Below are 115,343 nucleotides of genomic sequence, written 5' to 3' on the forward strand. Positions count from 1 at the left end.
TGGGCCAGCGCCAGCGCGGTGACGCCCGCCAGCCAAAATGACGTTTTCATGTCCACTCCCCTCCTCCTCAACCATTCCAACCGACCCGCCAGGCGGGTGAACCGTCCGGCAGCGTTGTCCGTGCCCCCGTCACTCCCTTTTTAGGTGACGTGTTTTGTGCGCGGAATCCTGACCGGGCAGCAAGCGCGAACCGAAGGCGGCGTTTAGAACCTTCGGCGCATGCTTGCGCCTGATCTGCACCATAATTCGTAAAATGCGAGGCTGGCAAGAATTATAGTGCCGGTTGCGCGGGCAACCATTGTCGCAGTTCTGGAGCTGTTGCCGGCCCCGCTGGCTGGCGCAATAGCCCCGACACTTTCGCTGGCCGGCGCACTGTTCAATAGCCTGATGCTCACGGCGACGGCACCGCGAGGGCTGACCCCACACGCTTTCGCTATCGTGCGATTAGAAAGAAGCGCCTTGGAACGACTACGCGAACTAATACATAATTCGCCCGGAGATACCGAGAACCCTGGGGCCATATTCGATGACGACGCCGCCGAAAGATCCGCATCACGTGGTGATTGTCGGCGCGGGGTTTGGCGGCCTGGAGGCGACCTTTGGGCTCGCCGGCGCGCCGGTGAAGATTACCTTGATCGATCGCCGCAACCATCATCTGTTCCAACCGCTGCTCTACCAGGTCGCAACCGCTTCGCTGGCGACCTCCGAAATCGCCTGGCCGATCCGCTACCTCCTGCGCGACCGCCGTGAGGTGACGACGCTGTTCGCCAACGTCAACAGCATCGACACCGAAGGCAAGCGTGTCGTGCTCGATGACGGCGACAGCGTCCCCTACGACACGCTGATCCTGGCGACCGGCGCACGCCACGACTATTTCGGCCACGACGAATGGGAGCCGTTCGCACCGGGCCTCAAAACGCTCGAGGATGCCACCACGCTGCGGCGCCGCATCCTCGTCGCCTTCGAGCGCGCCGAGCGCGAGACCGATCCGGCGCGCCGGGCAGCACTACTCACCTTCGTCATCGTCGGCGCCGGACCGACCGGCGTCGAAATGGCCGGCACCATCGCCGACCTCGCACGCGATACGCTGGCGCCCGACTTCCGCAACATCGACACCCACAAGACCCGCGTCGTGCTGATCGAGGCGGGCTCGCGGGTGCTCGCGGGCTTTCCCGACGATCTTTCGACTTATGCGCAGCGCTCGCTGGAAAAGCTCGGCGTCGAGGTCATGCTGGGCGCGCCGGTCACCGAATGCGATGCCGACGGCGTGGTTTATGGCGGCAAGAGGCTGGACGCACGGACCATCATCTGGGCCGCCGGCGTGCGCGCCTCGCGGGCCGCCGAATGGCTGAACGCCCCCGCCGACCGCGCCTACCGGCTGCAGGTCAATCCCGACCTCACCGTCCCCGGCCATCCCGACATCTTTGCGATCGGCGACACCATCACGATCGCCGGCCCCGACGGCAAGCCGGTGCCCGGCATCGCGCCAGCCGCGAAGCAGGAAGGGCGTTATGTCGCATCGCTGATCAGGGCGCGGCTCGAGGGCCGCACGCTGCCGCCATTCCGCTACAAGCACCAGGGCAGCCTCGCCCAGATCGGCAAGCGGCTCGCCGTGATCGATTTCGGCTGGCTCAAGCTGCGCGGCGCCATCGCCTGGTGGATCTGGGGCATCGCCCACATCTACTTCCTGATCGGCATCCGACACCGCCTCAGCGTCGCGCTGAGCTGGCTCTGGATTCACGCCCGCGACCAGCGCGCGGCCCGGCTGATCACGCAAGGCAGCAGCAAGGTGGCGCGATAACTTTAACCAAAAAGAACCGCTGGAACGTCCTTATTGCGGGCAGCGACCCCGCAGCGATGATTGAAATATGAGCACTCAAACCTCCCCCAGGAAGCCGCGCCGGCCGAGAGCCGCGCAAGCTGCTTCTGTCAATTCCGGCCCGACACTCGACCTCGACCGCTATGTGCCGGGCTTCGTCACCTTCATTGCCAACAAGCTCTCCAACAGCGCCACCACGCTCTACCAGCGTCATTTCGGCGTCAACGTCACCGAGTGGCGGATCATGTCGCAGCTCGCGATCGAGCCGGGCATCCCGGCCTCCCGCATCTGCCACATCATCGGCTTCGACAAGGGACCAGTGAGCCGGACGCTGGCGCTGTTGCAAAAGCGCGGGCTGGTCGCGATCCGCGCCAACCCGCATGACGGCCGCAGCCATTCGATCGCGCTGACGGCCAGAGGCCGCGCGATCCATGACAAGGTTATCGTCGCCGCGCTCGATCGCGAGCGTCGGCTGTTGTCCTGCCTGCGCAAGGACGAGCGGGAGGTGTTGATCGATCTGTTGCGGCGGCTGCACAATAATCTCGGCGCCATCACCGGCCGGACCGGCTCCTGACTCCAGGTCCGGTGTCAGCCGGCGCAGGCGATCCATTCACGCGAAGCATCATCGTCCAGTACCGCTACCGCGCCGGCGCGGCGCGTCAGCACCGCGCGCTGGTTGATGTAGCCCTTGTCGGTGATCTCGCCGCCGTCGACGGAGGCGGGCTCCGCAAGCAACAGCGCGCGCGTGGCATGGCCGGAGGAGTTGCCGCTCTGCGCCTTCAGTCTTGCAAGACCCTGCCCGATCGCGCCGCGGATCATTTCATGGCCGATCACATCGGAAACATCGGCGCTGTCAGGCAACCCGGCCCGCGCGCGGCAGGCGGCGATATTGGGGAATACCAGGAAGCGAACCTCGTCGCCGCCATGACCGGTGACGACGATGTCCTGCGCGAGCGGCGCCAGTGCGGCGATGCCGGCGACGCGCAGCGTGCCGACGCTGACCCAGGTGCCGGAATTGAGCTTGAAATCCTCGGCAACGCGGCCGTCGAAGAACAGCCCGCGCTCAGGCTTTTCCGGATCGGCAAACTTCACGGCATCGCCGATCCGGTAAAAGCCCTCCTCGTCGAACGCCTGCGCGGTCAGCTCCGGCGCCTTCCAGTAGCCCGGCGTGACATTGGGGCCACGCACGCGCACCTCGAGCTTGTCGCCGGAGGCGACGAGCTTCAATTCGGTGCCCGGGACCGGCACGCCGATATTGCCGGAACGCTCCGCCAGGAAATGGCAGTCGGTCGCGAGCGGCGACGTCTCGGTCGAGCCCCAGGCCGACACCATCGGAAGCCGACGGCCGACCGTCTTCATGGACAATTCTTCCAGCGCGTCCCAAAGATTTTGCGGCAGCGCCGCGCCGGCATAGAAGGCGAACTTCACCTCGCAGAAGAATTTGCGGCGCAACGCGTCATCGCTCTGAAGCGTCGCGATCAGCATGTCGAAACCGCGCGGCACGTTGAAATAGACCGTCGGCACCACGCTGCGCAGATTGGCGAGCGAGGTCGCGAACAGGCCGGGCGCCGGCTTGCCGCCGTCGATATAAAGCGTGCCGCCGTTGCGCAGCACCAGGTTGAAATTGTGGTTGGCGCCGAAGGTGTGGCTCCAGGGCAGCCAGTCCAGGATCACGAGATCATCGCGCACTGTATCGAGGAAGGTCCAGGTCTGGGCCTTGGCCTGCTGGCTCGAGGTCAGCATACGCTGGGTGTTGATCACGGCCTTTGGCGCGCCCGTTGACCCCGAGGTGAACAGGAATTTTGCAATGGTGTCCGGCGTCACCGCAGCGAAGGCTTTTTCCACGTCCGCGGTCTCCGGCGTAGCCGCGATGGCGCTGAACGAAATGGCGTCGCTGTCGTCGGCATTGCCGCTGATGATGCTCGCGGTATGCAGCGGCTTGACCGCGGCAAGCGCCGCCGCGAACGGCCTGGTGGCGGAAACATAGATCGCGCCGGGCTCGAGCAGCCGGACCATGCTCTTCAGCTTGTCGAAATCTTTCGACATCAGCGAATAGGCCGGCGAGATCGCCGCCGAGGGCACCCCAACGTGCTGGGCGGCCAGCGCGAGCAGCGCATGATCGATGCTGTTATCAGAGAGGATCATCACCGGACGTTCGACGCCGAGACCCTGCGCAAGGATCCAGGAGGCAAGCGAACGCACCTGCCGCAGGGCATCGGCATAGCTGAGGGTGGTCCAGGGCGCCTCGACATCGGCGCGCTCGGCGAGGAAGACCCGGTCCGGCGTCAGCCGCGCCCAATGCTCCAGCCAGTCGCCGACGCAGCGCGCGCCTTCGCGCAGGGGCACGGTCGATCTCACGATGATGCTGCCGTCGTTCCGCCGATCGGCAACGATCGCGGGCACGGCAAACAGCATTTCGGGATCATCGCGGCGGGCGACGGCTAAGGTCATTGGGGCTTCCTCACACGCCCTCTTTGCTGGGGCTGGCTCTGCTCTACGCGACTATCCCGCCATCAGGCAATGTCGCCGCACGCCGCGGATAGAGGATCGCAAAGCTTGCGGTACTGCGCCCAAAAATTGGGCAGAGCATCGCAACCGGTCGTCGTTGCGCGCTTCCGCCGGTTCTCGGCGAGAGACTTAAGTCACGGAGATTACAGCCCGATTTCCGCAAGCACCCCAATACTGCAAATGTACACAATGGCACATCGCTTGCTTCGGTGGGCTTGGGTTTTGTCAGGCCGGGCGCCGTCGATTGTGACGGAGATCGGCCGACCAAATGGACGAGGCACCACGTGACTGAAACCGTCGCTGAGATCCTTGCTGCGCACCGCGCCGGCACCATGACGCCTGCGGAAACGGTCGCGCGCAGTTTTCAGCGCATCCACGACCATGGCGATCCCGCCGTCTTCATCACCCTGCGCGCCGAGAAAGACGCGCAAGCCGAAGCCGAGGCGCTGGCCGGCAAGGACGCCGCGCGCCTGCCGCTTTATGGCGTGCCGGTCGCGGTGAAGGACAATATCGACGCCGCGGGAATGTCGACCACGGCGGCTTGTCCAGCCTTCTCCTATATGCCGACGCATGACGCGACTGCCATCGCGCGGTTGCGCGCGGCCGGCGCCATCATCATCGGCAAGACCAATCTCGACCAGTTCGCGACCGGCCTAGTCGGCGTGCGCTCGCCCTACGGGATCCCGAAAAATCCAGTCCGCAACGACCTCATTCCGGGCGGATCGAGCTCGGGATCGGCGGTTGCGGTCTCCGCCGGACTGGTGCCGCTGGCGCTGGGCACGGATACGGCGGGAAGCGGCCGCGTGCCGGCGATGCTCAACAACATCGTGGGACTGAAGCCAAGCCTCGGATTGATCTCGACCGCCGGCGTGGTGCCGGCCTGCCGTACGCTCGATTGCATCTCGGTGTTCTCGCTCACCGTCGACGACGCCATGACGGCGCTGAAGGTGATGGCCGGCACTGATGGCGCCGATCCTTTCTCGCGCGAGCGACCGCTTGGCAAGATGACGGAGTTGCCGGCCAAGCTTCGGCTCGGTGTCCCCCGCAAAGGGCAGTTGATCTTCTTCGGCGACCGCCAGTCGGAGCAGCTTTATGCTGAGGCGATCGAGCGCTGGGCCGCGCTCGGCGCGACGCTGGTCGAATTCGACCTCGAGCCGTTCTACGAGACCGCGCGGCTGCTCTACGAAGGCCCGTGGGTTGCCGAGCGCTATCTGGTGATCCGCGATCTGCTCGCCTCGTCGCCGGAGTCGATCCACCCGGTCACGCGCGAGATCACCGCGGCCGGCGCGCGGCTCACCGCCGCCGAAACATTTGCCGCGCTCTATCGGCTGCAGGCACTGCGCCGGATCGCCGAGCGCGCCTTCGCCTCGATGGAGGCGATCGTGCTGCCGACGGCGCCGACAGTCTATTCAACGGCGCAGGTGCTGGCCAATCCGATCGAGCTCAACAGCCGGCTCGGCACCTATACCAATTTCGTCAACCTGCTCGACCTCTGCGGCCTCGCGCTGCCCTCGGCGATGCGGCCAGACGGCGCGCCGTTCGGCATCACGCTGCTGGCGCCGGCCGGCCGCGACGCGCTGCTTGCCAGCATCGGCCGCGTCTTCCATGCCGATACAAAGCTGCCGATCGGCGCGAAGTCGCTGCCGCAGCCGCTGCTCGCTCCGCTACCGCCGTCAAGCGGCGAAGACATTCCGATTGCTGTGGTCGGCGCGCACCTGTCCGGCATGGCGCTGAACGGCGAGTTGCGCGCGCTCGACGGACGTTTGCTCGAGGAGACCGCGACCGCGCCGGACTACAAGCTCTATGCGCTCGGCACCACGCCGCCGAAACCCGGGATGCTGCGCGTCGAAGCGGGCAGCGGCGCATCGATCGAGCTCGAACTCTGGGCGCTCTCGCCGTCATCCTTTGGCAAGTTCGTCGCCGCGATCCCGCCGCCGCTCTCGATCGGCACCATCCGCCTCGCCGACGGCCGCGAGGTGAAGGGCTTTATCGTGGAGCCGGCGGCGATCAACGGCGCCCGCGACATCTCCGCCTTCGGCGGCTGGCGTGCGTTCATGGCGGAGAGCGCTACGGTCTAGCCGTCATTGCGAGCGCAGCGAAGCAATCCATGCCGCCGCTTGTGGAGAGATGGATTGCTTCGCTGCGCTCGCAATGACGTGGAGGACACGTTTCCGACAACACCGATTTCGTAGATGGGCAAAGCGAAGCGTGCCCACCACCACGAGCAGTGCGCGAGATGGTGGGCACGCTTCGCTTTGCCCACCCTACGGGACTACGAAACTACACCGACACCGAGTAGATCTCGTATTCGCCGCGTACCAATGTGATGTGGGCGCGCATGGCGGCGGCGGCGCCGGTCTTATCGCCGCGCAGGATCGCGACCACGACGCGATCGTGCTCGACATGCGATTTTGCCAATCGTCCGAGATTGCGGAACTGGGCGCGGCGGAACGGCTGCACCCGGACCCGTGTCGCCAACGTCATCTCGGCGATATAATCGTTGTGCGACCCGGCATAGATCGTGTTGTGGAAGCGCTCGTTGACCTCGTGAAAGCGCTCGGGATTGCCGGTGTAGCTGAGCACGCGCAATTCCTCATGCACGGCTTCGAGCGCATGCCGGTCGGTTGCCGTCATCCGCTCCGCAGCGAGTCCCGCGCACAGCGCTTCCAATTCCGCCATCGCCTCGAACATGCCGGTAAGCCGTTCGACCGAGGGCCGCGCCACCACCGCACCGCGATGGGCGCGCGCTTCGACCAGGCCGCTCGCCGCAAGCTGGCGCAGCGCCTCGCGCACCGGCGTGCGCGAGACATTGAAGCGGCGCGCGATATCGGATTCGTCGAGCGGCGAGCCCGGCCCGAGCGCGCCGCGCACGATCTCATCGGCGAGCTGCAGGCGCAGCTCTTCGGCGCGCGTGATCCTGGATTGTTGCGGAGACGGACGGTCGACGCGCCGCACCAGCATGTCCGGTCCGGCGGCGGCAGGGCGACGCGGAAGGTCGTCCAGACTCATGTCTTCGGATCCTTCGGTTCGTCGATGATGCTGACATGAGCGGCAACGATTCTCCAGCCCTCGGGGAAGCGTATCCACGTCTGCATCTGCCGCCCCACCTTGCCAGGTGCGGAGTCGCGATAGAACAGGGTCGACGCGACCGCGGTGTCGCGGCCGTAGGTCGATATCACCGTCTTGTCGATCCGGCGATTGAGCCCGGCCGGCGAGCGCCCGGCGCGGAACGCCATGATCGCGTCATAGCCATAGAGATTCTCGCCCATGCCGTAGCGCAGCGTCCGCTTGTCGTTGCGGAACAGCTCATCCAGCACGGCGACGTCGTTCGACACCAGCGCCTTCTCGTAGCGCTCGAATTGCGCAGTCACTTCGGCGAGCACGTCGGGCAGATCGATGTCCATTCGCTAGAATCCTCGCGGCGGCGGCGCGGCGGCCGCGCCCATTTGCTCCAAAGCGTAGGCGACCCGCAGCGCGATGTCCTCGCGCCAGGGTGCGGCGATGATCTGCACTCCGATCGGCATCGGCTCGAGCGGAACCGGCACCGCCACCACCGGCAGGCCGATGAACGAAATCGGCTGGGTGTGAATGCCGATATTGGCGCGCACCGGCAGTTCGACGCCATCGAGCGTGAAGTTCACCTGCCCAAGCTTCGGCGCCACGCAGGGCGTTGCCGGGGCCAGGATCACGTCAACCGTCATGAACAGCTCCAGTACCTTCTCGCGGTACCAGCGGCGGAATTTTTGCGCCTTGTCGACATAGGGCGCCGGGATCATCGCACCCGCGATCAGGCGATCACGCACCGCGGGATCGAAATCATTCGGCCGCTTGCGCAGGCGATCGAGATGCAGCGAGGCGCCTTCCGTTGTCGTGATGACATAGGCCGCCGAGCGGGCCCGCGCGGCTTCCGGAATTTCGACCGTACGCGTCGCGTTGAGCGCCTTGGCGATGCGGCCGACGGCTTCAACCGCCTCCGGAAAGATGTTCTGCTGGAAATAGCCGCCGGCAATGGCGATGCGGAGATCACGGATGCCTCGCGCAAGCTGTGGCACAACCGGCTCGACCGGCCGCGGGCTGCAGGCGGCATCATCAGGATCCAGTCCTTGCATCGCGTCATAGGATAATGCGAGGTCACCTGCGCTTCGCGCCAGCGGCCCGAGATGATCAAAGCTCGCGACGAACGGAAAAGAACGCGCGCGCGACAGCCGGCCATAGGTCGGCTTCAGACCGAAGATACCGCAGAAGGACGACGGCACGCGGATGGAGCCATTGGTGTCGGAGCCGAGCGCGATCGGCACCAGGGCGCCGCCGACCGCACTGCCGGAGCCGCCCGAGGAGCCGCCCGCCATCCGCGTCGGATCGTGCGGATTGCGCGACGGACCGTCATGCACGTTCTCACCGGTGAAGTCATAGGCGTATTCGCCCATGTTGAGCGCGCCGACCAGCACGGCGCCGGCTGCTTCCATCCGCTCGATCAGCGTCGCATCGCGCGCGGCCGGCGGCAGATCGCGATTGATCTTCGATCCGGCGCGCGTGGAGAGGCCCTGCACGTCGAACAGGTTCTTCACCGCGAAGGGCACGCCCGCGAGCGGGCCGACGGTCTGGCCGGCCGCAATCGCTGCATCAAGGGCTTTGGCCTTGGCGCGGGCGCGATCGGCGGTGATATCGGTGAAGGCGTTGAGCACGGAGTCGTGCTTGGCGATGCGGGCGAGCGCCGCCTCGGTTGCTTCCAGCGCGGAGAGCTTTCGCGCGGCGACGGCCTGCGCGATGTCGGCGGCGGACAAGGATTGATCGGTCATTGCGCTATCAGGCGGAGTAGACACTGGCCGGCTCGGTCTCGTCAGGCAGCGGGAATTCGTCCACCATCCGTGCCAGTCTCAGCGAGACCTCGAGATTGGCACGAACCGCCGGCCGCCAGGCGTCCTCGACCGGCAGCCCCATCGCCGTTGCGACGGCGTCGATATAGTCATCCAGGTTGTCGGCAGCCATGACTCTCCCACCCGACGATCTCAACTCAACCACGATCCGATGACTTGGATCGAATCACAACCTCATCTGTTTTATCGAGCGCCGGGAAAGCCTGCGTGCCTGTTTTCTTTCCGGAGGCTGCTCAATGAACAGGCAACGGCGGATGCGGGATCGCCGTCAGCAGCTCCTTTGTATAAGCTTCCTGCGCATCGCCCAAGACCTTTTCGGAACTCCCCTGTTCGACGATCTTGCCGCTGCGCATCACGATGACGCGGTCGCACAACAGGCGCACGACGTTGAGATCGTGTGATACGAAAAGATAGCTCATCCCCATCGACTGCTTGAGATCCTGCAACAGGTTCAGCACCACCGCCTGCACCGAGACATCGAGCGCGGCCGTCGGCTCATCGAGGATGACAAGCTTTGGATGCAGCGCAATCGCCCGCGCGATGCCGACGCGCGCCTTCTGGCCGCCGGACAGTTGATGCGGGAAGCGGTCGAGGAGATTGACGGGAAGACCGACCAGCGTGGCGAGTTCCTCGCAGCGGGCCCGCAATGCGTCCCGTCCCCTGATGTCGCCGAGTTGCAGAAGCGGATCGGCGATCGCGCGCGCAGCGGTGAAGCGGGGATTGAGGCTGTCGGTCGGATCCTGGAACACCATCTGGATCCGGCTGCGCAGCGGCAATCGCGCAAAGGATGGCGGCTTGATCTCGCCGATTTCTTCACCGTCGAAGGCGATACGGCCGGAGGTCTGGTCCAGGAGCCGCATCACCATCATCGACGTGGTCGATTTGCCGCAGCCGGATTCGCCGACCAGGCCGACGCTCTCGCCACGGCCGACATGGAAACTGATGCCGTCGACGGCGCGGAACACCTCCTGCTCCACCGGCGGCTTGCGGCCGAACAATTTTGACAGCATCGCACCTGCGCCCTGGCGCGGATATTCCTTGACGAGCTTTTCGACGAGGAGGAGCGGCTCTGTCTTCTCGTCATCCCCGGGCTTGACCCGGGGGTCCATCCCTTCAGGAGAAGAGTTTTTCGAAGATCGATGGATGGCCGGGTCAAGCCCGGCCATGACGGAGTTAGCGTCGTCCTCCGGCAGCAGATCGCGCAGCGACACGCCGATCCGCGGCGTCGCGCGCATCAGCTTCTTGGTATAGGGATGCTCGGGCTTGGCGAAAATATCGGCCGACCTGGCGGTCTCGACCACGCGGCCTTTCTCCATCACCACGACGCGGTCGCAATAAGCGGCGGCGAGGCCAAGATCATGCGTGATCAGGATCGTCGACATCGAACGACGCTTCGTCAATTCGACGATCAGCTCCATCACCGCCTTCTGCGTGGTGACGTCGAGACCGGTGGTGGGCTCGTCCGCGATCAGGAGCTGCGGATTGCAGGCCAGCGCAAGCGCGATCACGACGCGCTGGCACATGCCCCCCGAAAGCTCGAACGGATAGGCGTGATAACGCTCGCGTGGCCGGGCGATCTTGACCTGCTCAAGCGCCTCGATCGCCTTCTCACCGCGATCGGCCACCGTCGACTGCTGAACGTGCTGACGCAGCACGTCCTCGATCTGGTCGCCGACTTTGCGGATCGGATTGAGCGCGGCGCGGGGGTTCTGGAAGATCATCGAGACCTCGCGGCCGCGCAGGTCGCGCATCTGCGTCTCGGTCGCGGCCTTGACGTCGATGCCGGAGAACATCACCGAGCCCTCGGCGATTTTTCCCGCGCGATCGAGGATGCGCATCACGGCGTAAGAGGTCACCGACTTGCCGGAGCCGGATTCGCCGACGATGCCGACGGTCTCGCCTTTTGCCACCGAAATATTGACATGCTGCACCGCCTTGACGATGCCACGCCGCGTGGTGAACTCGACTGTGAGGTCCTTGACGTCAAGCAGCGGCTGCGCGGTCATGACGAGCGCCTCATTCTCAGCTCGTCATGCGCGGGCTTGACCCGCGCATCCATCGGAAGGTCAACGCTGCGCTTCGCGCGATGGATTGCCGGGTCAAGCCCGGCAATGACGATCAACTGAAAGAGTGCGGCCATTACGTCCTCCGCTGCGGATCGACGATGTCGCGCAGGCCGTCGCCGAGCAGGTTGAAGCAGAACACGGCGATCATCAACGCGAGCCCAGGGAACAGCGCTATCCACCATTCGCCTGACACCATGAAGCCGGCGCCTTCGGCGACCATGATGCCCCATTCGGCGGTCGGCGGCCGGACGCCGAGGCCGATAAAGGAAAGGCCGGCAGCGTTCAGGATCGCGTAACCCATGGTGAGCGACATCTGCACGATCATGATCGGCATAATATTCGGGAGGATATGCACCAGCAGGATGCGGTATTCGCCATTGCCGGAGAGCCGCGCCGCCTGCACGAAGCCGGCATTGCGGCGGACATTGGCCTCGGCGCGGGCGACACGGGCATAGAGCGGGAAATTCACGATCGCGGTGGCGATGATGATGTTCTGCACGGTATTGCCGAGCGCAGCGACGATGCCCATCGCCAGCACGAACAGCGGGAATGCCATGATGGTGTCGGCGATGCGGCCGACGATGCGATCGGTCCAGCCGCCGAAATAACCGGCCGCGATGCCTGCGAGCCCGCCCATCAGGAACACCAGCACGACGGAAGCGACCGCGATGAAAGTATCGAGCCTGGTTGCCACGATGACGCGGCTAAAGATGTCGCGGCCCAATTGATCGGTGCCGAACCAGTGCGCCGCCGACGGCGGTTTCAGCGCCGCCGACGTATCACTCGCGAGCGGATCGTAAGGCACGACATAGGGGCCGAACAGCGCGGCGAACAGGATCAAGATCAGCAGCGCAAAGGCAAAGCCGGTGACCTTGTTCTCGCTGAGCACATAGCGCGCGTGCTCGAAGATGGCTGACAGCCCCGAGGTCCGCGCCGGACCGACGGGCTCAACGACAGGCGCAACGGTGCTCATGCTTCACCCCTACCCTTCCAGCCGCACACGCGGATCGATGACGCCGTAGAGAATGTCGATGACGAGATTGAGCAGCACATACATGACCGCCATGGTCAGCACGAAGCCCTGCACCGGCGCGAAGTCCGACGATATCAGCGCTTCCACCGCGTAGGAGCCGATGCCGGGCCAGGCGAACACTTTTTCGACCAGCACGTTGGCGCCGAGCAGGAACGAGAACACCATGCTGAGCGTGGTGATGACCGGCAGCATCGCGTTGCGGAAGGCGTAGGTGACGATCACGGTGCCTGGCGACAGGCCGCTGGCGCGCGCGGTGCGCACGAAGTCGGAGGCGAGCACCGCCAGCATCGAGGCGCGGGTCATGCGCGCGATCGGCGCCAGCGAGAAGATCGCAAGCGTCGTCGCCGGAAGGACGAGCTGGCTGAGCGCCGAGCGGAACGCTTCGAAATCGCGGGCGATCAGCGTGTCGATCAGATAGAAGCCGGTCACGGTCGGCGGCGCGCTGTAGAACACGTCGAGCCGCCCCAGCGGCGCCGGCGACCAGCCAAGCCGGAAATAGAAGACGTAGACCAACACGAGGCCGGTGAAGAACACCGGAAGCGAGACGCCTGCCGTCGTCGTGACGCGACAGAGATGGTCGATCCAGGAACCAGGGCGCGTCGCTGCGAGCACGCCGAGTGGGATCGCGATCGCGACCGACACCAAAAGGCCAAGCAGCGTCAATTCAGCGGACGCCGGCAGGCGATTGCGGAGTTCGGTCGCGACCGGCTGGCCGGTCGTGAGCGAGGTGCCGAAATCGCCATGAGCGAGATCGCTGGTGTAACGGAAGAACTGCTCGATCAGCGGCCGGTCGAAACCGAGTTTCTTGCGGATCTGCTCGACCGCCTCCTTGGTCGCGGCGGGACCGGCGAAATACGCGGCCGGATCGCCCGGCAGCGCGCGCGTCAGGAGGAAAGTGACAATGACGACCCCGATCAGACTCGGGATCGCGAACATCAGCCGCTTGCCAATCATCGTCAGCATGGGGAGCGCTCCGAGCTGGCGAATGGCGTGCTGGCGAATAGCGAATGGCGAGTAGCGAATGGATGTTCGCGGCCGTTGGTCACATTCGCTACTCCCTATTCGCTATTCGCCACTCACCATTCGCCCACTCACCCCTTCGCCATCGCGCGATAGTCTAGGCGGCGATGGAACCAGTACTGATAGCCGGAGATGTTCTTCTGCATCGCCACGTTGACGAACGGCTGATACAGCGGAATGCGCGGGATGTCGGTGAAGGCGAGATCGACGAAGCTTTTGACGTCGGCATCGTAGGCGGCAGCGTCGCCGAGCGCGGCAGCTTTGCGCGCGCCGTCGATGAACTTGTCCATCTCCGGCGACTTGTAGCTCATCGTGTTGAAGATCGAATTGTTGTCGTGATAGCACCAATAGAAGAAGTATTCGGGGTAATCGAGCCAGCCCGAGAATACATTGGTGAATAGCGGCATTTCCTTCTTGGTCAACTCGGTGCGCCAGTTGGCGCCGGGCACCTTGTTGATGGTGGTCTTGATGCCGATCTGCGCCAGGCTCTCCTGCACCAGCACGCAGAGCGGCTCGTTGACGCCTGCGAAATTGAGGTCGAACGAGATCGTGGTCTCAAAGCCGTTCGGATAGCCGGCCTCCGCCATCAGCGCCTTGGCCTTCTCGATATCGGTGTAATATTTGTGCGGCTGCGGCCAGGCGACTTCGGTCGGCTTGTCCTTCGCGCCGAACATCGGATTGGCGAGCCCGAACAGCACGGCATCGATGATCTTCTGATAGGGAATGGCGTAAGCCACCGCCTGACGGACTTTCAGATTGTCGAACGGCGGCTTGGTGACGTTCATGCCGATATACTGGATGCCGTTGGAGAACGGCAGCGACACCACGTCGAGCTTGCCGTTCGCCTTCATCTCCTGGAAATCCTTGAACGGCAGCTCGTAGGAGATGTCGGCATCGCCGCGCTCGAGCAGCGCGCGACGATTGCCGGCCTGCGGCACCATGCGCCAGATCACGCGCTTGATCTTCGGCACAGGGCCGCCGATCCAGGCGTCGTTGCGCTCCATGATCACCTCAGTACCCGCGGTCCACTTCGTAACCTTGTAGGCGCCGGAGCCGGCGGTCTGCTGCTTGGTGTATTCGAGGCCCCAGGGGTCCTTTTCGGACGCGTTCTTCTTGACCAGTTCCGAATTGACGACGCAGGGCACGATCACGGCGAGATCTGGAATCGTGAGGCGGTCCTTGGTGGCGAAATCGACCCGCACCGTGGAGTCATCGACGATGACGAACTGCTCGGGCTTGGTCAGCGAGCCCGCGCTCATCTGGAAGGTCGGGAAGCCGCCGACGCTGACCGCGCGATCGAGCGACCATTTGACGTCCTTTGCCGTCACCGGCGTGCCGTCGTGGAATTTGGCGTTCTTCTTCAGTTTGAAGGTGACGGACATGTCGCCGACATTCATGTCGTCGGCGAGTTCGCCCTTGAACTTGTCGCGGTCGTAATAGGGTACGCCGCCCGGGCCGCTCTTCATCTCGTGGGTGATCAGGCGATCATAGCAATTCCACGACACTTCATAGCCGGGCACATTGGTGCCGACGCCATGGATATCGAGATTGTTCGGGCCGCCCTCGGAGACGATCAGAAGCGTCTCCGAGCGCGCATCGGCCTTGGCGGGCGACCAGATCGCCGGTGCAGGCACCATCGCGCTTGCGGCCAATCCGGATACGGATCTGAGGAAATCGCGACGTTTCATGGGTGATGCTCCAACGCCCCTGGGAAATGGCGAGGAACAGGTTCGCAAGGTTTGTGCCAAGCCTTAACGGAGCGTTGGCGCAGACCCAAGGCATTGATAACGCTTCGGAATATCGAGAGAAGCAGGGTCAAACGCTCCAATTGGCAGACACCACGTTGCATACAAACCAGTGTTTTTGCCTATTGATTAGGCGGATATTTTTGAACGCCCGATTATTAGGCGAGTCACTTTTACGTGGCCCAAATCAGTTCCTGCAGTTGCAGGAGATCGTCAGCCTTCGCTTGCCAGCCCTCGATGCAGATGTGCCGGTTGAGGTCGCTTGCGCGGTGCAACAGCATCAAGGCCATCAGCCGCCGCTTCAGCGTGAAATCGATGTCGCTGCGGGAATATCCAAAGCCTTCGAGCAGGCTCAGCACGCGGCCCGGCCGGCCCGCGGCCATGAATGCGCCGGGGCCGAGCAGATCGTAGTCGCGCCATCCCGCCAGCACATCGCCGAAATCGATCAATCCGCAAAGGTGCCAGCGGCCGCTCCGCTGCGTCAACATGAAGTTTTGCGGGATGTATTCGCCGGTGAGGATGACCGGCGGTTCGTGCATCGGGATCAACTCGGCGGCGTCGCGCAAGAGATCACCGAGCCCGTCGAGGAATTTTCGCGCCAGCCCCAGCCGCTCGTGCCTGGCACGACAACCTTCCATCTGGCTCCGCATGAACACGTTCCAGCGTGGCTCGATGTCAAGCAGCGGGCCCGGCGGCGCGCGCTGAACATCGGCAATGGTCTCGCCGATCTCGGCGAGCACGCGCTCCTTGTCCGCTTCGGGCAGCGAGGGCCACACCTCCGCACCTAGGATACCCGACACGCGCGTGATGATGAGATAGGGCCAGCGGTCGCGCTCGCCTTCGGCGACGATCTCCGGAATCGGAATCTTGAGCCGTCCGCGAAGCTGCGCGAGCGATCCGCGCTCGGATACGAACTGCGCCCGCAGCAGCGGTGGGAATAACTTCAGGATGAGATCATCACCGAGTCCGACGACGAGGTTGGTGCCGGTCGTGAAGACGTGAGGCGGCGTGGACGCAATTCCGTGACTGCGGGCGATATCCATCGCGACCGGCAGCCAGCGCGATGGGTCAGCACGCCAGGCGCGAAAGGCTTCGTAATCGGGGAAGGTGGGCAGTGGCATCGTCATTCGCAGAACCGTAGCCCGGATGGAGCGCAGCGTAATCCGGGGCAATGCCGCGAACAGATACAGACATCCCGGATTGCGCTGCGCTCCATCCGGGCTACGATCCCTTACCTGTCCGGATTGGCGCGCTCGAACTGGCGCAGCAGCCGGTTACCGCGTTCGACGGCCAGATCGAGCGCGGCCTGCGGCGACTGCTTGCCGGAAAAGGCCTGCTCGAGCTCCTCCTCGATGACGCCGCGGATCAGCACGAAGGAGCCGAGCCGGATACCTTTCGAATTCTCAGTCGGCGGCTTCAGCGTCAGTTGCTCGATCCCGATCGCCGCGCCGGGGTTGTGGTCGTAGAAGCCCTGCGAGCGGGTGAGCTCATAAGCTGCGCGGGTGATCGGCAGATAGCCTGTCGCCTGGTGCCAGGCGGCCTGCACCTCGGGCTTCGATAGATAGGCGAAGAACTTCGCAACCCCGGCATATTCCGGCCGCGGGCGATCGCGCAGCACCCATAGCGTGGCGCCGCCGATGATGCTGTTCTGCGGCGCGCCGGCGACATCAGGCCAATAGGGCAGCATGCCGTAGCCGACCTCGAATTTCGAGTTGGCCTTGATATCGGCGCTGGTGCCGGACGAGCCGATGAAAATGCCGCATTCGCCCTTCTGGAAGCGCGGCTCGGCCGACTGCCCGCGGCCGCTATAGTCGAACACCTTGGTGGCTTGCCATTCCACGAGCTGGGCGATGTGCTTCACCATCAGCGGATTGTTGAAGATGAGCTCCGCATCAAGCCCGCCGAAGCCGTTGGATTTGGTCGCGATCGGCACATTGTGAAAGGCGGAGAAATTCTCGACATTGATCCAGGACGGCCACGACGTGGTGAATCCGCACGGAGCACCCGCCGCGCGCAGCCGCTTTGCCGCCGCACCGAGCTCGGGCCAGGTCTTCGGCGCCACCTCGGGATCGAGGCCGGCGGCGCGAAACAGATCCTTGTTGTAATAGAGGATCAGCGTCGAGGCGTTGAACGGAAACGACAGCAGATTGCCGCTGAGATCGGCGTAATAGCTGGTCACGGTCGGCAGATAGGCCGACGGCAGGAACGGCTCGGACTGATCGCGCATCAGCTCGAACACCGGATAGATCGCGCCGCGAGCCGCCATCATGGTGGCGGTGGCGATCTCGTTGACCTGGACGATGGCGGGCTGGCTGCGCGAGCGGAAGGCGAAGATCGCCGCCGTGACCGTCTCGGTATAGTTGCCCTTGTAGCTCGGCACGATCCGGTAGTCGGACTGGGACGCGTTGAAATCGGCAGCGAGCTTCTCGACCTGCTTGCCGAGTTCTCCCGACATCGCGTGCCACCACATGATCTCGGTCGCGGCATGCGCTGGAGATCCGAGGAGAGTGGTCGCAAGCGCCGCTGGGTATAGGAATCTCATAAACAATGTCACGGTGCGCCAATCCAGGCTTTCGCGCTTGAGAAGCAAAATGACTTTTGCCCCTGATTAAGGCTGCATCGTTACGGTTGCAATCCGACAATGCGTCGGAATGGCCGATTAACCGTAGATCGTCGGATAGCTATCTTTCAGGCTTCTGCTAAAACGTATTGAACCTTTTCTTCCTGCCACAGACCATATCACAAGGGGATTTGTAGCCTGTGTACCGCCGCGCCGGCCTTTCGCGGACCATGACGCTTGTTATCGCGCTGCTGCTGACGGCGGTCGCAACGGGTGCGGCTGCGCGCGAGTTTCGGGCGTCCGATACCCAGAGCGAGGACTATCCGACCGTCCAGGCGTTGCGTTACATGGGCAGCCTGGTGGAGGAGCGAAGCGGTGGCCGTCATCATGTGCGGGTGTTTCATTCGCGGCAGCTTGGCGAGGAAAAAGAAACGCTGGAGCAGACGCGGGCGGGTGCGATCGACATCAACCGCACCAATGTGGCGCTGATCGGCACCATGGTGCCCGCGGCCAACGTGCTGGCGCTGCCCTTCCTGTTCCGCTCGGTCGAACATTTGCAGAAGGTGCTGGATGGCCCCATCGGCAACGAGATCCTTAACTCATTCGAGGCCTACGGATTCGTCGGCTTGGCCTTCTATGATTCAGGCGCGCGCTCGATCTACAACAGCGCTCGTCCGATCCGTTCGCTCGACGACTTCAAGGGCCTGCGGATTCGGGTCCAGCAGTCGCAGCAGATGTCGGACATGATCCGCGCGCTCGGCGCCGAACCGATTGAACTGCCCTACGGTCAGGTGAAGACCGGACTTGCCACCGGATTGATCGACGGCGCCGAGAACAACTGGCCGTCTTTCATCACCGCCGATCACTACAAGTTCGCAGGCTTCTATACGCTGACAGAACATACGATGAGCCCGGAAGTGCTGGTGATGTCGCAAAAGGCGTGGGCGAGCCTGTCGGTCGAAGACCAGGCGCTTTTCCGCGAAGCCGCGAAGCGCTCCAGCACCTTCATGCGCGAGAAGTGGAAGGACCTCGACGAGCGCTCGCGCCAGCGCGCGGAAGCCGCGGGCGTGAAGATCGTCAGCGATTTCGACCGCGGGCCGTTCGAGGCGGCGATGGCAGGGCTCTATGCCAAAGCGCAGCGCGACGGCGCGATCGCGTCATTGATCGCGCGCATCCGCAAGGTGGAGTGAAGCAAGCTTGGCAACACCCGCACAGGATGGAGCAGTGGGACGGCAGGCGAGCCTCGCCGCGCGCGGCCGCGTGCAGATCGTCCAGATGCTGCGGGCGGTGCCGATCCGCTGGCGCATCCTGTCGATCGCGCTGTTGAACTCGGCGGTCGTGGTGGTGCTGGCGGCGTTGATCTGGAACGGCGCCACCGTGCTTCGCTCGGCGTGGGAGGATGTCCGGCAGGTCCGGGAGTCCGACAAGATCCTGGCCAAGCTCGAGACCGAGACCAGCCGGCTGCAGAACCTGATCCACCGCTACATCAACCAGCCGAGCCCGGAGCTTTTCGCCGAGATCCTGCTGCTCCGCGAAGCCGTGCTCGGCACGCTGACCACGCGCGCCGCCACCGATCCGATGCTGTCGGGGTCGGTGGAGCAGCTCGAGCGCGTCACCAGCCGCTTCCTGGACGGCTTCGGCGAATTGCGCGCCGTGCAGGCAAAGATCACCAAGACCTATGAGGAGCAGGTGCTCGGGCCGGCCAAGGACATGGCCGGTCTCTACTCCATCATCGAAGGCGCCACCGGCCATCGCGACGCGCTGATCTGGCCATCGCTCGGCAAATCCCGCGAGGCTTTCACCGCGATGCTGGTGGCGGCGAACGCCTATTATCTGTCGCTCTCGAGCGCATCCGCCGAAGAGGCCCGCCGCAACACCGAGACGATCGAGAAGACGATCCCGGTCATGATCGACCTCGCCGACAACGACCTGCAGCGCCTGGCGCTGGCGCGGCTCAACAAGCGAACCGAAGCGTTGCGCGAGGGATTGGGCAAGTTGACCGAGCAGCTCGCCAGCCGCACCGAGCTGCTCCGCAACACCATCGACGCCAGCCAGGCCGACGCCATCGGCGTCATCGACGATCTCTCGATCAACATGCGCCAGCGCGAGCAGAAGGCGCAGGAGACCTTCGACCGGACGCTGTCGGACATTTCGCGCCGCGTGCTCTCGATCGCGGTGATCTTCCTCGGCATCATCGTTTCCGCGGGCGTCCTGATCGCGCTCTCGATCCGCCTGCCGCTGCAGCAGATCATGGCCTCGATGCACGCCATCACGTCGGGCAGTTACGATCGCCACGTGCTGGGCACCGATGCCAAGGACGAGGTCGGCGCGATGGCGCGCGCGGTGGAAGTGTTCCGCGAGAACGCGATCGCCAAGCGCCAGGCCGAGGACGAATTGCGCGCCGCCAAGGAACGGGCGGAGAGCGCGCTGCTCGAACTCAATACGGCGCAGCAGAACCTGATCGATGCCGAGCGGCTGGCGGCGCTCGGCGGTCTTGTCGCCGGTGTCGCCCATGAGGTGAACAACCCTATCGGCATCAGCCTGACGGTGGCCTCGAGCTTCGCGCGCCGCACCGAGATATTCGAGCACGAGCTGAAATCGGACCAGCTCCGCCGCTCCAAGCTCGACGAATTCGTGAAAAGCTCGCGCGATGCCGCGCAGCAGCTCGTCGCCAACCTGCAGCGTGCGGGCGAACTGATCCAGTCATTCAAGCAGGTGGCGGTCGACCGCTCACATGCCGAGCGCCGCCAGTTTTCCTTGAGCGAAGCGACCGACCAGATCGTCGCCAGCCTGCGGCCGGTGCTGAAGAAAGCCGCGATCGCCCTCACCGTCGACGTGCCGGAAGGCCTGATAATCGACGGCTATCCCGGTTCCTACGGACAAATTTTAACTAATCTTTTCGTTAACGCCGTCAATCATGCGTTCGCCGACCGGCGATCGGGGACGATCACGATTTCAGCGCGGGCCCGCGGCAGCGACGACATCGAGATCATCTTCGCCGACAACGGCGCCGGCATGACGCCGGACGTGCAGCGCCAGGCGTTCGATCCATTCTTCACCACGCGGCGCAACGAAGGCGGCACCGGGCTGGGCTTGCATATTGTCTATAATCTTGTCACCCAGCAGCTCGGCGGTCGCATGGTGCTGGAGTCAAGGGTGGGACAAGGCACCACTTTTCGCATTATCATGCCGAGAATCGCCAAGGGGCAGCCTACGGGCGAGCCCACGATCGCGGACCAAGCCAATGACGGAACTGCTCAATGGCCGAACAGGACGATGTCCTCCACCTGATCGACGACACCGGGCTCGCACCGGAAGATTCGTCCGCACGCAAATGGAAAGTGGCAGTCATCGACGACGATGCTGCAGTGCATGAAGGGACCCGCTTCGCGCTGTCCGACTACAGCCTGAACGGGGCCACCCTGGAAATCCTGTCGGCCTATTCTGCGGCGGAAGGTCGCAAGCTGATGCGGGAGCATCCGGACATCGCCGCCGTGCTGCTCGACGTCATCATGGAGACCGACGTCGCAGGGCTCGAGCTCGTCGAATATATCCGCAACGAGATCAAGAACGAGACCGTCCGCATCATCCTGCGCACCGGACAGCCGGGACAGGCGCCGGAGCGGCGCGTGATCGTCCAATACGACATCAACGACTACAAGGCCAAGACCGAGCTCACCGCCGACAAGCTGTTCACCTCGTTGACGGCGGCGCTGCGCAGCTATCAGCAGCTCGAGCGCATGGTGCAGACAAGGCGCGGGCTCGAGATCATCATCGACGCCGCCTCCACGCTCTACGACTTCAAATCGATGCAGCGGCTTGCCGAGGGCGTGCTGACCCAGCTCGCCTCGCTGCTCAATGTCGAGTGCGCCGGCATCCTTGTGCTGCGCGATGACGGCGCGGGCAGCGAATTGTCAGTGCTGGCAGGCTCCGGCTGCTACAGCCGTTTCATCGGCACCACCAGCTCGAAATCGCTCGATCCTGATCTGCGCGAGATGGTGGAAGCCGCCTTCCAGCGTCGCAAGAACGAATTCGCCGACCACCGCAGCGTGCTCTATTTGCGCACCGGCAGCGGCCGCGAAGTCGTGGTGCTGTTGCAGGCGGAGCGCCAGCTCTCCGACACCGACCGTGCGCTGGTCGAGATCTTCAGTAGCCGCCTCTCGATCGCGTTCGACAACGTGATCCTTTACCAGCAGCTTCATGAGGCCAACACGCAGCTCGAGGACCGCGTCGCCCAGCGCACCCGGGCACTGATGCAGGCCAACCGCCGGCTTTCGGCGCAATGGCTGAGATTGCAGCGTGCCAACGGCTTCAAGAACGAGATCCTGGGCACGGTTGCCCATGACCTCAAGAACCCGCTCGGCGTGATCCTCGGCCGCACCGAGATGCTGACCGAATTGATCGGCGCCGGCTCGCCAAAGGAGGCGGTCGCGACCCAGGTCGAGCACATCAGGGATGCCACCAAGCGCCTGACGTCGATGGTCGATCATCTGATCTCGGATGCGATGGCCGACGCCTTCGACATCACCATCCGCCGCGAACCGGTCGATGTCGCGGCTCTTATCAACGAGGTCGCCGAAGCGAACCTGCCGCTGGCAGTCAACAAGCAGCAGAGCATCTCGGTCTCCGCACCGCCGAATTTCGTGACCATGTGCGATGCCGACCGCATTCGCGAGGCAATCGACAATCTGGTCAGCAATGCCATCAAATACTCACCAATCGGCGGCAAGATCACGGTGATCGTCACCCATGAGGGCGACAACACGGTGATCCGGATCGCCGACGAGGGCGCCGGCCTCTCGCCGGAGGATTTGGGTCGCCTGTTCGGCAGGTTCCAGCGCCTGTCAGCCAAGCCGACAGCAGGGGAGAGTTCGACCGGGTTAGGACTTTCGATCGTCAAGCGCATCATCGACATGCATGGCGGCCATGTAACGGCACAGAGTCCCGGGCCCGGACAAGGCTCGATCTTTACGGTTACATTGCCTGCTACAGCAGAGACATCATGACCCAGAGCCCGCACATCATCATTGTCGATGACGAGGCACCGGCCCGCGAAATGGTCGGTGATTATCTCAAGATGCACGGCTTTGGCGTGACGCTGTGCGACGGCGGAAAGAGCCTGCGCAGCGTGATCGAGACCAACCATCCCGACCTCGTGGTGCTCGATCTCAACATGCCCGAGGAAGACGGGCTGTCGATCATCCGCGATCTCAAGAGCCGGATGAATGTGCCGGTCATCATGCTGACGGCGACCGCGAGCCCGATCGACCGCGTGGTCGGGCTTGAGCTCGGGGCCGACGATTACGTGGCAAAACCCTGCGAGCTGCGCGAATTGATGGCGCGGATCCGCTCGGTCCTGCGGCGGAGCACGCCGGCCAAAGCGGCAGCGCCAGAGGCGACGGCCGCCAAGACCGAGAAGGAACAATTGGTCCGCTTCGGCACCAAATGGCTCGACCTGCAGGCGCAGGCGCTGCGCGACGACGAGGGGAACGAGCATCCGCTGACGGCATCCGAATTCGGGCTGTTGAAGGTGTTCGCGGCCAATCCGAAACGGGTGCTGTCGCGCGAGCGGCTGCTCGAACTGGCCAATGCGCGCGACGCCGAAGCCTTCGACCGCGCCGTCGACCTCCGGATCATGCGCATCCGCCGCAAGATCGAAATCGATCCGACCAAGCCCGCGGTCATCCGCACCATCCGCGGCGGCGGCTATCTGTTCTCACCGAGCGGCGAAAAGGCCTGATCTTCACCGCCCGCCCAATGCTGGGGGCGGGAGAACGTATCAACGAGCCGTTCGGTTTCGCCCTATCCGCAACCTCCCCGCCATTTTCCTCGCATTGAAATTACTAGCATTTTTGCCCCGAATGTTTCGTCGCCCGCCCCCCGACGAAACAATTCTCCTACGGATGAAACCATTTTCCGCTTTTCGCGCAGACATCCCGAAACCGTGGCTCATTAACAATTCTCCCAACGAAAGCCGCCAAGGCGAACTGGGAGCCTGTCATGTCGAACGTCGTCGCCATCAACGCTGCAGCCAACGATCATATCGCCGCTGCACGCCAGACATCCGACGAAATGCTGCTCGGCAAGATCGCCATAGGCGACCGGACAGCCATGCACGTGCTCTATTCCCGCCACAACGTCCGAGTCTACCGTTTTGTCCTGCGCATGGTCCGCGACACCACGGTGGCGGAAGATCTCGTGAGCCAGGTGTTCCTGGACGTCTGGCGCACCGCCGACCAGTTCGAAGGCCGCTCGCAGGTTTCCACCTGGCTGTTGTCGATCGCCCGCTTCAAGGCGTTGACCGCGCTGCGCCAGCGCCGGCACGAGGATATCGAGCAGGAAGAAGTGCTCGAGATCGTCGACGACGCCGACACGCCGGAAGCCGCGCTCGACCGCGCCTCGACCAGCGAGATCCTGCGCGCCTGCGTCGCGAAGCTGTCGCCGGCGCATCGCGAGATCATCAACCTCGTCTATTATCACGAGAAGTCAGTGGAAGAGGCCGGTGCGATCATCGGCATTCCCCAGAGCACGGTGAAGACCCGCATGTTCTATGCCCGCAAGCAGCTCGCCGAATTGCTGAGGTGCGCCGGCGTGGAAAGCCTCGCGGCGTGAAGGAGCGATCCGGAATGTCGTAAGGAAGGCCGGAAATTGTACGGATCGTCTTCGGAGCCAGAGGGCGGCCACGAAACAATTGAAACAATCGACGACATCACCCGGAAAAGCTCAGCCTGTATACGTTAACCATCGAACGCAACGCCAACGCCGAACAGGAGAACGACATGCTGAAGCCGTCCTTCCGCTTCTTCATCATCCCGCTCGGCGCAGTGGCTACGCTTGCAACGCTGTCGAGCCAGAATGTCGCCCCGCGCGCGCAGCGCGATGCCGGTGCAACGCCAGTGCGCGAGCAGGTTATCGATTGCAGCACCAAGAGCGCCGCGGAAGTCTGCGAGATCAGATAGCGAGTTCTTACATCTTCAAGTTCTAACCTCCCAAGACGACCTCCAACGACCCGGCCGGGATGCCCCCCAGCCGGGTCGCTCTGCTTTTGTGGCTCGTACAATCACCGTGGAAGCCTCACACAGACGTGACCACATCCGAATAAGGCAGACGTAACGTCTGATCTTGTCTTCGCGAACAACATCACACTGCCGGCTCAGGCATTGGGCGTGGCCGGGTTGTGACGGACGATCGTGATGTTGAATCTTGTTCTGGCGCTGCTCGCAGGTGTCGTTACCGTCGCGGCGCCTTGCACCCTGCCGATGCTGCCGATCCTGCTTGGGGGATCGATAGGCCAGACCAGCAAGGCGCGGCCGGCGATGATCGCGCTCGGCTTTGTGATGTCGTTCTCGATGGTGGCGTTGCTGCTGAGCGCGATCACCCGCGCCTTCGATTTCGATCCCAACGTGCTGCGAACCGGCGCCGCGATCCTGTTGCTCGGCTTCGGGCTATTGATGATCTGGCCCGCGCCGTTCGAATGGCTGACGATCCGGATTTCCGGGCTCACCGCGGGCGGTTCGCCGGGCAATGCAACACCATCGCAAAGCCTGATCGGCGGCTTCGTGCTCGGCACGACACTCGGGCTGGTATGGACGCCCTGCGCCGGGCCCGTGCTGGGCTCGATCCTGACCATTGTCGCGACGTCGAAAGATACCGGCTGGGCCAGCTTGCAGCTTGTCGTCTACGCCGTCGGGGCGGCGCTTCCGATGCTCGCCATCGCCTACGGCGGTCAGGCCGTCACGACCCGCATCCGCAGCATTGCGCGGATCGCGCCGCGACTGCAGCAGGGCTTTGGCGTCGTCATCATCGCGTTCGCGGCCCTCTCCTACTTCCAATACGACACGCTGATCGTGGCGTGGCTGACCAGCTTCTATCCCAACGGCCAGATCGGCCTTTGACCTCAAAGGAAATCACCATGATCCTGCGTTCACTTATATCCGCGCTGATCGGCACCGTTTGCCTGACCGGCATGACCGCTCCCCATATCGCTCGTGCGCAGGAGCCCGCGGCGAAGGTCACGGCGGCGCAACAGAGCGCGCCAAATTTTGCCGGCATCACCAAATGGTTCAACTCGCAGCCGCTCGACATCGCTGACCTGCGCGGCAAAGTCGTGCTGGTCGACTTCTGGACCTATGGCTGCGTGAACTGCGTCAACACGCTGCCCCACGTCGTTGCGCTCGACGCCAAGTACAGGAATCGAGGTCTCGTCGTGATTGGCGTCCATACGCCGGAATTTCCGTTCGAACGCTCAGCGTCCAACGTCCAGGCCGCGCTGAAACGGCACGGCATCACCTATCCGGTGGCGCAGGACAATGAGTCGCAGACCTGGAATGCCTACCGCAACCAGTATTGGCCCGCGCAGTACATCATCGACCAGAATGGACATATCGTATTCCATCACGACGGCGAGGGACAGTACGAGCAGATTGACCGCACCGTCGCCCGGCTGCTCAACGCCAACAGTTGAGCGCTTCTGCGACAACCAAAGTACTATCGTCAAACCCGGCGCGCCAGGTCCGCGCCAGGTCCGCGCCGGGTCGCTCCCTCTGCCTTGGTCATATTGACATGTTTTCACTACGATCGGACGCGTGATAACCTCACGTCGTAATTCACGATGGGTAGCGTGTCATGTTCGAAGGCTGGGATGCGGTTGCGCTCGCCCGGGCGCAGTTTGCTTTCACGATGTCGTTTCACATCATATTCCCGGCTTTCTCGATCGGGCTCGCCAGCTACCTCGCGGTGCTCGAAGCGCTCTGGCTCTGGACCGGGCGCGAGGTCTTCATCAATCTGTTTCACTACTGGCTGAAGATCTTCGCGGTCGCATTCGGCATGGGCGTGGTGTCGGGCATCGTGATGTCCTACCAGTTCGGCACCAACTGGTCGGCCTTCTCCGACAAGACCGGGCCCGTCATCGGACCGCTGATGGCCTATGAGGTCCTGACCGCGTTTTTCCTTGAAGCAGGCTTCCTCGGCGTGATGCTGTTCGGATTGAACCGCGTCGGTCCCAGGCTGCACTTTCTCGCCACGTTGATGGTCGCGATCGGCACGCTGATCTCGGCATTCTGGATCCTCTCGTCCAATTCCTGGATGCAGACGCCGACCGGCTACGCGATCAATGCGAGCGGCCAGTTCGTGGCGGCCGACTGGCTCAAGGTGGTCTTCAACCCCTCCTTCCCCTATCGCCTCGTGCACATGGTGCTCGCGGCCTATCTGACCACCGCGCTCGTGGTCGGCGCGGTCGGCGCCTATCATCTGCTGCGTGACCAGCATCTCGCCGGCCCACGCGTGATGTTCTCGATGGCGATGTGGATGGCGACTTTCGTGGCGCCAATCCAGATCCTGGCCGGGGACCAGCACGGGCTGAACACGCTGGAGCATCAGCCCGTGAAGATCATGGCGATGGAAGGCCACTACCAGAGCCACAAGGACGGCGCGCCGCTGATCCTGTTCGGATGGCCCAACCAGACGGCCGGCCGGGTCGACTTCGCCGTCGAGATACCCAAGCTCGGATCAGTGATCCTGAAGCATTCGCCGACCGCGCCGATGGACGGGCTCGACACCGTGCCGCGCGAAAACTGGCCGCCGGTACCGATCACCTTCTGGTCGTTCCGCATCATGGTCGGGCTCGGCTTCCTGATGATGGGGCTCGGCCTGCTCAGCGCGTGGATGCGCTGGCGCGGTCAGCTCTATTCCTCGCGCTTTCTGCACGGCTTCGCAATGCTGATGGGGCCGGCGGGCTTCATCGCGGTGCTGGCGGGCTGGATCACCACCGAGACCGGGCGGCAGCCATTCACGGTCTATGGCCTGCTGCGGACGGCCGACTCCGCTTCCCCGCTCGCTGCGCCTGCGGTCGGCTCCTCGCTGCTCGCTTTCGTCATCGTCTATTTCGCGGTGTTCACGGCGGGCGTGATCTATCTGCTGCGGCTGATGGCGGCGCCGCCGCATCCCGGCGAAGCGGGACCGCCGCGTGACGTTCCCGCCCGCGCCGCCGGCATCACCCCGGCCGCCGCCGCGGCAACAGAGGTCGCGTCATGAGCGGCGCGGTCGACCTTGCCACGGTCTGGGCCTTCATCATCGCCTTCGCGGTGTTCGTCTACATCGTCATGGACGGCTTCGATCTCGGCCTTGGCATCCTGTTTCCGCTGTTTCCAAGGAAGGCGGATCGCGACATCATCATGAACAGCGTGGCGCCGGTCTGGGACGGCAACGAGACCTGGCTGGTGCTCGGCGGCGGCGGGCTGATGGCGGCGTTCCCACTCGCCTATGCCGTGCTGATGCCGGCGCTCTATACGCCCGTTATCGCGATGCTGGTCGGCTTGATCTTCCGCGGGGTCGCCTTCGAATTCCGCTGGCGCACCACGCAAAGGGAACGCAACCGCTGGGACAGCGCCTTTTTCGGCGGGTCACTGGTCGCGGCGCTGGCCCAGGGCGTTGCGCTCGGCGCCATCCTGCAGGGTGTGCATGTCGAGGCCCGCCAATATGCCGGCGGCTGGTGGGACTGGCTGACGCCGTTCAGCGTGCTGACCGGCATATCGGTGTTGGTGGGTTACGCGCTGTTGGGCGCGACCTGGCTGGTGATGAAGACCGAGGGCGCGCTGCGCGACAAGGCCTATCAATTGAGTTGGGCGTTACTGTTCGCGATGCTCGGTGCGATCGTCGCCGTCAGCCTCGCAACCCCGTTCCTCAGCGTGCAATATACCCAGCGCTGGTTCACCTGGCCGAACATCATCCTGACCGCGCCGGTGCCGCTCGCGGTGGCGGCCGTCACCGCGCTGCTATTGCGCAGCCTTGCGAACAAATATGACTACCAGCCGTTCTTCCTGACGCTGGCGTTGTTCTTGCTGTCCTATGCCGGCCTCGGCATCAGCATGTATCCCTATATCGTGCCGCAGAGCATCACGATCTGGGAGGCGGCCTCGCCTGCCAACAGCCAGATCTTCATGTTGGTCGGCGTCGCGATCCTGATTCCGCTGATCCTCGCCTACACGGGTTGGGCATATTGGGTGTTTCGCGGCAAGGTGCGGCCCGGCAGCGGGTATCACTGATGCCGCACGAGGAGAATCCACGCCCGCTCGCGAAGCGCCTGATGTGGTTCGCCGCGCTTTGGCTCAGCGGCGTCGGCACCGTGGCGTTGATTTCGTTCGGCCTGCGGCTCTGGATCGCACCACAATAAGACCGCTGCACTACAGGGTCATGACGGAAATCGCAGGTATTCCAGCGAGCTATCTCCTCCGCCCCAAACTTGCCATCAAGCTGCCACTGAGATTTGATGCTTCCTGATTTGGGTGGAGCATCAATGCATTTGGCCGCGGGCCAACGAGGAGACCTTTGTATGACGAAACTTCGTCAACTCATCTGGATGGTCATTGCGGCAGGCGGCCTGATGCTTTCGGCCTCGCAAAGCCAGGCCCAGGCGCCCGATGTCGGCGATCAGCCAGGCCTTGTCCCCGACGATAATGTCGAGCTCGATCCGGAGTGGCGCAAGCAGGTGGTCTACTACCGCACCAACGAGGCACCGGGAACCATCATCATTTCGACCAAGGAGCGTCATCTCTACCTGATCCAGGGCAACGGCCGCGCGATCCGTTACGGTATCGGCGTCGGCCGTGAAGGCTTCCAGTGGCAGGGTCTCCTGAACATCACCCGTAAAGCGGAATGGCCGGACTGGACGCCGCCGCCGGAAATGATCGCACGCCAACCCTACCTGCCGCGCTTCATGGCCGGCGGCCCCGGCAACCCGCTCGGCGCTCGCGCGATGTATCTCGGCACCACCGTCTACCGCATCCACGGCACCAACCAGCCCAACACCATCGGCACCGCGATCTCCTCCGGCTGCTTCCGGCTGGTCAACGCCGACGTCGCCGATCTCTATGATCGCGTCCCGGTCGGCACCAAGGTCATCGTCCGGCAGAAGCCCGAACTGTAACTGCCCGCCCGCTTTTCCCTTCCTGACACCTACACCTGGTGAGAAATAAATAATGAAGCGCACATTTCGAGGCGGCCTGCTGATCGGGCTCGCGGTTGCGGTGCTGGTCGGCGCCGCCGCCATCGCCTATGAGCGATACGACACCAAGACCTTGAAGCGTACCATCCGCCGCGGCGAAGTGCTGTGCGGCGTCAACAAGGGCCTGCCGGGCTTCTCGATCCCCGACGAGAAGGGCAACTGGACCGGCTTCGACGTCGATTTCTGCCGCGCGGTGGCGGCCGCGATCTTCGACGATCCGTCCAAGGCGAAATTCATCCCGCTCGATGCCAGCGAGCGCTTCAAGGAGTTGCAGAGCCGGAAGGTGGACATCCTCTCGCGCAACTCGACCTGGAGCATGTCGCGCGAGACCAATTACGACCTCTATTTCCCCGCCGTCGCCTATTATGACGGCGAAGGCTTCATGCTGCCGCGCTCGCGCAACATCGACTCCGCACTCGACTTGAACGGCAGCAAGGTCTGCGTGCAGGGGGAGACCACGACGCAGCTCAACCTCGCCGACTATTTCCGTCTCAACAATATGAAATTTACGGAGATGAAGTTCGGAAAGCTCGAGGATGTCGTCAAAGCCTATGACAGCGGGCAGTGCGACACCATCACCGCCGATGCCTCGCAGCTCTATGCGCTCAGGCTCAACCTCTCCAAGCCCAACGATCACGTCATCCTGCCCGACATCATCTCCAAGGAGCCGCTCGCGCCCGTGGTGCGGCTGCGCGACGACGACTGGATGATGATCGTGAAATGGACGCTGTATGCGATGATCAACGCCGAGGAGCTCGGCATCACGTCGAAGAACATCGATGAGGCGCTGAAATCGAAGAAGCCCGAGGTGATGCGGCTGGTCGGCACCGAAGGCTCCTATGGCGAGGACCTCGGCCTGACCAAGGACTGGGCCGCCCGCATCATCCGCCACGTCGGCAACTACGGCGAGATCTACGACCGCAATGTCGGCAGCGAGTCGAAGCTGAAGATCCCGCGCGGCCTCAACCAGCTCTGGAACGCCGGCGGCATCCAATATGCGCCTCCGATCCGGTAAAGGTCTCGCACGCCGTCATTGCGAGCTTCCGAACCGCATCGACGTCTCGCGCTTCCCTTCTCCCCTTGTGGGAGAAGGTGGCGCGAAGCGCCGGATGAGGGGTTGCCTCCGCGAACGTCGGCGTGCGTCGAGAGAGACCCCTCACCCAAGCGTATCAGTTGCTGACGGCGGAGCAGCCCTCTCCCACAAGGGGCGAGGGCACATCAACGCGCACCGAAGCATTGGCTCCCACCCTCATTGCAATGAGGGTAACTCCATCAATACCCCTTCGCCCTCGCCAACTGATCGGCGTGGAAATTGCTGTCGCCGAACAATTCCTGGCAGACGCGGGCGCGCTTCATGAAGAAGCCGATGTCGAACTGATCGGTCATGCCCATGCCGCCATGCATCTGCACGCCTTCCTGCACCGCGAGCGTTGCCGTGGTGCCAGCGCGCGCTTTTGCAACTGCGACCGCGCTGCCGGCATTGGCGGCATCGGCATCGAGCGCCTGCAACGCCTTCAGCACCGCTGCGCGCGTGATCTCGATATCGATATAGAGCTGGGCGGCCCGGTGCTGCAGCGCCTGGAATTCGCCGATCGGCTTGCCGAACTGCTTCCGCTCCTTCAGGTAAGCGACGGTGCGGCCGAACACCTCCTCGCTCAGGCCGACCATTTCCGCCGCGACCGCGCCGCGGCCGATATTGAGCACGCCTTCGAGCAGCGGATAACCCTGATCAACCTCCCCTAATACGCTGTCGGCGTTGACCTCGACATTATCGAACACAATGCGCGCAGCGTTGTGCGAGTCCACCATGATGGTGCGCTCGGTCGCAATTCCCTTTGCCTTGGGATCGACCAGGAACAGCGTCACCCCGTTGCTCTCCCCGGCGCTGCCGGCCGTGCGGGCCGCGACGATCAACAGACCCGCGGTGTGGCCGTCGACGACCAGCGCCTTGTCGCCATTCAGCTTGAAGCCGTTGCCGCTGCGTACCGCCTGTATGCTGGTCTGCAGCGGGCGATGCTTGGCGCCCTCGTCGACCGCGAGCGCGGCCAGCAGCGAGCCGTCGGAGATCTTGGGCAGATGCTGCGCTTTCTGCGCCTCGCTGCCGCCGCGCGACAGCGCCGAGGCGGCGAGGACGGACGTGGCAAGGAACGGCGACGGCATCAGCGTGCGCCCGATCTCCTCCATCACGATCCCGGCCTCGACCGCGCCGAGCCCGCTGCCGCCGAATTGTTCTGATACCAACAGGCCGGAGAAGCCCATCTCGGCAAAGGTCTTCCAGAGCTCGCGCGAGAAGCCGGTTTCGTCCTTGCTGTCGCGCAATTGGCGCAAATGCGAGACCGGCGCCTTGTCGCTGATGAGGCCGCGCGCGCTGTCGCGCAGCATGGATTGTTCTTCGGTGAGGATGAGGGCCATAGACTGAATCCGAAAACCTGAGACGATGAATGTTTCCGTTGCACTCCTCCCCCTGCAAGGGGGAGGTTGGGTGGGGGTCTGCCGCTTGCTCCGTGTCTGTGGCTGACCCTCACCCGTCGCGCTCTGGCGCGCAAGTGCGCTGCCGAGCGCGCCGACCTCTCCCTTTCAGGGAGAGGTGAAGTTAAGCTCCCGGCAGGTCGAGGATGCGCTTGGCGACGATGCCGAGCATCACCTCCGACGTGCCGCCTTCGATCGAATTGGCCTTGGTGCGCAGCCAGGCGCGCGGCCGCGCGCCGCCGCGGGAGCGCTCGCTTTCCCATTCCAGCGCATCGATGCCGCCGGCCGACATCAGGATCTCGTAGCGGCGCTTGTTGAGCTCGGTGCCGTAATATTTCATCGCCGAGGAAAATGCCGGATGCGCCTGCCCCGCTTTGGCGAGATCAACCGCGCGCTCGGCGGCCGCAGCGAGTGCTGCTTCATCGATTTCGAAGCTCGCAATCTGGCTGCGCAGCACCGCGTCGTCCAGCCGTCCCTGCGCGTCGGCACCGATGGAATCAGCCGCGATCTGGCCGAGCGGACGGCCGACGCCGCGCTCGCCCATCCCCGAGATCATCGCGCGCTCGTGCTGCAGCAGATATTTTGCAACGTCCCAGCCGCGGTTGATGGTGCCGACAACATGCGACTTCGGCACCCGCACATTGTCGAAGAAGGTCTCGCAGAACGGCGAATAGCCTGAGATCAACAGGATCGGCTTGGTCGACACGCCCTTCGAGGTCATGTCGAACAGGATGAAGCTGATGCCGTCATGCTTCTTCGCAGCGGGATCGGTGCGCACCAGGCAGAAGATCCAATCCGCATAGTTGGCATAGGAGGTCCAGATCTTCTGGCCGTTGATGATGAAATCATCGCCGTCGCTGTCGGCCCGCGTCTGCAGCGAGGCGAGGTCGGAGCCGGCGTTCGGCTCGGAATAGCCCTGACACCAGCGGATCAGGCCGGCCGTGATCTTGGGCAGATGCTCTCTCTTCTGCTCCTCCGTGCCGTATTTGAGGAGCGCCGGCCCGAGCATGGAGATGCCGAACGAGGTCAGCGGCTGCCGCGCGCCGATCGCCGTCATCTCCTGGCGCAGGATCTTGGCTTCCTCACCATCGAGCCCACCGCCGCCATAGTCCTTCGGCCAATGCGGCACCGTCCAGCCCTTGTCGCGCATCCGCTCGAACCAGACCCGCTGCGGCTCGGAGGAGAACTTTGCATTACGGCCGCCCCAGAACGTGTCACCGTCCGAGGTCATGGGCTTGCGCATCTCCGGCGGGCAGTTCTGCTCCAGCCAGGCGCGGGTTTCGCTGCGGAATTTCTCAAGATCGGCCATGGCGCGTTTCCATCTGACGAATTGTTGAAACGACCTTAGCCGCCGGACCGTGGAATTCAATATCTCCCTGCGCCTGGCGCCGGTGGCCGCGAGGCCGGAACGGGTGTATTCGCTTGCTGGCCTAACGATTGAAAAACAAGAGGAAACGGACATGAGGCTGAAGCTGCTTTCGCCTGGCGAAATGAACGAGGCGCAAAAACAGACCTATGACGAGGCGATCGCCGGCAAGCGCGGCTCCGCGCCGGCGCCGATGATGGCCTGGCTCAACAGCCCGGAAATGGCGCGGCACGGCGCGCGGCTCGGCGAAATGCTGCGCTTCAACACGATGTTTCCGCCAAAACTTTCGGAGATCGCGATCCTCGTCACCGCGCGCCACTTCACCGCGCATTACGAATGGTGGGCGCACAAGCGCCTCGCGCTGAAGGGCGGCCTCGACCCGAACATCATCGATGCCATCCGCGACCGCCGCACGCCGGAATTCGACGACTCCAAGGCCAGCATGATCTACGACGTGGCGAAATCGCTGCACGAAGGCCATGGACTGTCGCAGGCGCTGTATGACCAAGCCGTCGAGACGCTCAGCGTGCGTGGCGTGGTCGAGATCATCGGGCTCTGCGGCTACTACACGATGGTGTCGATGACGCTGAACACGTTCGAATTCGGCTTGCCCGACGGCGAGGTGTCGGAGCTGGCGTGAGCCAGGAGCGCCGCCGGAAACACAGGGTTTCCGGACAGGCCGGTTCCGTGCGGTTCGGATCATCGCTACATACTGCCTTTAACCGGAGCAGCACCATGGCGCAAAATCCTCCCATCATCGCCGGCACACGGATCGGGCATGTGCACCTGAAGGTCGCCGATCTCGATCGCGCGCTCGGCTTCTATTGCGGCGTGCTCGGCTTCGAGCTGCAGCAGCGACTGGGCTCCGGCGCTGCGTTCATTTCGGCGGGCGGCTACCATCACCACATCGGGCTGAACACCTGGGAGAGCAAAGGCGGGCACCCGCCGCCATCAGGCACCACCGGCCTGTACCACACCGCGATCCTCTACCCCACCCGCCCTGCGCTCGCGGACGCGCTCCACCGCGTGCTCAGCGCTGGTATCGCACTCGACGGCGCCAGCGACCATGGCGTCAGCGAGGCACTGTACCTGCGCGACCCCGACGAGAACGGCGTCGAGCTCTACTGGGACCGACCCCAAGAGCAATGGCCGCGCACGCCGGACGGCAAGCTTGCGATGTTCACCAAGCGGCTCGATCTCGAGGATTTGCTGCGGCAACGGGAAATCTAACCCCTCATGGTGAGGAGGCGCGCAGCGCCGTCTCGAACCATGAGGCCCCTATGTCGCCCGTGGCCCATCCTTCGAGACGCGGCCTGAAGGCCGCTCCTCAGGATGAGGTCGGCGTGCGTGGTGCGTGTAGCTACGCATTGGCGCGTCCCCGCAGCATGATCAGCACGGCCGCGATGAGTTCGAGCACGATGCAGCCGTAGAACGGCAGCGTGTAGCTCCCCGACACATAGCGCAGCAGGCCGACCACGCCTGGACCGAACGCATAGGTGATCTGGTTGATGGCGGTGACCAGGCTCACCAATACGCCGAACGAGCGCGGGTCGAATTCGCGCTGCACGATCAGGGCCGGCAGCGTGATCAGATTGCCGACCGAAAAGCCGAATACGGCACAGGCCGCAATCAGCGCCCAATCGCTGCGCAGGTTGATGATGACGAGGAGCGCCACGGACTGGCTGACGAAGGACAGCGCCGACGCCAAGCGCTGATTGAGCCGGTCGATCACGAAGGAGAAACTCACGCGCCCGACCACCGCCATCGCGGTCAGCAGCGCCATCGCCACCGCCGCGCGCTCGCGGCCGATCACCTGATCCAGGAATGAGATCAGGTGCACGATGAAGCCGACCTGGGCGAACAGCACCAGGGCGAATGCAATCGAGACCGAGAGGAAACCGAGATCGCGAAGCGCACGGGCGCGGATCTGCGTCGGTGACGGCCCTCCCGCAGCAGACAATGCCACCGCCCCGATATGCGCCGGCGGCCGGCCGACGAAGACCAGGATCACCGGCACCATCAGCGCGACCATCGCGATCGCCGCCGCCGTCATCGCGCCGGAGAAACCGAAATAGCCGATGCCGGCGATCAGCAGCGGAACGCCGACGATGCCGCCAAAGCTCGCGCCGTTCAGCGCCAGGCTGATGGCCATGCCGCGCTTCTTGTCGAACCACAGGCCGAGCGTGTTGGTGATCATGCCAAGGCTGGTGCCGGCCCAGCCGAAGGCGAGCACAGCGTCGGCAAGATAGAGCTGCCAGGGCTCGCGCACCTGCCCGATCGCGACCGCCGCCGCAGCCATCGCGATCGTTCCCGCGACCAGGCAGCTCCGCGGACCGAACGCCTTGATCGCTTCGGCGACGAAGACGACCAGACCCGCACCCGCGAGATAGAAGAACGTGGTGCCGGAGGAAATCAGCGACGCCGGCCAGCCATGCAGGCGCTGCAGCTCGGCAACGTAGACGCTCTGACCGTAAAAGCCGAGGCCCCAGCCGAACGTCGCGAGCAGAAAGCAGACCAGCACGATGCGCCAGCCGTCGTAGCGGAGCGCGGCCTCGTCGGTGCTGGTGTGAGTTGATGCGTCCACGATTCTTGCTTGTCGTTTGTCCGTTAGCCGTCATGCCCGGGCTTGACCCGGGCATCCACGTTCTTCCTGGCCGCCAAGGACGTGGATGGCCGGGACAAGCCCGGCCATGACGAACCACTATTAGCAGGGCCTACAAGATCATCATTTCGACCACGATCGAACTGTCAGCAGTTGTCAGCAAGTCCCGGTCTTGAGCATGGTCTGTTCGGAAAACCGGCGTCCACTTTTCCGGATCATGCTCTAAAGACTCGGTTCCGGAAACTCATCGACGGCGCGCAATTTCGCCCGCCGCTTCGCGAACGAGGCGATCCACAGTACGACGAGCCCCAGAACCACCGGCGGGAACACGACGAGATTCACCGCCGACCAGCCGTAATTGGCGAGCAATTGGCCTGACGAGAACGAGCCGATCGCCATCGTCCCGAACACCAGGAAATCGTTGAACGCCTGCACCTTGTTGCGCTCCTGCGGCCGATGCGTCTCCAGCACCAGCGCGGAGGCGCCGACAAAGCCTAAATTCCAGCCGACGCCGAGCACGATCAAGGTCGCCCAGAAGTGCAGCGCGGTCAGGCCCGAGAGCCCGATCGCCGCCGCAAGCGCCTCCAGGAGCAGGCCGAACGCGACGATGCGCGATGCGCCGAAGCGGGCGATCAGCGAGCCCGTAAAGAAGCTTGGGCCATACATCGCGATGATGTGCCACTGGATCGCGAAATTGGAATCACTGACGGAAAGGCCGCACATCTTCATGGCGAGCGGCGCCGACGTCATCACCAGGTTCATCATGGGATAGGCGATGATGCCGCACAGCGCGGCGGCGATGAACCGCGGCTGCCGCGCGATCTCGAGTAGCGGCCGGCCGCCATGCAGGTCGACCGCGGCCGGTTTTGGCGCATCGACGCCGGCCAGCACCGCCATCGCGACCAGGGCGACGAACGCCTGCATCAGGAAGCTGAAGGCGAAGAGATAAGGCGGCCAGATGTCCATGGTCCATTGCACGAGTTGCGGACCGAGCACGCCGGCGAATACACCGCCTGCCATCACCCAGGATACGGCCTTGGGCCGGAACGCGGCGCTGGCACCGTCGGCGGCGGCGAAGCGATAGGATTGCGCCACCGCGCCATAGAGCCCGCCGAGAAAGGTCGCAAGGCAGAACAGCCAGAAAGCGCCGTGCAGGATGGCGAAGGCGCCGAGCGCGCCGGTCAGCGCGCCGCAGCCGGTGCCGATGATGAAGGCCGTGCGGCGGCCATAGGCGCGCGAGATGACGCCGGTCGGCAGCGTGCCGGCGGCAAGCCCCAGCACATACATCGACAGCGGCACGGTCGCGAGCGAAACGTCGGGCGCCAGTGTCGCGCCGACGATCGAGCCGGTCGCGAAGATGACGGCCGAATTGGCGCCGGTCAGCGCCTGCGCCGCAGCCAGCCGCAGCACATTGGCGCGCGCCCGCGCGTCGTCGGCGATCTCATCGCTGGATATGGCACTCATCGACGTTCCCATTCCAAGGCGCCCGGCAGGGAACCTCGCTGTTGCCGGCGCACTATGGAGAGCGGACGCCGCCCGATCAACCAGCGCAAATGGACCGAGGTTATGCGGGGGGCGCCGTGCAAACAGCAAGGCCTGTAGGATGGGTAGAGCGAAGCGAAACCCATCGCGACGGAGCAAGCAGTGCGAATGATGGGTTTCGCTTCGCTCTACCCATCCTACGATTTCGGGCGATCGGGCACAGAGGGCACCGGCGGCGCGATGTAGACCTTCCAGCTTACGGAGGGGCCGGGGTGGCCGTGGACGAAGCGGCGTGTGGTCATGATCAGGCGCTCGGCGTGCGGCGCGTTCTTGTCGATCCAGCTCTCGAACGCAGGCAGGCGTCCGTCATTGGGATCGAACACGCCGATGAAGCCGAGGCGCTTGGCTTCCGCTTCGCTGGTGAGGCCCGCGCCCCAGATTTCGCCCGGCGTGAACGGCGCTGGATGATCAGGGCTGTAGAACACCAGCGGCATGATCACCTCCGTGGTGCCCGCCACCACGGCCCAGCGCGAGGCGGCTTTGCGGTGCCAGGCCTCCGTGAGCTCGCGCGCAAGCTCGGCACGTGCGCCGTATTTCGCGACGCTGTTCGGATCGGCGGCAAGCTCGCGCTCGGCAATGGTCGGCGACGCGAACAGCATGGCGATACTGATCACGAGCCAGATCGCGCTGATCCGAAACAGCGCCATTCTGGGGATCCGCAGCCAGGGGATCGCGACCAGCGCGAGCGGCGTCAGGAAGAACAGCGAGATGCCCCAGTCGGTCTTGATATAGATCTCGAAAAACAGCGCGCCGAGCGGCGGCCCGATCGCGACGATGATCTGGATGATCCAGACATTGAGCGCCTGCGAGAGATTGACGCCGGGATTCGGCCCGAGCGACCAGTTGCGCGTGAACAAGGTCGACGGCCGCCGCACCAGCGCGCCCCAGCCGAGCGCGAGCGCCGCCAGCACGATACAGGCGGCGAGCAATCCGAGATTGTGGGCGATGTAGCCGTTGACGAGGTACAGACTGACCGCGCGATTGTCGATGCTGTAGACATCCCCGGCATAGGTCAATGGCGCAAAATGGGTCTCGCTCAGCCAGACGATATGCGGAATCATCGCCACAATCATCGTTGCGATCGCAACCCACGGCGCCGGCGAAGCCAGGAAGCGAAGGCGCTCGGGATGGATCAGCGCCGCAAGCCCGATGGCGCCGATCATGGTCAGCACCCAATATTTGGTCATCAGCGCCAGCGCGCCGGCAAGGCCAAGCCAGACGCCCGAAATGACAGTGCGCTTCTCGAACGCGTAGAGATAGGCCAGCACGACCGGCGGCAGGGTCGCAAGCTGCAACAGGTCGGCGTTGTACTTGTAGCCCTTGAAGTTGAAGATCGGATAGAGCGCGAGCGTCACCACGACGAAGAAGGCGCGGCGGCGGTCGACGACACGCAGCGCGATCAACCAGCAGACGATAAGGCTCACGGCGATGACCGCCATCGCCAGCGCATAGGTCGCCCAATCCGTCACCGGAAAGATGCGGAACCAGAGGCCGGCGACCCAGCCGGACAGCGGCGGATGCTTGCCATAGCCGAGCTGGAATTTCTGGCCCCAGGCAAAGGCCTCCGCGACGTCCATATGGATGTCCTGCGCGGACTTCAGATTGACCAGGATCAGCGTCCACAGCACGGCATGGGCGAGCGCAAAGGCGGTGACGAACCATAATCCGGTGACGGGATCGGTTGCGCGCGCCACCAGCCACGCCGCCAGGCGGGGGATAGAGAACTTCCGTTTTGCGCGCGCCGCCGCGGGCAGGATTGATGCAGTCGCCATGGGCCCTGCCTAGCCTGTTTTACGGGCGAATGAAATCAGCTTGGCGTGACTATGGGAGACCGGCGCCAGAGAGTTTCCCCGCCGCTGCCGTTTGCCGCAGCGACCCACAATCGGCAGAAACACCCGCCAAAACCAACCAAAACCGGCTCAAATTTCCGCAATGTGGTTGCCGCTTCGGGGTGCGAATGCTATCTCGCGCCCCATGACGACCGTCCCTATTCCGAACATCCGCAACTTCTCCATTGTCGCCCATATCGACCATGGCAAATCGACGCTGGCCGACCGCCTGATCCAGATGACCGGCGGCCTGTCGGATCGCGAGATGGCGGGCAAGGAACAGGTGCTCGATTCCATGGACATCGAGCGCGAGCGCGGCATCACCATCAAGGCGCAGACGGTGCGGCTGAAGTACCGCGCCAAGGACGGCAAGGATTACATCTTCAACCTGATGGACACGCCCGGCCATGTCGACTTCGCCTACGAAGTCTCGCGGTCGCTGGCGGCCTGCGAAGGTTCCTTGCTGGTGGTCGACGCCAGCCAGGGCGTCGAGGCGCAGACGCTCGCCAATGTCTACCAGGCGCTCGACAACAACCACGAGATCGTGCCGGTCCTGAACAAGGTCGACCTGCCTGCGGCCGAGCCCGAGAAGGTCAAGCAGCAGATCGAGGACGTGATCGGCATCGACGCTTCCGACGCCGTAATGATCTCGGCCAAGACCGGCCTCGGCGTGCCTGATGTGCTAGAGGCCATCGTCACCCGCCTGCCGCCCCCGAAGGGCGACAAGGATGCCACCTTGAAGGCGCTCTTGGTCGATAGCTGGTACGACGTCTATCTCGGCGTGGTCGTCCTGATCCGCGTCGTCGACGGCGTGATGAAGAAGGGCAGCCGCATCCGCATGATGGGCACGGGCGCAGCCTACGACATCGAGCGCGTCGGCTTCTTCACGCCGAAGATGCAGCAGGTGGACGAACTTGGTCCCGGCGAGATCGGCTTCATCACTGCGGCGATCAAGGAAGTCGCCGACACCCGCGTCGGCGACACCATCACTGACGACAAGAAGCCGGTGTCGGAAATGCTGCCGGGCTTCAAGCCGGCGATCCCGGTGGTGTTCTGCGGCCTGTTCCCTGTTGACGCCGACGATTTCGAAACCCTGCGCGCGGCGATGGGCAAGCTCCGCCTCAACGACGCCAGCTTCTCGTTCGAGATGGAGACCTCGGCCGCGCTCGGCTTCGGCTTTCGCTGCGGCTTCCTCGGGCTGTTGCACCTGGAGATCATCCAGGAGCGGCTGTCGCGCGAGTTCGATCTCAATTTGATCGCGACTGCGCCGAGCGTCATCTACAAGATGAAGCTCACCGACGGCAGCGAGATCGAGATCCACAACCCGGTCGACATGCCGGACGTGGTCAAGATCGCCGAGATCGATGAGCCCTGGATCGAGGCCACCATCCTCACCCCGGACGAATATCTCGGCAGCGTGCTGAAACTGTGCCAGGACCGCCGCGGCTCGCAGAAGGAGCTGACCTACGTCGGTAGCCGCGCGATGGTGAAATACGATTTGCCGCTCAATGAAGTGGTGTTCGATTTCTACGACCGGCTGAAATCGGTCTCCAAGGGCTACGCCTCGTTCGACTATCATCTGACCGACTACAAGCCGGCCGATCTCGTCAAAATGCAGATCCTGGTCAATGGCGAGCCGGTGGACGCGCTGTCGATGCTGGTGCACCGCACCCGCGCCGAGGGCCGCGGCCGCGCCATGGTCGAGAAGATGAAGGAACTGATCCCGCCGCACATGTTCCAGATCCCGATCCAGGCAGCGATCGGCGGCAAGGTGATCGCCCGCGAAACCGTGCGCGCGCTGCGCAAGGACGTCACCGCCAAGTGCTACGGCGGCGACATCACGCGTAAGCGAAAACTTCTGGAGAAGCAGAAGGAAGGCAAAAAGAAGATGCGGCAGTTCGGCAAGGTCGACATCCCGCAGGAAGCTTTCATTGCCGCGCTGAAGGTGGATAGCTGAGGCAGAGGCCCAACCCGCCAGGGGCATGGCGAGATCAGGTCCAGTCTGAGGCTTTGGGGACCGGACAACAAAATATCGAAAAACAACCCCATGCAAAGCAGGCGGTGACTGCCTTCGGGACGCCTTATTGTCTCGCGTTGCTTGGCAGGGCCATCATCGCAAAGCTACAGCGGCGACATCACACGTAAGCGAAAACTTATGGAGAAGCAGAAGGCAAGGGGATGCGGCAGTTCGGCAAGGTCGACATCCGGTAGCAGTCCTTCATTGCAGCGCTAAGGATAGATAGCTGATCCAGGCCGTCATTGCGAACGTGACCAGCTAACCCGCTATACCAAAACGCTGGGCTTGCCACCTTGATCTACGCACCTTACGGTTGATCGATTCCGAAGGGTCAAGGATGTCGTTTGCCGTTGAAAAATCTGCGCTTGTTGATGTTTTGACCCATGCAGATTGCGTCCTGTTCGTTGGGTCAGGCATTTCCACGTGGTCAAATCTTCCGACTTGGAACCAGCTCCTCTTGGGCTTGATAGCCGCGTGCGAACGTCGAAATGGAAGCACTGTGCTTGCCCGCGATGCGCTAGCTCGGGGGAATCTTTTAGACGCTGCCGATAAACTGGCGGATGTAATCACGCCGCTGGAAATCGCTACCACTTTGAGGAAAGAGTTGGGCTTCGCCGATGCCAAGCCTCACGAAATTCATCGCCTTCTGACGAATCTTGGCCCAGAGCGATTCGTCACCACCAATTTCGACAATCTTATTGAACAGCAACTGGGGCTTGAAGGCCGTTTAGGCTCATTTCGGACAGTGACTAATAGGCAAATTGCCGAGCTGGCCGACATTCAGAAGGCTAGCGCGAATCGATTTGTCTTTAAGCCCCACGGCGATCTCGCCGAAGCAGAAAGCCTGGTGCTCGCCTCAACACACTACGATCGCATCTTGTTAGGCGCGTCAAATCTAGTCAGGCCGGTACTCGAAACTTTGTTCGTAAGCCGTCCAATTCTATTTATTGGTTATGGTTTGCGTGACCCCGACATGTTGCTCCTGCTTCGAACGCTAAAGGAACGCTACAACGGCAACGCAGGAGAATTCTACGCTATAATTGCAGATGCCAGCAAAGAACTCGTTGAATACTACTGGCGCCAGTATCGACTGCGCGTTTTTGGATATCCCACAAGCGAACAGGGAAATGACCATCGAGAGCTTCTTGCTCTGTTGCGATCTCTTTCAAACGACGTAGCCAGGAATCTCAAAATTCAAAGAGGGCCTCGCCTGTCACAAGGCATGAATGACAGCAATGATCTCATTCGTTACGCGGCACGTCTGATCACACCCGCATCCGCCGTCTCTTTTCCGGTCCGTGTCCTCCTCAAAGGTTGGCGCGATCAGTATCGAGTTCCCGAGCAGGTCAGAAAGTTTCATGGATCAAGGCTTTCCCACTTGCTTGAGAGCTGTACCGATCCCTTCGTTTTGCAAGGTCCAGCTGGGTCTGGCAAATCTTTCTCCATATCTGACCGACTTTCGCGGGCGGGTCAAAAAATTCTCAACTGGAGCCTAGAGAATTCTACAGACGGAGAACCGCCAGTCGTGCCGATCTTGCTGGATGCCCGCTTGTACCGCGGCGATTTTGGCCCGCTCATTGCGGCAACAGCGCCTGCATCGCTTGACTTGCAAAGAGTTTCACAAGCCCACAAGGTTATTTTGATTGTAGATTCCCTAGATGAGATGCCTGCTAAGCACCTAGAGTCTGGACATTGGCGATCAAATCTTGAAGCAGTGGCATCGAAACTCAAGAATGTCAGCATTCAATTTGGTACGAGAAGAGCTGACCTTATTTCTGATCCATCTATCCCTGTCTTCCTTGTTCAGCCATTGGCTGAAGGGATCGTCATCAAAAATTTGGAAGAACTTGGAAGAACAAAGGAAGAAATAACACCTGATCTGTTTGAGGCTCTGAAGACTCCTTTTACTCTGGCTCAGGGCCGACGTCTTCTCGGTCTGAACAGAGATATTACTTCGACGCCCGCTCTATTTTCGAAGCTTCTAGATCAAGCTTTAGAGCGAGCGGTAGGGAAGGAATGGACGGATCAGGTTTTTGATCATCTTTCGGCGCTCGCTGCTGATGTTTTGTCCGGTGGTTACGATACGATTCCGATCGAAACTGCCGCAAGCAAGCTCGCCAAGTCGAAGCGACCATCGAAGAGAACGCAAGACAACCGGTGGCTCATCGAGCGCCTCGTCGATGCGGGAATTCTCGTTTCCGAAATTGACAGCCACGTTCGATTCGTACACAGGTCGGTCGCAGAATTTCTAGCCGCCTTTTTTCTTTTGGCGAACTGGCGTCGCGGCGGCGCAAGGCTTTCAGATGTTTTATCCGTACGACGATGGGACAACGCAGTCGCTTGGGCCTCGACCTTGCTGGACGAGCCTGAAGGCCAGACATTCTTGCGAGAGGTCTATCTTATTGATCCTGAAGTAGCCGCCAGGTTGGCGCGAGCCGCAGAGGTTGGAAAGGTTCACGTTTGGTCGACACTCTTCGAACTAGTGGCTCAATACCCTCCTCCGGACGAGCAACAGTACGATTTCATTGAATCGCTCGAAGATTCGACCCCTCCGAATGAGGCCTTGCCGAGGTTGCGATCATTGACAGTTGGAGGTGACGCAATAGGAGGTTGGGCCGCGGCTCTGCTTGCCTATCAAATGCCCGACGCAGAACTGCGGCACTGGATGGAAAGAGTTTGCAGGGGAGCTAGACTTCAATTTCATCAATCATTTTGGTCCGACCTTAGGCGCCCGAATTGAGGACCAAATTCTAGAGGAATTTTTGGAAATCCTAGCGGCTTCGGACAGGACTGTTCGACCGAACAAGGATCCAAGCGGTGCGGACGAAGGGCGCTTGGCGCGATACAATCTTGAAGCAGTCATTGGGGGACTTTCCAAGAGCTCCCGGGATAGGCTGCTCGCTTGGTCTCGGGGAAGATCGGCAACCCTGCGTGGCTCAATCTGCAACGGAATAAGAGACGTCGAAGACGACATTGCCGTTCAGCGGTATTTGGCCAGTCAATTCGATCGACATGTGCCGGAAGCCGTTTTCTCTCTCTACTTGGGGATGGTTTATGGCAAAGGACCGTGGATGTGGTGGACGCTCCCCTACACGAGTCGGCGCCTTGAAATATTGATCGGCACGCTGCGCTCTGATGACAAGGATGTTCGATGGGCGCTAGAGCTAACTCGCTGCCTTGTAACACGCAATCAGGATTGGCGTACCGCGATCACGGATCATTCCCGCATTGAAAAGAATGCCTCAGTTGCGCGCGTATTGCGCTTGTTGTTGTCTCCAACGAGGGCGAGCGCCGTCTTCAAAAAAATACTTCTAAAGGCACCAAAGCCCGGCGCAGCCTTGACGTCCATTGAGCGGGCTTTGTGTACGATGGCCGATCACTACGTTATCGATGTTGATGAAACAGAGATACTTGAATCTCTCAAAAGCAATACGCATTCAACATTGGGACTTCTGGCGGATGCGTTCTTCAAATACAGTTTTGATAAACTTCCGATAAAGATAACCCGGCTACACGATTGGATCACATTACTACACAGCCACTTTTCGATTGAAGAATGGCCCAATGATTTCTCCCTCGGTGCGGCCTGTAGCTATTTGGCTCGGGCAATGCCCATCTCTGATCACGTTCAGATCATTCGCTGGGCCAACGACCGCAAAAGTTCGATAAGAGACTTTGTACTCGGGCTAATTGTCCCGCGTATGATGGGCATTACTACTGACGATTTAACGCCCAGTTCAGGGAAACGTCTTCTGGACCTTTACGTCAACGGACACTTAGAGCCTCATCCGTCGCCAGGCGAGATCGCCACGGAACAATTCATAGCCGAGCTAGTGTTGCCATATGCTCAATCGATCAAAGATGATCCGCGGGAACGACAAGCCATACAGCAGGTCCTGACGGATGCTGGCCGTCGTCATGACCGTCGATATGCGCCACCTTGGCAGGTCGCCTCTGTATAACAGGGACTCGATATAACTTGCCGTTCTCCCGCGCGATGGTGAAATACGATTTGCCGCTCAACGAAGTGGTTTTCGATTTCTACGACCGGCTGGAATCGGTCTCCAAGGGCTACGCCTCGTTCGACTATCATCTGACCGACTACAAGCCGGCCGATCTCGTCAAAATGCAGATCCTGGTCAATGGCGAGCCGGTGGACGCGCTGTCGATGCTGGTGCACCGCACCCGCGCCGAGGGCCGCGGCCGCGCCATGGTCGAGAAGATGAAGGAACTGATCCCGCCGCACATGTTCCAGATCCCGATCCAGGCAGCGATCGGCGGCAAGGTGATCGCCCGCGAAACCGTGCGCGCGCTGCGCAAGGACGTCACCGCCAAATGCTACGGCGGCGACATCACGCGTAAGCGAAAACTTCTGGAGAAGCAGAAGGAAGGCAAGAAGAAGATGCGGCAGTTCGGCAAGGTCGACATCCCGCAGGAAGCTTTCATTGCCGCGCTGAAGGTGGATAGCTGAGGCACTGTCGTCATTCCGGGGCTCGCGCAGCGAGAGCCCGGAATCCATTTCTCCACATACTATGCGGCCCGATGGATTCCGGGTTCTCGCTACGCGCGCCCCGGAATGACGGCGGCGAGTGCCTCGACCACCTTGCCCTCCCCCCACAGATAAGCCACCATCGCGTTCCCGCTCAACAAAACAACAACAGCGAGGAAACGCATGAGCAAGGTGGAAGGATTCGATCTCGCCGGGAAGGCGCGTGCGCTGGCGCCGTTGATCACAAAAGATGCCGACGAGATCGAGCGGACGCGGCGGCTGACGGGCGCGGTGACGGCGGCACTGGTCGACAACGGGCTGTACCGGGCGCTGCTGCCGAAACGCTTCGGCGGCACCGAGGCGACGCTGGAAGCGTTCATGCAGATGCAGGAGGAGATCGCCAAGGCCGATGCCTCCACTGCCTGGTGCCTCGGCCAATGCAGCGTCTGCGCGATGACCGCGGCCTATCTCGAGCCTGATGCGGCGAACGAGATCTTCAACGTCGCGCCGGGCATTCTGGCCTGGGGCGCGATCGCGCATGAGGTGAAGGCGGTGCCAGGCGGCTATCTCGCCAATGCGCGCTGGGACTTTGCCTCGGGCTCGCGGCAGGCGAGCTGGCTGGGGGCGCATGTGCGCGTGGTCGAACAAGATGGTACGCAGCGCAAGAAGCCGGACGGCTCGGCGGAAATCCGCACCATCCTGTTTCCGGCGGCCAGCGCCACGATGCACGACGTCTGGGACGTGATCGGGCTGAAGGGCACCGGCACCGATTCCTATTCGGTGGCGAATCTGTTCATCCCGGAGAAGTTCGCGGCGCTGCGCGACGATCCTTCGGCCTTGCGCGAAGGGGGCCCGCTGTACAAGCTTTCCACCAACATGGTGTTCGGCATGGGCTTTGCGGCGACCGCGCTCGGTGTGGCGCGCGCCACGCTCGATGCGGCGATCGAGCTTTCGCGCGGCAAGACGCCGCAAGGGTTGAAGGCGATGCGCGAGAACAATGCCGTGCAGGGTTTGATCGGCCGCACCGAGGCAAGCCTGCGCGCTGCGCGCGCCTATCTCTATACGACTGCTGCGGAGGTCTGGCGCGATCTCGAACGCGGCGTTTCCCTGACCGAAGGCCATCGCGTGGCGCTGCGCGTCGCCTCGACCTGGACCATCCACCAATCGGCATCCGTGGTCGATACCGCCTATCACATGGCCGGCGCGACAGCCGTGTTCGCTGCCAACAAGTTCGAGCGCCGCTTCCGCGACATGCACGCGATCGCGCAGCAGATCCAGGCCCGCGACGTCAATTACGAGGACGCCGGCCGCGCGATCCTCTCAGGCAATCTCGCGGGATCGCCAACGACGCGGTGAGCAATTCGTCATTGCGAGCGAAGCGAAGCAATCCATGTCTCAGCGCGTGGCGCTAGGGATTGCTTCGCTTCGCTGGTAATGAGGAGTTGAGAGATTTGGAATCACGCTACCAGCGCGGCTTCGTCGTTCGTCCCGCCGCGCTGCGCCTGCAGCAGGCTGACGATGTCGGCATTGGGCCTGGCGCGGCTGAACAGGAAACCCTGGCCTTCGTGGCAGCCTTCGGCGCGCAGGCAGCTCAGCTCGGCTTCGGTCTCGACTCCCTCCGCGGTGATGGTGACGCCGAGGCCCTTGCCGAGGCTGATGATCGAACGCACGATCGCCTGCGCATCGCGGTTGGAGCCGAGGTCGCGCACGAACGACTGGTCGATCTTGATCTTGTCGAACGGAAAGCTGCGCAAATAGCTGAGGCTGGAATAGCCGGTGCCGAAATCGTCCATCGAGATGCGCACGCCGAGCGCGCGCAGCGCGTGCAGCGTGGCCAGCACCTGGCTGCTCTTTTCCAATAGCAGCGTCTCGGTGATCTCGAGCTCGAGCCGCCGCGCCGGCAGACCGGAATACTTCAGCGCTTCCGTTACCTGCGACAACAGATTGCCGGTGCGGAATTGCAGCGGCGACAGGTTGACGGCGACGCGGACATCGTCGGGCCAGTGCGCGGCATCCATGCAGGCGCGCCGCAGCATCAAGCCGCCGAGCGGATTGATCAGGCCGGTCTCTTCCGCCACGGGGATGAACTCGCCGGGCGAGATCATGCCGCGCTCGGGATGCGGCCAGCGCACCAGCGCCTCGAAGCCGGTGATGCGGCCGCTCGAGAGATCGACCAGCGGCTGGTAGAACGGCCGCAAGCCGTCGTTCTGGATCGCGTCGCGCAAATCCATCTCGATCTTGCGGCGGGTCTGGGCGCGCGCGTCCATCTCGGCCTCGAAGAAGGAGAAGGTGCCGCGGAATTCGCTCTTGGCGCGCGATAGCGCCATGTCGGCGCTCTTCAACAGTTTCTCCGATTCGTCACCGTCTCCGGGCGACATCGCAATGCCGATGCTGGCGCCGATCACGATGGAATGGCCGTCGAGCAGATAGGGTTCGCCGATCGCTTCCAGCAAGCGCTTCGCGAGCAGCACCGCATCCTCCGGACGCGACACGCCGCTCTGGACGATCGCGAATTCATCGGAGTTGAGACGGGCCAGCGCATCTTCCTCGCGCAAGGTCGAGCGCAGGCGCTTTGCGACCCCGCGCAGGAGCTTGTCGCCGACGCCATGGCCGAGCGTGTCGTTGACGGCCTTGAAATTGTCCAGCCCGAGCACCAGCACCGCGACCTTCTCGGCGCTGCGGCGGGTGTGCAGCAGCATGTCGTCCATCTGCTGGCGGAGCAGATTGCGGTTGGGCAGCCCCGTGAGCCCGTCATGCTGGGCCATGAAGGCAAGCCGCGCCTCGGCGCGCTTGCGCTCGGTCATGTCCATCAGCGCCAGCAGCACCGCGGGCTGGTTGCCATGCATCAATTCGCGCGAATAGATCGCAAGATCGATCAGCGTGCCGTCGGCCCGCACATGCTTCCAGGTCCGCGCCGCCTGCTCGTCGCCGCCGCGGCCGCCGATCCATGGCAGTTCGGTATCGAATGCCTGCAGGCTGCGGATGGTCAGTTTCTCAAATTCGGTGCGGCTGAAGCCGTAATGCTCGGCCGCGGCATCGTTGACGGAAAGGATTCGCTCGCCGTCGAGCGAGCAGAGGATCATCGGCACCGGGTTGCCGTCGAACAGCAGGCGGAACGACGCCTCGCGCTGCTTCAATTCGGTGATGTCGACGCGCAGGCCGACGACGCCGCCATCCGACGTCAGCCGCTCCTCGATCAAGACGACGCGGCCGTCGGCGAGCTTCTGCTCATGCCGCTCTCCGGGCTCATAGAGCTTCTTCAGCCGCTCGGCGATCCACGCCTCCTCGCGGCCGACCGCCTCGGGATAGTCGCCGCGCGCGACGCCGACCCGGAGCGTATCCTGCAGCCGCGCACCGTGCTCGAACTGGTCGGAGCTGCGGCTATAGATCTCCGCATATTTCTTGTTCCAGAGGATGTAGCGGCCTTCGGCGTCGAGGAACACGATGCCCTGCGGCAGGATGTCGATCGCCTCGCGCAGGCGTTCGTTGGAGCGGCGCGCATCCGCGATTGCCGCTTCAGTCTCGGCGCGGTTGCGCACGATCTCGCCGATCTCGGATGGAACGCGCCGCCTGCCACTTGCAAGCTTCGGATCGGGTTTGACGGGACGGCCGGGAATTCTCGCCGCCACCTTACGCTTCAGTTTCTTAGCCGTTCTTGGCCGCATCTTCGGCATCGACTTTTCGCCCACACGCACTCCCGCCGCGGATGGTTCTCCGATAAGTGTCTGAAAAAATGGTGTATTCCGCCGGTTTCCAGAATAGAGCCGGACTCCGAGCTGCCTGTTTAGGAGGCGGACGTCCGCATCTCTGAATACCGGTGGGCGGCTCGGAGGGGCTGAGAAGCAAATCCAACGGGCAAATCAACCAAGCGCGCGCAGCCAATTTTCCCGCGATCCGGGTAGCGATGCTGCGGATGCACCAATGGCGCGTATTCCGCACGAAATTGCGTCATTCCGCGACAGGGTTAGTACCCGGTTAAGCCGCGAGCTTGCATCGAACCAATCACGAGGCGGCGGCATCTGCTGCCGCCAAAAAGGCTTCGGGCGCCTGCCGGTTCAGGCTATCCTCCGCTCCAGGGGACGAGGCGCAAGCATCGCCTTGGGGAGGGCACCCGATGCGCCAGAGCACGCACAATCGATCTCTCACCATCAGCACTCTCTTGGCGGCGACGCTGGCGCTGCTGCTGACGTGTGGTCCCGGCGCTGCCGGAGACTACCCGGACCGCACCGTCAGGATCATCGTGCCATTCTCTGCCGGCGGCACCGCGGATGCGGTCCCGCGGCTGGTGGCGGATTGGCTGTCGCGCAAATGGGGCCAGCCGATCGTAATCGAGAACAGGATCGGTTCAGCCGGCAACGTCGGGGCCGAGGAGGTCTACAATGCCGACCCCGACGGCTACACCCTTCTCTCCGCGCCACCGCCGCCGCTCGTCATCAACCAGAACCTTTTTCGCAAGCTCCGCTTTGATCCGGCGAGGTTCGAGCCGATCGTCGTGATGGCGCAGGTGCCGAACGCGATCTTCGTCCGCCCGAACGGCATCAAGGCGTCCAGCGTGGCGGAGTTGATCGATCATCTGCGCGCAAACCCCGATGGGCTCACAGCCGCCACGCTCGGCAGCGGGACAACGTCGCATCTGAGCTCCCAATTGTTCGAGACGATGGCGAAGGTGAAGCTGCGCCAGATTCCCTATCGCAGCACCGTGCCGGCGCTGCAGGGCCTGCTCGCCGGCGACGTCGACCTGATGTTCGACAATCTCGGCGTCACGCTGCCGCTGGTGACGGCCGGCAAGCTCAAGCTGCTGGCGGTGGCTTCGCCCAAACGGTTGCCATCCATGCCCAACGTGCCGACGATCGCCGAAACGCTGCCGGGCTTCGAAGCGGTCGCCTGGTTTGCGATGGTGGCGCCGCCAGGGACGCCGAAAGCGATCGTCGAGAAGATCAATGCCGACGTCAACGAAGTGCTGGCCCGGCCCGATATCCAGGCCAACTTCCGAAAGCTCTCCGCGGAAATCTATGGCGGCTCGGTGGAGCGGACGTCGCAATATCTGCGCAGCGAGGTCGACCGCTGGAGCACGGTGATCAAGTCGGCCAAGATCGAGATGCAGTGAAGGCTCTTCCGACCTCTCCCGCTTGCGGGAGAGGTCGGCGCGTAAGCGCCGGGTAAGGGCCCTCTCCACACGAAGAGTCCGGAGATACCCCCACCCCGGCCCTCCCCCGCAAGCGGGAGAGGGAGTTTAGCTCCATCAACCAATTGCGATGTCACGGCGGCTCGCGGACCATCGAATCCATGTTACCCTGACTGCCCTTCGAGTGAATCCCATGACGTCCCGCCCGATATTGACCCTGCTGGTTCTTGCAGCTCTATCGCTTGGTGCCGACGCGGCGTCGGCGCAGGACAGAGGCTCGGTCAATCCGAAGCCGCTGCCGCCGCTCGCCAATCCCAACGATCCCAAGCTCGGCGCCAAGGAATTGTTCGCGCGCAAGGTGCTGCCGACGGCGACGCCGACGCGGGTGATCGGCTCCTATTCCAAAGGCTGTCTCGCAGGCGCGGCGCCGATGCCGATCAATGGCGAGACCTGGCAAGTGATGCGGCTGTCGCGCAACCGCAACTGGGGCTATCCCGGCATGATCGCGCTGCTCAAGCGCCTGTCGGTAAACGCACACAAGGATGCCGGCTGGCCGGGTATCCTGGTCGGCGACATCGCGCAGCCGCGCGGCGGGCCCGCCCTGAGCGGCCATGCCAGCCACCAGATCGGTTTAGATGCCGACGTCTGGCTGACGCCGATGCCCGACCGCAGGCTGTCGCGCGAAGAACGCGAGGACATGTCGGCGGTGATGATGGTGCGGCCGGACCGGCTCGACGTCGATCCCAAAGTGTTCACCCCCGGCCATGTGCTGGTGCTGCGCGACGCCGCGCAGGAGCCCGCCGTGCAGCGGATATTCGTCAATGCCGCGATCAAGAAGGCGTTGTGCCGCGAGGCCAAGGGCGACCGTAGCTGGCTCGCCAAGATCAGACCGTGGTGGGGCCATGACTATCACTTCCACATCCGCATGCGCTGCCCGGCCGGCGCCAGCGAATGCGAGGGACAGCCGTCGCAGTCGGAGGATGAAGGCTGCAAGCCTTCCGACTTCGACTTCTGGTTCTCCGATGCGGTGCTGCATCCGAAGCCGCCGCCGATACCGCCAAAGCCGAAGCCGCCAATGACGCTGGCGCAAATGCCGGCCGCCTGCAAAGCGGTGCTGAACGCGCCGGACGCGAAGCAGTAACATCTTCTTCGATTGACGCTCCATCCGGGCTACGCATTGTCCCGCGAGGATAACATCTTCGTCAGGACGCTATTCCCACGGCGGCTTGATGGGCTATTGTCGCATCGGCCAGCGCCGCAAGCGCAAGGCGTCTGCCGGGGACGACGGTCCCGCTCGTTTCAACCAAAAGCCACATAGGCGCAGCACGACTGCGCGCATTCAACCCTTGCGAGGAGCGATCATGCGTCTCAGTGCACGTAACCAGATCAAGGGCACCGTCGTCGAGGTGAAGAAGGGCGCAACCACGTCCCATGTCCGCGTCGATATCGGCGGCACCGTCATGACGTCCTCGATCACCAACGAGGCGGTCGACGATCTCGGCATCAAGGTGGGCGGCAAGGTGATCGTGGTGGTCAAGGCCTCCGATGTCATGATCGCGGTGGATTAGTCATGCGGCGGACATCTGTTCTGGTTGGGTTGCTGCTGCTCGGCAGCGCACCCGCCCTTGCGGCGGAAGAACCGAGCGGCTGCGACAAGTTCAAATGGCCGATCGATCGCGAGCGCGCCGCGCTGACCGCGCCAGATCGCGCCAAATTGACCTCAGGCAACGAGTTTGCGGCCTTGCCCGCAAGCGGATTCACGCTGACCCTGGTGGCGCCGGCAGATGCAAAACTGCCGACGCCGCCGGAGCGTGCGCCGAAGGACAGCACCTTTGCCGGCTTCACCAGCTTCAAGACTACGCCCAAGGCCGGGCTTTACACGATCAGCCTGTCGTCCGGCGCATGGCTGGACGTGGTGCAGGATGGTCACTTCCTCAAGCCCAAGGCATTCAGCGGCGCCACCGACTGCGACGGTATCCGCAAGACGGTGAAATTCGAGCTTTCCGCGAGCCCATTCGTGCTGCAGATCAGCGGGGCCAAAGAGAATTCGATCTCGGTCGCGATCCTGCCAGCGGAATGAGCGGCGAATAGGCCTGGGCAAATGCACAAAGGGTCGCCTTTACCCGGGCCGCGGGCCTGTTTATTGTCTGGCCATAGCGATGCCCCGACCGACCGTCAGTCCGTTGGGATCACCGGAACGGCGCTTCCGTCTGTCGCAATCCTTACCGATTCAACCAACGCCCGAAGTGCGCGCGGTCCGCGTGCATGCGGACGTGATGGAGCGCCTGCCATGAACCGCCTTGCCGGAATTGTCGCCGCCTTTGTCCTTGCGCTGTCTTCAGCCGCCTTAGCTGCGAACGCGCAGGAAAAGACCCTGACCGTGTTCGCGGCCGCCTCGATGAAGAACGCCCTCGACGACATCGACGCCGCCTACACCGCCAAGACCGGCGTCAAGGTCAATGCGAGCTATGCCGCCAGCTCAGCATTGGCAAAGCAGATCGAGCAGGGCGCGCCGGCCGACGTGTTCGTCTCCGCCGACACCGACTGGATGGACTACGCGGTCAAGCAGAAGAACATCAACGAGGCGACGCGGGTCAATCTGCTCGGCAACAGCATCGTGCTGATCGCGCCGAAGGACTCCAAGATCGACAACGTCAATATCGGCGCCGGCTTCGACCTCGCCAAGCTCGCCGGTGACGGCAGGATCGCGACCGGCGACGTCAAGGCCGTGCCGGTCGGCAAATATGCCAAGGCGGCGCTGGAGAAGCTCGGCGCCTGGCAAGCAGCCGAGCCGAAATTCGCTATGGCCGAAAGCGTGCGCGCGGCGCTGACACTGGTCGCCCGCGGCGAGGCCGTGCTCGGCATCGTCTATTCGACCGACGCCAAGGTCGAGCCCGGCGTCAAGATCGTCGGCACCTTCCCGGCCGACAGCCATCCCGCGATCATCTATCCGGTCGCGGCGACGACGACGGCCAAACCCGAGACCGCCGAGTACCTCAACTTCCTGAAATCGTCGGCGGCAAAGACGATCCTCGAGAAGTACGGCTTCAAGTTCCTGATCACGCCGACGACCTGAGCATGATCCGGAAAAGCGGAAGCATGATCTGAGCCCACGTGTTCGAGATTTCGCCGACCGAGTGGACGGCGATCCTGCTGTCGTTGCGGGTCGCCATCGTCGCAACACTGGTCGCGACCCCCTTAGGGATCGCGCTGGCGTGGCTGCTTGCGCGCCGTGACTTCTGGGGCAAATCGGTGCTCGACGCGCTCGTGCATCTGCCGCTGGTGCTGCCGCCTGTTGTCACCGGCTATCTGCTATTGCTCACGTTTGGACGGCGCGGCCTCGTCGGGGCCTGGCTTGCCGATCATCTCGGCATCGTCTTCGCGTTCCGCTGGACCGGTGCGGCGCTCGCCTGCGGCGTGATGGCCTTTCCATTGCTCGTGCGGCCGATCCGGCTGTCGATCGAGGCCGTCGACCGGCGGCTGGAGCAGGCCGCCGGAACGCTGGGCGCGGCGCCGTGGCAGGTGTTCCTGACCGTGACGTTGCCCCTCGCGCTACCGGGCGTGCTCGCCGGAATGGTGCTCGGCTTCGCCAAGGCGATCGGCGAGTTCGGCGCGACCATCACCTTCGTCTCCAACATTCCGGGCGAGACCCAGACCATCTCGTCGGCGATCTATTCGCTGATCCAGACGCCCGAGGGCGACCTTGCGGCGGCGCGGCTGGTCATCATCTCCATCGTTCTTGCGATGAGCGCGCTTGTTGCATCAGAGTGGTTCGCGCGGCGCGCGACGAAGCGGCTGCACGGAAACTGACCATGCTCCGTGTCGACGTCACCAAGCACCTTGGCGAATTCACGCTCTCTGCGTCCTTCACCAGCGAGGGCCGCGTCATCGGCCTGTTCGGCGCGTCGGGCGCCGGCAAGACCTCGCTGATCAACATGATCGCGGGACTGCTGAAGCCCGACCGCGGCATCATCTCGCTCGATGGCGAGACGCTCGACGACACCGAAGCGCACGTGCATGTGCCGCCCTACCGGCGCCGCATCGGCTATGTGTTCCAGGACGCGCGGCTGTTCCCGCATCTCGACGTGCGGCAGAACCTCGATTACGGGCGCCGCATGAATCGCCTGCCGGATGATCCGGCGCAGCGCAAACGCGTCACCGACCTGCTCGACATCGGCCATCTCATGGACCGTCGTCCGGGTAAACTTTCCGGCGGCGAGCGCCAGCGCGTCGCGCTCGGACGCGCGCTGTTGTCGAAGCCGCGCCTGTTGCTGCTCGACGAGCCCTTGGGCTCGCTGGACGAAGGGCGGAAGGTGGAGATCCTCCCTTATCTGATCCGACTGCGCGACGAGGGCATACCCATGGTCTACGTCAGCCACGACGCCGCCGAACTGCGCCAGCTCGCGACCCAGATCGTGATGCTGCGTCGTGGCGAGGTGACTGCGTTCGGCGGCGTAAAGGTGCTGACGGGAGGCTCGAATTGATTTCGGTCACCTTCCCTTCTCCCCTTGCGGGAGAAGGTGACGCGAAGCGCCGGATGAGGGGTCGTCGCCGCGGGCACGGTGCGCGTGGAGAGAGACCCCTCACCCAAGCGGGTGCGTGCTGACGCCGGAGTAGCCCTCTCCCACAAGGGGCGAGGGCGCATCAAGCAGCACCTCGCAGGTTTATCGATCGACGTTGAGCACCGCACCGGTGCGGGCGTCGACATCGACTTCCATGTACCGGCCTTCGAGATCCCGCCCCTCGATTTGCCATTCATAGCCGGCAAATTCAGTGTGAGATACGGTTACGAGCCCGAGATCGGTCGCGATCGCCAGTGCTCTCTGCATCGATATGAGATCGCCAGAATCATAAGCCCTGGCGTGCGTCGCAATTCCAAGGGTCATAACCACGATCATCGGGAGGATGAATTTTCGCATGTGCCACTCCTGGTGAAAGTTCGTTACGGCAGGCACCAACAGCCCTCGAGGCGTATTGGTTCCCATTTCACAGCGAAACTGGGTGATCCGCAGCGGTTGCAACCGCTTGTTGACCGCCGATTGGCGACAATGTGACGGTTCCCCGCGGTGCTCGGCAAAAGACATCGGCTCGACTCGTTCACAGATTCGTTTGCTTTAAGGACAAAGCTTGTCGATTTGCCAAATCCGCCCGAGCGCGCCAAATTGTTGCCGGAAGAAAGGCGTGCCATGCGTATTGCTGGTTGGGTTTTGCTGCTCACAGGATTCGTCCTGTGCCTCACGGTGGCCTGGGCCGCTCTCGGCTTTCTGTTGATGGGCATCGGCCTCGTGTCGCTGCAGGTCGCCGAGCGGAAGCGGCGAAAGTCCGAGAAGACGGAGTCCGCCGCCCTCGATGCGCGTCCGAAGCCGGCTATCGCACTTGCCGAAGTGCCTCCGGCCAACGCAGAAACTGTTCCGATCACTCCGGAACCTCCCCCCTTGCCGGCACCGCAAACGACCTCGAGCGCCGACGCCTCCGCTTACGACAAGGAAGTATGGCGCCGCCTGGTCGAGAGCGATCCCGATCTGGCGCGACTGGCCGCGGTGCTGTCCGACTACGGCCAGCACTATGTCGATGAATTCGCCAATAGCTATCTGGCACAGCCGGACAAGGGCCGCCTCGGCGCGATCGTCAACGAGATCATCGCGAAAGCCGCACGAAAGGAATCCACGCCGGCGGCATCGCCCGAAGTGCATCAGCCATCGGTCGATCAAGAACCGAGATCGCCACATGCGCGGACCGAGCCGGATCGCAGCCCGCCGAAGATTCACGCGCCAAAGGTCGCGGTGGTGCCGCGCGCAGCACCCGATGTCCGCAGCACCAGGGCAGCCGCCATCGCCCCGCGCATCCGGAGCGCCCCCGAGATTCGTCTCGAGCCAAATCCGGAAGATGGAAACGACAGCATCACATCGGCCGACGACGACCTCAGCGAACTGATCAGGACGTTCGCGAACGATGCAAGCTCCCTCAGAAGATAAGCAGATCATTGCGGCCGCCACCCCTTGATAAGGGCGGCTATCACTTTGACTGCACATGAAAGACGGTTTACATACCCCCAAACTACAACTTATGCGGTCGGGGGGCAGTTACGTGGCAGAGGTAGTCAATCTTGATGCACTCATTCCGAGGGAAGATTTTATTGCACCGCCGGACAACACCAGCACCACTGCTGGTGAACTCGGGAAACCCTCTGCTTCAGCGACCGACTTAACAGCCAGAGAATCATTTTTTGAGACACTAAGAAAGCCCGATTTCCAGAGAGAAACGGCGGCGTGGACACCCAGCGCCGTCTGCGACTTCATCGAAGCTTTCGTAAGCAATGATCTTATTCCGTCGGTCATTTGCTGGCAGTCGCCGGCTCGGCTCACGTTCATTATCGATGGCGCCCATCGTTTAAGCGCCATCATAGCCTGGATAATGGACGACTATGGCGCGGGAAGTCGCTCTCTGAGGTTTTACGGCAAAGTACCTGAACAGCAGGAGCGTATGCATCACAAGACCCGAGAACTGGTCAATAAGCGGGTTCTTTCTTACGCTCAGTGGCGGAGCGAAACTGCCGAGCCCAATAGCGTTCCGGAACTTACGGGTAAGGTGCGCGGGTTAGCTCATGCGAAAGTCCCGTTGCTGTGGGTTCCTGGAAATGACGCGACGAAGGCTGAGAAAGCATTTTTCACCATCAACCAGTCTGCGGTCGAGATCGACGCAACGGAGCTAAAGATTCTGAATGCTCGTTCGAAACCTAATGCGGTTGCTGCCCGCACGATAGTCCGCAATGCCACGGGAACGAAGTATTGGGATTCGTTCTCTCCCGATGGGCAGAAAGCAGTCGTTGAAACGGGCAAGGCGATCTATTCGGCCTTGTATAGCCCTCCTTTACAGACTCCGCCTCGATCTGAGGATTTACCAGTTGCAGGTCATGGTTACGGCTCGCAGACGCTGCCCTTGATCTTTGATCTTGTAAACATAGCAAACAGCCTTGCGGTTGAGGATGCAGGAAAAAACAAGAAAAAGTATCTCGTTCCGCAAGGACACGCGAAGCCAGATGAAACGCCCACGGTATCCACGATTAAAGAAACTGAACGCTTGGTTCACCGTATCACTACAACGCATCCTGCGTCGCTTGGATTGCATCCCGGTGTGTATTTCTACGCCACCAATATCAGACACCAGCCGACAACCGTTTTGGCGGTCGCTCAGTTCATAAAAGACATGGAAAAAATCGACGGTTTCCTAGAGTTTACAAAGCATCGCGCCGCGTTCGAGACTTTCTTGGTGAATCATAAGATGTTCATAAATCAACTCACAATTCGCCACGGAAGCATGGTGAAGGGATATCTGCCGATCCGCGACTACTACCAGTTCGTTCTTGATCGTATTAAGGCCGGTCGCAGTGAGGCGCAGGTTGAGACAGATCTAGCAGCTAATGAGAAGTATCAGATGTTGGTCAAGGAGCGTCCAACCCCCTCAAAGAGAGCGAAGGCCTTTTCCCAAGACGCAAAGAACGCCAAACTACTTACCGACGTTCTAGCAAACGCGTTTGTTTGCAAACTATGCGGTGCACGCATCGACAAAAAATCCATGCATCTGGATCACATAAAGGAAAAATCGCAAGGCGGTGCAGCAGACATCGACAACAGCCAATGGCTACACCCATATTGCGATAGTACTGCTAAGGCACTGATGCGGCCTGTTGAAAGGAATACCACGAAGGTCTCCGCGTGACCAACGATCGGTTTGCGCGTATCACGCGCAACTCGAGTGGGATACTGTCTCCACGTTCGGAGCAAGAAACGGTGGGCACGCTGCGCTTTGCCCACCCTACGATTCTGTCGTCCCGCGAAACAGCCGCGCAACCCGGGACATCTCCATCAAGGTTTGCAAGCGGTCCCGGGTTACGCTGGCGCTCCAGCCGGGCTACGCTCTCTTTCGGGGCGCGACTTTAGACGCCTGCGACCGATGTCCAGATCCCGGCGAGCTTGCGCTTGAACTGCTGCAGCCGGGTCGCCGGCACGACCGGCTCCTCTTCCTCCGGCAGGCGCAGGCCGACGACATTGACCCTGCCACCACCGAGGCTGCGCGCGACCAGGACGATGCTGTCCAGCGCGAGCTCCGCGCCTTCCTTCGGCGCTCGGTCGAGATGGATGTCGAAATAGTCCGACAGCGTCAGCTTCTTCTGGTCCTCATCGACGGTCACGCCGTAGATCTCGGCAAGCTCGCCAAGCGTATGCTCGCCGGAGACCACGAAGTCGCCGAGCAGATGCGGGTCCGGCGCGGTGCTTGGCGGCATGTCGACGAAGAAGCGGTCGAGCGCTTCCGCCCGCTCCGGCGGCGCCAGCAGATAGAGGTAGTCGCCGGGCGCGATCGGGTCGGCCTCGGCGGGGGAGAGAATGTTCTCGTCGCGGATCACCAGCGTCGGCCTCGACCAGGACGGCAGCAATCCGCGGCGGAAAAACAGGCTCTTCGCGCCGACGGGATAGCCGACGAGCTGCTGCTCGAGCTGACCGGGCAGGTCCAGTTCGACGCGCCGCGGGCCGCGGTCGACGCGCGGCAGCGCCACGTGCAGCCGACGCGCCGCCGGCGCCAGGGTCCAGCCCTGCAGCAAAAGCGAGATGATGACGACGACAAAGGCGACATCGAAATAGAGATAGGCCTTCGACAGGCCCACCAGCATCGGGATCGAGGCGAGGAAGATCGCAACCGCGCCGCGCAGCCCGGTCCAGGCGATGAACACCTTCTCCCGCCAGTTGAAGCGGAACGGCGCCAGGCAGGCGAACACGGCAAGCGGCCGCGCCAGCAGCATCAGCGCCAGCGCCACCACGACCGAAGCACCCAGGCTGCTGAGCACGCGGTGCGGCGACACCAGGAGCCCGAGCAGCACGAACATCACGATCTGCGCGAGCCAGGTCGCGGCGTCGAGGAACGCGACCACCGAGCTGTGCGCGCGCGTCGGGCGGTTGCCGATAATGATGCCGGCGAGATAGACGGCGAGGAAGCCGGAGGCATGGGCGATCTGCGCCGCGCCGAAGATCACGAGCGCCGCCGTGGTCACGAATGGCGCGTGCAGGCCCTGCGGCAGAGCGACGCGGTTCATGGCGATCACGACCAGCCGGCCGCCGATCACGCCCACGATCGCCCCAAGCACGGCCTCGCGGACGAACTCCAGGACGATGTGCGACGCCGAGCTTTCTCCGAGGGAGATGAATTCCACCAGCATCAGCGTCAGGAAGATCGCGAAGGGATCGTTGGTGCCGCTTTCGGCCTCCAGCGTGGCGCCGACGCGCGGGCGCAGGCGCAACCCCTGGGTGTGGACCAGCAGGAATACCGCCGCGGCGTCGGTCGAAGCCACCACGGCCCCGACCAGCAATGCCTCGGTCCAGGAGAGGTCGAGCATATATTTGGCCACCGGCGCCGTGATCAGCGCGGTCAACAGCACGCCGCCGGTCGCGAGCACCATCGAGGGCGCCAGCACGGCACGGATGCTTTGGAAGCGCGTGCGTAGTCCGCCATCGAACAGGATCAGCGCCAGCGCCACCGAGCCCACCAGATAGGTGGTGCGGACGTCGTCGAACTGCAGGTGGCCGGGACCGGCATCGCCCGCGAGCATGCCGATCAGGAGGAAGACCAGCAGCAGGGGGGCGCCAAAGCGCAGCGCCAAAAGGCTCGACAGGATGCCGGCCATCACGAGAACTGCGCCAAGCAGGATGGCTATGCTGACCTGATCGAGAGAAGCCATACGCCGTAGGGAAAGAGAAGAGTTGCAATGCATCCTTACCGTCGCCACAGTTCGACGCCAACCCATTTTCTGAACATGGCGTCAGACTTCTGGTTTTGCGCCCAGCCTCACCTCGCACGCCAGTTGTGGCGATGGTCCGCGCGTCGCGTTTGTGGGATCGTGCCGACCGTTCGAATCAAATTCGCTTGAATCTGCACTTCATGAGATTTCGCCGATGGAAATGGAGCTGAAGGACGTCATCGAGACCCTGCAGATGGCCGCACGGTCGGTCGGAGCGGAGGTCACCTCGCCCTGGTTCTATCTGCAGTTCGGCATCATCCTGGCCGCCGCCGGCATCGCCTATGCGGCCGACGCCGCGATCCGCCTACGGGTCGACACGGATTCGCTGGCGTCGCACCTGCCGCTGCCGCTCAGGCATTTCATCCGCGTGCTGGTCGGCAGCGCCTCGACCGCGGTGTTCGCGCTCCTGATGATCGCGACGCGCATCATCATGGCGCATTCGACCTGGCCGAGCCGCAGCTACCTGATCGTAGTCTCGGCCAAGCTGGCGCTGGCCTGGCTCGTCATCTCCCTGGTGGCGTCGGTCATCCGCAACGCCTTCATCGTCCGCCTGGTGTCGGTGGGGGCCTGGATCGTCGCGGCGCTCAGCATCATCGGCCAGCTCGATGCGACGGCCGAGACGCTGGATTCGGTCGCGATCGAGGTCGGCGGCCTGCGGTTGACGCCGCTGCTCCTGATCAAAGCCGGCGCGCTGGTGATCCTGGCGCTGTGGCTCACCAACATCGCGAGCAATTTCGTCGAGAGCCGCATCAACCGCGCCACCGACCTGACGCCGTCGGTCCAGGTGCTCCTGATCAAGATCATCCGCATCGGGCTGATGGTGGTCGCGATCGCCATCGCGCTGAGCGCGGTCGGCATCAACCTGTCAGCGCTCGCGGTGTTCTCCGGCGCGGTCGGTGTCGGTATCGGTATCGGCCTGCAGAAGATCGTCGCCAACTTCATCTCGGGCATCATCCTGCTCGCTGACAAGTCGGTGAAGCCCGGCGACCTCGTCACCATCGGCGACAATTCGGGGCGCATCAGCGCGATGAAAACCCGCTACATCTCGGTAGCCGCCGGCGACGGCCGCGAATTCCTGATCCCGAACGAGGACCTGGTGACGCAGAAGGTCGTCAACTGGACCTATACCGACAAGAACACGCTGGTCAAAATCCCCTTCGGCACCAATTACGAGGCCGATCCGCGGCTGGTGTGCAAGCTCGCCATCGAGATCGCCGCCGCGGCGCCGCGGGCATTGAAAGGCAAGCCGCCAAACTGCATCCTGACCGAATTCGCCGAAGCCGGGATGAAATTCTCGCTGACCTTCTGGATTGGCGATCCCGATGGCCTCGACAACGTCAAAAGCGACGTGATGCTGGCGCTGTGGGACGCCTTCAAGCGCGAGGGCATCCGCGTGCCCTATCCAGTGCGGGAACTTCGGGTCCGCGGCGCCCTGCCGGTCGAGACCGTGATCGAGACTTCCAGCTAAATCCATGGCAGGAAAGGCCATTTCGGCCCCAACCTTGGCTTGCGCTGGCCGCCTCGATCATTAAATTAGGTGAATTATCGCCCGTCCGACAGACCCCGCCAAATGACCCGAACATGAGCTATATCGAAGCAACCGACACCTCCCTACGCAAGACCGGCCAGATCAAGCTGCACGGACAAAGCGGCTTTGTCGGCATGCGCAAAGCGGGCGCGCTGGTGTCGAAATGCCTCGATGAGCTCACCGACATCGTCAAGCCGGGGATCCCGACTTCCAAGATCGACCAGTTCGTGCGCGAGTTCGCCTTCAGCCATGGCGCCTATCCGGCGACGCTGATGTATCGCGGCTATCGCTATTCGACCTGCACCTCGCTGAACCATGTGGTCTGCCACGGCATGCCCGGCGACCGCCCACTGAAGGAAGGCGACATCGTCAATATCGACGTCACCTTCATCGTCGACGGCTGGTATGGCGATTCCAGCCGCATGTATGCGGTCGGGCCGATCGCGCGCAAAGCCGAGCGGCTGATCGAGGTGACCTATGAGGCGATGATGCGGGGCATCGCCGCGGTGAAGCCCGGCGCCACCACCGGCGACATCGGCCATGCGATCCAGAGCTATGTCGAGCCGCAGGGCATGAGCGTGGTGCGCGATTTCTGCGGCCACGGCCTCGGGCGCATGTTCCACGACGAGCCGAACATCATCCATGTCGGCCGGCCCGGCGAAGGCGTGGCGTTGAAGCCAGGCATGTTCTTCACCATCGAGCCGATGATCAATCTCGGCAAGCCGCATGTGAAGATCCTGTCCGACGGCTGGACCGCGGTGACGCGCGACCGCTCGCTGTCGGCACAGTTCGAACATTCGGTCGGCGTGACCGCCGATGGCGTGGAGATCTTCACGCTGTCCCAGCGGAGCGGCGAGAAGCCGTGGACGGTGGTCTGATCAGTCATCGCCGCCCATGCGTCGCGTGAGCTCGGCCGGCTCGTAATTCTCCCCGATCGACATCGCGCAGATGCGGGAGAGATGCACATAAGGCAGCTCGGTCTCCTTGGCCCAGGCGTTGAACTGCGCCTGCACCTTGGCGAGATCGCCTTTCGACTTCACCTCTTCCGCGATATCGAGGCCGGCGTCGCGCAGGCAGGCGACGACATCCCTTGATGTGACAAAGCCGTCCCAGCCGAGGAAACGCAGCAGCATCTGGCCGGTATTGCCGCCGAGCCGGCTGCCGCGCTTGACCAGAAGGTTCAACAGCCCGATTTCGTCGGAGGACGGCCAATCGCCCAAGAATTTGCCGAAGCTGCCGTGCTCAGCCGCGATCTCCTGCACGAAGCGGGCGTTGTCACGCACCGACATGATCTTGGCGCCGTTGCGCACGATGCGCGCATCGCTCGTGAGCCGCTCCCAGAATTCGTCCGGCTCGAAGGCGAGCTTCTCCACCTGGAAACCGAGGAAGGCCTCCTCGAAGCCCGGCCATTTTGCGTCGATCACGCTCCAGGCAAAGCCGGCGCAGAACACCCGCTTCGTCATCTCGGCGAGAACGCGATCGTCTTTCAGCTTAGCCAGAGATTTCGCGTTCGGCGCCGGCGGCAGCAGCTTCTCCAGCGCTTTCGCGCCGCCCTTGCGCTTCTCGGCCCGCGCCCGAATAGCCCTAAACGACGTCACGCGGCGAGACCTCTTTGCATTGGCAGGGACGGACGATCATAGCGTGACGCACGCCGTGATGCCAATGCGGCGGATCTCAGCCGCCCCTGATATGCTTCAGACGCTCGACGGCCTCCTTCACCAAGGTCTGCATCAGCGCCTTGGCCGGGAGCTCACGTGCCAGCGCAGCGCCCTGTCCTGCCCAGATCGGGGTGAAGTCGCGGCTTCCCTTCCGCTCCGCCGCGGCCCGCAGCGGTGCCAGCTCGCCCATCGGCAACGGAAAATCCGGTGCAGCGTCGGACAGAGGGCCGACCTCGGCGACGAAGCGGTTGACCATGGCGCGCGCCGGCCGGCCTGAGAGCACGTTGGTCATCACGGTGCCAAGCTCGCGCGCCTGGCGCAAGGCGTCGCGGTGCAGCGGCGGCGTCGCCGCCTCGGGGCAAAGCAGGAAAGCGGTCCCGATCTGGACTCCGGAGGCGCCGAGGGCAAGAGCAGCGGCGATGCCGCGCCCATCGGCGATGCCGCCGGCGGCGATCACGGGCACGCTGACCGCGTCAGTGACCTGCGGCACCAGCTCGAAGGTGCCGAGCTGCGAAGCGACCGCCCAGTTCCGGTCGCGATCGAGGAACGTGCCCCGGTGGCCGCCGGCTTCATAGCCCTGGGCAATGACTGCATCCGCGCCATGGTCTTCCAGCCAGCGCGCTTCCGCAACCGTCGTCGCCGACGAGATCACCTTGCAGCCTGCCGCCTTGATCCGTGCCAGCAATGGCGGTGCAGGCAAGCCGAAATGGAGGCTCACCACCTCCGGCCTCGCGTCCTCGACGAATTCGCACATCGCACTGCCAAACGGCGCAAGATCGGTGCGCGGCGGCGGTGTCTGATCGTCAATTCCGAGCTCGCGATAATAGGGTGACAGCGTCTCGTGCCACGCACGCTCGCGCCCCGCATTGGCCTTCGCCGGCTCGTGGCAGAAGAAATTGAGGCTGACCGGCTTGCTGGTCAGCCGCCGCATCTGTGTGATCGCATCGGCGGCGCGCTGCGGGTCCATGGTGGCGCAGCCGATCGAGCCGAGGCCGCCGGCATCGGCGACGATGGAAGCGAGCTCAACCGTGGCGAAACCCGCCATCGGTGCCAGCACGATCGGATGTTCGATTCCAAACAATTCAAGCAGACGACGGTCGGACCACATCTCGCATCTCCTAGCCGCGACCGGCGGACCAGCCGCCATCGACATGCAGGATCTCGCCGGTGACGAAGGCTGCCTTCTCCAGATACATCACGGCATCGACGACCTCCTGCGTCGTGCCCATCCGACCGATCGGCTGCAGCGCGGCGAGAAAACCATGCGCCTCCGGCGAATGCATCGGCGTGCTGATCGCGCCCGGCGAAACGGCATTCACCCGGATATTCCGGGGCGCATATTCGATCGCGAGCGAGCGCGTGATCGCGTTGAGCCCGCCCTTGGTCAGCGCCGCAAGACCCGCTGCGAGCGATGTCATCGGCTGTTCGGCGATCGTGGCGGTGATGTTGACGATGTGGCCAGAACCCGTCTGCAGCATTCTCGCTGCGACCTTCTGGGTCAGATGAAAGAATCCGGCGAGATTGACCGCGACCATCTTTGCGAAATCGGCGGCGGAATATTCGGTAAAAGGCTTGGCAATGAACACGCCGGCATTGTTGACGAGCGTATCTATGCGACCGAAACGCTCGATCGCCAGCTTAAAGATGCGCTCGGCCGTCTCGGGGTGTGCAATGTCGCCCTCGATCATGAGGACCGACGGATCATCGCTCTTGCCGATCGAACGGGCGGTGGCCACGACGCGGTAGCCGTTTTCGCGATAGGCTTTCAGCAATTCCGCGCCAATGCCGCGTGACGCGCCGGTGATGATGACGACCTTTCGCTCTGATGTCATGTTCGCTCCTCGCAATTGCCTGGGGTTTATCGGAGCGATAGATGCACGATGCGACCGGACGCGGCTTTGCCTCGGTTGCTCAGCTTTTGTCATTTCTTGCCGCTGTCAGGATCAGCGGACGCAGATCGGTTACATCCGTAACAAATCAGGCCACGACGCTGCGGCGGTACTGAGCGGGCGTCAGGCCGGTTGCCTGCCGGAACGCGCGGGTGAAATTGGCTTGGCACGAAAATCTGAGCCTGAGCGCGATATCGGCCAGCGGCTGCTCCCTTTGTCCCAGCAATTCCTTGGCACGTTCGAGCCGCCGGGCGCTGACGTAACGATGCGGCGATCGGCCGACGGCTGCCTTGAACGCGCGGGCGAAATGAAACTGGCTCAGGCACGCGATCGATGCCAGATGGCGGACCGTCAATTCGCCCTCCAAATTCGTCTCGATGTAATCCAGCACACGCGCCAGCCTGCGCCGGTCAAGTCCCTCGCGGGGTGCGAGGAAGTCGAGCGATAGCTTGCCGAAATGGTTTTGAACCAATCTTGCGGCCAGACTCGAGGCCAGCGTCTCCGCGAGAAGCCGGCCGGCAGACGTCTCGCGCTCCAGCTCGGAGGTGAGTGCATAGGCGATCTCGGCCAGAAGCGGATCGCGAAAACTGCTTTCATGACGCAGCGACGTCACAACGCATGGGGCGAGCCCTTCGCCAAAGCTCTCCGGCGAAAACCGGCTCGGCGGCAGATAAATGTGCAGGACCGCCGGAACGGGATCGGACAAATCGATCAGGCCATGCTCGGCCACCGGCGGCGAAACCCAGATCGTCCCACGTTCGGAGACGCTGCGATCGGTGACGCCATACCTCTCGCGCGTGACCACGGACCCATTGCCCCGGACGTCGATGCAGATTTCGATGTCCGGCTGCGGGCTCTTCCAGGCGATCGTGCCACTACTGTGACTGCGAAGCTCCGCCGCTATGCCCGACCAGCCCCGATCGGTGGAAGACGCCAGAAGCCCCGAGGCGCCGTAGCTTCCGAAACCGTGTGCCCCTGGCGACGCCGGTTGCTCTGGTTGAGATGCGAAGTTGAGCTTTTTATGGGTGGAATTCATTCGACATAACCCGATATCCGGCAATCGACGAAATCCCCAGCCACCCCAATGTGGCCGGCTCGCAGCCAAATCGCAACGATTGCTGGCCGCCCATCACGCGGAAGCGATCAAGACCGGCCGGTCTTCTGGCGCATGTCGAAGGCTTCGATGCGTCCGCGGCACTTCATGGTTGCAAAAACCGCGCGGCACGGCATGTTTGGCGCCGATGCCCGCCAAGACCAACACAGACCAGCCCGCCGAGACGCCGCATTACCACGGCCATCGGGAGCGCCTGCGCGAACGCTTCCATAGCGCCGGGCCCGACGCGCTGAGCGACTATGAACTGCTCGAGATGGCGCTGTTTGCCTCGATCCCACGGCGCGACACCAAGCCGCTCGCCAAGGAATTGCTGAGACGCTTCGGCTCGTTTGCCGAGGTGATCCATGCGCCCGTCGCCCGCCTGCGCGAGGTCGAGGGCATCGGCGAAGCCTCGGTCAACCAGCTCAAGCTGATCGCGGCCGCCGCGAGCCGCGTCGCCAAGGGCGAGGTGAAGCGGCGCAAGGCGCTGTCGTCATGGAACGACGTGCTCGACTATTGCCGTTCGAGCATGGCCTTCGCCGACAAGGAGCAGTTTCGCCTCCTGTTCCTCGACAAGCGCAACCAGCTCATTGCCGATGAGGTGCAGCAGATCGGCACCGTCGACCACACGCCGGTCTATCCACGCGAAGTGATCAAGCGCGCGCTGGAACTGTCCGCCACCGCGCTGATCCTGGTGCACAACAATCCCACTCGCGGGCCGTCTTCACGCTCAATCATGGTTGAGCATACTTAGGCAATGATCGAACGTGATTTTCGGTCCAAATTTGTGGTCAGTTGAAGGAATATCTGGCGCCGTTGCCCTCCGAAGGCAAAGGTCACACGTTCGAATCGTGTCGGGCGCGCCAGTTTACGATTTTGCACGATGCAGTGCCCAGAGTTGCGCCAAGCTTTGCGCTGCGGCGCTGTGCCTCTCTCCGCAACGCGAGGCAAGCGGTGGTTGCTATTCGCCGCCATCCTCAGTGGGAAATGGTTGGTGACGCCGCAATCGATCTCGTCGTGCAGGGGGCGTGATCGCTTGCCGAGGCAACTTGAAGTGAGACGAGGGTGCGGCCGGACCGCTCGCGCTTCTTGAAAGCGAGTCTAGCGACGTCATGCCTTACGCCAACGCAGCGGCCTCGTTTTCTCTCGCGCAATAACACCTTTGGCCTCCAGATCGAGTTGAACGGCCTTTGTCCACCAACCCGCCTTGGCGCCACCCGGGAACAGGTCCTCGGGTAAGTAAGCAATCACCCTTTCTCGAACTTCATCCGCTGTCAGACCCGGCGATGTCTTCGGAAGTATCTTCAGGAATGCCCGTTTCGTTGCTTCGTACATGTCCGCGTCAACGCTTTTGACGTGCCCGCGATGGTTCACGTTTTCCATGTCGATCTTTTCAGTTTTGTTCTTTGCCATCTCCGGCGCTCCTTGCCTCAGGCGATACCTTCGACTTGGGCCACGTGCCGAGAATAGCGGCCATAACAAGGGTCTTCACGAGCGCGTCACCGGCATGAATGGCATAAAGCGCCCACGGGTAGTTCTCGTGAATGACGGCGCCCATAACGGCCGTGGCTTGAAAACCAACCCACACCCAGATTCCAATCTGAACCGCCCCCTTCCAATCCACGACCCCAAAAAGCACGACGAAGCGCGCAAGTACGTAGGCGACGACGAGGGCGCGAGCAAACTCGGCGATCATCTCCCCGATCGGTATTTTCGGATTGGCCATGGCGCCGGGGTCCATGCCACGCAGCGTCGTCCACGCCTCGCCGAACAGCAGCGGGCTGTACCACACCGCGCCCTCCAAAAGCGCCGCAGTAGCCGCCGCGATCACCGCCAAATAGTTTATTCGGAGCATAGGCGGTCTCTCTGGTCGGTATCGGTATCGCTATCCATTGTGGTTCTCCTGGATTGCCGTCCGCCCCAAAGGACGGACAAGGACCGCTCATTCCGACACTCTGCGAATCTTTTTCGCGGCCGTCCCGTGAGCTCGAAAGCTGTTGGCGACGCCGATGGCTGCTCCGCTGAAGGACCGCGTCGACACCGATCGGACCGCTCTTCCCCGCCTCGCAGACCGGTCCCAATCGGACGTGATAATGTCCGATATTGTGGACAGCGGACGCTAAAGCTGACGTCGCAAAATCGACCCGATTGACCCGGAGCCGACTTCTGGTTGAATTTTGTGATAGTCTGTGTGCGGCTCGGGGTAACGACCTAACGCGAAAGGGTCTCCGCGATGTCTAACAATCAGGGACCGGACAGCCTTAATCGCCGTCACTTCTTGGTCACCGCAATCGGTGCCTCAGCTGCGCTCGCGGCCAGCTCTGCCCCCCCGAGTACGCGGGCAGCGACTGCATCACGAGGAACCGCTTTTACCGGAGACACGATAGGCGGAAAGAAGGTCGTCAGCGCGCTCGACGTCAATGACTTGGAGCCCGGCAAGAAGCACCTTTTGTATTTTCAGGGCGTTGAGATGCCAACCGGACAGCACTGGTATGTGTCTGTGACGGTCGCCAAGGGAGCAAAGCCGGGCAAGCGCGGCGTCCTGACCAGTGGCGTCCATGGGGACGAGGTGAGTTCTGTGCATACGGTCCAGACCGTGATGAGCCAACTCGACCCGGCGCAGATGTCGGGCACGGTGATGGCGGTCACGGACGTGTCCCGCCCGGCCTTGGAAAGCATGCAGCGCAGATGGCCCAACCAGAGCAGAGGCAGCGATCTGATTGATATCAATCGGGAGTGGCCCGGGAACGAGAACGGCGCCACCGCACCCAGCCGACACGCTGGGCTTCTGTTCAACCGGCTGCTTCGGCCAAACGCCGACTTCGCGATCGACTTCCACACAGGGACAACCGGATTCGAAGCCACCGCATTCAATGTTGGCGGCATGGATGTGCCCGAGGTCAAGGCGATGGTGGAACTCTATCCCGTCGGTCAGATCTTCAACAATCATGTATATCCCGGTGTCCTGCACAACGCGTTTATGGACGTGGGCATCCCGTCCTTCACACCGGAAATCGGCGCTGCGCGCGGCCTGGACCTCGAGATGATCTCGCTCTTCGTGGAAGGCACAATGAACGTCCTCAAGCATCACGGCATCGTTGCCGGGCCAATGGGACGTACAGGCAAGGACGTGACTGTCTTTGTCGGCAACAGCGCGCACCCGATCCTGGCCACCGCGGGCGGTCTCGTTGAGCATCTGGTCAGACTCAACGACAAGGTCACAACCGGACAGAAGGTTGCCATCCAGCGCGATAGCTTCGGTGAGGTGGTTGCGGAGTATACAAGCGACGTGACCGGAGAGATAACGGGCCAGCGCAGCGATGCAATGTCCGAGCCGGGCAATCCCTTAGTATTCATCCTTTTCAACAAGCCAGGGCCAGAGGAGGTCCAGATCTATCCCGAGTAGTTGCCGCATCGACCTCAAGGCCGGTGACGCGATTTGTCACCGTGGCCGTTCACCAGGCTCCCTCATCCTTGGTGAATGTCTCTCACTGGCCCGTCGGAGCCCTTTAGACGGGCGTTGAGGACGTCCGCTCCGCAGGGCCGATCGGAAGTTTATAACCGCAGGGGTCGATCGACGCGATTGACCCGAAGAGAAACTCTCTGGACCAAGTTTCAAGTGCGCCGCACACTGATTGTCTCACCGATCTCGAAGCTCATCAGGTCCTCGCCGACTATCAGCTGTCCCGCATAGGTCTCGCGGGTCGCCGCGATCAACTCATCGACAGTCGGCGCCATCACGTTTTCGCTGGCGAGCATGACGAGATGTGTAAATGCAGCGAGTTTCGGTCTCGTCTGTGCAAACACTCGTCCCGCTTCCTGCGGCGAGGTGTGGTGATTGACGATGCGTTGGATGTAGGCTTCGTTGAGAAGCTCGGGGCGCGCCATTGCCACTTCATGCACCATCAGGTCGGCGCCCTGGCCATAGTGCAGAACATTCTCGTTGTACCTTGTGTCACCGGAGATCACCGCCACCCGGCCGCGGTACTCGACGCGATAGCCGAAGGCCGGCTTGATCGCATCACCGTGATCGACCGCAAACGCGATGATGACGAGGTCTCCGGCCCGATAGACGATACCGTCCTTCGCAAACTCCTCGACACTGATCGCGGCATGCTCGCGCGCGAGCCTCTCGTCCTCGATGCGGATCTCGATATCCTGCGCATAGGCCGCTTCGAGGTGGCGCATCAATTTCTCGGTGCCGATGGGTCCGATTGTCTTGAATGGGCGCTGCCGGTTGCCGAAGTGCGAGCTCAGCCACCCCGTCAGCCAAAGGTCGGGAATGCCAACAGTGTGATCGGAATGGAAATGCGTGAGCAACAGCGCATCTATGGCGCCGATCGGGACGCCAAGCTGGAACAGGCGCATCGTCGCGCCACGGCCGGCATCGATCAGGACCGTGTTGTCGCCCGCCTCGATCAGCGTGCTGGGACCAAAGCGGTCGGGACGGGGGATGGGCGTCCCCGTCCCGAGAAGAGTGACTCGAAAACCGGCCGCCATCACTGCTGGACCTTGATCCCTGCGTCGGCGACCACCTTGTGCCAGTGGGCGACTTCCTTGCCGACCATGCGGCCGAACTCTTCCGGCGTGCCGCCGGCCGGCTCGGCGCCGATCTTCGCCAGCGCCTCGCGCACCGATGGCTTCTCCAGCGCCTTGTTGATCGCCGCGTTGAGCTTCGCGACCGTCTCCTTCGGCGTGCCGTGCTTGACCGCGAAACCGGTCCAGTCCTCGACGACGAGCGAAGGATAGCCGGCCTCGACGATGGTCGGCACGTCGGGCAGGATCGGCACCCGCTTTGGCCCGGTCACTGCAAGTGCCCGCAGGTTGCCGCTCTTGATCAGATCGACCACGGGCAACATGGTGATGAACATGAACGCGTTAGTACCATTGAGCAGATCGCCGATCGCCTGTGGAAACTGCGCGTAGGGCACATGCTGCGCCCGTGTGCCGGTCTGCAGCTTGAACTGCTCACCGATCAGATGCGCAGGCGTGCCGAAGCCGCCCGAAGAGAAGGTCAGCTTGTCGGGCTGGCTTTTCAGCAGCGCCACCAGCTCCGCAACGGTGTTGGCCGGCACCGACGGATTGACCACCAGGACGTTGTAGGAAACCGTCGCCTTGACGACCGGATCGAAGTCCCTGTCGAGATCGAACGAGATGTTCGGCACCAGCGACGGCGCGGGCGGCCGAAGGTACGGACATCGCATAGAGGCTGTTGCCATCCGCCGGCTGGGTGAGGACGTCCGTCGCCGCGATGGTCGTGACGCCGCCGGGCCGGTTCTCGACGATGACGCGCCAGCCCTCGGTTTCGGTCAGCTCCTTCGAGACGATGCGGCTGATGATGTCCGGCGGCGTGCTCGCGGAAAACGGCGCCACGAAGCGCACAGTCCCGGTCGGAAACGGCGCCTGTGCGGCGGCGGGTTGCCCGGATGCTGCGAGGAGCGCCAGGGTCGCGACCGACAATAGGCTGGTGCGGCAAGACAGATGAGGTGTCATGGAAATCTGCTCCATCAAACAATGAGAATCCGGCATCAATTCCAATTCGCAATCTGCAGGCACGCCGAACTTCGAACGCGGAGGCCGGATTAGCCAGCGAAATCGGCGTGCATTCCACACTGTGAAACGCTACGTTCCACATTGTAAAACGCGGAATCGAGGAGGGTGTACGATGACGAAAGTGATCAAAAGCCTTGAGCGGGGCCTCCTCGTCCTGCAGGCGTTGCAGATGCAGCCGAATTCCTCGCTCCAGGAGCTCTACGTCTTCACCAACATCTCCAAGCCGAGTCTTCTCCGCATCCTTCACACGCTTGCTCGGGCCGGGTTGGTGACCAGACGACTTGCTGACGGTCGCTACCGCATCGGCGCCACGCTTTCGCATGCGCCGTCGCGGCGCGAACATCGCGACCGGATCGCGGAAGCCGCAGCGCCAGTCCTGGAGCGGCTCTGCCAACGTGTGTCCTGGCCATCCGATCTGATGGTGCCTGCGGGTGACCACATGGAGATCCGGGAGACCACGCGGGCGCGCAGTCCCATCCTGCTGCAGCAGGAGCGCATCGGGCTGCCGGTCAACTGGCTGCTCTCGGCGGTCGGCAGGGCTTATTTGGCCTACTGCCCGGCCAAGGAGCGGCAGCGCGTCCTCGATCTGTTGCGCAACTCGACCAAACCCGAGGATCGGCTGGCGCGAGAGCCGGCGCGGTTGAATGCCATCCTTACGGAAGTACGTTCGCGCGGCTATGCGACGCGGGACGCGACACATGTCGGCGGCTATTACGGTGGGCCGCCCCACGCAGATGGATTGTTCTCGATCGCGGTCCCGTTGCGCGATGGACAACGGGTGTTGGGAGCCATCAACATGCTGTGGCTCAAGACCGCGTTCTCGATCGAGGCGTTTGCCGCCCGTCATCTCGGCGAGCTTCAGGGAGCGGCGGCCGAGACCGTCCGTTCGCTCCAGACCCGGTCAAGACACTGAGGTGGGCTTCTGGCCCGTGGCTGACTTCCCCTCTCGGCCTCGCACGGTCCGCTTCCGAGGGCTGAGCGGAACGCCTTCGTGAAGCTGCCGAGCGCCGCTTTTGACCCCGAGCGGTCATTCCGAGCATCTGACGTGATTCGACTTTGCTTTTCGAAAGCGTAAGCTTGGGTAACTCTCGTTTCCGTCAATGACCTGAAATCTTCGAGATGCGGTCGAGGAGAGCGAGGAGCCTGTCATGCGCAATCGAGTGACACTGTCAGCGCTAGCCGCTGTTGGCTTGGGCATCGCGACGGCGACCGCACAAAGCCAGCCGCCCGTCTCCCCGGATGTGAAGACAAAAACCCCCGAGCCGGCTGGGCTCGGCGGCTACCCGGTGCTGCCCCCGCCGGAGGCGCCCTTCCTGGGCACCATCGGCCGCACAGCCAAGGACTCGACCCCCGACTTTCCCAAGGAAGTGAAGGCCCCGAAAGGTGCTCCGAACATCTTACTCATCCTGACCGATGACGTCGGCTTCGGCGCCAGCAGCCCGTTTGGCGGGCCGATCCCAACCCCGACGCTCGATCGCCTGGCCAAAAATGGGCTGCGCTACAACCAGTTCCACACCACTGCCGTTTGTTCGCCTACGCGTACCGCGCTGCTCACGGGGCGCAATCAACACTCCTGTTCCGTGGGCATCGTCATGGAGCTGGCCACTGGCTATCCAGGCTACAACAGCCTGATGCCCAAGAGCTGCGGGACGTTCGCCGAGGTCCTCAAGCAGAATGGCTGGAACACCGCCTGGTACGGCAAAAACCACAACGTTCCCGACTGGCACAGCAGCCAGGCCGGACCGTTCGATCTGTGGCCTACCGGCTTGGGCTTCGAGTATTTCTATGGCTTCTTCGGTGGGGACACCAACCAGTATTCGCCCGCTCTCTACGAGAACATCAAGCCCATCGAGCCTCCGCACGATCAAAAGGACTACTTCTTTGAAAAGGACCTGGCCGACCACTTCATCGACCGCCTCCGCACGCTGCGGGCGGTCGCTCCGGAGAAACCCTGGGTAGCCTATTACGCCCCTGGCACCGCTCATGCCCCGCTCCACGCTCCCAAAGATTGGATCGCCAAATTCAAAGGGAAGTTCGATGAGGGCTGGGACAAGCAGCGCGAGATCACCCTCGAGAACCAGAAGAGGCTGGGCATCGTCCCGGCGGACACCCAGCTCACGCCGCGGCCGGCGGCCATCCCCGCCTGGGATTCCTTCGATGCCGACCACCAGAAGGTCTTCGCCCACATGATGGAGGTCTACGCGGCCGCCCTTTCGTACTGTGATTACCAGATCGGTCGCGTCCTCGACGCGATTGAGCAGTCGGGCGACCTGGACAACACGCTGGTCATTTACATACAGGGCGATAATGGCGCCAGCGCCGAGGGGACCCCGCAGGGCCTGCTCAACGAGCTGACAATCTTGAACGGCATCCCCGAGGACTTCAAGGAGGTGCAGCGCCGGATGGACGAGTTGGGCGGCCCGATGACGAACAACCACTACCCGGTCGGCTGGGCGCATGCAATGGACACGCCCTTCCAGTGGACGAAGCAGATCGCCAGCCACTTCGGCGGCACACGCAACGACCTTGTCATCTCCTGGCCAGCGCGCATTAAAGGCAAGGGAGGTATCCGCTCGCAATTCTCCTCTGTGATCGATATCGCTCCCACCATCCTGGAAGCCACCGGTATCCAATTTCCGTCCAGCATCAATGGCGTGGCCCAAAAGCCGGTCGAAGGCGGAAGCCTGCTTTACACGTTCGACGACGCCAAGGCCGCCTCACGCCACAAGACGCAGTATTTTGAAGTGCTCGGCTTCCGCGGCATTTACCATGAAGGGTGGATGGCAAGCACTACACCGCCGATAGCTCCCTGGAACATGACGAGCAAGCTGCCTCCTGTCGATGAGTACAAATGGGAACTCTACCACGTGACCTACGACTTCTCGCAGGCGAAGGACCTCGCCGCAGAGAATCCGGCCAAGCTCCTGGAGCTCAAGGAGCTTTTTTGGGCAGAGGCCGGCCGTTACAACGTGATGCCTCTGGACAACAGCCGCATCGAGCGCTTCGACGTGTCGATCCGTCCCAGCCTGCTCAGTGGACGCCACGTCTTTACGTACTATCCCGGCATCATCCGCATCCCCGAAGGCAGTGCGCCGGACCTGAAGAACAAATCCTTCGAAATCCGTGCGGAGGTTGAAACTCCGGAGGCGGGAGCCGACGGCGTGCTGCTTACGCAGGGCGGACGCTTCGGTGGCTACGGGCTTTACCTGCTGAACGGCAAGCTCGTCTATCACTACAACCTCGCGGGGATAGCGCGCTACAACGTTGTCTCGAAGGAGAAAGTACCGGCCGGCAAGCATACCTTGACCGCCAACTTCAAGTACGACGGAGGCCTCGGCAAAGGCGGCGCTATCGTGCTGTCGGTGGATGGCAAGGCGGTGGCCGAGGGCCGGGTCGAACGCACGCTGCCAATGCGCGTCTCGCTGGACGAGACCTTCGACGTTGGGGAAGACGCGGGCACGCCGGTAAGCGAGGACTATCAGGTGCCCTTCAAATTCACGGGGACACTAAACAAGGTCGTCGTCACCCTCGGCGAGTCCAAGCTCAGCGCCGAGGACCAGAAGGCCTATGAGGAGGCCCAGACCGAATTTGCGCTGCAAGAGTAAGCGGACGGTTCGCAGTCGCTCCGCGCACGACCACGGGGCGGTAAGGATCCCCAATAGCTGCACTGCATGAGTCCGCACATGGCCCTTCGCGTCTATCTGGGAGGCTGATCGAGATTACCGCTATTGAGGGGTAAGCGGACCACCCCGCGGGGATCCACGACGCGTAGTGCTAAATGGCAGAGCATCGCAGACTTGCCAAGTGGAGCGCATCGTGGGCTGCAGCATCATAGGGGAATCGCGAGGGAGTAGTGCCCATCTTCATCGGCCGTGGCGCACCAGGCCGATGAAGATGGGCACTATTGTTTCGCCGTTGCCCTATGATGCCGGAGCCCGCAACGCGCGCGTATCTGCGATACTGCGACGGCCTGCGATTTCGCGCTACGCCTCCTGAGAGTCTTCCGATATTGCCAGACCGTCCAGTTACCCTTCGCTAGCCGGCCATGCCGATCGGCCTCGAGCCGGGCTATCTCGTTTAGGAAACTATAGACTGCGCTGCAGCGCGGACACAGTTGATGAACAACTCCGCAACCGGGCTCAATGTGCGATTCTTTAAGGTGAAAATCGCTACGGGCCTTGTCTGAATGCCCAAATCAATTGGCAGAGAATTGACTGTCGGACGCTTCGCATTGAGAACGTGCATCATGCAGGCCGGGATCACGGTGAAATATTCGCCCGTCGTCAGCAGCATGTCGCGGAGGTGAAAGGACATCGTCTCCACGCTCGCCCGCGGCAGCTCCAATCCTCGGTCGCGGAAGGCTTGTTGCATAAGCACTCCAGGTGCTTCATCGCGCGGGTAGAGTATCCATTTCTCCCGCACAAGCTGCGCCAACTCGACTTTGCGCCGACGCGCCCAGGGACTTCGTATGCTGGCTACTACGATCAATGGTTCTTCGAACAATATCTCGGAGATCAGGTCATCTTCGGGAATGGAAAACACCCCTCGACCGATGATGAGATCGACGTTCCGTTCGCGCAGCTCCCGGATTTCGACCGTGATAGGACGGCTCATCTGGGCTACGTGTACGGTCACGCCGGGAGATTGCTCGGAAAGGCGCGCGATCACAGCCGGAAGCAGCGCCGCTGACAGCGACTCATTGCAACCAATCCGCACCTCTCCGGTAGTGGGATCGGCCATGAATGCAATTTCGTCGACTCCCTGACGCAACTCGTCAAACACCGCAAGACCGCGCCGCACCAGGGCGCTGCCATACAAGGTGGGTTCGACGCCCCGTGGACCGCGATCTAGCAGCCGCACCCCGAGCGTCTGTTCGAGGTCCGCGATCGCCTTGGAAACGGCGGGCTGGGACAAGGCCAGGCGCTGCGCCGCTCTCGCCATGCTGCCCGATTGCGCGACAGTCAGAAGCACATGCAGGTCGCGTAGCCGAACGCGGCGTCCGATCCGCGCCTCCCAATGCTCGATCGAGGGAGACATAACCTTTTCCTCAGGGGGATATCACACTTTTCCGCCTTCTCATTATAGCGGCCAGCCCTACGCTCTCAATCGCAATCTTGTCGGAGAACTCACCATGACGATTATCGTGAGGCCGCTGCATCCCATCTTCGTTGCCGAAGTATCCGGTGTCGATCTGCGCTGTCCCGTCGATCGGGAAATCTTCCGGGAAATCGAAGCCGCGCTCGACCGCTATGCCGTACTGATCTTCCGGGCTCAGCCGCTGGCGGACGAGCAGCAGATCGCATTTAGCCAGTTGTTCGGACATCTCGAGACCTCGATCGGCACGATCCGCAAAGACCGCAAGCATCGCCTAGGAAGACAGGAGATCGCCGACGTCTCGAACCTTGATGAGGATAACAATGTCCGCCTGCTCGCGGACCGCTGGTGCATGATGATACTGGCCAACCAGCTTTGGCACACCGACAGCTCGTTCAAGCGAGTGCCGGGCAAAGTGTCCCTACTGTCGGCGCACGAGGTGCCGCCGAATGGCGGCGAAACCGAATTCGCCGATCTTCGCGCTGCCTACGATTCGCTCGACGAAGCCACTAAGGCGCGGATCGACAATCTTGTTGCAGAGCACTCGATCTTTCACTCCCGAAGTCTCATCGGCTACACCGACTTTTCCGACCAGGAACGCGCCACACTGCCAGCGGTCCCCCAAACCTTAGTGCGTGTGCATCCAGGGTCCGGTCGCAAGACTCTCTATCTCGCCTCGCATGCTTCGCACATCGTCGGATGGCCAGTCGACCAGGGTCGCGCGCTTCTCGACGAGTTGATGTCTTTTGCTACCCAACCGTGCTTTGTCTATCAGCACCGCTGGAGGGTCGGGGATCTAGTCGTCTGGGACAACCGTTGCACGCTTCACCGCGGGCGGCCCTTTAACAACACAGAGGATCGTCGTGACATGCGGCGCACGACGGTTGAGGATTTGGCCTCGACATTGGAGCAGTCCCATCTGGCTGAAAAATCATGACCGCGCTCACGCGGCGAACTGTATTGGGTGGCCTCTCCGCTCTGTTCGCCATGCCCGCCCGTTCAGAACCCTACTGGCCCGACCGACCGATCACGCTGGTTCATGGCTTTGCCCCGGGCGGCCCGACCGATACGGTCGCGCGAATCGTCGCAGAGGGATTGTCGCGGCGTCTAGGACAGCAGGTTGTGGTCGAACCCAGGCCAGGAGCGTCCGGTACAACCGCAGCCGGACAAGTGGCGCGCGCCGCGCACGATGGCTACACGCTGATTGCTATTCCGGGCGGCCATGCAACAGCCGCGGCCCTGTATAGATGGCTTCCTTATCGGACAATCGATGACTTCTCCATGATCAGCATGACCGCGGAGTATCCTTTCGTCTTCGTAACGTATTCCGGGCACGCGATGCAAACGATGGACGATCTCATCAGTCTGGCTCGCCACCGGCAGACGCCGTTGCTGTACGGCAGCCCCGGAATTGGGTCGGTTCATCACTTGTCGGTCGAGCTTCTCGCAAGAATGGCCAACATTCAACTGCAGCACGTTCCCTATCGCGGGAGTGCGCAAGCGGTGACCGATCTGATCGGCAAGCGGATCGATTTTATGATCGATCCTCCCACACTCATGATTGAATTCGTGCGGGATGGTAGGCTGCGTGCGCTCGGGACAACGGGAGCCTCCCGGTTTTTTAGTATGCCCGAAGTTCCGACGGTGTCCGAGGCGGCCCTTCCCGGCTATGTCGTCACCTCATGGCAAGGGCTCGTTGGGCCCGCCGGAGTTTCGCAACCGATCGTCGACCGGCTGAGCCGCGAGGCGGCGGCGGTTCTGTCGGAGCCTGCCATCGTTGAACGCCTCAGAGCGCTCGGCAACGATGCGATATCCTCCAGTCCCGACGCATTCAAAGCGCGGATCGCTGCGGACGTAGAGAGATGGTCCAGCATCGTCGAGACCGCCAATATCGAGCGCATCTGATAGCGTGCGACACCGCAACGGACCGATATGTCGTCGAACAGCAGCTCGGCGAGCCAACCGCGTGTGCGGGAACCCGTCCGTCAGTGGTCCATCCGTGTCGAGGCTGCGAGAGCGGAGTCGAGCGAGCCACTTAGAGTGGCGCTTTCGCTCACATGCTCTCGCCGGCGGATGCCGCAGCAAGACATCGCGCCTTTGGCGGCATGCGGTTAAGGCAGCGTACTCTGGCGAAGTGGCGCACCACGGCCGATGAAGATGGGCACTATTGCTTCGCCGCAGCGCTATGATGTCGTACGCGAGACCGCGCTATCGTAGCCAAGATTGCGACCAGCCGTGATTCGAGGCTACCCTGCTGCCGTTGCCGTCGGTCAATGGAGCGCGGTCAGGCCTTTTCCTCCACTCCGCCTGGGCGATCGTTCGCGACGCACGACGGGACCTGGAGACTGCCCGAGATTGGGAAGCGCCGCTCGCGACAAACTTCGGCTGGGAGATGTCGTGGCGGCCGCGCGCACCGCGGCTGACGCGATCGAGAGCATAAGGACATTTTGGCCGTTTGAAATTGCGCAACGGACTTGGCGCACCGCCTAGGCGGCCAAACGGCGCTCCCTCTTCGACCTCCTCTAGGCTCCCGTCCGAAGCCCTCTTCGGGAAGCGCGCTAGCGCGGCCTTCCGGGAATCTCGGTCCAGCGCGTAGGCGGTTTGTTTGAACTCGATGCCATCAATGAGCCCTTGAATGTAGCCGGAGATCGTGTCCGCGGCCATGATGAGCGCCGTGTCGAGTGTATGGATGTACCTGCTCGTCACCGAACCCTTGGCATGGCCTACCAGCGCCGCGATGGTCACCTCGGTAAAGCCGAGATCGTTGGCGATACTCGCGAAGCTATGACGTAGGACGTGGGGAGTAATATCGGATAGCGGGAGTCCTCGAAGATGTGCTTCCAATGGTTTGGAAAGCTGCCGAATGCGTTGTCCTCACCCTGCCCCCGGGAAGACGTATGTGCCTACATTGCGGGTGCGCCGTCTCTCGAGATATTCAACGACGGGCAAGCCAACAGGGCGGATGGATTTCCCCTCCTTACCGTCCTCCAATCGCAAGCAGCTAGCCTCAGTGTCCGCCTCCATCCATTTCAAGCTGATCATCTCGCTCCGCCGGCAGCCGGTCAGCGCCAGCTGGCGAACGATGTCCAGGATAGTGGTGTATTTCTCCTGCTTTGCAGCGTCCCGAAGCATCCGACCCAATATTCGGTACTCCGCCTCCGATAGCCGACGCTTTCGCACCTTGTCCTTTGGCTTGCGGACGCCGTGGGCTGGGTTGCATTCGACAATGCCTGCTTCGACCGCATAGGTAAGAATGCCGGCAACGGGGAAGATAGACATGTCCGATCGAATGTTCCTGACGCTTGATGAGGTTATCGACCGCTATCGTGGCCGGATCAGCGGGGGCACCTTGCGCAACTGGCGCTCCATGAGAGTTGGGCCCTCGTTCCTAAAGCTCGGCAAGGCCGTTCTCTACCCTCTCGAGGAACTCGAACGTTGGGATCGCAGAAACCTCGTCGTCTGTCGACCGTGCAGGTCGTTCCCTAATTGAAGAGGCGAGTGAGTAATCAGTGCTATCGTCGGTCACGCGAAACTAAATGCGCAAAGGTCTCGAACACCTCGGCAATGGATGGGACGAGGATAGATATCGATTCGGAATCCGTGATCTGATATGATCGTCAATTGCTGGCAAAGACTCCGTGTGTTTACCCGGGTTTGTCACGATCAAGCATAGAAAACCGATCCCCGACCCATACCCCATTCATTTCTCAGCACCGCGCAAATAATTGTTTTCTCGGGAAGTTTCGCTTTGAATCTGCTGATTCACAACAATGCCACTCGCAGCCCAACTGCACGTGCAATCATGGCTCACCATTCTTGAGCAGTGATTGAGCGTGATTCTTTAGTCTGTTGGATGCTTCCCGCAGCAAGTCGCCAAACGGGTTGAAAAATTGCGCTTTTGCCCTCCGAAGGCAAAGGTCACACGTTCGAATCGTGTCGGGTGCGCCAATTTCGCTTGGTTTTGGAGAGCGATGCGCGTCCAAACCGAAGCCGCTGCTCCAGCGTCATTCGCGCGAGTAAGCAAATGAATGAAAATTGTGGGGAGCGCGGATAGCATGGCAGTGAACCGCGCTCCCGGCTGAGAGCCGATCGTCGTCAGAAGCGGCAGGATAGGATTGTCCTCGCAGGCCGGCGCTCACACAGGCGGCCGCCAGGATTCGACCGCTACCGTAAGGAGTACAGCACCGTGCGAAATCATGGTTCGGCGTATTAGCCTGTGGTAGCGGGGGGTCCGCTACATCGCGATACCCATTATCGTACAAGCTCTGTTTTCCTATCGGCGCGCAGCTTAGCTCGGCAGGCAGCGTCATGATGGTCCGCAAAAAGCCGCCGCTTGTGCGCGATCTATCGCCGTCCAAAGCGGTCCCACGGAGGGTCTCAGATCGATGGCGGGCGCGGCCGCGCCGAGCACAAGCCCGGCAGCGCCGTTCAGGAATTGCCGCCGGTCGATCATCCGCTGCGGTGAGCGCGAATCATTGCTCATTTCGGTACGCCGACGGACCGTGTAGCCGCTGATGCTGGACGACGGTCGCGCAACCGCGCTGCGTGGTATTGCGCGACGCCGTCCTAGGGATATTCGGCCAGGAAGTCGGAGATCCGGAGCAGGGCAGCGGCAGGCTCCTCACGCTGGATCGATGCATAGACGGCGTCCCAGCACTCGCAGAAGGACGCTTCCGACGCGCCGCGCTCGCCGCACAGCTCGTAGATCGTCACACTGGGTGTGAGAAGGCGGCACGGGCATATTTGTCCGCCTATGGGCCATTCCCCGATATTGGCCTATCTGCCTTTGCGTCGCTCTTGGGGGTCGAACGGACATGATCAATTTTTGAGTGCTTGCCCTAACATCAGCTCGGCTGCGACGCCACGACGGCGGAGATCTCGTCAAGAAGCGTCGCGTGCTGTTCCCAGGGTATGCAATCGACACTCATCTGCGGTCGCCCGGGATTGTCGACCCGGCTGTCATCAACCGCCTGCCCGGTCTCCACCGCCGCCGACAGGAACACGTGATCCATATCGCGATTGAAATAGCGTAGAAGAGCGTCCCGCAACGCCGGCTTGGTGCAGGCCATTGCAGCAAGGAGCCCATAAGCTCCCCAGTTCGACACGCCGGCGACGATGAGCACATCGACCGGGGTCGTTGCTGCGATCACCTCGCCGTTGGGAATTCCGCGTTCGATGATTTCCTTGGGCAGGGATCCCATCCCAATTTCATTGCCGCCGTCCCCGATGCCGATCGTCTGCCAGCGACGCTTCGCGGCGGGGTCGCTAAAGAGAAGATGGAGCGGCGCCGTTTCGCGCGACATATCCCATCCATGCTCCCGATGAGGCTTTCCATCCGAACCCGGAGAAGCCCGCTCGATGGCGATCAAGTGAGTGATCGGCCGATCGCCCGTTTCCAGGTACTGTCGTAGGCGGAGAACTGAACTCTCCGTCGTCGACACGACCTCAAGATTTACTGGCGCCGGCAGCGCATCGACTACGGCCCACACCGCCTTTGCACACGGCGCATCGGTAATGACCGTTACCGGAATCCCCGCATTTGCGAGGCCCGCGGCCAGATGGGCCATCCCGCCGAGCCCATCCGTTTCCGGAGAAGGCGGCTCCGCGTGCTGGATATAGAACCCGGTGACGATGCCAACGTGCGCGTTGGGCGTGTTCACGATCGCCTCTGCGGCGCGGGCGAGATTGCCTTTTGCCCACGCGGTCATCTGGCTGATGTCGCGTTTGACTCTGCGCCCGATGATCGCCTCGATCCGGGCCACGGACTCGTTCACTGTCTCCACCTCGACTTGCAGCGCGTCCACGGATAGTTCGTCAGGTTCGTGTTGGCTTCCGGGGATGGAATAGCTCTTCGACGGACTGTTTCGGGTCCTTGATGCAAGAGCGGTCCTTGCGATCGTTCTTCTGGGCCTCGAGCTTCTGCAGGAAACGGAAACGCGGCGACGGGGTCGCGTGCCCCGATCGCCCGTGCTTGGTCATGCCGAAACCCTTTTGGCCGCCATGTGTCATTTGATCGCCAACGAAACCGTGCAGTGCACCCGGGAGCCGCCACCGGGGCCAAAGCTTCATGCGGTTCGCCGAGAATAGCCCTGATCGTCAAGAGGCGCGAGGCTGTGGGACAGTCGGTTTGCGAGATCAAAATGCTGCAGTGCGGAGCACTGAGACGCGCAACGCTACTCACGGATCAAAGGCACGAACCGGACCGGCGCTACGATCGTGATTGTGGCCGTTCCGTCGGCGTGTTTTGCCAACACCACAAGCTTCTGATCGAAACCGCCAACCGGGATGACGATGCGGCCACCAGGCCCTAGTTGCGCGATCAGCGGCGGTGGGACGTGGTTAGGAGCTGCGGTCACGATGATGGCATCGAAGGGCGCATGCTCCGGCCAGCCTTGGTAGCCATCCCCGATCTTGGTCGAAACATTTATGTAGCCCAGACGTTCGAGGTTGGCACGGGCCATAGTGCCAAGTTCTGGTACGATCTCGATCGTATAAACCTCGTCTGCGAGCGCGGATAAGATCGCTGTCTGGTATCCCGACCCGGTGCCCACCTCCAGGACCTTGTCCGTCTTCGCCAGCTGCAGCAGCTCCGTCATCAGGCCGACGATCAGCGGTTGCGAGATCGTCTGGCCGCGGCCTATCGGCAGCGGTGAGTTGCTATAAGCTGCGGACCTGTACTCGGGCGGCACGAACTCGTGTCGCGGCACCTCTATCATTGCGGCGCGCACACGCGGACTGAGCCGAGCCACACCGCCGGTTCCCCCGGCCGACGCGAGCATTGCGTCGATCTGCTCGACCATCCGCTGGCGATCGGCGGCGTCTTGCTGCGCCGTGCAAGCCGTAGCCAGCACGGCACTGGCCAAGATGGCGAACACCCCGAACGATAGAACTTGTCGGCACCACAACATTCTGGTCCTCGATGTGCCTCGCCCGCCTCCTGATCGGGGGACTGGGATTCAAAATGATCGCGATTACTGCACCCGATATTTGCTCGCATAGTGTCTGCCGAGAATCTTGCGGGCCTGATCGGCCAGTCGCTTGTTGCCAGTCGCTGGTGGCTTGACGTGGCGCTTTCGGGGCTTCGGCCAATCCGTTCTCGAGCTCTGTTTTCTTGGCATGCACATCGTCCAGATCAGGGTTGTGAGGGAACCGCCTGCCTTCAAGAGACGATCTCGACCGGACTGCCGATCGCGAGTCCAAGGTCGCGGTCCGCGCGCCCCTGGTTGACAGCGATTTCGGCGAGCCCGTTCGAGTTCTTGTACCAGAAGGCCGAGCCGGGCGGCCGATCGCTGAAGGTCCTTTCGCGCTCCAATATTCGACCCGCCGCGGCAAGCCCGGCGTTGGGCGGCAGCATGGCAGCCCTTAACCCGGTCATGGCATTGCCAAAGTGGTCGACGTAAACGATCTCGCAAAGGTCGTCCGGCCAGTCTGTCCGGCGATCCGCGCCATCCTTGCGCGGCTGTCCGGGTGGAGGCTCGCCGTTCGCCAGCATGGCTGAGACCGGTGCGAAAAGGTCGCGCCCGTGAAAGCTGGCCGAGAGGCGCTGCGGCCTCCAGTCGATGTCCCAGCTGCGCGTCTTTTTGGCGCGGCGCAGGACCAACTCAAACAAGCCGTTGCCGGGGCCGACATACCACCGGCCGTCGGCCTCAAGCACAATGGCCGGGCGTGTCCCGCCGACGCCGGGATCGACGACGCAGAGAAAGACGGTTCCGACCGGAAACCAGGCGGCATAAGCCGCCAGGAGGTACGCTGACGCCTTCGGATTACCCGCGGGCGCATCGGCGAAGAGGTCGATAGCGGGAACGCCCGGCGCCTTCTGGTGCAGCGCTGCCTTCACCTGACCCGTATACGGGCCGTGCAGCCCGAAATCCGTGAATAGCACAATCATGTTATCAGCTTGCTCCCGTGGTCCCCCGCGCCGCAAGTTTACGGTGCGAGCGCTCGCGGACCTCAGCGGCCGAGATTATCGACGGATCGGCTTACGATCTTCGTCCGACAGGGAGTAGAATGCGGACGCCGCGGGCACTCGTGCCCGCAGGCGAGCCCCAGCTGGACATCGTCCGCAACTCTCCGTCCCGCCGTCGGCAAGTAACTGGGAATTGCCCAGTGATCCACACCGCGAACTCTATGACCGAACTTGCACGTTTGGAAGCACCACTTTGCGGCTCACAGGCGACGGCCGCTGCGGTATTTGCGCTACCGCAATCCGGCTTGTTCGCAGTTGGGGGCAGCGGCGCGTCCCGATCCGGATCGGCAAACGGGAACGCGCGTGAGCAACGATGTTGCCGGCGGCGAGGCGCCTCACTGCCGCGTGTTGGAGCATGAGTCCGTTTGGGAGGAGGTCACGATGAAGATTGACAGCACCACATTTGGCACGATTACGATTGACGGAGAAACCTATGAGCACGACGTGATCGTTCGCCTTTCCGGCGAGGTTGTGAAGCGGAAAAAGAAGCTATCAAAGAAATTGTATGGCACTTCGCACGTGCTTTCAGAAGACGAGGCAAGGTTCCTCTTCGAAAGGGGGTGCGACCAGATCGTCATTGGCTCGGGTCAGATGGGCAACGTGCACCTGTCTCCGGAAGCTGAAGCCTATTTCAAGAGAAAGGGCTGCGAGGTCTTATTGAAGCCGACACCCGAAGCGATCCAGACGTTCAACCGGTCGCGCGCAAGGAGGATCGGGCTCTTTCACGTGACCTGTTGACCCTGCGGAAGGCGAAATAGGCGTGTCGTAATAGAAAGCGGGAGAGCGGGCACCTGGCGGTTGCTAGTTAATCAACGGAGAGCATGAGCACAAGAAGCTGACCAGGGAGAAACACGATGGCGGCCAAGGACGTCAAATTCTCAACCGAGGCGCGCGGAAAGATGCTGCGCGGCATCGACATCCTCGCCGACGCCGTGCGGGTCACGCTGGGTCCCAAGGGCCGTAACGTCGTGCTCGACAGGTTCGGGACGCCGCGGATCACCAAAGATGGCGTGACTGTTGCGAAGGAAATCGAGCTTGACGACAAGTTCGAGAACATGGGCGCGCAGCTGGTCAAGGAAATCGCGTCAAAGACGTCGTACCTGGCGGGCGACGGTACGACGACGGCAACCGTGCTTGCCCAGGCAATCGTCAAGGAGGGGGCCAAGGCTGTAGCCGCGGGCATGAATCCGATGGACGTGAAGCGCGGGGTTGACTTGGCAATCGATGCAGTTGTCGACGACCTCAAGGAAAAGTCGAGGAAGGTGGCCTCGAGTGAGGAGATGGCTCAGGTTGCCACGATCTCGGCCAACGGCGATACGGAGATCGGCCGGCTCATCGCGGATGCCTTGGAACGGATCGGCAGCGAGGGCGCCATTACCGTCGAGGAGGCAAAGTCGCTCGAGACGGAGCTTGAGGTGGTGGATGGGATGCAGTTCGATCGCGGCTACATCTCGCCCTATTTCATCACCAATGCCGAAAAGATGCTGGTCGAATTTGAAGACCCGCACATTCTGGTTTGCGAAAGGAAGTTGTCGGGACTGCAGGAGTTGCTGCCGCTGCTGGAAACGGCCGTGAACAGCGGTAAACCGCTTCTCATCATCGCGGAGGATGTCGAGGGCGAAGCTCTCGCGACGCTTGTCGTCAACAAACTCCGGGGCGGCCTGAAGGTCGCTGCCGTCAAGGCGCCAGATTTCGGCGACCGACGCAAAGCGATCCTCCGAGACACTGCAATCCTGACCGGGGGCACCGTGATCGCCGAGGATGTGGGCATCAAGCTCGAACATGTGACGCTTGATATGCTCGGCCGCGCCAAGAAGGCGTTGATCGACAAGGAGAGCACCACGATCGTTGGCGGCGCCGGCAAGAAGGCCGACATCGAGGCTCGGATCGCGGAGATCAAATCACAGATCCTGGAGACGACCTCCGACTACGATCGTGAGAAGCTTGAGGAGCGGCTCGCCAAGGTCGGCGGCGGCGTAGCGGTGATTCACGTCGGCGGGGCGACCGAAATCGAGGTCAGGGAGCGGAAGGATCGCGTGGATGACGCGATGCATGCAACCCGCGCTGCGGTCGCAGAAGGCTTTCTGCCTGGCGGTGGGATTGCGCTGCTTCGTGCGGCCAAGGCGCTCGGGAAGCTCAAAGGCGGAAATGGGGATCAGCAGCGCGGGATCGAGATCGTCAGGAAGGCCTTGGGTTGGCCGGCCCGTCAAATCGCCATCAATGCCGGCGAGGACGGCTCGCTCGTCATCGGAAAGATCCTGGATCGCGAGACCTACGCCTACGGCTTCGACGCCCAGACCGGTGAATTCGGCAATCTGGTGACCAAGGGCATTATCGATCCGACGAAGGTGGTTCGAACGGCCTTGCAGGATGCCGCGTCGATTGCAAGCCTGCTGATCACGACGGAAGCCATGGTCGCAGAGCGGCCGAGCAAGGATACGGCGCCGCTTGGCCACCCGCATCCGCGCCATGGGGCCGACATCGACTTTTGAGTGGCGCTGCGTTGCACAAGCGACGCTCGTCGAGCGGGGGGCGTCACGCCTGCCCGGCAGTCAACGCAGCACCGCCGTCACAGTGACGCCAGCGCATTAACTTCGCCTTGTGAGCACGCGCGGACGTGGGATAGTATCTTATGGTCGGTAGTCCACGTCGGCATGAGGAGGTTGGCGTGGTGGAAGAAGCCAAGACACCGAGCTTAACGCGACGGGCGTTATTGACGGCCGCAACTGCGGCGGGGGCTGGATTTGCGGGCAGCGCCCTCGTTTCGCCACTGGACGCGAGTGACAGCGACGATGATGTTGCGATCGTCAAGCAACTCACTGGAATGATTCCCGTGGAGTCGGATCGCGTCCACCTCGTGATGCCGAGGACGTTCCCAAACGGCTATACCGTGCCTCTCTCTCTCGAGATCGATAGCCCAATGACTGAAGCGGACCACGTGCGTCATGTCCGCGTCTTCGCGCCGCGCAACCCACTCATCGAGGTTGCTCGCTTTCACTTTGTGCCGGGGCACAGCGAGCCGAGAGTGTCGACACGGATTCGTCTGGCCGAACCGCAATACGTCGTGGCGGTGGCGGAAATGAACGACGTTGCACTCCTGATGACCAAGACCTGGGTCGAGGTGGCTACCAACGGCTGCGCCTGAGATCTCCCGGAGGGAGGAAAGAATGTTCATCCCGATACCACGCGTGCAAGTACCAGACGTTGCGGCGAAGGGCGAAATCTTTCAGGTCAAGGCCTTGATCAGCCACCAGATGGAAACAGGGCTGCGCCGTGACCCCCAGGGCGACGTGATCCCGCGCAAGATCATCAACAAGTTTGCCTGTCGCTACAGCGACGTTGTCGTCTTCGACGTCGATCTGCACGAGGCCATGGCGGCCAACCCCTATATTGAGTTCTACCTGCGCGCGACAGAGAGCGGTCGGCTGGAGTTCATCTGGGAGGAGGATGGCGGCAACACCTACGCGCTGACCCACCAACTCACGGTCGGCTGATGCCGGGCGGCTCGACCGCTGTCTCGGCAACCGCGGGGCCCCGCCGAAGTGCGTGGAGCCTCCATCAGATCATTGCACTTTTGCTGGTCGCGAGCCTGGTTGTCTCCTTTGCGGAGCGCGGCTTCGCGGCAGACAGTGACCAGGGTGCCCAATTGGCAGCGACATGTGCAGCCTGTCATCGCCTCGACGGCCATGACAAGGGTATCCCGTCGATTGTCGGACTGAGCGAAGAACAGTTTGTCACCCTCATGATGGCCTTCAAGTCGGGCGAGCGTTCCGGTCCGATCATGCGCACGGTGGCGCGCTCCCTCAGCAACGAAGAAATCGCGATCCTAGCGCGCTATTTCGCGGCACGAGGAAAGGAAACGCAGCGGCGATGACATGTTGGACGCGTCGTCAGTTTGGCTGCTTGGCCGGAGCGATGTGCATAGGGGCGCTCCATCCGCAAACCGCGCGAGGCCAGGCCAAGGCTCGAGTCCTGGTGATCGGTGGCGGCGTGGGCGGTGCGACCGCCGCCAAGTACTTGGCCCTGGGCTCCGAAGCGCTCGCTGTGACACTGGTCGAGCCCAAAGCGCAGTACACGACCTGTTTCTTCAGCAACCTCTATCTTGCCGGGCTTCGCTCGCTAGAATCGCTCACGCATGGCTATGAGACACTTGAACAGAGATACGGCGTCAAGGTCGTCCATGACTCCGTGACGGCGATCGATCCAGAGGCCAAGAACGTGAGCCTCGAAGGCGGGGCAAAGCTATCGTACGACCGCGTTGTCCTTGCCCCAGGTATTGGCTTCAAGGTCGGCGCCATCGATGGCTATGACGACGCCGCGACGCAGATCATGCCGCACGCCTGGACCGCCGGGCCACAAACCAGGATTCTGCGAGAGCAACTTGAAAGCATGGAGGACGGCGGCGTGTTCGTACTCGTCGTCCCGCCGGACCCGTTCCGCTGCCCACCCGGTCCCTACGAGCGCGCTTCCCTCATTGCCTACTATTTCAAGCAGTACAAGCCGCGGGCGAAAATCCTGATCCTTGATGCGAAAGACAGTTTCTTCGCGCAGGACGTGTTCGAAGATGGTTGGAACCGCCACTATCCGGGAATGATCGAGTGGCTGCCGGGGCAGTTCACGGGTGGGATCAAGGCGGTCGACGTGAAAGGTCGATTGGTCAAAACGGCCGGGGACACGTTCAAGGCCGATGTCGCCAATGTCATCCCGGCACAGGAGGCCGGCCGTCTCGCACAGCAGGCGCACCTCGTGGATCAATCGGGATGGTGTCCTATCGATCCGATGACATTCGAATCGAAGCTGCAGCCCGGCATCCATGTCATCGGCGATGCGGCAAAGGCCGGCAATATGGCGAAATCGGCTTTTGCGTCGAACAGCCAAGCCAAGGTCTGCGCCTTCGCAATCCTGGCTGCACTCACCGGATCCGAGCGATTTGCGCCCCACTTGTTCAATACATGCTTCACTGTTCTTGCTTCCGACGACGCGGTGACGAGCGCGATCAGCTACAGCGCCGATCCGGAGACAATCAAGGTCAACGACTTCTTCCTCAGCAAGGTCGGTGACAATGCCTGGATACGCCGCGAGGCCGTGCACCAGGCAGACGGCTGGTACGCCGCATTCACCCACGACATTTTCGGCTGAAGCCGTCGTTCAGCCTTGCTCGATTGCCGACACGGGCATCACCGGAAAAGTATCGGTCGCAGATTGCGTTTCGCCGCTCGGCTGCCCCGCAGATAACGGCGTGGGGACGGGATCGGGCATCCGTTCCAGGCGAAGTGAGTTCAGTACCACGAGAACGCTCGAGCCGGCCATCACCGCAGCCGCAATGACTGGCTGCAGCAGGCCGAGCACGGCGAGCGTCAGCGCAATCAGGTTGTACCCGAACGCCCATAGCAGGTTGGTGAGGATCGTCATGCGAACCGCGCGTGCGACATCGACGACCCATGGCAGCATCCACAACCCACCCCGAGGCAAGACCACGGCAGCAGTTTCGCGAGCGAGATCGGTCGCGGAACCGACGGCGATTCCGATATCCGCTTCGGCGAGCACCGGCCCGTCGTTGAGGCCGTCGCCGACCATCGCAACCACATCGTACCTTTGGCGCAGCCGACGCAGGGCAGCCCGCTTGGCCTCGGGGGCCAGGCCAGAGCGTGCATCCTCGATCCCGGCCGCAACAGCAACTCGCTGCGTCGCATGCGCAAGATCTCCGCTCAGCAGCATCACATGCAACCCGCGGCTCCGCAGTGCTTCGCCCGTCGATCGCACCTCGGGAAGCGCCGCATCATCGAGCGCCAGCGCGGCACGCACCTGCTCGCCCCATCCGACATAGATCACGGAGTAACCATCGGCTTCCAGCGACCGACCACGTTCGCCGAGAGCCGGCGCGACCGACCAGCCAAGTTCGCTCATCAGTACTCGGCTGCCAGCCGCCACTACTTGTCCGTTTGCATTCCCTCGGATGCCGCGGCCGGGCAGGATCCGAACGTCGGCTGCAACCACCGGGTCGAGGCCACGCTCTGCCGCCGCTGCCGCGATGGCGTGCCCGAAGCCATGTTCGGAATGGCGCTCAAGCCCGGCAGCTCGTGCGAGCACCTCATCGGCCACCATCCCGTCGGTCTCTATCCTCACAACACGCGCTCTGCCCGACGTGAGCGTACCTGTTTTGTCGAATGCGAGCAGCCGTGCGCGCGCAAGTTCTTCGAGCGCGCCAGGCTCGCGGATCAGACAGCCTCGCCGCGCCAGCCGCCCGATGCCGAGCGAGGTCGCAAGCGGGGCGGCAAGGCCTACTGCACACGGGCAGGCAATCACGAGCACGGCGAGGCCGATGAGCAACGCCCGATCGAACGGCAACCACTGCGCCCAATAAAGCGTCGTCAGCCCGCCGAGGGACAGAACGAGAGGGACGAAGATGCCGACAACACGGTCAGCAAGGCGTTGGGTCGGACTGCGCCGGGTCAGCGCGTCCCGCACTGATCGGCAAATCTGGGCCCATCGGGTGTCCGTCCCGGCTCGGGTGGTCCGGATCAAGAGCGGACCATCCAAATTGATGCTGCCAGCGATAACAGGGGAGCCGACGCCCTTCGGTACGAGACGGCTTTCTCCGGTTATCACAGCTTCGTCAGCGTGGGATTCGCCCTCCATCACCGTACCATCGAGGGGAATGCGCTCTCCCGGCCGCACCTGGACCAACGTGCCGACGCCAACCCCGCGCACTGCACGGCGCGTCTCCACGCTACCATCGACCACGGTCGCGCATTCGCTTTCCGCGGCCAAGAGCGGTTCGAGGTTGCGGGCGGCCCGGGCGCGGCCAGCCGCCTCGAGATAGCGGCCCACGGTGAACAGCATCAGAACCATGGTGGCGGTGTCGAAGTAGACGTGCGGGCCGCGCTCGACGACGGCAAATGCTGAATAGAGATAGGCGGCGCCGACGCTGAGGACGATGAGCGTAGAGGACGTCACGCGTCCTTCAACCGCGTCACGCCAGGTGTCAGCAAGGAATGGTCCGCCGAGAATAATCAGAGCCGGCGTTGCGAACACCCAGAGGAGGAGGTGAATCCAGGGAAGCAGCCTTGCATCGACACCCGTGAACGCCCCTGCATATAATAGCAGGCTGAACAGCATGATGTTCATGGAGAGAAAGCCACCCGCGCCCAATCGGATCAGGAGCCAAGCGGCTTCCCATTCCTCGCTCTCGCCGTTCTTCACCTGAAACGCGATGCAACAACCATAGCAGCAGAACGCATGGCTCTCGCCGTTCACTGTGCGCTGCATCGCTCGTGCGCCGATAGGAAGCAGACAATGGCTGCACAGGATGCCGCCGCGTTCGCTCATGCGAAATATCCTCCCGGCCAACCATGTGACATGTGAGCCGCGAAGGGCAGGATGCCGCGGCCAAGGGTGACAAGGCCAAGGAGCAGGATGCAACTGCCGGCCAGCCACACGCCGCGCTGCCGCCATGCTGGCGCAAGAAACTGGCCAACGGCACCCATCATCAGCATGGCCGGGAAAGTCCCCAGTCCGAACGACGCCATGGTAAGAAAGCCAGGAAGCGCTCCTGCGGTGCTCGCCGCCTCAGCGAGAAAGGCATAGACCAGGGGACACGGCAGAAAGCCGTTGAACACGCCGAATGCCAGCGGTGCCGCGTGGCCATCCGCGGCAAGTAGGCTCCGTAGGGATACGGCGAGCGTGCTGCTACCGAAGCCGATCGCGAGGTGACGCAAGCGCGGCAGCAGGCCGAAGAATTGCAACGCCATGGCGATCATGAGCATTCCGGCAACAACTGCCAGGCCTCGCTGGGCGGCATCGAGGCTGCCACTCAACATCGGGACGGCCGTTCCCTGAGGCGTGCATATCACTTGACCGAGAGTGCCCGCGAGTCCACCGAGGAAGCAATAAGTTGTCAATCGTCCTAGATTGTAGAGAACATGGCGCAACGCGGTTGCCGCCTGACCGTGCGGGTCGTGGCCTAGCGCGCAGGCAAAACCGCCGCACATCCCGACACAGTGAAAGCTGCCGGCGAAGCCTGCGGCGAAGAGCATGAGATAGTAGGCCACGGCAGATGTCCCGCAAATCACCCGGCCGCATTGCGCCGAGCGCGCTGCTCTGCGGCAGCTATTTCATACGAACGAGGTAAGCGACCCAGGCAAAGAAACCGATCGTGAAGACCGCAAAGCCGATGAACGCGACGATCTGTTCCGGACTTGCCTCAGCCAGCGAGAAGATCGGATCCGCCAGCATGGTTCTTTCCCTTCAGCCGAAGTAGACCCGAACAACATTCATGGTGAGCTCGGAAAGCAGGAAAATCAGATTCACGGCGGCAATCGCGAGGATGATGCTGGCAATAAGCCACGCCGGCAGATTCCTCGTCATCGCCCCCTCCCGCTCATCCCGGCCTTCCCGGGCCTACCCCGCCCCAGTAATTCACCAGATAATAGAGCCCCCAGATGAACAGCACGGCATAGACGACCAACAGCCAAATCGGGATGTGGCCGACCCGCGCCTGGATGTAGCCGCCGGCATATTCCTCCATCTCGTGGGCTGAACTGTCACTCGCCGGCTGGTTCGACCGGTTCGTCGGTTCGGTCATTTTCCATCTCCCTGCGATAGAACCTTAGAGCCGCGTCGTCCGCTCCACTGAAGGCGCCCGAGAGGACGCCCCAAATGAAGATACACAGCGCACCGATGCTCATCAGCAACGCGACCATGTAGGGTCCTATGATCTCGAAATCCGTCATGGTTCACTCTTCTTCAACGGGGCGGAAGTCCGGCTTGCCGACACGCCCTCCGGCTTGCCAGTTGCAGCGCCAGACAATTCAGCGCGCTGCATACGGCCCCCACCCAGAACGTAGGCATCTTCCGGCGTGGCAGCCTCCAACTTGGGATCGTTGAGCGCGGCGCGATCCGCGGGCGAAATAGACAGCGGCTGAAGGGTGAGCGGGTCTTTGAAGGCGGACAGCGAAACAACATAGTAGGCAAGTGCCCAGCGATCGTCCTCCGACAACGAATCGCGGTAAGAAGGCATGGGCGTTCCGCTGAGGCCGGTGCTCATGGTCCTGAAGATATCCTCCACGGCCGGCCCCGATTTGAACTGGCCGCTGGTGAGATCCGCAGGCGGCGCCGGGAAGTTGAGATCGTCTTTCAGGCCCGGGGCTTTCTGACCATCTCCCTTGCCGGTATCGCCGTGGCACTCCCAGCACTTGGCGCTTTGCCAGACCTCCTTGCCGTGAGCGAGCAGCTGTTGGGACGGCGCAGGCGGCCTTCCAATGTACAATGGTGCGCCCGGGGGCTCCTCGGTGAAGAAGGCATAGGGTGCTGCGGGGTCGGAGCGGTCGACCGCAAGCTCATATTTGATGTACTGGATGACAGCGAGCCGATCCGTGAGTGGCAACTCATACCACGCCGGCATCGCCGTGCCGCGCACGCCGCGGGTGATGGTTCGCAGCAAGTCGCCGTCGGTGGGGATCGGTTTCTGGGTCAAGCGGAACTTGAAGGCCGCCGCATTGAAGTTTCGCGGTCGTTGCTTGAACAGGAAAGTCGCAGCGGGTCCGTTGCCGTCACCCTTGACGCCGTGGCACCCGATACATCGCCGCTCGTAGACTTCCTTGCCGTACGCGATCCATTGGCTCGAACGTGGAAGGGTGGCGTCCGTCACCGCCAGCTCTTGCGGCTCGAACTTATCCCGCCACTTGCCACGGTTCATGCCGAGCTTCTGGACATAAGCAATGAGGCCCTGAAGCTCTTCCGTCTCGACGGCAATCTCGACCGTGTTGCCCGTGTATTCCTTGTTTGGCGTCCACATGAGCGGAAACTTGCCGCGCGCTTGCATCGGCACAAACAAGAGTCCGTCGGTGTTCGGCGTGAGCTTGATCTGCTCCTTGCTTGTGAAGTCGAACAGCTTTGCGGTTTCCGTCGTTTTATCGAGCGTGCGATTGCCTGCCCCATCATCGACGATCTTCACTGCCTCCGCGGATGCATCAAATAGCTCCCGATAGGGCGCCATGATCGAGTCTTCCGTGAGCATGCGCGGATTCCAAAAATGGGCGAGATGCCACTCGTCGCCGTATTTGAGTCCGACCCGCGTCAGATCCGGTCCGATGCGTCGCGTGCCAAACAGGTGCGGAACATCGAAGGCGTATTCGCCCGCCTCGCTCACCGGGCCCCAACGGCGCGTCTCGCCCGTCACCGGACGAACGTATTGGGAATGGCAATACCAGCAGCCTTCGCGCAGATACACGCGACGGCCGAGCTGCTCCATCGCGGTGTAGTCGGTGGCCTCGGTCACCATCCATTTGAGCTGACCCAGCTCGGTGCGAACGACCGCGGTCACGGTAGTGGTCCGCGCTGACGGTTCAACGAATGGCAGGATCCCCTGGGTCAGGACCGCAAGAAAGAAGAAGCCGACGCCGGCGACAAGGGCGACAAATCGCGCGTTCATTCCGCCCCTCCCGCAGGAACGGGGGCCACGCCGGGTGCTGGAGCCACTTCCCTTGCCTCGGCGGGCCTCGTCAACGCTGTCATCATGAGGTTGATCACCAAGAGGGACATCCCGGTATCCATACTGATACCGGAGAGCGTGCGCACCAGCCAGTACGGCCTCATCCGCACCACCGTGTCGACCCACTCGGTGCCGTTCATCCACTCAAAGCCTTGCTGCAGACCAGCGGCGGTCAGAACGAGGCCCATCGTGGAGATGCCGACCGTGATCAGCCAGAATGCCCAATTGCCGAGCGCAAAGGACCAAAGCTCGCGACCACACACCCGCGGCCAGACGTAGACAAGGCCGCCCATCGCCCACACAACAAATGTCCCGAACACGGTGAGGTGCGAATGGGAGATGACGAAGTCCGAGAAATGCGTCGGCTGTTGAATCGACCGCAGCGCCTCGACCGAGCCTTGGAAGCAACCCGCCAGGTACATCAGCGAGCCCATGATCAGGAACTTCGCGGGCAGATTCTTCCCGAAGCCATCCCAACGCCCCTTCACGGTGCCGAAGAAGTTCACCAGCACGGTCCACACCGGAATGATCAGAAGCATGGAGGTGACGATTGCAAGCGTCTCGGCCCAGTCGGCGATCGGGCTGTAGAGATAGTGATGAATGCCGACAAACGGGTAGAACAGGGCGAGAGACCAGAAGCCGACCAGTGACAGCTTGTGAGCGTAGAGTGGGTTACGCACGCTGACAGGAAGGAAGTAGTAGATCAGCACATAACCCGCGGGCGTGATCCAGAGGCCGACGATGTAATGGATGTAGAGGCCATGGAATGCCGCGCTGTTTATTCCGGAAATCGTGTAGGGCAGGATGAAGCTTCCCAAAACCAGGTTCATCGTCGTCCATATGAAGGCGGCGATCAGGTACCAGAGCGCGACATAGAGCTGCGGTTCGAGGCGCTGTGCGATGGTCATGATGAATTGCGCAGTCGCGGCGGCTACTACGATGAGCATGGGAATTTCAGCGAAGAGCGGGAGTTCACCGGCTTCCAGCCCGTGGTTCGTCCCGAAAGGCAGCGATACGAGACCGGCCAGGAGTGCGATGCTCCACACCCAGGCGAGCGGGACGCCCCACTGACCCCACGGCACGCGAACACCGCACAGGCGCGGCACCAGATAATAGCACTCGCCGATGAACAGCGTCGAAAACGCGCCGAAAATGACGCCATTGACGTGCACCGGACGGAGCCGACCAAAAGTCAGCCCCAAGGTAGGACCAAGATAGTCGGGATAGTTGAAGAGACCGGACAGCGCCACGCCGATCGACGGCGTGACCATGAGCCAGAACATCCCCAGGTAAAGCCAAGTTCGAACGACACTCCAATCGACCAGTTGATCAAGGTCGACACCAGCGAACCTGCCTCGTAGTTGCAATGTTTCTGTCATGGCGCGCCCTTTGCCGACATCGCGGCCTCACGCCGCGCGGCTCCTCAGGCATCACTGCGGCATTTGTTGCTCCGTCCGAACTCGCTCGTCACGGGACCCGCTTCTTCGCGTTCCGAAGGCTAGTACTTGCCGGGGACCAGCACCGAGCCGCTGTTCGACCAATAAATGTACGCCTCGAGTGCCTTCATCGCATCCGAATCGGAATCGATTTTCTCGCCCTGATTTGGCTTTTCGATACACCAGTTGATCATGTCGCGAAGCGTCGCGAATTTGTTCATGCTCGCCTGATACTTCGGGAACGCCTGCGGGTGGGTGTCGGAGGCAAAGGGATGGCACATGGCGCAGGCCATTCCGGTGTTGCTGAGCACGACGTTCATCTGCTTCGCGGTCGCGGCATCGCCATGGAACAACAGGTCGCCTTTCTTGACCTGCTCCATGAAGGCGTCCTCGTAAGCTTTCAACTGTTGAGGTGTTACCGGGTCCTTGTTCGCATTGGCAGGGCCGACGAGAACCGCAAGCGCGGCCAAGAGACCAACGAGCGAAGCAATGCAAAGAGCGAACAGCAATGTCGTTCTGGTTGTCATGGCTGTTCTCCCTAGTACGGCCAGATTTGGTCGGCGATCCGCGGCCGCAGGATCTCAGGCTGACTCAGCGAGGAGTCCGGCGGCGACTGAACGAAGACCTCCTTCCGGCCCCACATAATGTACTCGGTCTCGATCCGATCATTCTTCATGCTCAAGGTTTCCCAGCCAACACCATCGTAGAAATCGCCGGGGTCGGCGCGGATCATCGGCTTGGTGAGCTTGGGCACGCCCTCGGGGGCATAGGGCCAAGGCCAGGAGGTCGCCAGCATGCCGATCGACCGCATGGTTCCGATTTCGTTGTAGAGCACCTGATGGACGTGGCCATGGATATTGGTGACGTTGAGATAAGGCTTGAGCACCTCATTAACTTCACGCCAGTCGCGCACCCAAAAGTTCCAGGGCGGATAGTATTCGTAGAGCGGATTGTGGCTGAAGATGACAACCGGCCTGGCTTTGTCCCAGTCGGTAAGCGTCTTCTGCATCCAGTCGAGCTGGTCGCGGCCCACGCCGGCCCACGGGCCGGCGACGCTGCCGTCGAGGGTTGCCATATGGTCCATGCGCTCTTCGGGGCTCATCTTCCGCGCCGTCCAGTAGTCCGGTCCGCGGGTAACCGTGTCGAGCCCGATAAAGCGCACCCCCTTGTGGTCGAAGGTCCAGTTGGGCTTGTCGAAAAGCTGCTTCCACTTCGCGCCCATATCGTAGTACCAATCGTGCTCGCCCGGGATGAAGACTTTCCGAATCTTCACTTCGTTCAGGAGTTCAACTCCGAGCTCGAGCTCGTTGGCTCTGCCGAGCTGAGCCAAGTCGCCACCGAAGATCATGAAGTCGGCCGGCGGGCTCATGGCCTGGACTTCCCTCGCGGCGCGCTGCACCTTCTCGACGAAGCGCGTGTTGACAGACTTCGGGTACAGGTGGGTGTCGGAAACCCAGGCGAACTTGAAGGGCTCCTCGGCAGCGTAAGCGACGTCGATGGTATTGAGTAGCGGCCACCATGCGAAAGTCTGAGCGACTGTAGCCGCGCCGGTCAAACACGATCTGTGGATGAAAGTGCGCCGAGTAATACGGAGCGAGGGATCGGGATGTACCCCAGGCCGTTGGAGAACCGCCGCCAACTCACGCCGTTCACGGTCAAGCTCGGACATAGGCGCCTCCTCCCGGTAGATCGTTCCTCTCTGTGTCTGAGATCTGTCGCCGGACCTCGCGGTTATGTGTGCATTGCGCAAGTGCTGCCGGCGATTACCGGCGGTGAAAAAGTCTATTGCTTCATTAGTTCTATCGTTAGTTCAGTCGGCTTGCCGGCCGCGACGGTGACGGACTGCTGCACGGGGCCAGTGAGGGACTGGACCGCCACCAGGGTATAGTTGCCAGGCGGTACTTCAGTGATACTGAACTTTCCGTCGGCGCCGGTGATTGCGTAGTAGGGGTTATCCACCACGTAGATCCATCCTTCCATCCAGCCGTGTGCGTCGCAGTCGATGCGCACGGTTCCGGCCCGCGTCAGCTCCGTGGGAATTCGCTGCCCCTCGTTCGGCAGTGCCATATTGAAAGCTGTGCGCTTCCCGTAATAGCCGTGGGTGTTGTGCAGTATCGGGTCGCTATTCACGACCACGAGTGGTCCCCCGCGGATCACCTGAACCTTGGGCTCGAAACGACAGTTGTGATTGACGAGCTCGGGCGTCTTGGCCTGCCCCGCCTGCGCCGGCCAGGCTTTTCCTTTCGCCACCTGGGTCAGATACACGACCGCGTTCTGCACGCCCTTGTCAGGTCCAACGTCGATCAAGGGCTCGTCGCGAGGTCCGTCACAGACCTGGACATCCTTGTTCGGAATGATCTTCCGCGTTTCGACCGCGCCATTAAAGATGACCTTGCCCTGGATGGTTCCGCCCTGGGGGACGGGGCCCTCTTCGTACGCGCGCGCCGGCACACCGCTGATCGCGGTGGCGATCAGGGAGGCCACAATGACTGATTTTATGGGTTTCATCCCGGCGCCTCCCCATTCTCTCAAGGCCAAGACCCAATCGTCTTGCCAGGGGAAACACACCTTAGTAATTTATAGCATACCTAAACCTATCTGAAGTCAATGGTTTGACTGGCGCAGGGCAGGCGCCGAGGAGCGGCTTCGCGGCCTGAAGGCTGCGACCAGAGATTGCGGAGGTTCAATGAATCGCCGCCATGAACTCATTCATCCTTCGGCTCTCCGGCGCAGTCTCTGTGGCGCGGTCCTCGCAGCAGTGCTGGTTACCAGCCAACCGGCCTCGTGCGCGGCCACCTCGTCTGTCACGATCGGAGGACCTTTCAGTCTGACAGCGCCCGACGGCACGACGGTCACCGATCAGACCTATCGGGGAAAATGGCTGCTCGTGTATTTCGGATACACCTTCTGCCCCAATACTTGCCCGACAACGCTCCTGGAGATCGCCACTGCGCTTGAGACGCTCGGCCCCGACGCCGCCAAGGTCCAGCCGCTCTTCATCACCGTTGATCCCAAGCGCGATACAACCGACGTGTTGGGGAAATACACCCAGTCGTTCGATCCAAGAATTGTCGGACTCACGGGCACTCCGGCGCAGATCGCCGCCGTGGCGCATGATTATGGAGCGTACTATGTCGCTCATAAAAACGGTGACGGCGCCGATGACTACCTCATTGACCACAGCACCTACATCTACGTCATGGACCCGCAGGGCCAGTTTGTGCAGGCGTTCGACGCCGACACGCCCGCCGATCGTATCGCCGACGATCTGCTCCATCTCGTGAAACAGGAAGTGAGGCCGCATTGACGTGAGATAATGCCGGGAAGCAGCACCGGTCATCTCTAGGAATGATTTGGCACCGCGTGAGACCAAACTCATGATGTATGACAAATTTTTCGCGGATGCGATCACTAGGCTCCGTGATGAACATCGCTACCGGGTGTTTGCGGATCTTGAGCGCATCGCCGGACGATTTCCGTGGGCGGTTTGGCACTCGCCCCAGGGAACTTGGAATGTGGTGATCTGGTGCTCGAACGATTATCTCGGGATGGGGCAGCATCCGAAGGTGATCGGCGCCATGGTCGAGACGGCGACCAGGATGGGCACCGGTGCCGGCGGCACCCGCAACATTTCCGGTACAAATCACCCGCTAGTCGAGCTCGAGCGCGAACTCGCAGACTTGCACGGCAAGGAGGCTGCGCTCGTCTTCACGTCCGGCTACGTTTCGAACCAAACGGGCATCTCGACGATCGCCCGGCTGATCCCGAATTGCCTCATCCTGTCGGACGCGATGAACCACAATTCGATGATCGAGGGTGTCCGCCAATCTGGTCTTGAGAAAAGGATCTGGCGACACAATGACGCTGCTCATCTTGAGGAGCTTCTGGCGGCAGTCGACCTTGGTCGTCCCAAGCTGATTGTTTTCGAGAGCCTGTACTCGATGGGCGGCGACGTAGCGCCGATCGGGCAGATCTGCGACCTTGCCGCTCGCTATGGTGCCATGACGTATCTGGACGAAGTGCATGCAGTCGGCATGTACGGCCCACGCGGCGCTGGAGTCGCGGCACGCGACGGCGCCATGCATCGTATCGACGTTATCGAGGGAACGCTTGCCAAGGCCTTCGGATGCCTCGGCGGCTATATCGCGGGATCGGCCAATCTCGTAGACGCGGTCCGCTCCTATGCACCCGGCTTCATCTTCACGACAGCACTGCCGCCAGCCATCTGCGCGGCAGCGACCGCGGCAATCCGTCATCTCAAGACTTCGAGCTGGGAGCGCGAGCGCCAGCAGGAGCTGGTCGCCTGCGTGAAACGAGTCCTCAGCGCAGCTTCGCTACCGGTCATGCTGAGCGATACCCACATCGTCCCCGTCATGGTGGGCGACCCCGAGAAATGCAAGGCCGCGACCGACCTCTTGCTCGCAGACCACGGCATCTACATCCAGCCGATCAACTATCCGACCGTATCGCGAGGGACCGAGCGGCTGCGCATCACGCCCACGCCGTATCACGACGATATCCTGGTCGATCAGTTGGTTGGGGCGCTCGCGGACGTCTGGGATCGGCTTGCGCTGCCCCGCAAGGGCCAAACGCTGGCGGAAGAGTTGGTTCGCAGCGCCGGTTGAAAGACGGCGCCCCGGGCGTGGCTTATAAATCGGGCGCCTCGATTGGGACGCGTTCAACGTCGGCTATGCCTCCAATGGCGGCGCGAAAAGCGACATCGCGTGAGGTCCGAGTCCGGCCCGACTCCCGACGATATCTGCGTTCGCGCCGCTTTCGGAGCCATATCGGACATCGAACGTGGCCTGATCTGCAGTGGTGATCTTGTGAATAGATGCATGCCCTAAGCAGCCAAGCGGCGCTCCTCTTCGATCGCCTCTTCGTCACCACCCGAAGCCCTCTTCAGGAAGCGGGCCAGGGCGGCTTTTCGTGAATCGCGGTCGAGGGCGTAGGCGGTTTGCTTGAACTCAATGCCATCAAGGAGCCCTTGAATGTAGCCCGAGATCGTGTCCGCAGCCATGATGAGCGCTGTGTCAAGCGTATGAATGTATTTGCTCGTCACCGAACCTTTGGCATGGCCGACGAGGGCCGCGATGGTAACCTCGGTAAAGCCTAGATCATTGGCGATGCTTGCGAAGCTGTGACGCAGGACGTGGGGAGTCACATCGGATAGCGGGGAGTCCTCGAAGAGATGCTTCCAATGGTTCGGGAAGTTGCCGAACGCATTGTCCTCACCCTGCCCCGGGAAGAGGTATGTACCGACATTGTCGGTGCGTCGTCGCTCAAGATACTCGATGACCGGCAGCCCTATGGGACGGATGGATTCACCCTCCTTGCTGTCCTCCAACCGCAGGCAACTCGACTCGGTATCCGCCTCCGTCCATTTCAAGGCGATCATTTCGCTGCGCGGGCAGCCGGTCAGCGCGAGTTGGCGAATGATGTCCACGATGGTGGTGTATTTCTCCTGCTTGGCAGCGTCGCGGAGCATCCGACCAAGTATTCGGTACTCCGCCTCGGACAGCCGACGCTTTCGCACGTTGTCCTTTGGCTTGCGGACGCCATGGGCCGGGTTGCCATGGATAATGCCCGCCTCGACGGCATAGGTGAGGATACCGCCGAGGAGACCAACGGTGCGCGTGGCGGTTCCAGCGCCGCCTCGGACGATGGCCTTTCCCCGTAACTTCTTGGTCTTGACCGAAATCCGCGTCTTTCCGGCCATGATGTCCTTGAGGACCTTGTGGGTGTCCGTCTTCGTGAGATCCTTGACCCGCCGAGTCCCAATGAGCGGAATAATGTGACGCTCAATGCGGCCAGTGTCGGTGACGATCGTTGAGGCTTTCTTCGGCCGCCCTCCCTTTCCTAGGATGAGCCCGGCCTGGAGATCAGCGACATAGCGGGCACACAGCTCCTTCACAGTGATCGCCTTGTGATCGAGCTGGCGAACTTCGACGGGATCATCTCCCCCAGCGACCCGACCGAGTTGCACCTTCGCTTCACGGCGTGCAGTCTCAGGCGCCCAGGCTCCGTGAAGCCCAATTGTGTAGCGACGTGAGCGACCCCTCGTTCGATACTGGATAACGTAGCTCCGCTTGCCCGAATTGAAGACCCGGAGTCCGAAGCCGGTCAGTTCGTCGTCCCAGATGACGTAGTCCTTCTCTTTAGCTTCTGCCGCCTCAACAATCCTCTTTGTGATCTTAACCATGACGTGCCTTCGTTCCGGGCACGATCTCTCGCGTAAGCAGCACGTAAGCAGCCGGGAGAAAATCGGTGCGAGCTTTCGGATAGGAGCGTCGCTTCTGTTGTTGAGAATATCCAATTGCCTCAGAGTGATAGCGTCGCATAGCGTGCCCTATCGTATTTTTCGGACGGACACGTTATCTTGCTCCGAAGGCAAAGGTCACACGTTCGAATCGTGTCGGGCGCGCCATTTCGTTTTGCAGCGCCATGCGCGCCCCAGCCCGAAACTGTAACTCGGCTTCATTTACCCGAGTAAGCAATTCAATCAAATCGTCGCCGGTGCGCTCACAGGCTGGCCCTCACCCGGTGAACATCCAGAGTCGCTCGCTGGCCATGTAACCCACCAGTAGCAATGTGCCAAAGGCGACGATAAGTGCTGCGGCGCCAGCCTCGATTCCGCGCATCGCGAGCATGCCAAGCCCGGCTCGCGTAAGAGCAAGGCGCGTTGCGAGTCCGCGCGCGCTGACGGCGAGTGTTGCGATCGCCGCGACCGTCACGGCCGTCCCCAATCCCATGATCAAGGTGGCGCCGATACCGGTCCAGAACAGGTCCTGGGCCAGCGCGAAGATCAGCACGATGACCGCGCCGGAACACGGCCGCAATCCAACCGCGACCACCGCGGACAGACCTCGGCGCCAACCGCCGCTGCCTGCGAGCTCAGCGGGCTCCGGCCCATGGGCGTGACCCCAGGCCGATGCGTGATGCTCATCGTGACAATGAAAGCCGTGCACGGTGCAGCCATCGACCATGCATTGGCCGCCGCGCATGGCGATCGCGGCAGGCCTCCCCGCGGACAACCCGAGGGTATTCGCAGTTTGGCCTTTGGCCACCGGAACCGACGCGAAAGCCAGTTCGGGCGCCGTCCTCCATGTCAGCTCGCGCGAGGCGATGAGAAAACCGCGACCTTTGACATAGAGAAGCCTGAGCCCGATCAGGATGACGAGAGCATAGCTTGTGATCTCGACGAGACGGACCGTCAGCCCGATCGCCTTTGCTGTAGCGCCGAGAAGAACGGCGGCGATGGCGACGACGATAATGGCGACAATGGATTGAATGCCCGCGGACGCGAATGACAGGACAACGCCCCGGCGCCAAGTCTCTTCATTGGCGATGAGGTAGGAGGAGATGACCGCCTTGCCATGCCCCGGGCCTGCGGCATGAAAAATGCCATAGAGAAAGGAGATGCCGAACAGACCCCACATCGCGGCCCCATCCTCCTTGCTAGCCCGGATGAAGCCCGACATCGAACGGTAGAAGGCGGCCTGCTCCGCAAAAATCCAACCGCTGACGCCCGAAGCGGAGATGCCGGCTGCGGCGGGATGCGGCGCACCAAACGGCGCGCTCCAGGCCGATACGATGCCGCCTGCAAAGGCGATAAGGATCGCCAGGAGGGCAGTGACGGAGACGGCGCGCGGTCTGGTCATGGGCACTTTACCAGCATCTTGTTCGCGAAGGTTTCCCCGTAGGTGCTGGAGGCATCGAGCGGATCGCTATCGAGCTGACTGAGCCGCAACTGTTCCGCCAGCGTTGGCTGGTGCGGCAGATCGTAAGTCAGATTGCATTGCGGCGCGCCGCTCAAGGAAACCGGCTTGTCCTTGGCAAATTCGAAATCCACAAAGATCGTGGGATCGTAGACCTCAATCTGCATTGCCTTTGCCGTGGCGGCCGCCTTCAAAGGTAAAGTGAAATGGAGAGTCAGGGCGGCGTTCTTGTAATCCAGCCAATAATCGACGGGGTCCGAAAACTTCACTTTCTTACCGTCCGCGCGCGCGAAGGTGAAATAGCCATACTCCTTCAGCGAATCCACGTTGACCTGCGCGAGCGAGGCGAGTTCTTCGCGCGTGTACTGGCCCTTTTTGGCGTGCGAGATGCCCTGAATCGCATAAGCTGAAAACATGTCGTCGAAGGTCCAGGCGTGGCGAACACCCGTCATGGTGCCATCAGCGGCGTAGAGGACTTCGCTGTGAAACGTGACCCAGACATGGGGGTGCGCCTCGGCGCAGTTGACGGATAACAAGAGAAGAATCGCGGCGGAGTAACACGAGCGTTTGATCATGGTCTATCTGCCGAATCGAGTAATGAGTGGACCCGCATCAGCGGGGACGGTGATCTCAAATGCGCATCAGAGCGTGATAGCGCACTAGGTGACGCATGCACCCTGCCTCGCGCCACGCAAGACAAGTCCTGCGGCACGGAAGTGACGGCAAGGCTTCAGACGGCGGGGGGCGCGCGTGACAGGAATGCCGGGTGACGCGGTTTAATCACCCGATCGGAAACCGAATTTAACGCGCGATCAATTTCTGCAAATTGGAGCGCTTTCAGACCTTCAGGCGCATCCGGTAGTGAGGAGTTCGACAGCAGGAAGCCCGAGAAGCAGATTGGGCAGTTGTCATCGTGATCGGCCAGTCGCGCCGGCAGCTGCGTTACGGATTGCCCTGTTGGCCGGGCGTGCCTGAGGCTCTCGCCGTCGGTGCGGCCGAAGCTTGAAAAAGTGAGATCGTGCTTGTGGACGTGCTCGAACGACAGCGCGAGCTGCAGCACAAGCGCCGCCAGCGCGAGATAGGCTCCGCATCGCCGGGTGAAGACCCGTGCTGACATCGATTTCGCCCCCGCCAAGGAGCCGTTCCCTTCTGAGGTCCTTGAAGCTATCGCCTTCGGCCGAACCCGCGCAACCGTGCTGAATTGGCGATCAACCTGCAACGGACGAGGAAAATATGGCGATCGAGGGGCTACGAGCGCCCTGTCATTCGAATGGTTCCTTTCGAGGGAGCAGGCTCTTTCTGTCCGGTTGCATCACCCTTGCCGGCTAGGTCGTGCGGCCGCTCACCGACCGCATCGGTCGGTGGAAAGATGCTGTCATATATCGCGCGAGCTTCGCGAATGAGGCGAAGTCGCTCGAGCTCGGATTTGCTGACAAATTCTACGATCTTGCCCATCAGCTCACCCTCAGGCACAGCAAGCCTCAAAGCCTTGCCTAAGCAGGTCCTTTGGCAGGTCACGCCCGATGAAAACAAGCCGCGTCTGGCGCGGCTCCATCTCCTTCCAAGGACGCCGACTTCCGCCTTCAATGAGCATGTGGACGCTCTGAACGACAAACTGCCGATCGTCATCCTCTATTGATGCGATGCCCTTCATGCGCAGGATGTCCGTCCCGTAGCGTTGGGTGACATCCTGAATCCAGGACACAAACTTATTGGGCTTCATTGGTCGGTCCGCGACCAGGGATAGGCTGGCGATCCTGTCATCGTGTTCGTGCTCGTGTTCTTCGGTGAGGAAACCCGGCTCGACTTCGAGGATGCGCTCGAGATTGAAGGCGTCTCGTCCCAATACTTGGGCGAGATCGATACCGCAGCGCTCGGTTCGGTGAATCTGCGTATATGGATTGATGCTTCGGATACGACGTTCGACCGTTGCGAGGCCGCCCGCATCGACAAGATCGACCTTGTTAACGAGAACGATGTCGGCGAACGCCAATTGCTCCTGCGCTTCAGGGGTCCGGTCGATCTGGTCGACCAAGTGCTTGGCGTCCGCGACGGTGATGATAGCGTCAAGCTTCGTCTTGCGGCGGACGTCTTCGTCGACAAAGAAGGTCTGCGCCACAGGCGCGGGATCTGCGAGCCCCGTCGTCTCGACGACAATGCCATCGAAGCCGCGGCTGCGCCGCAGCAACCCAGCGATAATGCGAATAAGGTCGCCGCGGACCGTGCAGCAGATGCAGCCGTTGTTTCATCTCGAAAATCTCCTCGTCCGCGTCGACGATGAGATCGTTGTCGATACCGACCTCTCCGAATTCGTTCACGATCACCGCAAACCGCTTGCCATGTGTTTCGGAGAGAATGCGGTTCAGCAGCGTGGTCTTCCCGGAGCCGAGATAGCCGGTCAGAACCGTGACGGGAATCTGGGGTGCAGCATCGGCCATGGTGTTGTTTTCTCCTCGGGCTTCGTGGGCGGCGCTTTTCGCCATATCGTCGGGATCGCTGATCTGCGCATGGTCTGTTTCGGGCCCGGATCGAGCGGAAAGACGCCTCAGCAACTTGATGCGAAATGCCACCCCCGAGCCCGTTGCGGCCGGATATGTAATGTTATAACGTTACATGTGGTCGAAAGAAGGCACAAGGGACCATCAACCGAGAGGCCCTCTTGTTCCGGCTGTGTCGCGACACCCCAGTACATGCCGATGCTCGACGGCAGTTTGATTTCGATTTGGCCCGTCGGTCGGCACACGATATCTACGTGTGGCGAAAAGCCTGCTTTCGACGGCTTCGGCTGCTGATCTTGATTGGTCTTGCGCTGGCCGCAGCGATCTTGCCGGCTTCTGCGCAACAAGATGCGACCAAACTACAGGTCGTGGCGACATTTTCGATCCTCGGTGATTTCGCCAGGAATGTTGGCGGGGATCGGGTCGACGTCACGACGCTGGTAGGTCCCAACGGCGACGTCCACGTCTATACCCCGGCGACGGCCGATGCGGAGGCGATCAGGAATGCCAGACTTGTGATCGTCAATGGGCTCGGCCTGGAGGGCTGGCTGCCGCGGCTCGTCAAATCATCCGGCAGCAACGCGACCACCGTCATCGCAACCCATGGCATTGTGCCGCACAAAATCGCTGCTGGTGAGATACTGAGTCGTGATCGCGGCGTGGGGTCAGTGGACCCGCACGCCTGGCAATCCGTCATGAACGCCGAGATTTATGTCGCCAATATCCGCGATGCCATGATAGCCGCCGATCCCGCCAACGCTGCGACGTACGGAGCCAATGCATTGGCATATCTAACCAAGCTGGAGGCGCTTGACCACGATGTTCGCGAGGCGCTCGCGCCGATCCCCTTCGAGCGGCGCAAGGTGTTCTCAACTCACGACGCTTTTGGCTATTTCGCCGCTGCCTACGACGTCGCGTTCGTGGCGCCGCAGGGCGTTTCGACCGAAGCCGAGCCGAGCGCACGGGATATCGCAATCGTCATCGCGCAGATCAAGAAAGAGAAGATTCCAGCGGTCTTCTTGGAAAACATCAGCGACCCCAGACTGATGCGCCAGATTGCCTCCGAGACTGGAGCAGCGATCGGCGGAATGCTTTATTCGGACAGCCTGACGGCGAAGGACGGCGAGGCTCCGGGCTACATCGAGATGATCAGGCACAATACCAGCACGATTGCGAGAGCCCTGATGGAGTAACACGCTTGTCCGCGTGATCCAGCGCTAACGATTGAATGCACTGCGATGCTTGAACTTGTAGGCAAAACGGTTCGGAACAGGAGAATTAATCCGGTGCGGTTAAGATCCGTCCTTCTGATCTGCGGCTTGTTCACTATCGCCATTGCTTTGTTGGCGTCGCCAAGGTCTTCTGCTACGCAGCAATCATCGGATGTTCCGGCTTGGCTAAGGACCCATGTCGGCGAAGGCGAAGGTCAAATTGCAGAAGTGGTCTTGCAGAGGGCCCGCACACTTTACCAGCAAAAAGTGAACCAAGGCGCGGTTAAAAATCCCTGCTATTTCGCGATGGACGCGACGCGTCCAAACGATTTAGGCGGCGTCAGATTGGGGCGTCGGTTCTACGTTATCTGCGAATCCGAGCGATTGTTTCGTGCAATTTCGGCGGGTCACGGCGGCGGTCGCGATTTGAAAGGCGTCGCGGATTTCGCGAACGGAAGACGCTGCGCGAAGAACTTCGGCAATGCGATGGATTCAACTCTGACGACTGGTGGGGCCTATGTAACCGGCGAGACGAAGACGTCTTTCAAAGGCTACTACCGTATCTCGGCGAAACAAGACGCAGTTCTGGTACGCTCGTTTGTTCAGTTTGATGGCGAGGGCGAGACCGCAAATGCCCGACAGCGCGAGATCGGCGGGCATCCGGCCGAGTTGTTGAGGAACGTCTGTCTTCGAAAGGATCCACGCAGTCCGTACGCAAACCACGACGGATACGTTCCTTTTGGAACACTGGAGGATTACACTGGCGGCCGCAGCAACGGCTGCACCAGTTGGTCGCCATCGGATGCCGGCCAAATCATCGCAATGGTGAAGGATAACCCCACGACGCTTTACATCTATCCTGACTCTGCCGACATCGAAGCCGTCGCGCGAGCGGTGGCGGCCGGCCGGTCGCTGTCCGGCGTGGGACTGTATTGGAACGCTTCCTGTTTGAACGAAATCCGCGCTCCGAAATTTTGGCCAAAGGAAACCCTCGAGCCAGTTCTGGCTCAATACAAGAAGGATCATCCGGCACCGGCGCAACAGCCAACGCCGATTTGCAAGGAACGGTAAATTCGCTCGTTTACGTATTGGAGTGACCGTTCATCCTTCGACGGTACCGCCCTTTTCGTCACCTCGGTCCTAATCAGGTTGCCCGCGCGGTTCAACAAACGGCGAACGATCATGGTACCAACGGCGCGTTCGCGCCGCCTTGCGCGACCGGCCGGCATGTTGCGGCCGGCGGCGCGCGCCTTTCGGGCGCGGCGCCGGAGTGTCCGGCTTGGGCCGTTCCAATTCCTTCTGTTCAGTCGCGAGCGTCACCTCAGTGGCCATCAAAGTTCCCTTTGGCTGACGCAACGAAGCTAAGCAGCAAGAGTTACCGTTGTAGCAACCGACCTTTAGTCCATCTTGATGGGAGGTAAAATATGACGACTTGCACTGAAACGAAACACGCCAACCATTCCCATCAACACGGCCCTGGCTGTGGGCATACGGCGGTACGGCACGAAGCCCACACGGATTACCTGCACGACGGTCATTTGCACCACATGCATGGAAATCATGTTGATGAGCATGTGATCGCCGTTGACGAAACCAACCCTGTGCATTGCACGCCAAACATCGCCTGCCCCGATCATACTCACGGGCCGGGCTGCGGGCATGAGGCAGTCCCTCACGGGGACCACATCGACTATCTTGTCAATGGGCGACTCCATCATCCACACAACGGTCATTGTGACGATCATGGACCGCTGACGCTGGCCTAGCTGCCGGATGGCCTGATGAGCGGCTGGTGACTTCAGGCGGACGCTTGCCTTTCTCTCATAATCCAGGGCACAGCGATTTTGGCAGCATCGTATGGCCGGAGAGCGAGAGCGTACTCAACTCAGCACTGCACGGCATCCTCGCACGCGCGGTCCGGTTACGAGTCATCCTAAAGGAATTGGATCGTTGCGATCCGCTAAGCGGTGATCGGAGACGTTGTCAACCCATGAAGGTACAGGCCAAACATGGATCGACCTGCCGAAACTTGGTCGAAGTCGTAATCAGACTCCGCTCGCTGCTCTCTCGAAAAGAAATGGTCGGATGACAGAAACGACTTCATCTGGAAATTCTTCATGGAGAGCCAGTTTGCCTTTGGGCAATCGCTTGATTTGAACATTCGGCAGAGCTGCCAGTGAGTCGATTTCGGCGCGCGAGCGCGCAGGGATCTCATCCCCGTAAACGACCAGCGTCCGCTTATCCGCGTTCTGCGCCAGGCTGACAAAGCCATCGCGGCTCGTGACCCGATCCAAATACCCGCTGACAAACCGTACCGAAGCGTGCCGTGCTCCGGGGGCCCGCACGACGGCGAGTTTGGCCAAGAGGCGATCGCCTGAGAGCCATTCCGGGTCACTATAGACGTGCTCGCGCGCCATCTTTCTCAAAACCAACTGGCTCACATTGAGCCGATACAGCAACTCCCCAACAATCGGCAGATCAAGAGCTGTCCTCACGCGAGCAAACCACGGCCGATAGGCTCCTATCATGGTCGGGAGCGGTCCTCGCCATGTCGGCGCGATCAATACGAGACAGTTGGTCGATTCGGGACGATGAACGGCGTGGTACAGCGCGTAGGTTGCAGCGTGGCCGGCCGCGATGAGAGTGTGTGATCCCGGTAAAATCCCGCTCAAAACCCAATTGAGAAATGCGGAGAGTGCATCGGGCGACCAATCGGCTCGCGGGCGCGGCAGGTCGCCAAACCCAGGCCAGTCGACCATGGTTACGTGGAAGTCCGACCTTAGCCGGTCAAAGAGCGGGCGCATCTCCGCGCGCGTCGAAATCGAACTTAGAGCGGGCAAGAGCACGAGAGATGACCCATTGCCGCCCTCCTCCATCCCGATCGTGACTGTTGCTCCTTCCCAACGACAATCAATTCGGCGTTCCATCGAGCTCCTCGCGATGCGAACTCGCAAAGAACCACACAACTTGGTGCGGTTCATCCTTCTCTCGACCAGGTCCTTGGCCTTGTCGGCGACGGCCTTTGACGGAGCTACCTGGGATTCCGCCCTGGCAACAAGCGGGTGGAATTGAGAATGAACACAAGCTCCGAAGCTACGTGGATGAAGGCGGCGAGGAGCGGGCCCAAAACACCTATCGCTGCCAAGCCGATGCCAAGCGTGTCGACGATCAGGGTTCCCGCGAAGTTCTGCCAGATGATGCCCCTCGTCTGCTTGGCGAGCGAGAGTGTCTCGGCCAGGCGAGCCAGATCATTGCCGAGCAGAACCACGTCCGCACTTTCCCGTGCCACATCGGTGCCCGAGCCCATGGCTATCCCGACGCTCGCTTCGGCAAGCGCCGGCGCATCGTTTATGCCGTCACCGACCATCGCGACCACGCGATCTTGCGCAACCAGCTTGCGAATGCGCGACAGTTTCTCCTCGGGAAGAAGTTCCGCCTCGATCTCGTCAACGCCGAGCTTAGCGCCAACCGCAGACGCGACGCGGCGTGTGTCTCCGCTCAAAAGCACTGTCTTGATATTCATGCGATGTAGGGCCGCGACCGCACGCTGCGCCTCCGGACGAACGGTATCCGCCACAACGATCGAGCCGACCAAGCATCCGTCTTGCGCAACGAAAACTTCCGCTCCCGCTTCGGCGTCGCCAGCCGCCGAGCCTTGAACCTTGACACCGTTATCCGAGAGCAAGGCCTGATTACCGACAAGAACGACGTGATCGTTGACCCTCGCGAGAATTCCACGTCCCGGCACGTAAGCGAAGCTGCTCGGCTCCGCGATGTCGCATCCTTGCCTGCGGGCATATGCGACGATCGCCCTGCCCAGAGGATGTTCCGATCTCAGTTCGGCCGCAGCTGCAACCGCGAGAACCGCGTTGGCCGAGGTTCCCTGCGCGGCCATGACCTGCTGTACATCCGGTTTGCCGAGCGTGAGCGTTCCCGTCTTGTCGAACACGACAGTATCGACACGCCCGAGCGTTTCCAGGTGGATGCCTCCTTTGACAATCGCGCCAAGACGGGCGGCCCGGCCAATGGCTCCAAGAATCGCAAGCGGCGTGCCAGCCGCGATGCCGCAGGCGCCGGCGACGATGACAACCGAGATGGTCGAACGCATGTCGCGCGTGATCACAAAGGTGAGCACGGCGGAGGCGAGCGCGAAATAAACCAGATACCCCGCCAAGCGATCGGCGAGGCGCTGCACAGGGGCACGGGATTTTTCAGCCCGCTCGACGGCTTCGATGATCTGTCCGTAGCTGGTATCGCGGCCGATCCGCTCGACACTGATTTCGAGCGCGCCCGACTGGTTGATTGAGCCCGCGAAGACCCGGACACCGGCCGTCTTCTCCACCGGCATGGATTCGCCGGTGATGCGGGATTCATCGACGAATGAATGGCCATCAAGCACAATGCCGTCCACTGGGATCCGGCCGCCCGGCGCGACCAAGACGGCGTCCCCGACCTTCACCGCCTCTGCCCCGACTAAGCGGATCGAGCCGGCGCGGCGTACCGAGACCTCGCGCGGCAGAAATTCCAGAAGGTCGCGGATTGCCTTGCGTCCCCGACCGACCGTCATCCCCTCCAGTACCTCGGCCACCAGCACGAATAGGGCGATGACAAGCGCCGTGAAGAATTCGCCGATTGCGGCCGCTGCGACGATGGCAATCGTCATCGATAATTCCATCGTCATGCGGCGCTCGACGATGTTCTCGAACGCTTCCTTCAAGATCGGCCATCCGCCGATCGCTAAACCCAGCACTCCGATGACGCTGACGGCGGGGTAAGGCTCCCAGACCCGAAACCACACCGCACCGGCGGCAAGAGCGACAATCGCAATGCGAACCGCTTCGGGCCATTCGAACGCATGCTCATGCCCATGATCGTGATCATCTTCGTGGGAGTACGGATGGTGCAGATCCTGCTCCGCTGCGTGGCCAGCGTCGCGAGGACCTGTGTGTTCCTCTGACGATCGCCGGAGGATCGGACGCAGGCTGTCCTGCAAAGCCATGCGATTTCTCCCTTTCTTATTTCAGGTAGGCGCGAACCACTTCAAGGAGCTCTTCGGAGCCGTGGCGCCGCTGGGCATCATTCTCGGCCGCAAGGATGTGTCCGCGGACATGGTCTTCCATCACCTCGGCCATCAGCCCGTTGATCGCGCCGCGCACAGACGCAATGAGCTGCAACACGTCGGCACACCCGATTTCCTGATCTAGCGCCCGTTCGATCGCTTCCACCTGCCCGCGGATGCGGCGGACACGACCCAGCAGCTTGGATTTTCCGCGAACGGTGTGCATCTTTAAGGCTCCGGAAGGTGGACATAGGGGGGTATACTATATTTGTGCCGAAGTCGCAAACCTCCGAAGCACCCTGAGTACTGGAGGCCTGGAACATTCCTGCCGCGACGACGCCGAAAGTCGGCTGGCTGTCGCGCGATGAGAACACAGGCGCCAAGCACGAGAGGCGGCGATAGTGCGAAGCTCGGATCTATGAACCGGCAAAGACCGATGTTCCGCCGAGCAGGGACGGGTTTTCGCGGATGGTTTGACTTGCGATGGCCGTCCACTCTCCTCGCCCACTAAACGAGGGCGACAAGGGCTGCGACAACGAACCCATTTGCTGTCCCGAGGGCAAGGACCGCCAGAATTCCTAGTTGACTACGCAACTGCCATCGCCGTTAGGCACGCAGACACTCGCAAGGCAACCCGGCACATTCGTAATGGGGTCGCGGTCGCGCCACCCTGGCTCAGGCCTGATGAGCCATGGACAGCAGAATTCCCAACTCTGACAAAGAATCGCATGCGACTTTGCGTGCAACTTTCGCCGACACGCTGAAGTGAACCAGATAATCGCTCGCATTCCTCCGCGGAACAAGAGCCCTGTATTATAATCGATAACAATCAGATGTCGTGCAGTCTGGGCAGAAGGCCAAGACAGGAGCAGCGACATGAAGACGACGCTCGTTCTTGCCGCATTATTGGCTCTGGCAGTTACCTCTTCGGCCGCCGCTATGGCCTCATTGAGTGTCCGAAGCAATTGGTCGACACTCTCAGCCGAAAGGCTCGAACAACTTCCTCCACAAGTCGGCTCCGCGATTCGCGCGGCGCAAAGGGGCTTGCGGAGAGGATGAGCCGCGCGTTTGGACAGGGTTTCTCACATACCTAACGGAGCGAAATGGGACGGAGTTCATCTCGCTTCACTTCAACCATTTCTATTGTAAGCGGTCAGCGGCAGTCTGCGGTTCAACGGGCTCTATGCACCGCGTGTTCGTGTCTCACGGGAGGCAAGCTCGCGAAGTCTGGCACGGCCTGGTGCAGGATATCGACATAGACGACCGCTCTGAACGAGCGACACTCAACAT

102 protein-coding genes, 1 tRNA gene and 3 pseudogenes (1 of these 106 only partly in view) are annotated in these 115,343 nt (G+C 62.0%); 52 read left to right on the top strand and 54 right to left on the bottom strand.

Features of this window, described 5'->3' with window-relative positions:
- Positions 1-50, bottom strand: the 5' portion of a protein-coding gene (locus ACZIRK_RS04805; protein ID WP_130226649.1) for an ABC transporter substrate-binding protein. The gene continues 1,123 nt to the left of window position 1, outside the view; the window shows 50 of its 1,173 coding nt (coding positions 1-50); its start codon is at positions 48-50; its stop codon lies beyond the left edge, outside the window.
- Between the two features lie 476 nt (positions 51-526).
- Here ACZIRK_RS04805 and ACZIRK_RS04810 point away from each other — a divergent pair, with 476 nt between their 5' ends.
- Together ACZIRK_RS04810 and ACZIRK_RS04815 are read left to right on the top strand one after the other, a co-directional pair.
- Positions 527-1,801, top strand: coding sequence for an NAD(P)/FAD-dependent oxidoreductase (locus ACZIRK_RS04810; RefSeq protein ID WP_130226650.1), 1,275 nt, complete (start codon positions 527-529; stop codon positions 1,799-1,801).
- 67 nt (positions 1,802-1,868) lie between these two features.
- The gene (locus tag ACZIRK_RS04815) at positions 1,869-2,393 is read left to right on the top strand and encodes a MarR family winged helix-turn-helix transcriptional regulator (protein ID WP_130226651.1); all 525 of its coding nucleotides are present in this window, start codon (positions 1,869-1,871) and stop codon (positions 2,391-2,393) included.
- Positions 2,394-2,407: 14 nt separating this feature from the next.
- On the opposite strand, the gene ACZIRK_RS04820 is transcribed toward ACZIRK_RS04815, so the two are convergent.
- The gene (locus tag ACZIRK_RS04820; RefSeq protein ID WP_130226652.1) at positions 2,408-4,270 is read right to left on the bottom strand and encodes a feruloyl-CoA synthase; all 1,863 of its coding nucleotides are present in this window, start codon (positions 4,268-4,270) and stop codon (positions 2,408-2,410) included.
- A 341-nt stretch (positions 4,271-4,611) separates the two neighbouring features.
- Here ACZIRK_RS04820 and atzF point away from each other — a divergent pair, with 341 nt between their 5' ends.
- Positions 4,612-6,405, top strand: a complete 1,794-nt coding sequence (gene atzF, locus ACZIRK_RS04825; RefSeq protein ID WP_130226653.1) for an allophanate hydrolase — start codon at positions 4,612-4,614, stop codon at positions 6,403-6,405.
- Positions 6,406-6,607: 202 nt separating this feature from the next.
- Here the strand turns inward: atzF and ACZIRK_RS04830 are convergent, their stop codons facing one another.
- From ACZIRK_RS04830 to ugpB, 10 genes are all read right to left on the bottom strand, one after another.
- On the bottom strand, positions 6,608-7,336 hold the full coding sequence (locus ACZIRK_RS04830) for a GntR family transcriptional regulator (protein WP_130226654.1): 729 nt from the start codon (positions 7,334-7,336) through the stop codon (positions 6,608-6,610).
- Positions 7,333-7,731, bottom strand: coding sequence for an oxalurate catabolism protein HpxZ (hpxZ, locus tag ACZIRK_RS04835; protein ID WP_130226655.1), 399 nt, complete (start codon positions 7,729-7,731; stop codon positions 7,333-7,335). Before hpxZ ends, ACZIRK_RS04830 begins: the two co-directional genes overlap by 4 nt.
- Positions 7,732-7,734: 3 nt before the next feature.
- Complete coding sequence (locus tag ACZIRK_RS04840; protein WP_165435273.1) at positions 7,735-9,126, bottom strand: AtzE family amidohydrolase; 1,392 nt, start codon at positions 9,124-9,126, stop codon at positions 7,735-7,737.
- Positions 9,127-9,133: 7 nt separating this feature from the next.
- A complete protein-coding gene (locus tag ACZIRK_RS04845) occupies positions 9,134-9,316 on the bottom strand; it encodes a DUF4089 domain-containing protein (RefSeq protein ID WP_130226656.1) in 183 nt (60 codons plus the stop codon).
- 121 nt (positions 9,317-9,437) lie between these two features.
- Positions 9,438-11,210, bottom strand: coding sequence for a dipeptide ABC transporter ATP-binding protein (locus ACZIRK_RS04850; protein ID WP_130226657.1), 1,773 nt, complete (start codon positions 11,208-11,210; stop codon positions 9,438-9,440).
- A 133-nt stretch (positions 11,211-11,343) separates the two neighbouring features.
- A complete protein-coding gene (locus ACZIRK_RS04855; RefSeq protein ID WP_463327025.1) occupies positions 11,344-12,243 on the bottom strand; it encodes an ABC transporter permease in 900 nt (299 codons plus the stop codon).
- A gap of 9 nt (positions 12,244-12,252) precedes the next feature.
- Positions 12,253-13,266 carry an ABC transporter permease gene (locus ACZIRK_RS04860; protein ID WP_028163415.1) on the bottom strand — a complete coding sequence of 338 codons (1,014 nt, stop codon included), beginning with the start codon at positions 13,264-13,266 and terminating at the stop codon, positions 12,253-12,255.
- A 128-nt stretch (positions 13,267-13,394) separates the two neighbouring features.
- Positions 13,395-15,011 carry an ABC transporter substrate-binding protein gene (locus ACZIRK_RS04865; protein WP_463327026.1) on the bottom strand — a complete coding sequence of 539 codons (1,617 nt, stop codon included), beginning with the start codon at positions 15,009-15,011 and terminating at the stop codon, positions 13,395-13,397.
- A 230-nt stretch (positions 15,012-15,241) separates the two neighbouring features.
- A complete protein-coding gene (locus ACZIRK_RS04870) occupies positions 15,242-16,195 on the bottom strand; it encodes an aminoglycoside phosphotransferase family protein (protein ID WP_463327027.1) in 954 nt (317 codons plus the stop codon).
- 104 nt (positions 16,196-16,299) lie between these two features.
- A complete protein-coding gene (gene ugpB / locus ACZIRK_RS04875; RefSeq protein ID WP_130226662.1) occupies positions 16,300-17,610 on the bottom strand; it encodes a sn-glycerol-3-phosphate ABC transporter substrate-binding protein UgpB in 1,311 nt (436 codons plus the stop codon).
- A gap of 248 nt (positions 17,611-17,858) precedes the next feature.
- Between ugpB and ACZIRK_RS04880 the strand changes: the two genes are divergently transcribed.
- The 13 genes from ACZIRK_RS04880 (at position 17,859) to ACZIRK_RS04940 (ending at position 30,644) form a co-directional block, all read left to right on the top strand.
- Positions 17,859-18,818 carry a TRAP transporter substrate-binding protein gene (locus ACZIRK_RS04880; protein ID WP_051396679.1) on the top strand — a complete coding sequence of 320 codons (960 nt, stop codon included), beginning with the start codon at positions 17,859-17,861 and terminating at the stop codon, positions 18,816-18,818.
- Between the two features lie 85 nt (positions 18,819-18,903).
- Positions 18,904-20,919 (top strand): sensor histidine kinase, encoded by a 2,016-nt coding sequence (locus ACZIRK_RS04885; RefSeq protein ID WP_463327068.1) that lies wholly within the window; start codon positions 18,904-18,906, stop codon positions 20,917-20,919.
- Positions 20,889-22,634 (top strand): ATP-binding response regulator, encoded by a 1,746-nt coding sequence (locus tag ACZIRK_RS04890; protein ID WP_130226663.1) that lies wholly within the window; start codon positions 20,889-20,891, stop codon positions 22,632-22,634. The genes ACZIRK_RS04885 and ACZIRK_RS04890 overlap by 31 nt, the downstream gene beginning before the upstream one ends.
- Positions 22,631-23,368 carry a response regulator gene (locus ACZIRK_RS04895; protein ID WP_130226664.1) on the top strand — a complete coding sequence of 246 codons (738 nt, stop codon included), beginning with the start codon at positions 22,631-22,633 and terminating at the stop codon, positions 23,366-23,368. Before ACZIRK_RS04890 ends, ACZIRK_RS04895 begins: the two co-directional genes overlap by 4 nt.
- Before the next feature lie 260 nt (positions 23,369-23,628).
- On the top strand, positions 23,629-24,240 hold the full coding sequence (locus ACZIRK_RS04900; RefSeq protein ID WP_130226665.1) for a sigma-70 family RNA polymerase sigma factor: 612 nt from the start codon (positions 23,629-23,631) through the stop codon (positions 24,238-24,240).
- A 167-nt stretch (positions 24,241-24,407) separates the two neighbouring features.
- Positions 24,408-24,587: a hypothetical protein gene (locus ACZIRK_RS04905; protein ID WP_130226666.1), complete on the top strand. Its 180-nt coding sequence runs from the start codon at positions 24,408-24,410 to the stop codon at positions 24,585-24,587.
- A 234-nt stretch (positions 24,588-24,821) separates the two neighbouring features.
- Positions 24,822-25,523 carry a cytochrome c biogenesis CcdA family protein gene (locus ACZIRK_RS04910; protein ID WP_130226667.1) on the top strand — a complete coding sequence of 234 codons (702 nt, stop codon included), beginning with the start codon at positions 24,822-24,824 and terminating at the stop codon, positions 25,521-25,523.
- An 11-nt stretch (positions 25,524-25,534) separates the two neighbouring features.
- Entirely contained in the window at positions 25,535-26,092 is a 558-nt protein-coding gene (locus tag ACZIRK_RS04915; protein WP_130226682.1) for a thioredoxin family protein, read from the top strand.
- Between the two features lie 161 nt (positions 26,093-26,253).
- On the top strand, positions 26,254-27,660 hold the full coding sequence (locus ACZIRK_RS04920; RefSeq protein ID WP_130226668.1) for a cytochrome ubiquinol oxidase subunit I: 1,407 nt from the start codon (positions 26,254-26,256) through the stop codon (positions 27,658-27,660).
- Positions 27,657-28,670 (top strand): cytochrome d ubiquinol oxidase subunit II, encoded by a 1,014-nt coding sequence (gene cydB / locus ACZIRK_RS04925; RefSeq protein ID WP_130226669.1) that lies wholly within the window; start codon positions 27,657-27,659, stop codon positions 28,668-28,670. The genes ACZIRK_RS04920 and cydB overlap by 4 nt, the downstream gene beginning before the upstream one ends.
- A complete protein-coding gene (locus tag ACZIRK_RS04930) occupies positions 28,670-28,798 on the top strand; it encodes a DUF2474 domain-containing protein (protein ID WP_130226670.1) in 129 nt (42 codons plus the stop codon). The genes cydB and ACZIRK_RS04930 overlap by 1 nt, the downstream gene beginning before the upstream one ends.
- Positions 28,799-28,957: 159 nt before the next feature.
- On the top strand, positions 28,958-29,551 hold the full coding sequence (locus tag ACZIRK_RS04935) for a L,D-transpeptidase (protein ID WP_130226671.1): 594 nt from the start codon (positions 28,958-28,960) through the stop codon (positions 29,549-29,551).
- Between the two features lie 52 nt (positions 29,552-29,603).
- The gene (locus tag ACZIRK_RS04940; protein ID WP_130226672.1) at positions 29,604-30,644 is read left to right on the top strand and encodes an amino acid ABC transporter substrate-binding protein; all 1,041 of its coding nucleotides are present in this window, start codon (positions 29,604-29,606) and stop codon (positions 30,642-30,644) included.
- A gap of 257 nt (positions 30,645-30,901) precedes the next feature.
- On the opposite strand, the gene ACZIRK_RS04945 is transcribed toward ACZIRK_RS04940, so the two are convergent.
- Positions 30,902-32,041: an acyl-CoA dehydrogenase family protein gene (locus tag ACZIRK_RS04945; RefSeq protein WP_130226673.1), complete on the bottom strand. Its 1,140-nt coding sequence runs from the start codon at positions 32,039-32,041 to the stop codon at positions 30,902-30,904.
- Positions 32,042-32,222: 181 nt separating this feature from the next.
- On the bottom strand, positions 32,223-33,407 hold the full coding sequence (locus tag ACZIRK_RS04950; RefSeq protein ID WP_130226674.1) for an acyl-CoA dehydrogenase family protein: 1,185 nt from the start codon (positions 33,405-33,407) through the stop codon (positions 32,223-32,225).
- Positions 33,408-33,558: 151 nt separating this feature from the next.
- On the opposite strand from ACZIRK_RS04950, the gene ACZIRK_RS04955 reads away from it, so the two are divergent.
- Positions 33,559-34,104: a carboxymuconolactone decarboxylase family protein gene (locus tag ACZIRK_RS04955; protein WP_130226675.1), complete on the top strand. Its 546-nt coding sequence runs from the start codon at positions 33,559-33,561 to the stop codon at positions 34,102-34,104.
- A gap of 95 nt (positions 34,105-34,199) precedes the next feature.
- The gene (locus ACZIRK_RS04960; RefSeq protein ID WP_028163396.1) at positions 34,200-34,694 is read left to right on the top strand and encodes a VOC family protein; all 495 of its coding nucleotides are present in this window, start codon (positions 34,200-34,202) and stop codon (positions 34,692-34,694) included.
- 130 nt (positions 34,695-34,824) lie between these two features.
- Here the strand turns inward: ACZIRK_RS04960 and ACZIRK_RS04965 are convergent, their stop codons facing one another.
- The 3 genes from ACZIRK_RS04965 to ACZIRK_RS04975 all read right to left on the bottom strand — a co-directional run bounded on the left by ACZIRK_RS04965 (position 34,825) and on the right by ACZIRK_RS04975 (position 39,380).
- Positions 34,825-36,048: an MFS transporter gene (locus ACZIRK_RS04965; RefSeq protein ID WP_463327028.1), complete on the bottom strand. Its 1,224-nt coding sequence runs from the start codon at positions 36,046-36,048 to the stop codon at positions 34,825-34,827.
- A 240-nt stretch (positions 36,049-36,288) separates the two neighbouring features.
- The gene (locus ACZIRK_RS04970) at positions 36,289-37,530 is read right to left on the bottom strand and encodes an MFS transporter (RefSeq protein ID WP_463327029.1); all 1,242 of its coding nucleotides are present in this window, start codon (positions 37,528-37,530) and stop codon (positions 36,289-36,291) included.
- Positions 37,531-37,745: 215 nt separating this feature from the next.
- Positions 37,746-39,380 carry a glycosyltransferase family 39 protein gene (locus ACZIRK_RS04975; RefSeq protein WP_130226678.1) on the bottom strand — a complete coding sequence of 545 codons (1,635 nt, stop codon included), beginning with the start codon at positions 39,378-39,380 and terminating at the stop codon, positions 37,746-37,748.
- Positions 39,381-39,582: 202 nt separating this feature from the next.
- Here ACZIRK_RS04975 and lepA point away from each other — a divergent pair, with 202 nt between their 5' ends.
- The 5 genes and pseudogenes from lepA to ACZIRK_RS05000 all read left to right on the top strand — a co-directional run bounded on the left by lepA (position 39,583) and on the right by ACZIRK_RS05000 (position 47,299).
- Entirely contained in the window at positions 39,583-41,394 is a 1,812-nt protein-coding gene (lepA, locus tag ACZIRK_RS04980; protein WP_208829676.1) for a translation elongation factor 4, read from the top strand.
- A 397-nt stretch (positions 41,395-41,791) separates the two neighbouring features.
- Positions 41,792-44,194, top strand: a complete 2,403-nt coding sequence (locus ACZIRK_RS04985; RefSeq protein WP_463327030.1) for an SIR2 family protein — start codon at positions 41,792-41,794, stop codon at positions 44,192-44,194.
- A gap of 274 nt (positions 44,195-44,468) precedes the next feature.
- The gene (locus ACZIRK_RS04990; protein ID WP_463327031.1) at positions 44,469-45,416 is read left to right on the top strand and encodes a hypothetical protein; all 948 of its coding nucleotides are present in this window, start codon (positions 44,469-44,471) and stop codon (positions 45,414-45,416) included.
- A 26-nt stretch (positions 45,417-45,442) separates the two neighbouring features.
- Positions 45,443-45,925: pseudogene (locus ACZIRK_RS04995) on the top strand (elongation factor 4); the annotation flags it as partial.
- A gap of 201 nt (positions 45,926-46,126) precedes the next feature.
- A complete protein-coding gene (locus ACZIRK_RS05000) occupies positions 46,127-47,299 on the top strand; it encodes an acyl-CoA dehydrogenase family protein (protein WP_130229475.1) in 1,173 nt (390 codons plus the stop codon).
- 101 nt (positions 47,300-47,400) lie between these two features.
- Here ACZIRK_RS05000 and ACZIRK_RS05005 read toward each other — a convergent pair whose 3' ends face one another.
- Positions 47,401-49,617, bottom strand: a complete 2,217-nt coding sequence (locus tag ACZIRK_RS05005) for a putative bifunctional diguanylate cyclase/phosphodiesterase (RefSeq protein WP_130229474.1) — start codon at positions 49,615-49,617, stop codon at positions 47,401-47,403.
- A gap of 440 nt (positions 49,618-50,057) precedes the next feature.
- Between ACZIRK_RS05005 and ACZIRK_RS05010 the strand changes: the two genes are divergently transcribed.
- From ACZIRK_RS05010 to modC, 7 genes are all read left to right on the top strand, one after another.
- Positions 50,058-51,050: a Bug family tripartite tricarboxylate transporter substrate binding protein gene (locus ACZIRK_RS05010; RefSeq protein ID WP_035689921.1), complete on the top strand. Its 993-nt coding sequence runs from the start codon at positions 50,058-50,060 to the stop codon at positions 51,048-51,050.
- Between the two features lie 211 nt (positions 51,051-51,261).
- Positions 51,262-52,209, top strand: coding sequence for a penicillin-insensitive murein endopeptidase (gene mepA / locus ACZIRK_RS05015; protein ID WP_165435530.1), 948 nt, complete (start codon positions 51,262-51,264; stop codon positions 52,207-52,209).
- A 220-nt stretch (positions 52,210-52,429) separates the two neighbouring features.
- On the top strand, positions 52,430-52,636 hold the full coding sequence (locus ACZIRK_RS05020; protein ID WP_130229472.1) for a TOBE domain-containing protein: 207 nt from the start codon (positions 52,430-52,432) through the stop codon (positions 52,634-52,636).
- A gap of 2 nt (positions 52,637-52,638) precedes the next feature.
- Positions 52,639-53,148 (top strand): hypothetical protein, encoded by a 510-nt coding sequence (locus ACZIRK_RS05025; protein ID WP_130229471.1) that lies wholly within the window; start codon positions 52,639-52,641, stop codon positions 53,146-53,148.
- Positions 53,149-53,358: 210 nt separating this feature from the next.
- Positions 53,359-54,144 (top strand): molybdate ABC transporter substrate-binding protein, encoded by a 786-nt coding sequence (modA, locus tag ACZIRK_RS05030; RefSeq protein WP_130229470.1) that lies wholly within the window; start codon positions 53,359-53,361, stop codon positions 54,142-54,144.
- 38 nt (positions 54,145-54,182) lie between these two features.
- Positions 54,183-54,878, top strand: coding sequence for a molybdate ABC transporter permease subunit (modB, locus tag ACZIRK_RS05035; RefSeq protein ID WP_028163384.1), 696 nt, complete (start codon positions 54,183-54,185; stop codon positions 54,876-54,878).
- Positions 54,879-54,880: 2 nt separating this feature from the next.
- Entirely contained in the window at positions 54,881-55,552 is a 672-nt protein-coding gene (modC, locus tag ACZIRK_RS05040) for a molybdenum ABC transporter ATP-binding protein (protein WP_130229469.1), read from the top strand.
- Between the two features lie 180 nt (positions 55,553-55,732).
- Here the strand turns inward: modC and ACZIRK_RS05045 are convergent, their stop codons facing one another.
- Positions 55,733-56,152, bottom strand: coding sequence for a PepSY domain-containing protein (locus ACZIRK_RS05045; protein WP_463327032.1), 420 nt, complete (start codon positions 56,150-56,152; stop codon positions 55,733-55,735).
- A gap of 102 nt (positions 56,153-56,254) precedes the next feature.
- Between ACZIRK_RS05045 and ACZIRK_RS05050 the strand changes: the two genes are divergently transcribed.
- Complete coding sequence (locus ACZIRK_RS05050) at positions 56,255-57,043, top strand: hypothetical protein (protein WP_130229468.1); 789 nt, start codon at positions 56,255-56,257, stop codon at positions 57,041-57,043.
- A 112-nt stretch (positions 57,044-57,155) separates the two neighbouring features.
- Positions 57,156-58,787 (top strand): GmrSD restriction endonuclease domain-containing protein, encoded by a 1,632-nt coding sequence (locus tag ACZIRK_RS05055; protein WP_165435529.1) that lies wholly within the window; start codon positions 57,156-57,158, stop codon positions 58,785-58,787.
- Between the two features lie 217 nt (positions 58,788-59,004).
- Here the strand turns inward: ACZIRK_RS05055 and ACZIRK_RS05060 are convergent, their stop codons facing one another.
- Entirely contained in the window at positions 59,005-60,798 is a 1,794-nt protein-coding gene (locus tag ACZIRK_RS05060; RefSeq protein WP_130229466.1) for a potassium/proton antiporter, read from the bottom strand.
- Positions 60,799-61,012: 214 nt separating this feature from the next.
- On the opposite strand from ACZIRK_RS05060, the gene ACZIRK_RS05065 reads away from it, so the two are divergent.
- Both ACZIRK_RS05065 and map read left to right on the top strand, forming a co-directional pair.
- On the top strand, positions 61,013-62,326 hold the full coding sequence (locus tag ACZIRK_RS05065; RefSeq protein WP_165435528.1) for a mechanosensitive ion channel family protein: 1,314 nt from the start codon (positions 61,013-61,015) through the stop codon (positions 62,324-62,326).
- A 113-nt stretch (positions 62,327-62,439) separates the two neighbouring features.
- Positions 62,440-63,264 carry a type I methionyl aminopeptidase gene (map, locus tag ACZIRK_RS05070; RefSeq protein ID WP_028163378.1) on the top strand — a complete coding sequence of 275 codons (825 nt, stop codon included), beginning with the start codon at positions 62,440-62,442 and terminating at the stop codon, positions 63,262-63,264.
- On the opposite strand, the gene ACZIRK_RS05075 is transcribed toward map, so the two are convergent.
- From ACZIRK_RS05075 to ACZIRK_RS05090, 4 genes are all read right to left on the bottom strand, one after another.
- Complete coding sequence (locus ACZIRK_RS05075) at positions 63,265-63,984, bottom strand: DNA-3-methyladenine glycosylase I (RefSeq protein ID WP_130229465.1); 720 nt, start codon at positions 63,982-63,984, stop codon at positions 63,265-63,267.
- Between the two features lie 76 nt (positions 63,985-64,060).
- Positions 64,061-65,152 (bottom strand): NAD(P)H-dependent flavin oxidoreductase, encoded by a 1,092-nt coding sequence (locus ACZIRK_RS05080; RefSeq protein WP_463327033.1) that lies wholly within the window; start codon positions 65,150-65,152, stop codon positions 64,061-64,063.
- A gap of 10 nt (positions 65,153-65,162) precedes the next feature.
- Positions 65,163-65,876, bottom strand: a complete 714-nt coding sequence (locus ACZIRK_RS05085; RefSeq protein ID WP_028163376.1) for an SDR family NAD(P)-dependent oxidoreductase — start codon at positions 65,874-65,876, stop codon at positions 65,163-65,165.
- A gap of 145 nt (positions 65,877-66,021) precedes the next feature.
- The gene (locus ACZIRK_RS05090) at positions 66,022-66,969 is read right to left on the bottom strand and encodes a helix-turn-helix domain-containing protein (protein WP_130227155.1); all 948 of its coding nucleotides are present in this window, start codon (positions 66,967-66,969) and stop codon (positions 66,022-66,024) included.
- Between the two features lie 205 nt (positions 66,970-67,174).
- Between ACZIRK_RS05090 and ACZIRK_RS05095 the strand changes: the two genes are divergently transcribed.
- A complete protein-coding gene (locus ACZIRK_RS05095; RefSeq protein ID WP_130227156.1) occupies positions 67,175-67,780 on the top strand; it encodes a JAB domain-containing protein in 606 nt (201 codons plus the stop codon).
- 356 nt (positions 67,781-68,136) lie between these two features.
- Here ACZIRK_RS05095 and ACZIRK_RS05100 read toward each other — a convergent pair whose 3' ends face one another.
- Entirely contained in the window at positions 68,137-68,439 is a 303-nt protein-coding gene (locus ACZIRK_RS05100; protein ID WP_130227157.1) for a DUF6958 family protein, read from the bottom strand.
- A complete protein-coding gene (locus ACZIRK_RS05105; protein WP_245474806.1) occupies positions 68,420-68,857 on the bottom strand; it encodes a DUF1761 domain-containing protein in 438 nt (145 codons plus the stop codon). Before ACZIRK_RS05105 ends, ACZIRK_RS05100 begins: the two co-directional genes overlap by 20 nt.
- Before the next feature lie 402 nt (positions 68,858-69,259).
- Here ACZIRK_RS05105 and ACZIRK_RS05110 point away from each other — a divergent pair, with 402 nt between their 5' ends.
- Complete coding sequence (locus ACZIRK_RS05110) at positions 69,260-70,432, top strand: M14 family metallopeptidase (protein ID WP_130227159.1); 1,173 nt, start codon at positions 69,260-69,262, stop codon at positions 70,430-70,432.
- A 209-nt stretch (positions 70,433-70,641) separates the two neighbouring features.
- Here ACZIRK_RS05110 and ACZIRK_RS05115 read toward each other — a convergent pair whose 3' ends face one another.
- Positions 70,642-71,526, bottom strand: a complete 885-nt coding sequence (locus ACZIRK_RS05115; RefSeq protein ID WP_463327034.1) for an MBL fold metallo-hydrolase — start codon at positions 71,524-71,526, stop codon at positions 70,642-70,644.
- On the bottom strand, positions 71,526-72,245 hold the full coding sequence (locus tag ACZIRK_RS05120; RefSeq protein ID WP_463327035.1) for a Bug family tripartite tricarboxylate transporter substrate binding protein: 720 nt from the start codon (positions 72,243-72,245) through the stop codon (positions 71,526-71,528). The genes ACZIRK_RS05115 and ACZIRK_RS05120 overlap by 1 nt, the downstream gene beginning before the upstream one ends.
- Positions 72,246-72,256: 11 nt before the next feature.
- On the opposite strand from ACZIRK_RS05120, the gene ACZIRK_RS05125 reads away from it, so the two are divergent.
- The 3 genes from ACZIRK_RS05125 to ACZIRK_RS05135 all read left to right on the top strand — a co-directional run bounded on the left by ACZIRK_RS05125 (position 72,257) and on the right by ACZIRK_RS05135 (position 76,184).
- Complete coding sequence (locus ACZIRK_RS05125; RefSeq protein WP_474417471.1) at positions 72,257-72,511, top strand: hypothetical protein; 255 nt, start codon at positions 72,257-72,259, stop codon at positions 72,509-72,511.
- Between the two features lie 180 nt (positions 72,512-72,691).
- Positions 72,692-73,492 (top strand): IclR family transcriptional regulator domain-containing protein, encoded by an 801-nt coding sequence (locus ACZIRK_RS05130; RefSeq protein ID WP_130227162.1) that lies wholly within the window; start codon positions 72,692-72,694, stop codon positions 73,490-73,492.
- 235 nt (positions 73,493-73,727) lie between these two features.
- Positions 73,728-76,184, top strand: a complete 2,457-nt coding sequence (locus ACZIRK_RS05135) for an arylsulfatase (RefSeq protein WP_130227163.1) — start codon at positions 73,728-73,730, stop codon at positions 76,182-76,184.
- Positions 76,185-76,656: 472 nt separating this feature from the next.
- Here the strand turns inward: ACZIRK_RS05135 and ACZIRK_RS05140 are convergent, their stop codons facing one another.
- On the bottom strand, positions 76,657-77,616 hold the full coding sequence (locus tag ACZIRK_RS05140) for a LysR family transcriptional regulator (RefSeq protein WP_463327037.1): 960 nt from the start codon (positions 77,614-77,616) through the stop codon (positions 76,657-76,659).
- Positions 77,617-77,710: 94 nt separating this feature from the next.
- Between ACZIRK_RS05140 and ACZIRK_RS05145 the strand changes: the two genes are divergently transcribed.
- On the top strand, positions 77,711-78,610 hold the full coding sequence (locus tag ACZIRK_RS05145) for a TauD/TfdA dioxygenase family protein (protein WP_463327038.1): 900 nt from the start codon (positions 77,711-77,713) through the stop codon (positions 78,608-78,610).
- Positions 78,607-79,578 carry a Bug family tripartite tricarboxylate transporter substrate binding protein gene (locus ACZIRK_RS05150; RefSeq protein ID WP_130227166.1) on the top strand — a complete coding sequence of 324 codons (972 nt, stop codon included), beginning with the start codon at positions 78,607-78,609 and terminating at the stop codon, positions 79,576-79,578. The genes ACZIRK_RS05145 and ACZIRK_RS05150 overlap by 4 nt, the downstream gene beginning before the upstream one ends.
- A gap of 303 nt (positions 79,579-79,881) precedes the next feature.
- On the opposite strand, the pseudogene ACZIRK_RS05155 reads toward ACZIRK_RS05150, so the two are convergent.
- Positions 79,882-80,952, bottom strand: a pseudogene (locus ACZIRK_RS05155) (tyrosine-type recombinase/integrase).
- A gap of 586 nt (positions 80,953-81,538) precedes the next feature.
- On the opposite strand from ACZIRK_RS05155, the gene ACZIRK_RS05160 reads away from it, so the two are divergent.
- A tRNA-Arg gene (locus ACZIRK_RS05160) sits at positions 81,539-81,621 on the top strand.
- 618 nt (positions 81,622-82,239) lie between these two features.
- Here ACZIRK_RS05160 and ACZIRK_RS05165 read toward each other — a convergent pair.
- From ACZIRK_RS05165 to ACZIRK_RS05180, 4 genes are all read right to left on the bottom strand, one after another.
- Entirely contained in the window at positions 82,240-82,386 is a 147-nt protein-coding gene (locus ACZIRK_RS05165; RefSeq protein WP_165435304.1) for a hypothetical protein, read from the bottom strand.
- A gap of 131 nt (positions 82,387-82,517) precedes the next feature.
- Positions 82,518-83,477, bottom strand: a complete 960-nt coding sequence (locus ACZIRK_RS05170) for a glutamate cyclase domain-containing protein (protein WP_463327039.1) — start codon at positions 83,475-83,477, stop codon at positions 82,518-82,520.
- 369 nt (positions 83,478-83,846) lie between these two features.
- Positions 83,847-84,536 (bottom strand): protein-L-isoaspartate(D-aspartate) O-methyltransferase, encoded by a 690-nt coding sequence (locus tag ACZIRK_RS05175; protein WP_463327040.1) that lies wholly within the window; start codon positions 84,534-84,536, stop codon positions 83,847-83,849.
- A gap of 296 nt (positions 84,537-84,832) precedes the next feature.
- Positions 84,833-85,561 (bottom strand): SAM hydrolase/SAM-dependent halogenase family protein, encoded by a 729-nt coding sequence (locus tag ACZIRK_RS05180; protein ID WP_130227170.1) that lies wholly within the window; start codon positions 85,559-85,561, stop codon positions 84,833-84,835.
- Positions 85,562-85,942: 381 nt separating this feature from the next.
- Between ACZIRK_RS05180 and ACZIRK_RS05185 the strand changes: the two genes are divergently transcribed.
- The 6 genes from ACZIRK_RS05185 to ACZIRK_RS05210 all read left to right on the top strand — a co-directional run bounded on the left by ACZIRK_RS05185 (position 85,943) and on the right by ACZIRK_RS05210 (position 90,778).
- Positions 85,943-86,377, top strand: a complete 435-nt coding sequence (locus ACZIRK_RS05185) for an Mth938-like domain-containing protein (protein ID WP_245474800.1) — start codon at positions 85,943-85,945, stop codon at positions 86,375-86,377.
- A gap of 116 nt (positions 86,378-86,493) precedes the next feature.
- The gene (groL, locus tag ACZIRK_RS05190) at positions 86,494-88,131 is read left to right on the top strand and encodes a chaperonin GroEL (protein WP_463327041.1); all 1,638 of its coding nucleotides are present in this window, start codon (positions 86,494-86,496) and stop codon (positions 88,129-88,131) included.
- Between the two features lie 176 nt (positions 88,132-88,307).
- Positions 88,308-88,784 carry a thiosulfate oxidation carrier protein SoxY gene (locus ACZIRK_RS05195; RefSeq protein ID WP_245474801.1) on the top strand — a complete coding sequence of 159 codons (477 nt, stop codon included), beginning with the start codon at positions 88,308-88,310 and terminating at the stop codon, positions 88,782-88,784.
- Between the two features lie 22 nt (positions 88,785-88,806).
- Positions 88,807-89,133: a thiosulfate oxidation carrier complex protein SoxZ gene (gene soxZ, locus ACZIRK_RS05200; RefSeq protein ID WP_130227173.1), complete on the top strand. Its 327-nt coding sequence runs from the start codon at positions 88,807-88,809 to the stop codon at positions 89,131-89,133.
- Entirely contained in the window at positions 89,133-89,513 is a 381-nt protein-coding gene (locus tag ACZIRK_RS05205) for a hypothetical protein (protein ID WP_130227174.1), read from the top strand. Before soxZ ends, ACZIRK_RS05205 begins: the two co-directional genes overlap by 1 nt.
- Before the next feature lie 101 nt (positions 89,514-89,614).
- Positions 89,615-90,778, top strand: coding sequence for an FAD-dependent oxidoreductase (locus tag ACZIRK_RS05210; RefSeq protein WP_463327042.1), 1,164 nt, complete (start codon positions 89,615-89,617; stop codon positions 90,776-90,778).
- Between the two features lie 9 nt (positions 90,779-90,787).
- Here ACZIRK_RS05210 and ACZIRK_RS05215 read toward each other — a convergent pair whose 3' ends face one another.
- The 10 genes from ACZIRK_RS05215 to ACZIRK_RS05260 form a co-directional block, all read right to left on the bottom strand.
- On the bottom strand, positions 90,788-92,767 hold the full coding sequence (locus tag ACZIRK_RS05215; protein WP_463327043.1) for a heavy metal translocating P-type ATPase: 1,980 nt from the start codon (positions 92,765-92,767) through the stop codon (positions 90,788-90,790).
- A gap of 197 nt (positions 92,768-92,964) precedes the next feature.
- Positions 92,965-93,690 carry a sulfite exporter TauE/SafE family protein gene (locus tag ACZIRK_RS05220; protein ID WP_130227176.1) on the bottom strand — a complete coding sequence of 242 codons (726 nt, stop codon included), beginning with the start codon at positions 93,688-93,690 and terminating at the stop codon, positions 92,965-92,967.
- Positions 93,691-93,748: 58 nt separating this feature from the next.
- On the bottom strand, positions 93,749-93,874 hold the full coding sequence (locus ACZIRK_RS05225; RefSeq protein WP_283813279.1) for a hypothetical protein: 126 nt from the start codon (positions 93,872-93,874) through the stop codon (positions 93,749-93,751).
- A gap of 145 nt (positions 93,875-94,019) precedes the next feature.
- Positions 94,020-94,223, bottom strand: a complete 204-nt coding sequence (locus tag ACZIRK_RS05230; protein ID WP_130227177.1) for a hypothetical protein — start codon at positions 94,221-94,223, stop codon at positions 94,020-94,022.
- The gene (locus ACZIRK_RS05235) at positions 94,183-94,371 is read right to left on the bottom strand and encodes a hypothetical protein (protein WP_130227178.1); all 189 of its coding nucleotides are present in this window, start codon (positions 94,369-94,371) and stop codon (positions 94,183-94,185) included. The genes ACZIRK_RS05230 and ACZIRK_RS05235 overlap by 41 nt, the downstream gene beginning before the upstream one ends.
- Positions 94,368-95,963 (bottom strand): cbb3-type cytochrome c oxidase subunit II, encoded by a 1,596-nt coding sequence (locus tag ACZIRK_RS05240; RefSeq protein ID WP_463327044.1) that lies wholly within the window; start codon positions 95,961-95,963, stop codon positions 94,368-94,370. Before ACZIRK_RS05240 ends, ACZIRK_RS05235 begins: the two co-directional genes overlap by 4 nt.
- Before the next feature lie 104 nt (positions 95,964-96,067).
- Positions 96,068-97,498, bottom strand: coding sequence for a cbb3-type cytochrome c oxidase subunit I (locus ACZIRK_RS05245; protein WP_130227187.1), 1,431 nt, complete (start codon positions 97,496-97,498; stop codon positions 96,068-96,070).
- Positions 97,499-97,629: 131 nt separating this feature from the next.
- Complete coding sequence (locus ACZIRK_RS05250) at positions 97,630-98,094, bottom strand: c-type cytochrome (RefSeq protein WP_130227180.1); 465 nt, start codon at positions 98,092-98,094, stop codon at positions 97,630-97,632.
- Positions 98,095-98,105: 11 nt separating this feature from the next.
- The gene (locus ACZIRK_RS05255) at positions 98,106-99,236 is read right to left on the bottom strand and encodes a metallophosphoesterase family protein (protein WP_130227181.1); all 1,131 of its coding nucleotides are present in this window, start codon (positions 99,234-99,236) and stop codon (positions 98,106-98,108) included.
- A 113-nt stretch (positions 99,237-99,349) separates the two neighbouring features.
- Entirely contained in the window at positions 99,350-100,075 is a 726-nt protein-coding gene (locus ACZIRK_RS05260) for a carboxypeptidase regulatory-like domain-containing protein (RefSeq protein ID WP_130227182.1), read from the bottom strand.
- A 178-nt stretch (positions 100,076-100,253) separates the two neighbouring features.
- Here ACZIRK_RS05260 and ACZIRK_RS05265 point away from each other — a divergent pair, with 178 nt between their 5' ends.
- Together ACZIRK_RS05265 and hemA are read left to right on the top strand one after the other, a co-directional pair.
- A complete protein-coding gene (locus ACZIRK_RS05265) occupies positions 100,254-100,874 on the top strand; it encodes an SCO family protein (protein WP_130227183.1) in 621 nt (206 codons plus the stop codon).
- 70 nt (positions 100,875-100,944) lie between these two features.
- Positions 100,945-102,192, top strand: coding sequence for a 5-aminolevulinate synthase (gene hemA / locus ACZIRK_RS05270; RefSeq protein ID WP_130227184.1), 1,248 nt, complete (start codon positions 100,945-100,947; stop codon positions 102,190-102,192).
- A 218-nt stretch (positions 102,193-102,410) separates the two neighbouring features.
- On the opposite strand, the gene ACZIRK_RS05275 is transcribed toward hemA, so the two are convergent.
- From ACZIRK_RS05275 to ACZIRK_RS05300, 6 genes and pseudogenes are all read right to left on the bottom strand, one after another.
- Positions 102,411-103,769 carry a tyrosine-type recombinase/integrase gene (locus ACZIRK_RS05275; protein ID WP_463327045.1) on the bottom strand — a complete coding sequence of 453 codons (1,359 nt, stop codon included), beginning with the start codon at positions 103,767-103,769 and terminating at the stop codon, positions 102,411-102,413.
- A 334-nt stretch (positions 103,770-104,103) separates the two neighbouring features.
- Entirely contained in the window at positions 104,104-105,228 is a 1,125-nt protein-coding gene (locus ACZIRK_RS05280) for a nickel/cobalt transporter (protein WP_130229668.1), read from the bottom strand.
- Positions 105,225-105,860: a DUF1007 family protein gene (locus ACZIRK_RS05285; RefSeq protein ID WP_463327046.1), complete on the bottom strand. Its 636-nt coding sequence runs from the start codon at positions 105,858-105,860 to the stop codon at positions 105,225-105,227. Before ACZIRK_RS05285 ends, ACZIRK_RS05280 begins: the two co-directional genes overlap by 4 nt.
- Before the next feature lie 155 nt (positions 105,861-106,015).
- Positions 106,016-106,402 (bottom strand): hypothetical protein, encoded by a 387-nt coding sequence (locus tag ACZIRK_RS05290; RefSeq protein ID WP_130229666.1) that lies wholly within the window; start codon positions 106,400-106,402, stop codon positions 106,016-106,018.
- A 131-nt stretch (positions 106,403-106,533) separates the two neighbouring features.
- The gene (locus ACZIRK_RS05295) at positions 106,534-106,740 is read right to left on the bottom strand and encodes a hypothetical protein (RefSeq protein ID WP_130229665.1); all 207 of its coding nucleotides are present in this window, start codon (positions 106,738-106,740) and stop codon (positions 106,534-106,536) included.
- A 10-nt stretch (positions 106,741-106,750) separates the two neighbouring features.
- A pseudogene (locus ACZIRK_RS05300) lies at positions 106,751-107,723 on the bottom strand (CobW family GTP-binding protein).
- Positions 107,724-108,037: 314 nt separating this feature from the next.
- Between ACZIRK_RS05300 and ACZIRK_RS05305 the strand changes: the two are divergent.
- Both ACZIRK_RS05305 and ACZIRK_RS05310 read left to right on the top strand, forming a co-directional pair.
- Positions 108,038-108,976: a metal ABC transporter substrate-binding protein gene (locus ACZIRK_RS05305; RefSeq protein ID WP_463327047.1), complete on the top strand. Its 939-nt coding sequence runs from the start codon at positions 108,038-108,040 to the stop codon at positions 108,974-108,976.
- Between the two features lie 93 nt (positions 108,977-109,069).
- Entirely contained in the window at positions 109,070-110,065 is a 996-nt protein-coding gene (locus ACZIRK_RS05310; RefSeq protein WP_130229670.1) for a hypothetical protein, read from the top strand.
- Positions 110,066-110,391: 326 nt separating this feature from the next.
- Here ACZIRK_RS05310 and ACZIRK_RS05315 read toward each other — a convergent pair whose 3' ends face one another.
- The 4 genes from ACZIRK_RS05315 to ACZIRK_RS05330 form a co-directional block, all read right to left on the bottom strand.
- Positions 110,392-110,739 carry a hypothetical protein gene (locus tag ACZIRK_RS05315; RefSeq protein ID WP_165435550.1) on the bottom strand — a complete coding sequence of 116 codons (348 nt, stop codon included), beginning with the start codon at positions 110,737-110,739 and terminating at the stop codon, positions 110,392-110,394.
- A 300-nt stretch (positions 110,740-111,039) separates the two neighbouring features.
- The gene (locus tag ACZIRK_RS05320) at positions 111,040-111,975 is read right to left on the bottom strand and encodes an alpha/beta fold hydrolase (RefSeq protein WP_130229663.1); all 936 of its coding nucleotides are present in this window, start codon (positions 111,973-111,975) and stop codon (positions 111,040-111,042) included.
- A gap of 50 nt (positions 111,976-112,025) precedes the next feature.
- A complete protein-coding gene (locus ACZIRK_RS05325; RefSeq protein ID WP_463327048.1) occupies positions 112,026-113,993 on the bottom strand; it encodes a heavy metal translocating P-type ATPase in 1,968 nt (655 codons plus the stop codon).
- Positions 113,994-114,009: 16 nt separating this feature from the next.
- Positions 114,010-114,279, bottom strand: a complete 270-nt coding sequence (locus tag ACZIRK_RS05330) for a metal/formaldehyde-sensitive transcriptional repressor (RefSeq protein ID WP_130229661.1) — start codon at positions 114,277-114,279, stop codon at positions 114,010-114,012.
- Positions 114,280-115,343: the final 1,064 nt, after the last annotated feature.

It is taken from the genome of Bradyrhizobium sp. Leo114 (assembly GCF_055229415.2).

What these genes read in the sequence shown, in the direction of transcription:
- ACZIRK_RS04950 (WP_130226674.1), bottom strand. Translation starts at nt 33,407, where the DNA reads ATGGCCGATCTTGAGAAATTCCGCAGCGAAACCCGCGCCTGGCTGGAG.
- mepA (WP_165435530.1), top strand. Translation starts at nt 51,262, where the DNA reads ATGACGTCCCGCCCGATATTGACCCTGCTGGTTCTTGCAGCTCTATCG.
- map (WP_028163378.1), top strand. Translation starts at nt 62,440, where the DNA reads ATGAGCTATATCGAAGCAACCGACACCTCCCTACGCAAGACCGGCCAG.
- ACZIRK_RS05265 (WP_130227183.1), top strand. Translation starts at nt 100,254, where the DNA reads ATGAATCGCCGCCATGAACTCATTCATCCTTCGGCTCTCCGGCGCAGT.
- ACZIRK_RS05095 (WP_130227156.1), top strand. Translation starts at nt 67,175, where the DNA reads ATGCCCGCCAAGACCAACACAGACCAGCCCGCCGAGACGCCGCATTAC.
- ACZIRK_RS04910 (WP_130226667.1), top strand. Translation starts at nt 24,822, where the DNA reads ATGTTGAATCTTGTTCTGGCGCTGCTCGCAGGTGTCGTTACCGTCGCG.
- modA (WP_130229470.1), top strand. Translation starts at nt 53,359, where the DNA reads ATGAACCGCCTTGCCGGAATTGTCGCCGCCTTTGTCCTTGCGCTGTCT.
- ACZIRK_RS05215 (WP_463327043.1), bottom strand. Translation starts at nt 92,767, where the DNA reads ATGAACATCATGCTGTTCAGCCTGCTATTATATGCAGGGGCGTTCACG.
- ACZIRK_RS04945 (WP_130226673.1), bottom strand. Translation starts at nt 32,041, where the DNA reads ATGGCCCTCATCCTCACCGAAGAACAATCCATGCTGCGCGACAGCGCG.
- ACZIRK_RS05325 (WP_463327048.1), bottom strand. Translation starts at nt 113,993, where the DNA reads ATGGCTTTGCAGGACAGCCTGCGTCCGATCCTCCGGCGATCGTCAGAG.
- ACZIRK_RS05275 (WP_463327045.1), bottom strand. Translation starts at nt 103,769, where the DNA reads ATGGTTAAGATCACAAAGAGGATTGTTGAGGCGGCAGAAGCTAAAGAG.
- ACZIRK_RS04975 (WP_130226678.1), bottom strand. Translation starts at nt 39,380, where the DNA reads ATGGCGACTGCATCAATCCTGCCCGCGGCGGCGCGCGCAAAACGGAAG.
- ACZIRK_RS04900 (WP_130226665.1), top strand. Translation starts at nt 23,629, where the DNA reads ATGTCGAACGTCGTCGCCATCAACGCTGCAGCCAACGATCATATCGCC.
- ACZIRK_RS05315 (WP_165435550.1), bottom strand. Translation starts at nt 110,739, where the DNA reads ATGATCGTCACAATGACCGTTGTGTGGATGATGGAGTCGCCCATTGAC.
- ACZIRK_RS04865 (WP_463327026.1), bottom strand. Translation starts at nt 15,011, where the DNA reads ATGAAACGTCGCGATTTCCTCAGATCCGTATCCGGATTGGCCGCAAGC.
- ACZIRK_RS05320 (WP_130229663.1), bottom strand. Translation starts at nt 111,975, where the DNA reads ATGAACCGCACCAAGTTGTGTGGTTCTTTGCGAGTTCGCATCGCGAGG.
- ACZIRK_RS05005 (WP_130229474.1), bottom strand. Translation starts at nt 49,617, where the DNA reads ATGCCGAAGATGCGGCCAAGAACGGCTAAGAAACTGAAGCGTAAGGTG.
- ACZIRK_RS04985 (WP_463327030.1), top strand. Translation starts at nt 41,792, where the DNA reads ATGTCGTTTGCCGTTGAAAAATCTGCGCTTGTTGATGTTTTGACCCAT.
- ACZIRK_RS04840 (WP_165435273.1), bottom strand. Translation starts at nt 9,126, where the DNA reads ATGACCGATCAATCCTTGTCCGCCGCCGACATCGCGCAGGCCGTCGCC.
- ACZIRK_RS04890 (WP_130226663.1), top strand. Translation starts at nt 20,889, where the DNA reads ATGGCCGAACAGGACGATGTCCTCCACCTGATCGACGACACCGGGCTC.
- ACZIRK_RS05115 (WP_463327034.1), bottom strand. Translation starts at nt 71,526, where the DNA reads ATGGCGGCCGGTTTTCGAGTCACTCTTCTCGGGACGGGGACGCCCATC.
- ACZIRK_RS05090 (WP_130227155.1), bottom strand. Translation starts at nt 66,969, where the DNA reads ATGAATTCCACCCATAAAAAGCTCAACTTCGCATCTCAACCAGAGCAA.
- ACZIRK_RS04940 (WP_130226672.1), top strand. Translation starts at nt 29,604, where the DNA reads ATGAAGCGCACATTTCGAGGCGGCCTGCTGATCGGGCTCGCGGTTGCG.
- ACZIRK_RS04870 (WP_463327027.1), bottom strand. Translation starts at nt 16,195, where the DNA reads ATGACGATGCCACTGCCCACCTTCCCCGATTACGAAGCCTTTCGCGCC.
- ACZIRK_RS05230 (WP_130227177.1), bottom strand. Translation starts at nt 94,223, where the DNA reads ATGACCGAACCGACGAACCGGTCGAACCAGCCGGCGAGTGACAGTTCA.
- ACZIRK_RS05080 (WP_463327033.1), bottom strand. Translation starts at nt 65,152, where the DNA reads ATGTGGTCCGACCGTCGTCTGCTTGAATTGTTTGGAATCGAACATCCG.
- ACZIRK_RS04860 (WP_028163415.1), bottom strand. Translation starts at nt 13,266, where the DNA reads ATGCTGACGATGATTGGCAAGCGGCTGATGTTCGCGATCCCGAGTCTG.
- ACZIRK_RS05255 (WP_130227181.1), bottom strand. Translation starts at nt 99,236, where the DNA reads ATGTCCGAGCTTGACCGTGAACGGCGTGAGTTGGCGGCGGTTCTCCAA.
- ACZIRK_RS04885 (WP_463327068.1), top strand. Translation starts at nt 18,904, where the DNA reads ATGCTGCGGGCGGTGCCGATCCGCTGGCGCATCCTGTCGATCGCGCTG.
- ACZIRK_RS05010 (WP_035689921.1), top strand. Translation starts at nt 50,058, where the DNA reads ATGCGCCAGAGCACGCACAATCGATCTCTCACCATCAGCACTCTCTTG.
- ACZIRK_RS05290 (WP_130229666.1), bottom strand. Translation starts at nt 106,402, where the DNA reads ATGTCAGCACGGGTCTTCACCCGGCGATGCGGAGCCTATCTCGCGCTG.
- cydB (WP_130226669.1), top strand. Translation starts at nt 27,657, where the DNA reads ATGAGCGGCGCGGTCGACCTTGCCACGGTCTGGGCCTTCATCATCGCC.
- ACZIRK_RS04960 (WP_028163396.1), top strand. Translation starts at nt 34,200, where the DNA reads ATGGCGCAAAATCCTCCCATCATCGCCGGCACACGGATCGGGCATGTG.
- ACZIRK_RS05330 (WP_130229661.1), bottom strand. Translation starts at nt 114,279, where the DNA reads ATGCACACCGTTCGCGGAAAATCCAAGCTGCTGGGTCGTGTCCGCCGC.
- ACZIRK_RS04880 (WP_051396679.1), top strand. Translation starts at nt 17,859, where the DNA reads ATGACGCTTGTTATCGCGCTGCTGCTGACGGCGGTCGCAACGGGTGCG.
- ACZIRK_RS04850 (WP_130226657.1), bottom strand. Translation starts at nt 11,210, where the DNA reads ATGACCGCGCAGCCGCTGCTTGACGTCAAGGACCTCACAGTCGAGTTC.
- ACZIRK_RS04935 (WP_130226671.1), top strand. Translation starts at nt 28,958, where the DNA reads ATGACGAAACTTCGTCAACTCATCTGGATGGTCATTGCGGCAGGCGGC.
- ACZIRK_RS05100 (WP_130227157.1), bottom strand. Translation starts at nt 68,439, where the DNA reads ATGGCAAAGAACAAAACTGAAAAGATCGACATGGAAAACGTGAACCAT.
- ugpB (WP_130226662.1), bottom strand. Translation starts at nt 17,610, where the DNA reads ATGAGATTCCTATACCCAGCGGCGCTTGCGACCACTCTCCTCGGATCT.
- ACZIRK_RS05150 (WP_130227166.1), top strand. Translation starts at nt 78,607, where the DNA reads ATGACCGCGCTCACGCGGCGAACTGTATTGGGTGGCCTCTCCGCTCTG.
- ACZIRK_RS05000 (WP_130229475.1), top strand. Translation starts at nt 46,127, where the DNA reads ATGAGCAAGGTGGAAGGATTCGATCTCGCCGGGAAGGCGCGTGCGCTG.
- ACZIRK_RS04815 (WP_130226651.1), top strand. Translation starts at nt 1,869, where the DNA reads ATGAGCACTCAAACCTCCCCCAGGAAGCCGCGCCGGCCGAGAGCCGCG.
- ACZIRK_RS04845 (WP_130226656.1), bottom strand. Translation starts at nt 9,316, where the DNA reads ATGGCTGCCGACAACCTGGATGACTATATCGACGCCGTCGCAACGGCG.
- ACZIRK_RS05140 (WP_463327037.1), bottom strand. Translation starts at nt 77,616, where the DNA reads ATGTCTCCCTCGATCGAGCATTGGGAGGCGCGGATCGGACGCCGCGTT.
- groL (WP_463327041.1), top strand. Translation starts at nt 86,494, where the DNA reads ATGGCGGCCAAGGACGTCAAATTCTCAACCGAGGCGCGCGGAAAGATG.
- ACZIRK_RS05060 (WP_130229466.1), bottom strand. Translation starts at nt 60,798, where the DNA reads ATGGCTTCTCTCGATCAGGTCAGCATAGCCATCCTGCTTGGCGCAGTT.
- ACZIRK_RS04920 (WP_130226668.1), top strand. Translation starts at nt 26,254, where the DNA reads ATGTTCGAAGGCTGGGATGCGGTTGCGCTCGCCCGGGCGCAGTTTGCT.
- ACZIRK_RS05120 (WP_463327035.1), bottom strand. Translation starts at nt 72,245, where the DNA reads ATGGCAACAGCCTCTATGCGATGTCCGTACCTTCGGCCGCCCGCGCCG.
- lepA (WP_208829676.1), top strand. Translation starts at nt 39,583, where the DNA reads ATGACGACCGTCCCTATTCCGAACATCCGCAACTTCTCCATTGTCGCC.
- ACZIRK_RS05145 (WP_463327038.1), top strand. Translation starts at nt 77,711, where the DNA reads ATGACGATTATCGTGAGGCCGCTGCATCCCATCTTCGTTGCCGAAGTA.
- ACZIRK_RS05135 (WP_130227163.1), top strand. Translation starts at nt 73,728, where the DNA reads ATGCGCAATCGAGTGACACTGTCAGCGCTAGCCGCTGTTGGCTTGGGC.
- ACZIRK_RS04855 (WP_463327025.1), bottom strand. Translation starts at nt 12,243, where the DNA reads ATGAGCACCGTTGCGCCTGTCGTTGAGCCCGTCGGTCCGGCGCGGACC.
- ACZIRK_RS05180 (WP_130227170.1), bottom strand. Translation starts at nt 85,561, where the DNA reads ATGATTGTGCTATTCACGGATTTCGGGCTGCACGGCCCGTATACGGGT.
- hemA (WP_130227184.1), top strand. Translation starts at nt 100,945, where the DNA reads ATGATGTATGACAAATTTTTCGCGGATGCGATCACTAGGCTCCGTGAT.
- ACZIRK_RS05110 (WP_130227159.1), top strand. Translation starts at nt 69,260, where the DNA reads ATGTCTAACAATCAGGGACCGGACAGCCTTAATCGCCGTCACTTCTTG.
- ACZIRK_RS05050 (WP_130229468.1), top strand. Translation starts at nt 56,255, where the DNA reads ATGCGTATTGCTGGTTGGGTTTTGCTGCTCACAGGATTCGTCCTGTGC.
- ACZIRK_RS04970 (WP_463327029.1), bottom strand. Translation starts at nt 37,530, where the DNA reads ATGAGTGCCATATCCAGCGATGAGATCGCCGACGACGCGCGGGCGCGC.
- soxZ (WP_130227173.1), top strand. Translation starts at nt 88,807, where the DNA reads ATGTTCATCCCGATACCACGCGTGCAAGTACCAGACGTTGCGGCGAAG.
- ACZIRK_RS05235 (WP_130227178.1), bottom strand. Translation starts at nt 94,371, where the DNA reads ATGACGGATTTCGAGATCATAGGACCCTACATGGTCGCGTTGCTGATG.
- ACZIRK_RS04895 (WP_130226664.1), top strand. Translation starts at nt 22,631, where the DNA reads ATGACCCAGAGCCCGCACATCATCATTGTCGATGACGAGGCACCGGCC.
- modC (WP_130229469.1), top strand. Translation starts at nt 54,881, where the DNA reads ATGCTCCGTGTCGACGTCACCAAGCACCTTGGCGAATTCACGCTCTCT.
- ACZIRK_RS05285 (WP_463327046.1), bottom strand. Translation starts at nt 105,860, where the DNA reads ATGATCAAACGCTCGTGTTACTCCGCCGCGATTCTTCTCTTGTTATCC.
- ACZIRK_RS04820 (WP_130226652.1), bottom strand. Translation starts at nt 4,270, where the DNA reads ATGACCTTAGCCGTCGCCCGCCGCGATGATCCCGAAATGCTGTTTGCC.
- ACZIRK_RS05260 (WP_130227182.1), bottom strand. Translation starts at nt 100,075, where the DNA reads ATGAAACCCATAAAATCAGTCATTGTGGCCTCCCTGATCGCCACCGCG.
- ACZIRK_RS04905 (WP_130226666.1), top strand. Translation starts at nt 24,408, where the DNA reads ATGCTGAAGCCGTCCTTCCGCTTCTTCATCATCCCGCTCGGCGCAGTG.
- ACZIRK_RS05025 (WP_130229471.1), top strand. Translation starts at nt 52,639, where the DNA reads ATGCGGCGGACATCTGTTCTGGTTGGGTTGCTGCTGCTCGGCAGCGCA.
- ACZIRK_RS05225 (WP_283813279.1), bottom strand. Translation starts at nt 93,874, where the DNA reads ATGCTGGCGGATCCGATCTTCTCGCTGGCTGAGGCAAGTCCGGAACAG.
- ACZIRK_RS04830 (WP_130226654.1), bottom strand. Translation starts at nt 7,336, where the DNA reads ATGAGTCTGGACGACCTTCCGCGTCGCCCTGCCGCCGCCGGACCGGAC.
- ACZIRK_RS05280 (WP_130229668.1), bottom strand. Translation starts at nt 105,228, where the DNA reads ATGACCAGACCGCGCGCCGTCTCCGTCACTGCCCTCCTGGCGATCCTT.
- ACZIRK_RS04810 (WP_130226650.1), top strand. Translation starts at nt 527, where the DNA reads ATGACGACGCCGCCGAAAGATCCGCATCACGTGGTGATTGTCGGCGCG.
- ACZIRK_RS05045 (WP_463327032.1), bottom strand. Translation starts at nt 56,152, where the DNA reads ATGTCTTTTGCCGAGCACCGCGGGGAACCGTCACATTGTCGCCAATCG.
- hpxZ (WP_130226655.1), bottom strand. Translation starts at nt 7,731, where the DNA reads ATGGACATCGATCTGCCCGACGTGCTCGCCGAAGTGACTGCGCAATTC.
- ACZIRK_RS05130 (WP_130227162.1), top strand. Translation starts at nt 72,692, where the DNA reads ATGACGAAAGTGATCAAAAGCCTTGAGCGGGGCCTCCTCGTCCTGCAG.
- ACZIRK_RS05020 (WP_130229472.1), top strand. Translation starts at nt 52,430, where the DNA reads ATGCGTCTCAGTGCACGTAACCAGATCAAGGGCACCGTCGTCGAGGTG.
- ACZIRK_RS05065 (WP_165435528.1), top strand. Translation starts at nt 61,013, where the DNA reads ATGGAAATGGAGCTGAAGGACGTCATCGAGACCCTGCAGATGGCCGCA.
- ACZIRK_RS04930 (WP_130226670.1), top strand. Translation starts at nt 28,670, where the DNA reads ATGCCGCACGAGGAGAATCCACGCCCGCTCGCGAAGCGCCTGATGTGG.
- ACZIRK_RS05205 (WP_130227174.1), top strand. Translation starts at nt 89,133, where the DNA reads ATGCCGGGCGGCTCGACCGCTGTCTCGGCAACCGCGGGGCCCCGCCGA.
- ACZIRK_RS05295 (WP_130229665.1), bottom strand. Translation starts at nt 106,740, where the DNA reads ATGGGCAAGATCGTAGAATTTGTCAGCAAATCCGAGCTCGAGCGACTT.
- ACZIRK_RS05250 (WP_130227180.1), bottom strand. Translation starts at nt 98,094, where the DNA reads ATGACAACCAGAACGACATTGCTGTTCGCTCTTTGCATTGCTTCGCTC.
- ACZIRK_RS04955 (WP_130226675.1), top strand. Translation starts at nt 33,559, where the DNA reads ATGAGGCTGAAGCTGCTTTCGCCTGGCGAAATGAACGAGGCGCAAAAA.
- ACZIRK_RS05085 (WP_028163376.1), bottom strand. Translation starts at nt 65,876, where the DNA reads ATGACATCAGAGCGAAAGGTCGTCATCATCACCGGCGCGTCACGCGGC.